Raw genomic sequence first — 115,343 nt, 5'->3', positions numbered from 1 at the left:
TTTTCGATGTCCTCTTTTTGGTGAGTTTAATTATCAGAAAAAACTTTCTCAATTTTTGAGAGCAGGTATTAGAGAGATTATTCAGAATATTTATAAAGGTGTTAAAAACTTTTAGGGAAATGGGGAGTGTTAGATTGAAAAAGCAAGTAATTTCATCAGCATTAGCATTAACTGTTATCGCAAGTGGGTTTGGGGCATTTGGAGCAACTACGACGAAAGCAGAAGAGCAAAAAATCCAGTATCACCAAGAGTTTAAAACACCAGCTTACATAGGTGAAGAATGGAAAGCGCCGGAAGGACTAGATAAAAAAGAGACGGTCTTTCAATATTTAGAGAGTAAAAAAGATATGTTTAAACTAGCAGGAAATATTGACAAACATTTCAATATCGTTGGTGAAGAAAAAGATGCTGAGTCTGGTACAACACATGTGAAGTTAGTTGAGAAGCATAATAACATTCCTGTGTATGGTTCAGATCAAACAGTTACGCTTGATAAAGAGAACAATGTAAAAGCATTTTTCGGACAAGTTATTCCGAGTTTAGATGATAAAAATATTCCTACATCTGCAAGTATTAGTGCGGAACAAGCAGAAACGATTGCAAAAGCTAATATTGAGAAAGAAATTGGTAAAGTAAAGAATTATGATGGTGTGAAAAAAGATTTATATGTGTATGAAAAAGATGGTCAATACTATCTTGCATATCTTGTAAAAGCGTCGGTTTCGAAACCAGCTCCAGGATATTGGCATTACTTTGTTGATGCAACAAATGGAAATGTTATTGAGAAATATAATGCTGTAGATAACATTACTGGATTTGGTTACGGAGTATTAGGTGCTAGACAATCATTTGAAATTGCTCAAGATACGAAAACAGGAGCGTTCAACTTATTTGATGGTACACGAGGACAAGGTGTCCATACATTTGATGCAGAGAATATGAACGAAGACTGGTTTAATTTATTCTCACAAATTCTTGGATATACAGGAGAAGAAATTGGAAGTAAATCTAAGTTCTTCGAAGATAAAGCGGCAGTTGATGCGCATGTGAATGCAGGAAAAGTATATGATTATTATAAAAAGACATTTAACCGTAACTCTTTCGATGATAAAGGTGCAAAACTTATTTCTGCTGTTCACGTAGGTGAATCTTGGAATAACGCAGCGTGGAACGGTGTACAAATGATGTATGGTGATGGAGATGGTAAGACATTTATTCCATTATCAGCTGGGCTAGATGTTATTGGCCACGAATTAACGCATGCTGTAACTGAACATACAGCAAACCTTGTATATAAAAATGAATCAGGAGCGTTAAATGAATCGTTATCTGATATTATGGGCGTCATGGTTGAGAAGAAGAGCTGGGATTTAGGTGCTGATATTTATACACCTGGTAAACCTGGAGATGCACTTCGTTCTCTAAAGGATCCAGCATCTATTCCAAACCCATTAAAACCAGGTGAAGGTTACCCAGATCACTATAATAAACGTTATACTGGAACAGCTGATAATGGCGGCGTTCATATTAACAGTAGTATTAATAATAAGGCGGCGTATTTAGTGTCTGAGGGCGGCACGCATTACAATGTGAAAGTAACTGGAGTGGGCCGTGAAGCGACAGAAAAAATTTACTATCGTGCTCTTACAAAATATTTAACTGCAAACTCTGATTTCAAAATGATGCGTCAAGCTGCACTTCAATCAGCAGAAGATTTATTCGGTAAAAACTCTAAAGAGGTACAAGCTGTAACGAAAGCTTATGACGCTGTAGGAGTAAAATAATAAGAGAAAAAAGACCTGACTGGATTGTCAGGTCTTTTCCTTATTTAGTCACGAATACCTAATGCGATTTTCGCCATACGCGACATACGTTCTTTTGTCCATGGCGGATTCCATACAACGTTTACTTCTATTTCATTTACTTCAGGTACGTTCGTTGATAATACTTTTTTAACGTCTGATACGATTTGGCCAGCCATTGGACAACCGATAGAAGTCATCGTCATTGTAATGACAGCATTATTATTTTCATCCGCTGTAACGTCATAAACTAATCCGAGATTGATAATATCAACACCTAGCTCAGGGTCAATAACAGCTTCTAAGTTTGCATATAACTTTTCTTCAAATGCTTGTTGTGACATGTGTAGCACCCCCTAAATATTAATGATATCGGTTCTCATTATAACGGATATGCGGGATAAGTGCAGGAAATGAGCTCAAAAAAATATTCCTCCCTGAGAGAGGAATATTTTTTTGAAAAGCTATTCAGTTTTAAAATGAGATACAAGCTGATCTAATTCTTCAACTGTTTGTTTCATTTGTTTTGCAGTGAGAGTCATTTCATTCATCACGATGACTTTCTGTTCAGCAGATTGTGCCGTTGCGGCTGTTTCACTAGATACTTCATTTGAAATAGAAGCGATGTTATTAAGTGAAGCGTTCATTTCTTCAGCGCTTGCAGCCATTTCTTCAGCAGTTGCTGATATGTCTTGCATTTGAGTTGATACTTTATTTACTTGTTCAACAATTGTTGTGAAAGAAGTACCAGCCTCACGAACGACAGTAATGCCTTCAAATGCTTCAGAGCGGCCTTGAGACATCATAGAGCTAGCAGTTTCCGTATCATTTTGAATTTGATGAAGCAATTGGTTAATATCTTTTGCCGCTGTTTTTGATTGTTCCGCAAGTTTACGAACTTCATCAGCTACGACAGCAAATCCTTTTCCTTGTTCACCAGCACGAGCCGCTTCAATAGAAGCATTTAAAGCAAGTAGATTCGTTTGCTCAGCGATATTAGAAATAGATTGTACAGCCGTATCAATATATTTCGTATGGGTGATTAGACGTTCGACTACTTCTGATGTAGCATTTACAGCTTCATGTATCGTTGTCATTTGTGAAACAGATTTTTGGATAACAGTACTTCCGTCGTTAGCGTGTTCATATGTAGCTACAGCAAGTTCGGCTACAGATGAAGCAGATTCAGCGATACGCTGAACACTTATTGCCATATCATCCATCGCAGTCGAGCTTTCTTCCATACTAGAAGTTTGCGATTGAATACTTGAATTTAAGTTGGACATCGAGCTTTGAACTCTTATTGTTGCCTCGCGTGATGTATTAGTCTTTTCTAGCATATTTTCAGAAGCTGTTTGTACTTCTACAGATGTTTTTTGAACACGATTAATGATATGCTGCAAGTTTTCTAACATTTTATTAAATGATGTAGCAATAGCACCGATTTCATCATTGCTATTTACTTGTAGACGGGCTGTTAAGTCGCCTTCTTGAGAGGCTAATTCTTTTAGTTTAGTATCAATTTGTTGAATTGGTTTTACAAGCTTACCAGAGAACCACCATGCAAGAATAATTGCAGTTACAATACAAATAACAAGTGATAAGAAGACAACATATTCAATTCGTAGTGAAGATTGATCGATTTTTTCAATAGATTGTTCACGTAATTTAGCTTGTTCATTAGTGTAATTTGTGAAATCACCGATTACTTTATAAACAGTGCCATTCTCTGTAGAAGCTACTTGTAAAGCTTCTTCCCATTTTTGTTCTTTTGCAAGAGTGAATACTTTCTCTTCAATGAACTTTCTCCAAGTGGATCCTAATTCCATTGTGCTTTTCACGGACTGAGAAGTGTTAGGGTTAGAAAGAAGTTGCCCTTTTGTATCTTCAAGACGTTTACTCATCTCATTAAACTTGTCTAATTCGACTTGATCATGTTGTAGTAAATAACCTCTTAAAGCAGAAAGTTGTACTTGATAAGCGTCTCCGCGCTCTTTCAATTCTGTTGCAAGAGGAGAAATTTCTTTTTGTAATGTTTCAGCTTTATGAGACTGATCCATGGTAAAGAATAAAATAAAAGCTAAGGCGATGCCGAATAAAGCGCAAATCATTCCCATCATGAACATTAGTTTTTTTCGAATGCTAATAAAATTCATATGATAAAAATCCTCCTTGTAAAATCTTAGTATTAGAATTAATTAATTAATGTAAAAAATTGAAAGAAAGCTTTACTCCATCTGGAATAAAGCTTTCTTCTTTCCTTTAGGAATTATAGCAGACAGAATGGGAGATAGAAAGAGATATTTTAGCGTGAAAAAAGAGAGACTCTAAATCGCTCTTTCTAACAATTTAGAGTTCGTAGAAGTATAAATGAAATTTTCATTTTAACTATTTGTTTTGAAATGAGAAACGAGCACTTCAAGTTCTTGCACAATTGTTTTCATTTCTGATGATTTTTTAGCAACGACACTCATTTTGTTTACTTGGTCACCAGCTGAAGTTGCTGTTTTCGATGTTTCGGCAGCAACTTCATTTGAAATAGAAGCGATATTATTTAAAGCTGCATTCATTTCTTCAGAACTTGCGGCCATTTCTTCAGCAGTTGCAGACATTTCTTGTATTTGTGTAGAGAAATTGTTAATGTGATTAACAATTTCTGAGAATGAAGATCCAGCGGTACGAATGACTGTAATTCCTTCAGAAGCTTCTGACTGACCTTGTGTCATCATGTCATTTGCTATTTTTGTGTCCGCTTGAATTTGATGAAGTAAATGGTTAATGTCATTTGCTGCTAGCTGAGATTGTTCAGCAAGTTTTCGTACTTCATCGGCAACAACAGCGAATCCTTTTCCGTGTTCACCAGCACGGGCCGCTTCAATAGAAGCATTTAAAGCGAGCAAATTCGTCTGCTCGGCAATATTAGAAATAGATTGAAGTGCAGTATCAATATGATTCGTATGTGTAATGAGTCGCTCTACCACTTGTGATGTAGCGTTAACAGCTTCGTTAATTGTATGCATTTGTGTAATAGATTTTTCAATGACTTTATTTCCATCATCTGCTTTTTCAGAAGTTGTAACAGCTAGGCTAGCGGCAGAAGAGGCAGCTTGTGCAATGCGCTGAACACTCGTTGCCATATCATCCATTGCGGTTGAACTTTCTTCAATGCTAGAAACTTGTGAACGAATATTGTGCTCAAGAGCACTCATAGTCTCTTTAGTTTTTGCGGTATTTTCCATAGAAGCAGTTGTTTCGATAAACACATTTTCAGAAGCTTCTTTTACACTTGTTGATGTTTGTTGAACTTGCTTTATTATACGCTGTAAGTTAGCAAGCATTTGATTAAAGGAATTTGCGATGTCACCAATTTCATCTTTACTCGTTACGTGTAATCTAGCGGTTAAATCGCCATCTTGAGAAGCTAATTCTTTTAACTTCGCATCAATTTGTCGAATCGGTTTAACGAGTTTACCAGAGAACCACCATGCCAATAGAATAGACGTTAATGTACATGTAATGAGTGAGAAGAAAATAATATATTGAATAAGGGATGAAGAAGACTCTACGTCAGCAATTAATACGTCCCGTTTGTCATTTTCTTCATTTGCATATTTAGTAAAACGACTTAAAAGATCATTTACATAATCTGTTTGAGCAAGAGCAATTTTGGATGCTTCATCCCATTTTCCTTCCCGTGCAAGAGGGAGGACTTCATTATCTACGACGCTGCGCCATTTTGCTCCCATTAAAATGGCCTCTTTCATTCCTTCTGGGAGTTTTTTATCACTTGTTACTTTCTCCCTAGTATCAGCTAGTTTTTTTCCTTCCCGGTTGAATTTATCCAATCCTTTTTGGTCATGTGATAGTAAATATTCTTGTAAACCAGCGACTTGCGCTTGGAACCAATCGCCACGTTCTTTTAAAATCGTTGCTCTTTTCGATACATCATTCTTTAATGTTTCGATTTCACTTGCTTGATTCATCGCGAATGAAAGAATAACAATAAGAGCAATGCTAAATAAGGAAGAAATGCTTAAGAGTGTGAACAGTAGTTTTTTTCGAATGCTAACATATTTCATTGTTACCCCTACCTTTTTAAAAACTATTTATTGTAATTTATAAATATTGAGAACGAAACTAATAAAAACATAATTAAGAAGTTACTAATCTGTTCAATGAAAATTATAGCAGATAATGGAATATGGCATATTAATGTGATTAAATGTTCTTAAAATGTATACATTTGTATATCAAAAAATTCATAAATAAAAATCAGAAATGGTATTGTAATTTGAAATAACATCCTGTATACTTCTAATTAGTTGATAACGATTATCACTATCAACTGAACATTACTCTTCGTTATGTTGGTCATACCCCTTTTTGACGACGTAAGTCAGAGACGAATGTTGAAATATCTTGTGTCCTATTCTACAGAATTATGGTAATCTCCAACCTCAACTTATATGCGTAAGCATGCAAAAAAAGGATCCTATCCGTGAAGGGATCCTTTTTTGCATGTTGTCGCAATTAATGTGTATAGACCTGGTATACGTTCTTCAATTCCTTCGGGTGAAGTAGAAGGGAAAACCCACCTTTGATGAGACCCGTGTTCTTCAACTAGCTTTTCAATTTTAAAACGTTCTTCCGCAAGTGTTGTAACAATTTCTCCTAACGTCCAGCGGCGTATGCTTGTCTTCGGTAATGATTCTTTCTGCGATTCTGTAAGAAGAATGCTATAAGCAACATCATCTTCAATCAATTCTTCATCGAAATAATTTCCATTGGCCCGAAATGATGGATGATCTACACCTAATAATTTAGTGTAAATAGGATGATAGTCACGAAGGATAAGCATTCCATCTTGTTTAAGTAAGTTAGCAATCTTTTGAAAGAGTGGTTTTAAATCTAAAAAGTAATGAAGTACACCAAGTTCCAGCAATACGACATCAAATGATTCGGAAAGATTTACATCCAGTACATCAGAGACGATGTATTGGATAGAGACACCAGCAGCTTCGGCTAGTTCGGTTGCGTATTTTTCATTACTTGCTGAAATGTCTACAACTGTTACATCGGCTCCTAAAAGAGCAAGAGCAACTGCTTTATTTCCTTTTGATCCGAGTAAATTAATAATACGCTTTCCTTTTGGAGATTGTATGTAAGGTAAATAATGATTTACCTCGCGCACGGGATCTTCCATGAGCTTTTTCGCATAATCCTCGGGCGCCCCGTGGCGATTTGTCCAAGCTTCATAAGCAGCTGCGTTCCAGCTTTTTTCATTAATAGTACTTAGTTGTTTTTGATTCAATTTTATCACTCCTTTTGTGAACGTATAGTTATTCGGTGAATGAGTAGGATTTCCTGTTTTTTTGAATAAAAGTTTGATTTTTCTGTTGTTAAGTCGTAAAATACGTTTTATACATAAAAGCGTTGAAAAGGAAAAGTAGAATGGAATCATTCTTTCCAGAGAGCTTCGGTAGCTGAGAAGAAGCAAGAATATTCATTTGAACAATGGCCTTTGAGCTTCGTCCTGAACTTATCAAATGATAATAATAGGCGGCGACGAGAGTTGGTACTCGTTATCAAAACCACAGTATAAGAGCATATAGCTCCGTACTTGTTAAGGTTAGTTATGCGAATGACTGACGAAATAAGGTGGTACCGCGACTGTTTATACAGCCCCGCCCTTATCTTTTTTAAGATAAGGGCGGGGCTTTTTATATTTTAAAGGAGGAATATAAGATGAGTATTTTTATTGGAGGCGCTTGGCCGTATGCAAATGGTTCGTTACACCTTGGACACATTGCTAGTTTGTTACCAGGAGATATTTTAGCACGTTATTACAGGGCAAAAGGTGAGCATGTGTTGTATGTTTCAGGAAGTGATTGTAATGGAACACCGATTACAATTAGAGCAAAGCAAGACGGTGTGACGGTGAAAGAAATTGCTGATAAGTATCACGAAGAGTTTGAGCGATGTTTTCGTAGCCTTGGTTTTACTTATGATTGCTATACACGTACAGATAGCGAGCATCATCATGAAACTGTTCAAAAAGTCTTTTTGCGACTATTAGAAGAAGGTTATATTTATAAAAAAGTAGTTGAACAAGCTTATTGCGAAACGTGTACGCAATTTTTACCGGATCGATATGTAGAAGGTATTTGTCCGCATTGTCATGAAGCAGCAAGGGGCGATCAATGCGATGCTTGTTCCGCTATTTTAGATCCACTCGATTTGTTAGAAAAGAAATGTAAGTTATGTGGTAGTACGCCATCAGTACAGGAAACAGAGCATTTCTATTTTGCATTGCATAAATTTCAGCAGCAAATTAAAGAGGCCGTAGAAATTGCAAAGCAGAAAGGAACATGGCGCGACAATGCAATTCAATTAACAGAGAGATATTTAAAGGAAGGATTACAAGATAGGGCAGTGTCACGTGATTTACCAATTGGGGTACCAATTCCAGTGGCAGGATATGAAGATAAGAAAATTTACGTATGGATTGAAGCAGTGACAGGATATTATTCGGCGAGTAAAAATTGGGCTGAAGAAACAGGGAAAGATGATCAAGAGTTTTGGGATAAAGAAGCGAAAACATATTATGTACATGGTAAGGATAATATTCCGTTTCATTCAATCATTTGGCCAGCGGTATTACTTGGAATAGGAGAAGAAGCGATCCCGCGTCATATCGTTTCGAATGAGTATTTAACAGTAGAAAAAAGAAAATTATCGACAAGTAAAAACTGGGCAGTATGGGTGCCTGACATATTAGAACGCTACAATCCCGATTCTATTCGTTACTTTTTAACAGTTAACGCACCAGAAAATCGTGATACTGATTTTTCATGGCGTGAATTCATTTACAGTCATAATAGTGAATTGTTAGGTGCATACGGGAACTTTGTGAACCGGACATTAAAGTTTATTGAAAAATATTATGGTGGTACTGTACCGAAGGGAAGTATTGATGTAGAGCTGAAAGATAAAGTAGAAGGATTATATAAAAGTGTAGGAGAGGCGATTGAACAAACTAAATTTAAGGTGGCACTAGAAACAATATTTGATGCAGTACGCTTTGCAAATAAATACTTTGATGAAAAGCAGCCTTGGAAACAAAGAGAAGACGACCCAGTTTCATGTGAGGAAACAATTTATAATTGTGTTTACCTAATAGCAAACTTTGCACAACTGCTTGAACCATTTTTACCGTTTTCAAGTGAAAGAGTTAGAAATACATTATCGAGTGTTAAAGTAAATTGGGAACCTCAAAATACGTTGCCAAACCGAATTGATAATGTGCAGCCATTATTTGAGCGAATCGATGTAAAACAAATTGTACATGAGGTAGAGAAGTTATATGGAGCGGTAAAGTGAAATATAAGGAAAAGACCTTTCAAATAAATGAAAGGTCTTTTGTTATGCTGTATAACCCTCTTTCTTATCTTTCAAAAAGAAAAGCACAGCAAGGATTACGAGAATAATAGCCGCAATATCATATGTTATTTTGAAGGTAGTAATAAAGTTTAACATATCGTAACTTTATTCACATTTATATACAAGTTGATGTTGTCACGCACTATGCACACGATTATGTTTTTTTTCTTTCCTAGCAGTAAGTAGTTGTGGTGTGAAAATACCGAGTAATATAACCACAATACCAATCCACTGCATTGGCGATACAACTTCATGAACAAGTGTAATAGAAGCGATAATTGCTGTTGGTAATTCAGCTGCACCTAATATTGTACCAAGTCCCGTTCCGACTTTTGGTACCCCAATTGAAAAACAAATGACAGGTATAATAACCCCGAACAGTCCAAGGAAGAAAGCATATTTCCATAGGCCTGCTTGTAAAGCGCCGTCCGTTAAAAAGGTAGGCGGGAAAAATAAGCATACAATAAGAGTAGCACTCGTTGTCATAAGAAAGCTTTTCGTATAAGGCGGAACATCTGTAGCAACGCGCCCGCTTACAAATACATAGAATGAGAAAGAGACGGCAGCTAATAGTCCGAAAATAATACCTTTCGTAGAAAAGTTTTGTCCAAGACCTTCAAATACTCCACCAGCAAACAATGTACCAGTAAATAAAATAATAATAGATATAACTTTCTCACGGCTTGGGAATGTCCGGTTGGCAATCGCTTCGATGACTACACCAATCCAAGTGAACTGAAAGAGTAAAACGACAGCGATAGAGGCTGGCAATTCTTCTACGGAAATAGCATAGAAAATACCTGTCATACTCATTGTTGTGCCGACTGTTAGTAACGAAAAGAATTGTTTTTTTGATACTTTATGACGTGAAAAGAACAGAACGAGTAAAAGTAGTCCAATCCATCCGAAGACATATTGCCCTCCTAGTAGTTGGTGTGCGGAAAATCCGTCGATGAATCCGAGTTTAAAAATAGTTGAAAGTACGCCGTAGCTACAAGCACCGAATAAAACTAGTAACGAATACTTAAACTTCTCCATAAAAATCCTCCTTTTAAATAATAAAAAACGCCCGCTATCCAAATAAGGATAACGGGCGAACGAAACAGAGTAAGATACTCTACAAAATTCCGCCATTCATACGAAGTATGAATTTGGGGTATGAAATTAGAGTAGGTTTTACATTGCTTTTGGGAATACAATGGAGCATTTTACACCTTGAGGTGTGTTTTGTATTCCATAAGGAAACTGATGTTTATCTAATATTTGTTTTACAATATATAACCCAAGACCACTACCTTGTACTAAGCCATGTTTGTCAGGATTTGCGCGATAGAATGGTTCAAATAAATGGGCAAGTTTATCTTCATCAATTTGAGAACCTGTATTTAATACTTCTAATGCGTAACCGTTTGGCTTTTCATAAAGTTTTATATATACATGCTGATGGTCAATTGTATAATGAATTGCATTTGAAATAATGTTAAAAATAGCAGTTTGCATAAATTTAGGATCAGCTAAAATTTGTACATCTTGTTTAATGTTAGATTGAACATTTAATTGTTTTACAGATACAAAATAATCTACTTTCTTTATAACGTCCTCAATAATATTAGTTAATGAGATAACTTTTAAATTTGGTTTAAATTGAGGGTTTTGTATTTTGGATAATTCTGACACTTTTTCCGTTAATATGTTAATATCTTGCATCATCTCATATGAACGTTTTAAATATTTATCTCTATCTTTATAAGCGCCAATTCCGTGAATCATGCCATCGAGTTGTCCCATAACGGCTGCGATTGGTGTTTTTAATTCATGGGATATCATAGACATAAATTCTTTACGAGATTGTTCTAACTGTTGTTCCTTCTTGAGTTCATTTCTTAAATCTTGATTGCTTTCATGTAAATTTTTCACAATAGTAGGTACTTGTGAGGCAGCTACTTGCAAATTAAAATCTGTTTGATCTATATTTTTGTTAAGTAGCTTTTTATCTGAGAAATCAAGATTCATAATATCTTTTAAAGCATCGCTCATATATCGGAAAGGTTTGGCGATTATTTTTGCGTAGATTAAAGATCCAAGCAGAGATAATGCAAGCATTGTCGCCCCAATATGTGGAGCTAACTGCTGCAACACATCTGTTAACTTTGGATTATCATGTGTATCATTTGCTTTACTTGCTGCATTTTGTGTATGTAAGGCATCATTGTTAGTAACTTGCTTTTCCGCTTCTGTAAGTGAAGACGTTGTGTTACTTTTCCCCGGAATATTTTGTGCATGTTCTTTTGCTTTTGCAGTTTGGCTAGGCTGCAAAAGATGATTGATGGCTGTAGAGAGTGTTTTCATGTCTATTTGAGAAGATTGAAAATTAGAGATGCTACTCTCTGACACAGCTTTATTTTGCTTTGTTTTACTTTGGTCGTTTTGTTTGTCTGATTCCGCTTGTTCCGCAGTTTGCGTTCCAGAAGCTTTCAAACGATCTTTATCGTAATTTGAGGCTAGAAAATAAATAATTTGATAAAGACAAAGTGATAATAGAATACAAAATAATAAGGTTTTGATGAATATATTTTTGGTGATGTTGTCTTTGCTAAGATTCGATTTTGTAGCCAATGCCTTTCACCGTTTTAATATAAGGAATTTCTAATTTTTTTCGTAAGTTTTTAATATGTGTATCTATAACCCTCACATCACCATAATGTTCATAGCCCCATACCTTATTCAACAAATCACTTCTTGATAGTACTTTTCCCCGATTTTGCAGTAAAGTATATATAATTTCAAATTCTTTTGTAGTCAATTCAATTTGATTACCATGAACATAAGCGGCATATGCTGTAGAATTTAACATCAATTCATGGAATTGTAGTATAGTTGCAGCTTCTGCTTCCTTTGTTGCTGCCCTTCTTAATACAGCTTCTACACGTTTTATAAATACGGTGTAATGGAACGGTTTTGTAATATAGTCATCAATACCTAACTCAAATCCTTTAATTTCACTTTCTTCATTATGTAAGCCTGTTAACATAATGATTGGTACATCAGATTGTCCTCGCATAATTTTACAAATACTATAGCCATCTATATCTGGTAACATTACATCGAGGAGGACAAGATCGTATGAATTTTTTTGGAAAAGAAGAATGCCTTCTGTTCCAGCACCAACTACATCAACAGTAAAGTTTTGTGCCATTAGAAATTCACGAATAAGTTCTTGTATATCTGGGTTGTCTTCAATCACCAGTATATGCGTCATAGTAACACCTCCTAAATAACGCTTTTTACTGCAATATTCGAATTCGTCATTTTTCGGATGACTCAGATTGTTTATACATATAATAAGCCCCCGCTATAAAATAGTAATGAAAGTAGCAAGGGGGATTGTTTAGTGTCACTGAATAGTTCAGAATTACAGTAGTTCTATTATAGTATGTATTGTAAAATTTATAAAACATTATAACTGTATAATTTTAATATCCATGTTTATCAATGTTACGATGATGTTGAATGCAATCTATTTTTATTATATATGTAAATACAGTTACTTTGCTACTGTAAATGAATAAATAAAATAAGCCAAGACATAAAATTCTTGGCTACACATAAATCTTGTTCTTAGGCTAATTTACAGTGACAGTAGCTTGCTGCTGAACGCGCTCAAATAACCAGTGAATATCATTGTTAAACATACGAATACAACCAAGTGTTGTTGCTTTCCCGATTGCTTGATTATTGTTAGTTCCATGAATCGCATACGTTGTTCCGTAAGTTCCTGCCATATTTAATCCGAGCCAGCGGTCCCCAAGTGGATTACGTGGATCGCCGCCTTTAATTTTTCCTGTATAGTAAGGACGGTTTTTAATTTTATTTACGATTTGAAAAGTACCCTTAGGTGTTGGTGTTGCTGCTTTTCCAGTAGCGACAGTGAAACTTTTTATGAATTTTCCATCTTGATAATAATCCATTTTATTTATTTTTGTGTTTACGATAAGCTGATCTTTCGTCGTAGCTGCTTCTGCAGTAGTGAATGGAAGAGTTAAAAATCCTAATGATAATAGCGCACTTAATAATAGTTTTTTCATTATATTCTCCTTTTACTTATTGTAGTAGTCTTACATACAATGAATTTGTAAACCTCGTAATGCTTGATTGACATTTTCATCTAATGTTTCAAAAAAGGTAGTAATCTTTGTATTACATTTGTTGTTTTTATCAATAAGTAATCTTTCATTTAATAAAAGCTCACCATGTAGTCCAAAACTTTGAACTCGAATATTTAGTTCATCTTCAGTTTCAGAAATAATCGGTAAGAAATAGTGAAAAGCTTTCGTTGGAATGATGTAGCTTTTGCCAATCATGCTTTCTTGATTTGAATTAACCCATTTTCTCGTGACGATCTTAATGTTCTTTTTTGAAACGATAAAAGACAGCGTTGTAGATTTTGTTAAACTTACGTCAAATTCATTTGTTTCACATATTTGTAAATTAAAAACGGTTTCATTTTGATGAGATTCAACATTCGTATTAATAAAATCGTGCATTTTATAAGCTTCCATTTCTTATTCACCCTTTTTTCAATTTCGAAAAGCGACTTATATTTATTCAGTTTAATGTTTAGTCATATATTAGCTAAATTTTTCAACAAATTCCGATATAATCTTACAATACGTATATGAAGCTAATATGAAGTTTATATGAGTTTATGGTGGTTTTTTATAGAGAACAAAATAAGGTGGTTTTCGAGAGTTAAAAACTGGATGAAAAATGTATATTAATGGATTTCCTTCGCGTGATATATAGTTGTTAGCTTGTTTTTAAATGCTAATAGATATAAGTAAATAGAGAACAAAAAACTTTAGAATGAGCCTTACAAAAATGTAATAAAAATGTAAGCTATTGTGATAGTTATTTCGACAATTTTTTTATACAATAATAGTAACAAGTTGTACGTGAATGAAAGGGGAGATGACATGGAATGGGTTCATGAATTATTTCAGCAATATGGGTATTATGTAGTACTTGTAGGCCTGCTGTTAGAATATATTGCACTTCCGTTTCCGGGAGAGCCAACATTAGCATATGCGGGGTTTTTAGCACAGAAGGGTGATCTAAGTTTACCTATTTTAATTATCCTATCCTTTATTGGGACAAGTGTAGGAATGACGATTCAATACTTTTTAGGTAATAAGCTTGGTATGCCTTTTGTTCAAAAATACGGGAAGTACGTATTTTTAACACAAAGAAAAATTGATTTAACGAGAATGTGGTTCGATAAATATGGATATTTCCTTATCTTTATTGGCTTCTTCATTCCTGGTGTACGTCATTTTACAGGATACTTTGCAGGTATCATTAACTTACCGTTTCGCCGCTTTGCAATTACAATTTATTCAGGTGCTTTATTCTGGGTATCGTTCTTCTTAATTGGCGGCTACTGGTTAGGTGGTAACTTACATGATATTTTCGGATTACTGGGAGATCATATCGGCAAAATCATTTTCGGAGCGATTGTCATTGTAGCAATTACGTTAAGCGTTCGTTTCCGCAAGCAACTAAAACGAGTATTTTTACAAAACGCAAGTTAATATGGAATCCATTCTATGTCAGATTTTAGGGAGGCAGTGCAAAAGCACTGCCTTTTTTATTGTATTTTCCAGTTTGCTTTTATTTTTCCATCGATACCGTAACCGGTGGCTGGTATATAATACGTTCCCGTTCTATTAGGTGAAAGTTCATACGTATCGTCACTTAGTTCGGAAAGGGGTTCATATTTATTAAATTCACTAGAAAAGCCAGTGCTATAACCTTGGTAGGTGCTATTTTCAGTAATAAGGAAGTTTACGTTGACCTCAATTATGTAGTTCTTGAAGATTATTATATACGTTATGTTTAGTATAATATATATTCGTTTTTGACATGTATATACGTCAAAATGACAATTATAATTGACAAAGATAAGGATATTATTTACAATTTTAATTAAATAAATGAAAAAGAGGGAAGACATGAAGCTTCAAAATCGAGTGAGGGAATTTCGAGCAAAGCATCGTTTATCACAAGGGGATTTAGGGAAAGCGATTGGCTCATCACGGCAAACCATTAGTTTAATTGAGCGTGGAGATTATGCACCATCTATTGTGTTATCGCTAAAAATCGCACAAATTTTTGGAGCGCCGGTGGAGGAGATATTTATGTTGGTGGAGGGGGAAGAGGACGATGAAGATGAAGAGTAAACGAAAAAAACAATTTGATTTTGTGGGGAAAATAGCATTAAGTATGATGGGTGGCTTTTTAACATCTTATATAGCTTTAAATTTACTCTCGAATGAACCGAGAAAATTATCATCTAATACATTTATAGGTGTATGTACTATTTTTGGAATCTTAATGATGTACTACACTTGGAAGAATACACGTATGTTAGCGGAGGCACGCGATGAAGAAGAGAGCGTACAAGGCAGAAAATTAGGCATTATAAGTATATATTTACGTGTAGGTGATATAGTTACGCAGGCATGGTTTGTATATGCAGTTATTACATGTAGACGTGCACTGTTACAGGATACAAATGTGTCATTTGCAGTGTGGAATTTAGTAGCTTCTATTGTCTGTTTAACTATTGTAGTGGTTATCGGGCTCATAACAAAAAATCGTTATAATAAGCTATATCCTGAACAAGGTGTAACATATATGGAATCTATGAAAATGTGGACGAAAAACGCAGATGAAGGATTAAAGCACATTGTGCATGAGGCTGGATATAAAGCATATGAATTTACGAATACAATATTGGCATATGTATGGTGGGCTGCCGTTATATATACAGCGGCTAGTGATATCGATTTTGTATTAATTGGCTTAATCTCATTTATTTGGATATTGCATCTCGGAAAATTCATGTACGAAATGCAGAGAAAAATGATTTATTAAGGGGAGAAAAAGGTGGATATTTTAAGAAGGCCAGCTGGTTCCATGACGGCGGCGCTAGTTCTGTCCATTTTATACGGAGTAATTCGAACTGGGAAATTAGAAGTAATGTTGAATATATGGGCAGTATTTGGAATTGTATTATTAGTGTTAGCCATTCATGAGCTAGGGCACGTAGTATTTGGTTTGATAGGTGGTTTGAATTTTAAATTTATGACAGTAGGACCTATCACTGTTCAAAAAGAAAAGGGGAAATTACGCATTCGAGAAAATAAATTATGGGCGTACTTTGGTGGTGTGGTGATGTTAGCACCGTCTTCTATAGAGACACCGAACCTTTCAAAGAAATGGGCGTGGATGACTTTAGGCGGACCAATTATGAGTTTATTATTCGGTATTACTTCAGGTTACATATACATGGTGAGCTATTATCAATATCTTTTATATTTTTCCGTTTTCCACTTTGTGATTTTTGCAGTTACAATCGTGCCGATAAAGGGAACGCTACTAAGCGATGGCATGCAATTTCTCATTTTAATTAAAGATGATGAAAAAGCTAAGCAGCATTTATATACGATTCAAATATCGAGTGAGTTATTTAGTTATAAAAGACCGAAAGATTGGGATGAGAGATTAGTAGAACTTAGTGAGGAAAAATTAAAAGAGGATAAAAGTATAAGAGAGATAATGAGCGGACTTATGCTCGTCTTTTATGCCCGAGCTGATCAAAAGGGAATGGAAAGAGCGATACCGTATATAGAACAAATTGTTCAGCTATCTGTAACGAAGGAAAATAAATTTTTCGTTGGTAGTTTTCATAGTTGGTATCTTTTATATAAAGCTCTTTATCAGACGGATAGCCTTTCTCTGCAAGAAGCAAAGGAACATGCAAAGGCCATTACCAAAATGGATTTAAACGGATATTACCGTACACAAGGAATTATTAAATATTTAGAGGACGATATGGAAGCTTCCCGCATTTATATGAAGAAAGCTGATAAAGAATTGGAGAGTGCTGAGAAGAGTGGAATGGGATATTTACAAGTAGAGAGAGAATGGTTTGAGCAGCTACAGGCGAGGGTATCTTACGATGGGTGAGGTATCCTCTTTTTTATATGTCATCTTATTCGATTTCATAAAAAACGAAGTACAGGTAGAATAAAAGAGATAGGAGGAGATACATATGGAAATTTTATCGATTATTTTGATAGTCTTGCTCATTTATGCTGTTTTTAAAGTGGCGTATGTAGCATTAAAGATACTCGCGATCCTATTAATTATCTTTTTAATCGTTGAGTTCGGCAGTAAGTTACTTGGGGGATAGGCATGTTGTGCGTTTTGAGTGTCGAACCGTCGATATAATGAAAAAATCGCTGATATAAGTGGAGAAACGATCGATATATTTTAAAAATCGTTGATATATTTAATTGAATACTAAGTGGGGTATATGGGAAAGAAGTTACCGTGGAGGTAACTTCTTTTTATTTTGGTGATGGGGTATGAACAGGAAAGAACAGTAAACAAAAAAGCTGGAAGAATATCTTCCAGCTTACGAGTTACTTTCAATTTGACGACCATTTTCTTCTTCAGTGTCCTGTAATAGATTGAATACATCTGCTAGGCAGAATGCGATAAACCAAGTCCATAGACCGTGGAAGAAAGCTGAGCTTAATTGAAGTGGTAATGTATAGTTTGTCATTGAGTAGGAAATACATCCACCAACGATTCCGATCATTGTTAATAACATTGTTTTTTGAGCATTTTCTTCTGGATTGAAGAGGAAGAAAATGTATCCGCCTAAAATTGAAGCGCTTACAAGGGTTTCGATTCCATTAAAAATGATATTCTCTCCAAGCTCTGTGTTTGTCCAGAAACAGATCACGCCGCCGACGATCGCAAATAGGACAGCTAGTGTGTATCGTATATATTGATTCATATGTTCATCTCCTTATGTAATAAGATGATTTGGAAGTCAAAAAGGTAGGTATAGTATATTGAAGTGAATTTTAGTTGTACGTATCTTTTATAAAAAGATCAGTGAAGAATAACTAAGATGATCGGTTTTTTTAAACCGTTACGTGTATGGTGTCTGAAATATACCCGACTGCTCGTTTCTTTTTGCTTATAAAAATAAGAGAAACTTCCAAGTCTATATACTCTTTTTTGTAAGTCTAGTTTTATTATAACATATTTAGTGATACAATAATAGAATTATCTGATTTTGTAATAAGTGTAAAAAATAAAAAACGCAAGGAATTGTAGTTCCTTGCGCCTTTTTATATACGTTTGAAACGGCCGACAATTTCAACTGTTTCAGTAATGTTCATAAATGCTTTATTATCCACTTGGCGGATAATACGTTTCATTTCGCCCAACTCGTAGCGAGTTACGACAGTGTAAATCATTTTTTTCTTATGGTTTGTATAGCCGCCGACAGCATCTACCATTGTTACGCCACGTATGCCGTGATGTAATAGTGAGCTTTTTATTTCCTCACCTTTTTCTGTAATTGTCATTATCGTTAATTTAATATGTTTTGTATGCACGGCATCAATTACTTTGCTGACTACAAACCGACTAATTAACGTATAAAGCGTAATATCCCATCCGAAAATAAATCCTGCTGCAACAAGTAAGATTAAGTTGAATCCAAAGATGATTGCTCCAATTGAAACATCGCGATGTTTCGCTACAATCAATCCAACAACATCAAAACCACCTGTTGAAGAAGCAAATCGGAATATGATTCCTGAGGCAGCACCGCAGATGACACCACCGAATACAGAAGACAGCAAAATATCATCTGAAACTTGGTGTACTGGGATAATGTTCATCGCTAAAGATGATACAGCCACAAAGTATGCCGTTAAAAAGGTTGTCTTCTTTCCTAAGTAAAAGTGACTTAAAATAAGAAGCGGAATGTTTAGTAAAAAGATAAGTGCTCCGATATTGTAGTGCATTAAATAACCGATAATCATCCCTACACCAGCGAATCCACCGCTAATCATATTATGCGGGATAAAAAACATATTCATAGAAATTGCATACAAAATAGAAGCTATAAAAATAACAACTAACTGTATGATGAATTCTAAATGAAATGTTTTAGCTGCTGGGAAGGATAAAAAGGCGGTGTCGGGAACGTAATCGGCGTCTCCTAGTTGACCCATAGTATGTTTCATCTCCATATTCATTTTTGATTACAAGAAGAGAATAAAGCTTTTTTCAAAAACTGGCAATAGTTTTATTATAATGCAAAAATTTTATAAATTTCTAACAAATTAAACCTATTCAAAGATACGTGTGAATATACTAAAGAAAGCGGATACATTAGTTTTCTAGCATAATTTTTTGAGAAAATATGCAAAAAAAATTTTTGAGAACAAAAGGAAATAGAGAATGTTTGCTGAATATGCTAAAATGACTTTATTAAGGATGTGAAGCGATGGAATTTTTATTGCAGGATGCAATTCTATATATATCGTTTGTAACGACAGCGCTTTGTGTATTAGAAGTCTTTTTTCTTGCTAACGTTTCTCGCTTTGTGCGTCAGCAAGCATCGAGCGGTAGACAGAGAGCTTTTAAACTAGTAGATACGTGTGAAGAGGGTACAAGAAATGTACCGCTATTTTCTATTTTTTATAAATATGGAATGATTCGTTCTGTCCGCAGACAAGAATCGAGTGGAGAGAGTGACGAGGTAGGTCCGTATACACCAATGTTTCGCTAATTAATTACGAAACATTGGAGGAATGAACATGTTAAAATCATACCGAGCTAGGCTCATTAGTTTATCATTATTACTTGTTTTTGTTTTATCTGGCTGCAGTAATGCAGGCACAATTGATTCACATAGTACGGGAATTTGGAACCATTATTTCGTATATCCAATCTCATTTATGATTCAATTTGTTGCTCATCATATACCTGGAGCTAGCTTCGGGATTGCCATTATTATCATGACGCTCGTTATTCGTTCAGCAATGATTCCATTAGCTGTTTCGCAATATCGTAGCCAAGCGAAAATGAAAAAAATGCAACCTGAATTACAGAAGCTGAAACAGAAATACGGTGATGTGGGTAAAGATCTTGAAAAACAAAAGCAGTATCAAAAAGAAATGTCAGAACTAATGAAATCAGGCGGTTGGAATCCGTTAGCTGGGTGCTGGCCAATCTTTATACAAATGCCGATTTTCTCTGCTTTGTATTATGCGATTAGCCGAACTGAAGAGATTCGTACATCTTCATTTTTATGGGTGAACCTAGGACATGCAGATCCATATCATATATTACCGATTATCGCAGCGTTAACAACATTTATTCAAATGAAGGTGTTCCAATCAAATGTAACGCCTGGAGAACAAGTTCAAATGCTGAAAATACAGCAAATTATGATGCCTGCAATGATTCTATTTATGGGATTTGCGGCGCCATCAGGACTGGTGCTGTATTGGATTACAGGTAACTTATTTACAATGACACAAACAATTGTATTAAGAAAAGTAATGGAACGTGAAGAATTACAATTACAAAAAGCTTAGAAAAACGCCGCTCGTGATGAGCGGTGTTTTTTATTTAAATCGTTAAGGAAATTTTAAGAAACCAACATTACTATTGGCATTGTATACGAAAGTGTACATGCTTTAGAACTATGAAGGAGGAAATTTCCTATGAAGAAGAAAACAGTTGGGTATGTAGCAATTGCAGGTGCTTTATCATTTGGAATTATAGGAGGAGCTTGCATACCAGCGTTTGCGGCAACGAATACTCCAGCGGCCGAGCAAGTTACAAAAGGAACTGCGAAGAAGAATTTAGATGAGGCTACAAAACAAAAAGTAAAAACGATTATGGACGATACAAAGAAACAGTTAGAGGAACTAGGTGTGAAACTTCCAGAGAAGGAGAAACGCAAAGACATGCTTGCGGACTTAGATGAGGCGACAAAAGAAAAAGCGAAGTCGATTCTAGAGCAAGAAAAATCCGGGAAATTAACTCGCGAACAAGCAAATGAGGAATTAACAAAGCTAGGCGTGAAATTCCCAGAGAAAGGTAAGCACAAAGATATATTCGCGAATTTAGATGAGGCGACAAAAGAAAAAGCGAAGTCCATTTTTGAGCAAGAAAAGTCCGGAGCATTAACGCATGAGCAAGTGAAAGAGAAATTGAAAGAATTAGGCGTAACGCTTCCAGAGAAAGGGAAGCACGGTGACATGTTCGCGGATTTAGATGAGGCGACAAAAGAAAAAGCGGAAGCAATTTTGAAGCAAGAAAAGTCTGGAACACTAACTCGTGAGCAAGCGAAAGCGAAGTTGAAAGAACTAGGTGTGAAATTCCCAGAGAAAGGGAAGCACGGTGATATGTTCGCGAATCTAGATGAGGCGACAAAAGAAAAAGCGAAGTCTATTTTTGAGCAAGAAAAGTCCGGGAAATTAACTCGCGAGCAAGCGAAAGAAGAATTGGCAAAACTAGGTGTGAATCTTCCAGAGAAAGGGAAGCATGAAGACATCTTTGCAAACTTAGATGAGGTGACAAAAGAAAAAGCGAAAGCGATTCTAGAAAAGGAAAAGAAACAATTAGCAGATTTAAATGTGGATCTTCCAAATCATAAATTTTTTATGAAAAAAGATGAAAAATAATTGAACTATGTAGTATCTTTCGTGTGGGCAACCGAAAGGTACATACGACAAATGCGAGGACCGATTTCTGTAAGCAGAAATCGGTCCCTTTTAATGATTCATTGAAATTCTTTTCATTGTTAGTATGTATCCAAAGATGCAGTAGAAGATTGCAAAACCGATAAACACTTCAGTATATTGGTATTTACCTAATACGTAGAAGGAAGCAGCTGGTATAATAGCTACCGCTAAAATGCTATAACCAGGATACTTATATCGATACATGATAGCGAATATAAAAGAAAGAACAGTAGCGATGATACAAAAAATAGCAATCATTATTAGTACACCTCCTACATGAATTATACCATTTTTAGGGAAATAGAGAAAAATGGTAACTTCTGTTATAATATAAGAAGAGAAATGTTTCTTATGTTATATAAAATATATATTGATTTTTTCTAACAATTCAATATAATGAACAATAACTACAAAATTCGACATCAAGAAGTGATGATGAGGACATGATCAATTTTTTACGATTCTCAGAGAGGGAAGCCTTTGGCTGTGAGCTTCCTAATACGAGAAAATCGATTACCACCTCTGAACTGCAGCAGTGAACGGATACCTAGTAATTGCTTGCCGGCAAAAACCGTTATTTGGACTTGAGAAATTGGTGAAGTGTGTCACTTTACGAATTGAAACAAGGGTGGAACCACGAATACAACACTCGTCCCTTTTTTAGGGAGGAGTGTTTTTTTATTTTATTTTTGCATCACACTAGTATTGGAAGGAGGATACGCAGCATGCATCATGATGAGAAAAACAAAATTGGTTTAACAGTAGCACTTTCTATCGTAGTAGGAACTATTATTGGGTCTGGTGTGTTTATGAAACCAGGGAGCGTATTAGATTACTCAGGGAGTTCTAATATGGCAATCCTTGCTTGGGTAATTGGTGGTCTGTTGACGTTAGCAAGTGGTTTAACAGTAGCCGAAATTGGAGCGCAAATTCCGAAAAATGGTGGGTTGTATACGTATTTAGAGGAGATTTACGGAAGTTTTTGGGGGTATTTATCTGGCTGGATGCAAACAATTGTTTATGGACCAGCTATTATTGGAACGTTAGGTTTGTATTTTAGTTCTTTAATGATCAATTTTTTCTATTTAGATAAAGTCTGGAATTTACCAATCGCAATTGGAACAGTTGTGTTCCTAGGCGTTATAAATAGTTTGGGAACAAAATATGGGGGCATCGTCCAAACGGTTACGACAGTTGGGAAGATGATTCCAATTATATTAATTGTTGTGCTAGGGTTTTGGAAAGGGAATAGTGATATCTTCAACGTAGTTGTACCGATATCAGAAAATCAAAGTATCGGGATGGCAATTTTAGCAACTTTATTTGCCTATGATGGCTGGATTTTACTCGCTTCTATTGGCGGAGAAATGAAGAACCCAACAAAGTTATTACCGAAGGCAATGACAGTTGGGATTTTAATTGTAACAGCTGCTTACGTGTTAATTAACTTAGCGTTATTAAATGTATTACCAGCAGCGAAAATTGTAGACCTTGGAGAAAATGCAACAGCGACAGCTGCGGGTATGTTACTTGGAGAATATGGCGGGAAAATTATTAGTATCGGTATTATCATTTCTATTTTCGGTTGTTTAAATGGAAAGATTTTAACGTTCCCACGTATTCCGATGTCGATGGCAGAGCGTGGACACCTTCCGTTTTCTAAGTTTATTGCAAAAGAAAATTCGAGATTTAAAACACCAGCAAATGCGATTACTGTTGAAATCATTTTAGGAATTATTTTAATGCTTATTAGTGATCCGAATAAGCTATCTGAGATTTCCGTATTCATTATTTATATTTTCTACGTAATGACGTTTATTGGTGTCTTCATTTTACGAAGACGTAACAAGGATAAAGAGCGTGCATATAGTGTACCGTTATTCCCGATTGTACCAATCGTTGCGATTTTAGGGTCATTGTTTGTACTTGGAAGTGCAATTATTAACGATCCGGTAAGCTGCTTCTTATCAATTGGAATTGTATTTACTGGACTTCCGGTATATTGGTACTTAAATAAGAAGAAAGAAACTGGAGTTTAATGATTGAAGGGCAGGCGTATTATACGCCTGCTTTTTTGCTATAAAAAAATTTGTACTTGCGTCCACTTTCTCTTTTGGTTACTATAATGGTAGTAACCAAAAGAGAAAGTGTGGGGAAAGGCTTGAATTTTCGTGTATATATTTTAGCTATTGCGGCTTTCGTAGTCGGAACGGTTGAGCTAATTATAGGAGGAACGCTTGATTTAGTTGCTAATGATTTAGGTGTGTCGATTAGTGCAGCTGGTCAGCTTATTACAATATTTTCAGTAGTATTTGCTCTATCGGGGCCAGTTTTATTAGCATTAACAGGCAAGTTTGAAAGAAAGAAATTGTATGTTGTGGCATTATCAATTTTCTTAATTGGAAATATCATTTCGGCATTTAGTGTGAATTACGAGATGTTAATGTTCTCGAGAGTAATTTGTGCAGCGAGTGGATCGCTTATTATTGCACTATCGGTAACACTTGCTTCTAGTGTAGTAGAGCCGCATTTCCGTGCGCGTGCAATTGGAATCATTTTCATGGGTATTAGTGGATCACTCGTACTTGGAGTACCGCTAGGTCTTGTGCTCGGAAATGCATATGGATGGCGTGCACCATTTGTATTAATTTCAATATTAACGGTTATGGCGATTGCTTGTATTTCATTATTCTTAACGAAAGTACCAGCGACATCGGTATTATCAATAAGAGAACAAATTGCTACGTTAAAGGATAAAAAAATTGTAAGCGCACAGTTAACATCATTTTTATTTTTAACAGGTCATTTAACGCTATACGCATATTTAACGCCGTTTCTAAAAGATGTGATGCATGTTGAAGCAAATTGGATTAGTGTGTTTTACTTCATTTTCGGAATTGCAGCGGTACTTGGAGGTGGCCTTGGCGGCTGGCTTGCTGATAAATGGGGATCGAAGAAAAGTATTATTTCCATCATTATCGTATTTGCATGTGCAATCTTTATGTTGCCGATGATGACATTCTCATTCCCGCTTTTCATTATTATGATGGGGCTTTGGAGTATGCTGAGCTGGGCAATTTCGCCAGCACAGCAAAACTATTTAATTGAAATTGCGCCAGAATCAGCTGGTATTCAGCAAGGTTTAAATAACTCTGCACTTCATTTAGGAATTGCACTTGGCTCAACAGTGGGCGGAGTTGTTATTGAGAAATCATCTGTTATATATAACGCTTGGGTAGGCGGCGTTTTCATTATATTGGCACTGCTTTGTGCGATTTTCTCTATTACGAGAGGACGTTCGAATCAGCTTACGAAAGAAGAATCTATCATTTGATAGGTTCTTTTTTGTGTGAAAAATTGCAGGGGTTAGTAGAGAAATGGAGAAGGGAGTATATAGCGAGGTGATAGTATATGGAGTCTAATTTTTCAATTATTGGTTTTCTAATTTCTTTAGTCCCATTATTTCTTATTATTTTTGTATTTAGATGGATTCGTTTCATCTATCAAAATTCTGAGAAACAAGTAGAGCAAAATGAGAAGATTATTGAGCTTTTGATGGAGATAAAGGAGCAAAAAAAATCGTGAAATGAACGTTCTGTATTTACAAATCAAAACCATCCGAAAAACCAACTACATAAAATTGAATTAGCGAAAGCGTAAAAAAGAGCTGTACCAAATGAGTATGTAAAACTCCGTTTGATACAGCTTTTTTTGTATGGAAAATTATATTATCTATTCAAATGGTAGAATCGATTTTTGGATTTGTTAATATCTCAACTTCATCAACAATTCCTTAATTTCCTCATCCTGCATAAAGAGATCATGGTGCTTCTCTGTAATCTTCGCAAGTGCAACGTCATGATAGAAGAACTCCGTAAAGAACTTCACGAAAGGTTGTGACATTGTTTTCATCGCTTGCCATGATTCTTGCTCTACACCAGCAAATAAAATTTCACTATCGTCAACGATGAGTAGTAAATAACGCTCTAATGCGTTAGGTTCTTGAGCTGGGATTAAAAAATGCATGTTTTCTAAGTCAGTTTCCACTTTTCCAACTATGAGGGACTCGACTTGGACGCCTTGTTTTTCTTTTTGTTCTAGTAAAGGAAGATATTCTAAAAGGGTATCGTTCCATGCGGAGATGCGTATGGATTCTTTCGCATCTTCTATAAGTTGCCTACTTTGTACTTTAATAGAAGACTGCATTTTTAAACTCCAAACGCGGTCATCTGTAAATGATTTTTTAGAAATATTATTTTCAAGTTCTTTAATATTAGATTGGAATTCTGTCGTTAACTTTTCAATTGCTAGCTTGAGTGGTAATGCTGTATACAATTTTTTCTTTTCAGAAACAGAATCCATTACCATCCCTTTATTAATGAGTCGTGCTAACACTTCGTATATTTTTGCTTTTGGAACACCTGAATGTTTAACGATAGTTGTTGCATCCAATGGGTCATTGCTTGATACGACAACTTCATAAGCTTGGCTTTCATATTGTGAGAAACCGAATTTTTGTAGCATAGTTCCCTCCGAACGAATGAGATTATATGTTAAGGATAATGAACTATTTGTTTTTACACAAGTGTTGAGATAACAAGTAGGTTGATTGAAATGAGAACAAATTTCAATTTTTTAAACTATATGGATTGAGCTTTCTGATTTATCTATTATACTTAATATAGTGATTAATACGATTAAATTTTACCGAGAAGGGGATGCTTGAGGGAATATGTTGAGAAGTTTACGTTTAAAAATTGCAGTAGTATTTTCGGTACTTATTTCTATGATGTTTGTAATATTAGGTACAGCTGTGTATCAATTGCAAAAAGAGAAAGAAACGCACTCCTTAGACCAGTATTCTGAAAATACGATGGATCTTGTGACAGAGCAGTTAACTGCATTTATGCAGCGAATTGAAGAAGATATGGGTCATTATGGATCTCATGATGATATTCAAAACATGCTACAAGATGGGGTTACTCCAGAAGAAGAGAGTTTTATTTTAAAGGAATTTTCAAGGTTTAAAAAGAATCATCCTGATATTTTAGATGTCTACATTGGGACGAAAGATAAAAAAACGTTGAGTGCAAATCTTGCAGATGGTGGGACAGTTCCAGAAGGATATGATCCGACGAGTCGCCCTTGGTATAAAGCGTCAGAAGCAGCTACAGAATCGACTATTTGGGGAGAACCACAATATGAAATCGCGACGGGGAAGTTAAGTATTGGAGTTTCAAAAGCCATTGTCGGACAAGATGGTTCTGTGTTAGGCGTTGTAGCAATGGATGTATCACTAGGAACGATTCAAAAGCTACTCCATAATATTCAATATAATAATGGCGGAGAAATGTTTGTTATAAATGATAAAAATATCGCCATTGTGTACCCGGAGAAAGTAGGAAAAGATGTTTCGAAAGAACCACTTGTTAAAAGTTTAAATAAAGATGAGACGAAATTTGCGGCGGCGACATTAGGTGGCAAAGATGTAGTAGCCTATAGTCAATCGTTTGATAAGATGAAATGGAAAATCGGGATTGTATATCCGAAAGAGTCCATTGATAACTTACTAATAGAAACAAGAAATACAGTTATTATAATGGCATGTATAAGTTTATTGATTGGAATATTAGCTTCATATGTATTCTCAAGAAGATTAGCAAGACCATTGCAACTATTAACAAATCACGTTCAAAAAGTAGCAGAAGGTGACTTAACGTTGCAAATGAAAGTGACAAGTAAGGATGAAGTTGGAGAACTGACAAATCATTTTAATCATATGGTTGAGCAAATGAATGAAATGGTAAGTAAAATTAAAAATAGTGTATCGACAGTACAGAAATCGACTCACAATCTGCATTATTTAACGAATGAAACTGTAGCAGCTAGTAGAGAAGTTTCAGGTGCAATGGATGATGTGAGCGGAGGCGCGTCTACTCTTGCTAATAGTGTAGAGGAGGTTTCAGCGCAACTTGAAAATATGGCGCAGTCGATGGGAGAAATGAATAGTTCCGTTGGTGAAATAAAGGGAGTGACTGGTAAGGCGGAAGAAGCGTCTAAGCAGGGACTCAATACGATGCGAAATTTAGTTCGTACAAGAGAACAATCATCTTCTATCGTTGTTCATACGGAAGAAGCGTCCGGTAAGTTAGAGCAAAGGGTTGGATCGATTCAAAATGTGGTAGAACTTATAAAAGGTCTTTCGGATCAAACGAATTTACTGGCTTTAAACGCTTCAATTGAAGCAGCACGTGCAGGTGAGCAAGGTAAGGGCTTTGCTGTTGTTGCGGAAGAGGTTCGGAAATTAGCTGAACAATCAAAAGAGGCAACGGGTGAGATTACAATAATGATTAGCGATGTGCAGTTAGAAGTAAAACGAGTTGTAGAAGTTGTAAGTAAATTGAAAGACATTGCGGATATACAAAATAAAGTTACGACAGAGGCGGAGACAGAATTCCGCACAATTATGTCAGTTGTAAATACTATTAGTGCCTCAGTTGAAAAAATTGTAGAAGAGGTAAATAACATAGGTCACGAGCAAGAAGAAATTACAGAAGTTATGCAAACAATTGCTAGCACGAGTCAAGAGAGTGCGGCTGTTTCTGAAGAGGTAAATGCAGCAACTGAGTCACAAGTGAATCATTTAGAAAAAGTAGCTCATACGATGGAAAGTTTGACAGAGAATATGCAGGACTTAGAAAAATTGATTGAGCAGTTTAAAGTAGAAGAGTAACGTATTAGTAAAATGATGAGAATTTCGGTAAAATAGACAATGGATATATAAGAAGCAGTAATAGGAGGAAGATTATTATGGCAATTGTTGATGTATCGATTATTCCAGTAGGAACAGGTAACCCAAGTGTTAGTGAATATGTAGCAGAAGTACAAAAGGTACTAGAGAAAAATGCTGATCGCGTGAAGTATCAATTAACACCGATGAATACAGTAATTGAAGGAGATCTTCCTGTCATTTTAGAAGTCATTCAACAAATGCATGAAGTTCCATACATGAAAGGTGCACAGCGCGTTGCGACAACAATTCGTATCGATGATCGCCGTGATAAAGTAAGTACGATGGAGAAGAAATTAGACTCTGTTCGATCAAAATTATAAGAAAAAGCAGCGATCTTCGCTGCTTTTTTCATATAGGAGGAAAATAAGATGAGTGAAAAGTTTAATGAGCAGTTTGATGGCTTGCTAGAGAAATACACGGAACTATTACTTGGAGAGAGCAACGAAGAGCGAAAAGAGCAGGTACAGAAATGGGCACTTTATTCTTATATGGCTAAGACGATGCCAGCTTTAGTGAAACATTGGAATGAGACGTATCCAGATGCAAAAGAAGAGATGGTACAGTTAATTACGAATATTAAAAAGCTGAATGATGAGAAGCGAAATGAGAAGTAAGAAGGCTTGAGATAATGTTACCTCAAGTTTTTGTTATTAATATCCTTATATAATTTACATGAAATATAAATGGTTTTGTGAGCATGTCGAATATTTTCGGCATGCTCATTTTTTCCCTAGTAAACCCGTTTTTTCTGAATGTCGAAAAATATTTTCTTTATATTTATAAACGAGAATATAGGGTTTTAAATGTTTTGATAGTATTTTATAAATTATCTAAATAATTATTTGTATCAAATAATTTTAAACAATGATATAATTTTGAAGAGGGGTAAAAAACAGATAAATTATAGTCGTAGGGGTGAATTACATGGAACAATTAATGCGAAATTCGTTTCTTTTCTTATCTAAAAATAAAGCGCTAACAAAACTGGCTAAAAAGTACGGTTTACGCTTTGGTGCAGGTCGCTTCGTCGCAGGGGAAACGATTGAATTAGCGACAGCTGCAATTAAAGCCTTAAATAAGCAAGGTCTTTGTGTAACAATCGATTATTTAGGTGAATTCGTTGATAACGAAGCGGAAGCAAATGAAATGGCTAGCGAATCGATTGAAGCGATTCGTGCAATTGGAAGAGAAGGTCTTAATTCGCAGCTTTCTTTAAAGATGACTTCTATGGGATTAGATATTTCTGACGAAATCGTAATGAACAATATGCGCCGTATTTTAGAAGCTGCAAAAGAAAATGGTGTGTTTATTACAATTGATATGGAAGACTATACGCGCTGCGGAAAAACAATTGATATCTTTAAACAATTAAAATCTGAATACGATAATATTGGTACAGTTATTCAAGCTTACTTATATCGTACAGAAAAAGATATGGAAGATTTAAACGCTTATAATCCTAATTTACGTCTTGTAAAAGGGGCCTATAAAGAACCTGAAGAAGTAGCGTTCCCAGAAAAGAAAGATGTAGATGACAATTATAAAAAAATTATTAAAATGCACTTATTAAATGGAAATTACACTGCAATTGCTTCACATGACGAAGCGATTATTGAATATACGAAAAAACTTGCGGAAGAACACAACATTCCAAGGGATCAATTTGAATTCCAAATGTTATTTGGTATTCGTACAGAGCGTCAACTTGAGCTAGTAAAAGAAGGTTACAAAATGCGCGTTTACGTGCCTTATGGAAACGACTGGTATGGCTATTTCATGCGCCGTCTAGCAGAACGTCCAGCAAACGTTGCGTTCGTATTAAAAGGTATGATCAAAAAATAACCAAGGAGAAAATACTCCTTGGTTATTTTAATTGCTGAAATGCGTAGTGCGCCATTTTCTTCGTATCAGGATATAGCTGCGTACGAGTAGAAGATAACACGACGTTAATGACGCGTTTACCGTCTTTTTCATCAACTGTTACGACTGTGTATTTTCCGAGTGCTGATAAACCGCTTTTACTTCCAATCGCATATGGATCATCATATAGTTCTTCTCGTCCATAGTTTGCGATTTTCGGAGAACGCTCTGAAGTATGTAGTGTTGTATGTATTGAATTCATATATTCTAAAACGATCGGATACTTCAAGGCTTCTTTCGTAATAATAGCAATGTCATATGGTGATACTTTATTTCCAAGTGCATCAGCACCGCTTGCGTTTTTGAAAGTCGCATGTTTTGTCCCAAGTTCCTTCGCCCTAGCGTTCATCATTTTCACAAACTCATTTTTTGATCCTGCGATATGTTCTGCAATTGACTCAGCGATTGGGTCTGCACTAATAATAAGCATAAGTTTTAATGCCTCATCACGTTTTAATTTTTCACCCGCGCGAAGCTTAATCTTCTTACTTTGACTTTCCGTTTTAATCGCATTCTCTGTTACCGTAATTTCTTCATCTTCTTTCACATTTTCTAGTAAGAGTAAGGTAGTCATCATTTTCCCTATACTAGCCGGATAAGAGCGTTCATCTTCCCGTTTTCCGTACAAAATTTCACCTGTGTCTGCATCGATTGTAATCCCGTATTGCCCAGTAATGTTAGGCTGATCTGCTCTTACAACTTGTTGCCTTTGTGCATAAGAGAAGAAAATCATCCCTGTAAATAGTGTGGCAATCATTACAATCATAATTATTGTTCGTTTCATCGTCGTTCCCTCTTTTGTTTTCCATATGTACAAATAAATTGGGCAGAAAAAGCAGCCATTAATCATTATGCCACGTCCTCTGCCCAAAAATATAGCGTTATTTTTCGCCCATATTATGCTTCTTATATTGTTGGTTATTACTTTGACGCCCTTTTTCAACACTGTGATTATGCGGACCTGCATTTCCAGTTACACTTGCTGCGCTAATTCCAGCTTTTGAAGGGTTCTTCTTAAGTTTTGCCATATATATTCCTCCAGTTTCGTCAGATTATAAAAAGGAAAAGTGCATTTTAATGAAGAAAATACACATGTATAGCATAGCCAAATGAAAGAAATATATTTATTTCAGAAAATTTTATCAATAAATATATTGCGAAAATTCAAACTGTATCATATATTTATTAGTAGAGGCTCACTCATTGATTGCGACTCATGTCGAAAAATTGAATGAGCATTCATTCAAGAATAGGGGGAGAAATGGATGTTCCAAATTAAAAAGGCTGCTGTTCTAGGTTCAGGCGTAATGGGTTCAGGAATTGCGGCACACTTAGCTAATATTGGTATTCCGACATTATTGCTTGATATTGTACCACCTGCGCTTACGAAAGAAGAAGAAGCGAAGGGACTTACATTAGAACATAAAAGTGTGAGAAATCGTTTTAGTAATACGGCTGTGCAAAAACTATTAAAGCAAAAACCAGCTCCTCTGACAGTGAAAGGAAATTTAGCACTGATTGAAGCAGGTAACTTAGAAGATGATCTTGAGCGTCTAGCTGATGTAGATTGGATTATCGAAGTAGTAGTTGAAAACTTAGATATTAAAAAGAAACTATTTGAAAAAGTAGATGCCGTTCGTAAAGCGGGTTCTATTGTAAGCTCGAATACGTCAGGCATTTCAGTAGAAAAAATGGCAGAAGGTCGTTCAGACGACTTCCAAAAGCACTTCTTAGGCACACACTTTTTTAACCCACCACGATATTTAAAACTTCTAGAGGTAATACCGACGAAAGAAACAGATCCACAAGTATTAAGCTTCATGAAACTATTTGGCGAAGACGTTCTTGGAAAAGGCGTTGTTATCGCAAAAGACACACCAAACTTTATTGGAAACCGCATCGGTACGTACGGTTTATTAGTAACTCTTCAAGAGATGATAAAACGCGGCTATAGCATTGGGGAAGTTGATTCTGTAACAGGCCCACTTATTGGTCGCCCGAAGAGCGCAACGTTCCGTACATTAGATGTTGTTGGTTTAGATACATTCGTACACGTTGCAAATAACGTATATGAAAACGTACAAGAAGAAGAGCGTGATGTATTTAAAGTACCAGCTTTCATGCATGACATGCTTGATAAAAAATGGCTTGGAAGCAAAACAGGTCAAGGCTTCTTCTTAAAACAAGGAAAAGAAATTTTAGAACTAAATCCTGAAACGATGGAATACGAAGCTCGCAAAAAATTAAAAGCTGCATCTATCGAGTTAAGTAAACAAGAAAAAGGTTTATCGAATAAATTGAAAGCGCTTGTATACGCGAAAGACCGCGCAGGAGAGTTGTTATGGAACATCATCACACCAACTCTTTTATACTCTGCAAAACTTCATAAAGAAATTGCTGACGATATCGTTGCAATTGACCAAGCGATGAAGTGGGGCTTCGGCTGGGAGCAAGGACCATTTGAAGTTTGGGATGCAATCGGCGTTGAAAAGTCCGTTCAAAAGATGGAAGAAAACGGCGTAGTTGTTCCGACTTGGGTGAAAGAAATGTTAGAGAAAGGTTTCACTACTTTCTACAAACACGATAACGGAGATAGCTACTATTACGATAATGGCGAATATAAGCTAATCGAACGTAATAAAAAGGCAATTTCTCTTAAACAATTAAAAGCGAAAAATGGCGTATTAAAGAAAAATAGCGGAGCGAGCTTAATCGATTTAGGCGATGGTATCCTTTGCTTAGAATTCCATTCGAAGAGCAATGCAATCGGTATGGATATTACGCAAATGATTAACTACGCTGTTGATGAAGTAGAAAAGAATTATAAAGGTCTTGTTATCGGTAACCAATCGAAGAACTTCTGCGTTGGTGCGAACCTAGCAATGATCTTAATGGAAGCACAAGATGACAACTACTTTGAAATTGAGTTGGTTGTGAAAAACTTCCAAGATGCAATGACGAAAATTAAATACTCTTCTAAGCCAGTTGTAGCGGCGCCATATGGTATGACGCTTGGCGGAGGTACAGAAGTTTGTTTACCAGCAGCGAGCATTCAAGCTTCTAGTGAGACTTATATGGGCTTAGTAGAAGTAGGTGTTGGCTTAATCCCTGGCGGAGGCGGTAACAAAGAGTTATACATTAAACACTTAAACAAAATGGCAAACGGTGTAGAATTCGACTTACAAAAAGTTGCGAATAAAGTATTCGAATCTGTAGCGATGGCGAAAGTTTCTACATCAGCACAAGAAGCTGTATCGAACAACTTCTTAGGCGATAAAGACGGTATTAGTGTGAATGGTGATCACTTATTATATGATGCGAAACAAAAAGCACTTTCTTTATATGAAGCAGGTTATAAAGCACCTATCCGCAAAAAGATACCAGTTGTTGGTGAGACAGGATATGCAGCGCTTGTACTTGGTGCAGAGGCAATGCATTTATCAGGTTACATTTCTGAACATGATCTGCACATTGCGAAGAAACTGGCATATGTCATTGCGGGCGGAAAAGTGCCGTACGGAACAGAAGTTGATGAGCAGTATTTATTAGATGTAGAACGTGAAGCATTTATTAGCTTAGTAAGTGAGATGAAATCACAAGCAAGAATGCAGCACATGCTTGTAAAAGGAAAACCATTACGTAACTAATAACGAGGGGGAGATATCGTTCATGAGAGAAGCTGTCATTGTTGCGGGAGCAAGAACACCAATTGGAAAAGCAAAGAGGGGTTCATTAAAAACAGTTCGTCCTGACGATCTAGGGGCGTTAGTAGTAAAAGAAACGTTAAAGCGTGCGAATTATGAAGGACCAATTGATGATTTAATTTTCGGTTGTGCGATGCCAGAAGCAGAGCAAGGTTTAAATATGGCTCGTAATATCGGTGGGCTAGCAGGACTTTCTTACGATGTTCCAGCTATTACAATTAACCGTTACTGTTCTTCAGGTTTACAAAGTATCGCTTACGGAGCAGAGCGCATTATGCTTGGTCACTCTGAAGCTGTATTATCAGGCGGAGCGGAATCAATGAGTTTAGTTCCAATGATGGGACACGTTGTTCGTCCGAATAGTCGCCTTGTAGAAGCAGCACCAGAATATTATATGGGTATGGGGCATACAGCAGAGCAAGTTGCTGTGAAATATGGAATTTCTCGTGAAGAACAAGATGCATTTGCAGTAAGAAGTCATCAACGTGCTGCGAAAGCATTAGCTGCAGGGAACTTTGCGGATGAAACAGTATCTGTAGATGTGACGTTACGCTCGGTTGGATCAAACAACAAACTGCAAGAAGAAACAATCATTTTCGCACAAGACGAAGGTGTAAGAGCAGAGACGACGCTAGACATTTTAGGTAAATTACGTCCAGCATTTAACGTTCGCGGTTCTGTAACGGCTGGTAACTCTTCACAAATGAGTGACGGTGCAGCATCTGTACTATTAATGGATCGTGAAAAAGCAGTGAGCGATGGCATGAAGCCACTTGCAAAATTCCGTTCATTCGCAGTAGCTGGAGTACCACCAGAAGTAATGGGAATCGGCCCAATTGCTGCAATTCCGAAAGCGTTAAAATTAGCTGGTTTAGAGCTATCTGATATCGGTCTATTTGAACTAAATGAAGCATTTGCTTCTCAATCTATCCAAGTTATTCGTGAACTTGGTTTAGATGAAGAAAAAGTAAACGTAAACGGCGGTGCAATCGCACTTGGACATCCACTTGGCTGTACAGGAGCAAAACTAACACTATCTCTTATTCACGAAATGAAACGTCGCAACCAACAATTCGGTATCGTAACAATGTGTATCGGTGGCGGAATGGGAGCAGCGGGAGTATTTGAATTACTATAAAAAAAGTGTAAGCGGCTCGCTCAGAATGTGAGGGGGATGGAGCTTCAGACGTAGAGGCGCTTTTTGCCTCGTAGGAAGAAGCGAAGCCACCGAACATTCTAGCCGCTGGAACTGGATTATAAAAAAAGTGCAGGTGGCTTGCTCAGAACAGGAGGGCGTTGGAAGCCCTGACGAAGAGGCGCTTTTTGCCTCACAGGAAGGGATGAAACGACCGACTGTTTTAGCCACCGGAACTGGATTATAAAAAAAGTGCAGGTGGCTTGCTCAGAACAGGAGGGCGTTGGAAGCCCTGACGAAGAGGTGCTTTTTGCCTCACAGGAAGGGATGAAACGACCGACTGTTTTAGCCACCGGAACTGGATTATAAAAAAAGCGCAGGCGGCTCGCTCAGAACAAGAGGGCGCTAAAGCAAAGAATGGAAGCAACAAAGGTTTATAAAAAAATGAGAGCCAGCTTCTTTCAAAATGAGAAAAGCGGCTTATGAAAATATGAAGGAGGAAATTTTCATGGAAAAAACAGTAGGAAATGCGGTTAAAGGCGGTAGCTTTTTAGTAGAGGAAATTACAATTGATCAAGTGTTTACGCCAGAAGATTTTTCATCTGAGCATAAAATGATTGCAAAAACGACAGAGGACTTTATCGTAAATGAAGTTCTTCCGGAGCTTGAATATTTAGAACAACACGAGTTTGATCGTTCTGTGCGTCTTTTAAAAGAAGCTGGTGAACTTGGTTTACTAGGCGCTGACGTACCAGAAGAGTACGGCGGAATTGGTCTTGATAAAGTAAGCTCAGCGTTAATCGCAGAGAAATTCTCGCGCGCTGGTGGTTTTGCAATCACTCACGGTGCTCACGTTGGTATCGGATCGTTACCAATCGTATTATTCGGTAACGAAGAGCAAAAGAAAAAATATTTACCACTACTTGCAACTGGTGAAAAATTAGCGGCATACGCATTAACTGAGCCAGGTTCAGGATCTGACGCATTAGGTGCAAAAACAACTGCACGTTTAAATGCAGAAGGTACGCATTACGTATTAAATGGTGAAAAACAATGGATTACAAACTCTGCATTTGCTGACGTATTTATCGTATACGCAAAAATAGACGGTGAGCACTTCTCAGCATTTATCGTAGAGAAAGACTATGCTGGTGTATCTACAAGCCCTGAAGAGAAGAAAATGGGTATTAAATGTTCTTCAACTCGTACGTTAATTTTAGAAGATGCGTTAGTACCGAAAGAAAACCTACTTGGTGAAATCGGTAAAGGCCATATTATCGCGTTCAACATTTTAAATATCGGTCGTTATAAATTAGGTGTTGGTACAGTTGGATCTGCGAAACGTGCAGTAGAAATTTCAGCACAATATGCAAATCAACGTCAACAATTCAAACAACCAATCGCTCGCTTCCCATTAATTCAAGAGAAACTTGCGAATATGGCAGCGAAAACATATGCAGCTGAAAGCTCTGTATATCGTACAGTAGGTTTATTCGAAAGTCGCATGAGCACATTATCTGAAGAAGAAGTAAAAGACGGTAAAGCAGTAGCAGCTTCTATCGCTGAATATGCAATCGAGTGCTCTTTAAATAAAGTATTCGGTTCTGAAGTGTTAGATTATACAGTAGATGAAGGTGTTCAAATTCACGGTGGTTACGGATTTATGGCAGAGTACGAGATTGAAAGAATGTACCGCGATTCTCGTATTAACCGTATTTTCGAAGGAACGAACGAAATTAACCGCCTAATCGTACCAGGTACGTTCTTACGTAAAGCGATGAAAGGTGAATTACCATTACTACAAAAAGCACAAAAATTACAAGAAGAGTTAATGATGATGATGCCAGAAGAAGTAGGCGATGAGCCATTAGCACTTCAAAAATATTTAGTAAAGAACGCGAAGAAAATCGGTTTAATGGTAGCTGGATTAGCAGCTCAAAAATACGGTAAAGCATTAGATAAAGAGCAAGAAATTCTTGTGAATATCGCTGACATTGTAAGCAATCTTTACGCAATGGAATCAGCTCTTCTTCGTACAGAAAAAGCAATTAAAACAACTGGTCTTGAAAAGAATAAACAAAAAGTGTTATACACTGAAGTATTCTGCCAAGAAGCATTCAACGAAATCGAAGCAGATGCGAAAGAAACACTTATCGCAGTTGAAAATGGCGACATGCTGCGCATGATGTTATCATCATTACGTAAATTAACTCGCCACACACCACTTAACGTAATTCCGAAGAAGCGTGAAATTGCTGCGAAAATTTTAGAAGATGAGCGTTACACAGTTTAATAGATAAGAGAGAACCAGTGGCCTGTTGGCTGCTGGTTTTTTTATCGATGGATTCTTGAGAAGGGCTGTTTTACATATGTATTTGTAAACGGATTTTTTTAATGGAGGTAAAGGAGATGAAGTTAATAAGAGTAGGAACAGTTCATCAGCTCGCATTTTTACCGCGTCTCTTTCCAATTAACTGTTACTTTGTCGAAGAAGAAACAGGATTAACTTTAATTGATGCTGCTTTACCATTTTGTGCAAAGAAGATTTTAGAAGCGGCTCGAAAAATAGGGAAACCGATTACGAATATCGTTATTACACATGCGCATGATGACCATATAGGAGCACTTGATGCTATAAAACAAGAATTGCCGAATGTTCCGGTCTATATTTCTAAAAGAGATGCAAGTTTACTTGAAGGAGATTTGTCACTGCAACTAGGGGAACCAGACACGCAGGTAAAAGTAAGTGTGTCAAAAAGGATAAAGACGATTCCAGATATTCTTCTTCAAGAGGGAGATCAAATAGGTTCCCTTGTAGCGATTGCAGCTCCAGGTCATACACCGGGATCAATGGCGTTTTTAGACATGAGAAATGATGCACTCATTGTTGGAGATGCATTTCAAACGAGAGGCGGGATAGCGGTAGCGGGGCAATTGAAGTGGCTTTTTCCGTTTCCTATGTTTGGTACTTGGGATGCAGAAGTTTCATTAACAAGCGCTCAGAAATTGCTGGAGTATAAGCCGTCTATATTGGCGACGGGGCATGGGAAGATGATTAAAGATCCGTTAGTGCAAATGCAGAAAGCGATTGAAGAAGCGGAAAGGAATTTAATGAGAAAGAGCCTCAAATAATTTTGAGGCTCTTTTTTGCTAGACGATATTTTTTTGTAGGCTTTAGAAATGTATATATCGCTAATACGAAGTTGAAAAACATAAATACGAAAGGGTCTTGGCTTGGATTCGGATCATAATTTTTTTGAGTGTTTGTAAGACATTCTAGTGGTATTTCTAGATGTCTTTTTTTTATGAATATGATTTAAAAAGAATCAAATAATAAATGGTGAATGAACAAAGAAAGGTAGGAGTATTTTATGCAAAACTTAACAGAGCTTGAAGTGGAAAATTTACGTCATTTAATTGGTGGTCATGCGACGATTATTAACAAATTGGACCAGTATGCACAGGCTTGTACAGATCCACAGCTAAAGCAAATGCTACAAAAGGATGCACAAGATGCACGAAATACGAAACAGCAATTAATGACTTTTCTAGGATAGGAGGAAGAGAGAAATGAATGAAAAAGATATGGTAAATGATTATTTAGCAGGGTTAAACTCAAGTTTAACAAGTTATGCAAATTATATTTCTCAGTCTGATAACGAACAGTTACATCAAACGTTAATTCAAATTCGTAATCAAGATGAGATGCGTCAACGTAATATGTATGAATATGCAAAGCAAAAAAGTTATTACAAGCCGGCAGCACCTGCTAATCCAATGATTGTGCAGCAATTGAAAAGTCAATTAAGTGCGGAATAGTGTGATGAATGAAACGAGCGAATGGATTCGCTCGTTTTTTTGTTTGGTATATGTCAATAAATACATAATAAATATTTTTTCAGTTGTAACAAATATGACGAAAATTAAATATAACAATTCACAAAAAGGACAAAAACTTTGCTCAATATTTCACAAAGTATCCATGGTTTCTATCGTGAGAACCTCTATAATTAGGGGTGTAAAGAACGAAAGAAATAGACTACATGATCAATTAGGAGAGATTGCTATGAATAGAAACACAAGAAAAATTGCAATTATCGGTACTGGATTAGTTGGATCAAGCTGTGCGTATTCCATTGTAAACCAAGGGATTTGCGAAGAGCTATTGTTAATTGATATAAATCATGAACGTGCAGTTGGAGAAGCGATGGATTTATCGCACTGCATTAACTTTACAAATACAAGAACAAAAGTATATGCCGGAAGCTATGAAGACTGCAAAGATATGGACATTGTTATTATTACAGCAGGACCAGCGCCGAAGCCTGGACAAAGTCGTTTAGACACTTTAGGAGCCAGCGCTAAGATTATGGAGGGTGTTGTTGGCGGCGTAATGGAAAGTGGATTTGATGGCATTTTTTTACTCGCATCGAACCCAGTTGACATTATTACATATCAAGTGTGGAAGCTATCTGGATTACCTAGAAATCGTGTGATTGGTACAGGTACATCACTAGATTCTTCTCGCTTAAGAACAATTTTATCTGAAATGTTACATGTAGATCCTCGTAGTATTCATGGGTATTCATTAGGAGAACATGGTGATTCTCAAATGGTTGCTTGGTCTCACGTAACTGTTGGTGGAAAACCGATTTTACAAATTTTAGAAGAGAAAAAAGACCAATTTGGTGAAATAGATTTAGATGAAATTGTTGAGAAGACTGCAAAAGCTGGATGGGAAATTTATAAGCGCAAAGGAACTACTTATTACGGAATCGGAAATTCTTTAGCTTATATTGCTCGCTCAATTTTCAATGATGATCACCGTGTTATCGCTGTTTCAGCTATTTTAGATGGTGAATATGGCGAATACGATATTTGTACAGGAGTACCAGCAATTATTACTAGAGATGGTATAAGAGAAGTGGTAGAACTAAACTTATCAGAAGATGAAGAAAGTCGCTTTGCAAAATCAAACGATGTTTTACGCGATTATATGAAAACAATTGGTTACTAAATTATAGGAGAAGGTGAAACAAATGAAGGAATATATAATGTCTCGTGTGTTTAAAGCTTCTGCCGGAATCGCACAGGGTATTTTCGTATCCCTTGGAATTGGTTTACTGATCGAAAATATAGGAAGAATTGTTGATATACCATTACTTATTACAATCGGAGTCGTTGCAAAATCACTTATGGCACCAGCAATTGGAGCCGGGATTGCCTTTATGCTCGGTGCAAACGGACTCGTAATTTTCTCAGCGATGGTAGCTGGAGCAATTGGAGCAGGTTCCATTTCAATTACTGAAGCTGGTCTCATCATTAAAACAGGTGAACCAATCGGTGCATTATTAACAGCGACTTTAGCAGTTTATATTGGTAAACGATTAAGCGGAAAAACTGCTTTAGATATGATGCTCGTTCCATTTGCAGCAATATTAGGTTCTGGTTTAGTCGGTATTTGGTTAGCTCAAAATATTAGCCCAGTTTTAAATGCAGTTGGAGCATTCATTAAAGATAGTTCAGCTGGTAGCCCGTTCGTCGCTTCTATCGTGATTGCTGTAGTTTGGGGACTGTTACTTATCTCTCCAGCTTCATCAGCTGCGTTAGCGATAGCGCTTAGCTTAGACGGTGTTGCAGGTGGTGCAGCACTTGCAGGATGTGTTGCTCAATTTATCGGATTCTCTGTTATTTCAGCGAAAGAAAATAATTTAGGTGGCATATTAGCCCAGGCACTTTGTACTCCAAAAGTGCAGTTACCGAACATTACTAAAAATCCAATGATTCTCGTCCCAACTGTCGTCGCCAGTGCAATAGTTGGCCCAGTATCGGCACTAATTTTCCAACTGGAAGCAGGAAAAGAAATTGCAGGTCTTGGATTAAGCTCTCTTATCGCACCAATTAATTTAATTTCCAGCCAAGGGTGGGAAGTTGTCCCAGCGATGGTAATCACTTATATCATCATTCCAGTAGCTGTTTCTTATATACTGTACATTGCTCTTAAAAAAGCAGGTCGTATTCATTCTGGTGATATGACTGTACCGCAATCTTAATTTGAAAATCTCCTTAATATAGAGAAAAGCAGACTGAAGCCACAGTCTGCTTTTTTACATTTTTTGATTTTGTTTTACTGGAACACGTACGGTTTCTTTTGCTAATAATAGCTGAACACCAAAGTATAGTACGCTTGCAAGCATCATTCCAGAAATGGCGTCTACAAATGCATGCTGCTTCGTAAATAATGTTGATAAAATAATAAGCGTACCGAAGAAAGTAAGGATGTAATATTCCAAAGTATGCTGTTCTCTACGCTTAAAGGCAGCTAACATAATTACAAATGTCGTAAGGACATGAATGCTTGGGAAACAGTTTACTGGTTGATCAATACTATAAATATAGCGGACTAGTTCGGAAAATACATCTGTTCCAACGACGGTTGGGCGTGGTACAGTTGTCTGCCAAAAAAAGTAAATCGAAAAACAAGCAAGTTTTCCAAGAATTACACTACTTAAAGTGACATAATATTGCTTTCGATCAGCAAAACAGTAATAAATAAGTGCACCGTATAAGTATGGAAACCAAAGTAAGTAAGGAATAATAAATGCTTTCACAAATGGAATCCAATCATCTACTACAGTTGTGACATCTACTGCGTGAACAGTAGATTTATTTAATACGTCGTAAAGGGGACTTACGAGTACGAGTAGAAGTATATAACTTAACGGAAGAAGAGATGAAAGTTTAAATTTCTTCATGATAATCTCCTATGTTTTAGTAATGTAAATAAATTCAATTGATTATAATATAGAAAATCCAATTGGGCTATCGATTTTACTTACATTTTCTTGAATTCACCTTACATTTTTGTCACTTGACTTAAAAGAGGGGGAGGGTGCTATATGAAGCGTTCACTGTATTTCTTAGTTTTTATATTGTTATGCCTAGTGAGTACTGGGTGTGCAAAGGATAAAGAAGGAGAGAATTTAGAATATAACGGGAGAGCACTCGTCATTGGAGTTGTTGGTGAAAAGCCGAAAGATACATTTAGAAATATAAAGTTTGAAAAAGTGAAGTTAGAGGAATTGGAAAAGAAAGCTAAGGAAGTGGATGGTTTTCTAATAATGAAAGATCACTTTCAAGAAGCCTCAACAGAGCAGTATAAAGATGTATTTTCATCGCTAAAGAAACCAGTATTTTTTATTGGTTTACAAGATAAATCATATTCAACTTTTATTACAAAAGGGATAGAGTATAACAGTGCACGAAAAGATGTAAATGCTATGTACGCGCAAGGTTTTGCAAATATTGGAAGTGGCGAAGGGCAACAATGGGGAGTAGGTTTATTGAATGGTGGAAATACAGAAGAAAGTATTCATAATATGTATATAGTAGTATTTCAAACCATTTCGGACTATTTAAGTCGATGATGAAGGAGCCTGTAAAAGGACTTCTTATTTTTTAAATAAAGTGAAACTTTAATCAGTGGGGGGTGTCCATCCCCCACTGATTATTAGCCCGCACCAATCGGGCTTTTACGGGCAGTTATCTCCCACCTAACTTCCTCGCATTTGCCGAATTTCGAGGTGGGAGTCTTACTGCCCGCAAATAGCGGGATAAACGTTTGTTTAAGATATATGTTCGGTATAGAAAATCATGTATTCCAAAGGTGATATAGAAAAACATGAAATTAATCAAACGTTTGTTTAAGAGGTATGTTCGGTATGGAAGAATTCATGTATTCCAAAGGTTGGGGTAGAAAAACATGAAATTAATCAAACGTTTGTTTAAGGTATATGTTCGGTATAAAAGAATCTACGTATTCTGAAGGTTGAGGTAGAAAAATATGAAATTAATCAAACGTTTGTTTAAGATATATGTTCGGCGTGGGATGAGAAAAAATTTTTAAAAAATTATATATTTATTTTTTCTTAATAAATGGCGGAAAAATAAGAAAAATTAGCAGGATTATTAAAAATTATCACGAAATAAGTAAAAGTTTAGCGAATAATCGTTTGAAATAATAAAATGTTTTCTATATGATAAAGGTAAAGGTTAGTAAAAAAGTAGGTGAATTTATGACAGTAACATTTTATTCATATCCAAAATGTGGCACATGTCAAAAAGCAAAGAAATGGTTTGAGGCAAACGATGTAGCATATGAGATGATTCATATTGTTGAAAATCCACCGTCAAAAGAAGATTTACGTAATTTACATGAGAAAAGTGAATTACCATTAAAAAAATTCTTTAATACAAGTGGAATGCGTTACCGCGAACTTGGTTTAAAAGATAAGTTAAAGGATGCAAGCGAAGACGAAATGTATGAGCTTTTAGCATCTGATGGCATGTTGATTAAACGTCCAATTGTAACAGATGGAACGAGTGTAACACTTGGTTTTAACGAAGAGCAGTTTGAAAGTGTGTGGAAAAAGTACCAATAAGGTATTTTTACATAATTAATACATTCACTGGAGGTACAGTCATGAGCATTCCAAATAATTTACGTTACTCTGAAGAACACGAATGGGTAAAAACAGAAGGTAATGCGGTTGTTATCGGTATTACTCATTTTGCGCAAGGTGAGTTAGGCGATATCGTATTCGTTGAACTTCCTGAAGTAGGTGCAACAATCCAAGCTGACGAGCCATTCGGAAGCGTAGAATCTGTTAAAACAGTTTCTGAATTATACGCACCTGTAAGTGGTAAAGTTGTAGCAGTAAACGAAGAATTAAGTGACCAACCAGAACTAGTTAACGAATCTCCATACGAGGGTGCATGGATGGTTAAAGTTGAACTTTCTGATGCAAGCCAAGTTGAGAAGTTATTAACTGCAGAAAAATATGCAGAAATGACAAACCAAGACTAATTATAGTCGAAGAAAAAGGACAGCCTTTGTGCTGTCCTTTTTTATGTTGTGTACATAATGAATTTAAAAACATATATATTAATTATTATGTAGGAGAACGTTTTTGAAAAACTTTTTTCATGTAGGCTTCATGCTGAGCAAGCCGCTTGAGCTTTTCTTTTGCAAAAATAAACAGGAAACAACATGAAAATAACGAATATACTATATACTAAGTTAAAGGTTGTATAGTATATGGTGATCGGGTGATGACATATGATTTATGTGGAAAAAGTCATTATTGTAGAAGGTAAATCGGATAGAAGAAAGATTGAATCTATTATTCGTGAACCAGTGGAAATTGTTTGTACAAATGGTACAATTGGTTTGTCGAAAATGGATGAGCTCATTGATCAATTTTTTGATAAGGACGTATATGTGCTAGTGGATGCTGATGATGCAGGAGAAAAGTTAAGGAAACAATTCCGAAAAGAATTTCCGCAAGCAGAGCATATTTATATTGATCGCTCGTATCGCGAGGTGGCGACTGCACCTTCTTCACATTTAGCAAATGTATTATGGGGAGCAGACATTGACGTTTATACAGAATATTTACGGTAAGGAATGATAGAAGTGATTGATTGGACAGGTGCCGAAGCTACAGCCCTAATAGGAAATGAAGAAAAAACAGTGTTATATGTGTATACACCAATGTGTGGAACATGCCAATTGGCAAAGAAGATGTTAACGGTCGTTGAGATGACGATTGAAGATTTGAAAATTGGAATGTTAGATTTAAATTATGCCCCGCATTTAGCGAAAGAGTATGGGATAGAAAGTGTACCGTGTTTACTTATTTTTGAAAATGGGACACTGATGAAGAAAATATATGCATTTCATTCGGTTGAATATTTATATACGGAATTAAAGTAGGCGGCAAAGTTTTTGCCGCCTCGACATATTTCTTGGGAAATATGTCGACATGCGTGATAGATACAGTATTTGTCGAGCGAAAATAACAGGATTGCCCTTTAATAAGAGGGAATGGTATGTAATAGAAAGTGATATGAGGGATGTGGTTTAGGATGAAATTATATTCTTTGCTTCAATCATTTGTAAATTACGCTAATGGTCAATATCATTTAGAACCGCTTTTAAGGCAAGGAGAAAGAACTGTTAATTTTCGTTTTGGAGATGAATGCTGTTCGTTACAAATTTCAAGAGATTATATAGAACTTTTGAAAGAGGCGAGAGGAACGGAACAAATCGTTTGTTTAGAGGAAGAGGATGTACAAAAGTTAGTGACTGGAAATATGAGGTTGCAAAAGTTAATGAGTGATGGACGGGTACAATATTCTGGAACGTATCGAACGATGTTATTAGTTGAATCGATGTTTCATATATGTAAACCGATGTCAGTCGGAGCTTAAAATTCTGAAGTTTCTTTTTTTACGAAAATTTCTGTTGACAGAGCGTGTGGATATTGATACAATTCAATTCATAAAATATAGACAATTTCATAAATTTTAAATCAGACGAAAATTTAATCTGATTTCTCTTATTAAGAGAGGTGGAGGGACTGTGCCCTGTGAAGCCCGGCAACCGTCAACTTATGTTGAAATGGTGCCAATTCCTGCAAAGCAAATGCTTTGAGAGATGAGAGAGAGGGATAATGTTGTTATATACGCATATAAACCTTTCTGCTTCTCTAGAAGCGGAAAGGTTTTTTGTTGTTTGAATGCGGAGGACATTCAAATAATAAGAGGAGCTATAACGATGGACTACACGCATGAAAAATAAAAAAATGCGGAGTCTATCCAAAGTTTTATGAAATCTAGCTCCAGCGGCTAGAACAGTCGGTCGTTTCATCCCTTCCTATGAGGCAAAAAGCGCCTCTACGTCTGGGATTCCAACGCCCTCTTGTTCTAAGCGAGCCGCTTGCGCTTTTTATTTAAAAAAGGGGTGAACATCATGATCTTATTAGAAAATGTAAAGAAAATATATAAGGCAAAAAGCGGTGATGTCACTGCTGTAGATAACGCCAACTTAAAAGTAGATAAGGGTGAAATATTTGGTGTTATTGGATATAGTGGCGCTGGGAAAAGTTCGTTAATCAGATTGTTTAATCAGTTAGAGAAACCAACTTCTGGCCAAATTACAATTGCGAATCGTGTGATTTCAGCGATTACTGGAAATGAACTTCGTAAGGCAAGACAAGAAATCGGAATGATTTTTCAGCATTTCAACTTACTTTGGTCACGAACTGTGCGTGAAAATATCGCATTCCCACTTGAAATTGCAGGTGTCGATAAGGCGGAGAGAAGAAAACGTGTCGATGAGTTAATTCATCTTGTTGGATTAGAAGGAAGAGGAGACGCGTACCCATCTCAGCTAAGTGGTGGACAAAAGCAGCGCGTCGGGATTGCAAGAGCGTTAGCAAATAATCCACAAGTACTTTTATGTGATGAAGCAACGTCAGCTCTTGATCCGGAAACGACAGATCAAATTTTAGATTTATTGTTAGATATTAATAAGCGTCTCGGCTTAACAATTGTATTGATTACGCATGAGATGCACGTTATTCGCAAAATTTGTAATCGAGTTGCTGTAATGGAAAAAGGGAAGATCGTAGAAACGGGTCCAGTACTTGACGTATTCCGTAATCCACAGCAAGACATTACAAAACGATTTGTACAGCAGTTAACTGATTCTGAAGATACAAATGAAACGATTGAAAGTTTAATAGAAAAGTATCCAGATGGAAAAGTAATTCGTTTGCAGTTTGTCGGTGAAGCGGTAGAAAGACCGGTACTTCAAAGGTTAATGCAGCGCGGTGATATAGAAGTTAGCATTTTGCAAGGAAATATCGCGCAAACGAATAACGGATCTTACGGAAGTTTAGTCGTTCATTTAAATGGTGAAGAAACAGCGATCCAGCAAGCAATAGAAGGGATTCATCAAGATCAAGTAGAGCTGGAGGTGATTGCACATGGATAAGTTAATCGCAAATATTGATTGGAATCAAATGTTAGAAGCAACTGGTGAAACGTTATATATGACGGCAATCGCAGCACTTGCCACATTTGTTTTAGGACTTATTTTAGGACTATTACTCTTTATGACAGCGAAAGATAATTTATGGGAAAATAAAGCGATTAATACGGTGATTGGAGCGTTCGTAAACATTTTCCGTTCTATACCGTTCATCATTTTAATTATTTTATTAATCCCGTTCACAAAGATTCTTCTTGGAACAATACTCGGAGCGAGTGCAGCGCTGCCAGCTTTAATTATTGGAGCGGCACCATTTTACGCGAGAATGGTTGAAATCGCGCTTCGTGAGATTGATAAAGGTGTAATTGAAGCTTCAAAAGCGATGGGAGCAAAAACAAGCACAATTATTTTGAAGGTGTTAATTCCAGAATCGTTACCAGCGTTAGTATCTGGTATTACGGTTACGACTATTGCTTTAGTAGGCTATACAGCAATGGCAGGTGTTGTTGGTGCTGGTGGTCTTGGAACACTTGCTTACTTAGAGGGATTCCAGCGTGGAAATAACGATGTAACAATCGTTGCGACAATTTGTGTATTACTCGTTGTATTTTTAATTCAGTGGATTGGTGATAGTTTAACGACTCGAATAGATAAAAGATAATGAAAACAGGGGGATATTTCAAATGAAAAAATTATTACTTACAGCACTTATTTCAACTTCAATTTTTGGGTTAGCTGCTTGTGGCGGGAAAGATAAAGATGAAAAGAAACTTGTTGTTGGTGCTTCTAACGTACCGCACGCTGAAATTTTAGAAAAGGCAAAACCGTTACTTGAGAAAAAAGGAATTGAGCTAGAAATTAAAAAATTCCAAGACTACGTATTACCAAATAAATCGTTAGCGGATAAGGAATTAGATGCAAACTACTTCCAGCACATTCCGTATTTAGAAAAAGAGATTAAAGATAAGAAATATGATTTTGAAATAGCAGGAAAAATTCATTTAGAACCGATTGGTGTGTATTCTCAAAAATATAAGAGCTTAAAAGAACTTCCAAACGGGGCGACAATTATTATGAGTAATTCTGTTACTGATCATGGTCGTGGTTTAGCAATTTTACAAAAAGAAGGCATTTTAAAAATTAAAGACGGAGTAGAGCCAGTTAAAGCAACTCCAAAAGATATTGCGGATAATCCGAAAAACTTAAAGTTCAAAACAGATATCGAGCCTGGTTTATTGCCACAAGTGTATAACAATAAAGAAGGCGATGCGGTTCTAATTAATTCTAACTATGCAATTGATGCGAAATTAAACCCAGAAAAAGACGCGATTGCAATTGAAGGAAATGATTCTCCATACGCAAACGTAGTAGCTGTTCGTAAAGGCGATAAAGATAAAAAAGAGATTAAAGCTCTTATAGAAGTACTGCATTCTAAAGAAATTGAAGACTTTATTACTAAAGAATATAAAGGGGCAGTTGTTCCTGTAAAAGAATAATTGCGGAAAAAGGGCTGGTGTATGCCGGTCCTTTTTTTACTACATAAATATAGGGGAGAAAAGGGGACATCATATGAAAAAGATTCTATTGTCAGTTGTTACAGCACTGTCTGTATTTACATTAGCTGCTTGCGGGGGGAAAGATGAGAATAAGCTTGTCGTTGGCGCTTCTAATATACCGCACGCTGTTATTTTAGAAAAGGCACAGCCAATATTAGAGAAAAAGGGCATTAAGTTAGAGATAAAAAAATTCCAGGATTATGTTTTACCAAATAAGGCATTAGCTGATAAAGAAATCGATGCAAATTATTTTCAACATATCCCTTATTTAGATAAAGAGATTCAAGAAAAAGGATACAAAATTGTAAATGCAGGAAAAATTCATTTAGAGCCAATGGGCATTTATTCTAAGAAATATAAAAGCTTAAAAGAACTTCCAGATGGCGGAACAGTTATTATGAGTAATAACGTAGCGGAGCGTGGCCGTATGCTCGCATTGTTACAAAAAGGCGGCGTTATTAAATTAAAAGACGGTGTAGATGTTGTTAAAGCAACAGTAAAAGATGTTGTAGAAAATCCGAAAAATTTAAAGTTTAAAACAGATGTAGAACCTGGACTTTCACCCAAGCTGTACGAAAACAATGAAGGTGATGCTTTATTTATTAATTCAAACTACGCAATTGATGCGAAATTAAATCCAACAAAGGATGCAATTGCAATTGAAGGATCAGACTCTCCTTATGCAAATATTATCGCAGTTCGTAAAGGTGACGAGAAGAAAAAAGAAATTAAAGAGTTAGTAGACGTATTGCATTCAAAAGAAATTCAAGACTTTATCAATAAAGAATATAAAGGTGCTGTACTTCCAGTAAATGAATAGGTGCTGGGAAGGACTGGGAATAACCCAGTCCTTTTTTCTTTATATATATAAGAAGAAAGGTGTATCATAAGAGGATGTAAAGGAAATACTTATATACATTTGTGAAAAAATTGTTACATTTTCTTAGTGTTTGCGATATCATTTTATTTGATATAAGATTAGAATGAGAATAAAATGAGAATATGAACGTTTTAGTAATTTTTAAAATGTATATAGAGGATTAATGGAGGTATTGAGATGGCTGGTTCTACATTAACGGTTAAAGACTTACACGTATCAATCGATGGCAAAGAAATTTTAAAAGGTGTAAACCTTGAAGTAAAAGGTGGAGAAATCCACGCAATTATGGGACCTAACGGAACAGGTAAATCAACTTTATCTTCTGCGATTATGGGTCACCCAAAGTATGAAGTAACAGAAGGTAGCATCATCATCGACGGTGAAGATGTATTAGAAATGGAAGTAGATGAGCGTGCGCTAGCAGGTCTATTCTTAGCAATGCAATATCCAAGTGAAATTAGCGGAGTAACAAACGCGGACTTCTTACGTTCTGCAATTAATGCACGTCGTGAAGAAGGCGATGAAATTTCTCTTATGAAATTTATCCGTACTTTAGATAAAAACATGGAATTCCTAGAAATGGATCCAGAAATGGCACAACGTTACTTAAACGAAGGTTTCTCTGGTGGAGAGAAAAAACGTAACGAAATTCTTCAATTAATGATGATTGAGCCAAAAATCGCAATCTTAGATGAAATCGACTCAGGTCTTGATATCGATGCATTAAAAGTTGTATCTAAAGGTATTAACCAAATGCGCGGCGAAGAGTTCGGCTGCCTAATGATTACGCATTACCAACGTTTATTAAACTACATCACTCCAGACTTCGTTCACGTTATGATGAACGGTCGTATCGTTAAATCTGGTGGCCCTGAGCTTGCACAACGTCTAGAAGCTGAAGGTTACGACTGGATTAAAAAAGAATTAGGTATTGAAGACGAAACAGCAGAGCAAGAAGCGTAAGAGAGGAGCATAAACATGACAATCGGTACATTACCTTTCGATCAAGAAACAATCCGTCAGCGCGCAAGCGAAGTAAACGAAGCTGCTTGGTTGACTGAGTTCCGCTTACAAGCTCTTGCACAAGCAACTGAACTTCCAATGCCAACGCCTGATAAAACGAAAATTGAAAAATGGGACTTTATCGGAAAAGGCGACGCTGCTAAGCAAGAGCCTGTAAGTTCTTTAACAGAGCTTCCAGAAGCAGTGAAAAACTTAATCGATGAAAATAACAGCGTATTAGTACAACGTACTGGTACAACTGCTTTCGTTTCTTTAGCAGACGAAGCAAAAGAAAAAGGTGTTATTTTTACAGACATCGTAACAGCTGCAACAGAGCATGCTGAATTAGTACAAAAGTACTTAATGAAAGACGGCGTGAAAGTAGACGAGCATCGTCTAACTGCACTTCATGCTGCATTAATCAACGGCGGTGCATTCGTATATGTTCCGAAAAACGTTGTTCTTGAAACTCCACTTCAAGCTGTATTCTTAGTAGACGGCGAAGAAGCTAACGTATATAACCACGTATTATTCGTAGCTGATGCGAACAGTACTGTAACATATGTAGAAAACTACGTTGCAAATGAAAATGCTAAAGGTATTGCAAATATCGTAGCAGAAGTAATCGTGGAACAAGGCGCACAAGTGAAATTCGGTGCGGTTGATCTATTAGCAAAAGACGTAACAACTTACGTTAACCGCCGCGGAATTGTTGGACGCGACGGCCGCATTGATTGGGCTCTAGGCCTTATGAATGACGGAAATACAATCTCAGAGAACGTTACGAACTTAATGGGCGACGGATCATATGCTGATACAAAAACAGTAACAATTGGTCGTGGTAACCAAACACAAAACTTTACAACTAAAGTTGTTCACTTCGGTAAACACTCTGAAGGTTGGATTTTAAAACACGGTGTACAAAAAGATAGTGCAACATCTATCTTTAACGGAATTGGTAAGATTGAACACGGTGCATCTAAATCAAATGCACAACAATCTTCTCGCGTTCTTATGTTAGATGAGAAAGCTCGCGGTGATGCAAACCCAATTCTTTTAATCGACGAAGATGATGTAATGGCAGGTCACGCAGCTTCAGTAGGCCGCGTAGATCCATACCAATTATACTACTTGATGAGCCGTGGGATTCCAAAACGCGAAGCAGAACGTTTAGTCATCCATGGATTCTTAGCACCTGTAGTAAATGAGCTTCCAATTGAAGGAGTAAAGGCACAGCTTGTTGAGGTAATTGAAAGGAAAGTTCGCTAATGAATATTCATGAAATACGCAAACAGTTTCCAATTCTTGATCAAAAAGTGAACGGCAAACAACTTGTTTATTTCGATAGTGCAGCAACTTCTCAAAAACCAATTCAAGTCATTGAAACGTTAGAACGTTATTATAAAGAATATAATTCTAACGTGCATCGCGGTGTTCATACGCTCGGTACGAAAGCTACCGACGCGTATGAAGGTGCACGTGAGAAAGTTCGCAAGTTTATTAATGCGAAATCAATGGAAGAGATTATTTTCACGCGCGGAACGACAACTGCATTAAATACAGTAGCAGCTAGCTATGGTCTTGATAATGTAAAAGAAGGCGATGAAATCGTCATCTCTTACATGGAGCACCATAGTAACATCATTCCGTGGCAACAAGTTGCGAAGAAAACTGGTGCAACTTTAAAATACCTTCCGCTTCAACTAGACGGTACAATTTCTTTAGAAGATGTTCGTCAAACAGTTACACCGAATACAAAAATCGTTTCTATCATGCACGTTTCTAACGTACTTGGAACGATTAACCCTGTAAAAGAAATCGGAGCAATCGCACATGAAAACGGTGCAATCATGATCGTTGATGGAGCACAAAGTGCACCTCATATGAAAGTGGATGTACAAGATTTAAACTGTGATTTCTACGCATTATCTGCTCATAAGATGTGCGGACCAACAGGTGTCGGCGTATTATATGGTAAGAAAGAATTGCTAAACAATATGGAACCAATTGAATTTGGTGGTGAAATGATTGATTTCGTAGACTTACAAGAGTCTACTTGGAAAGAGCTTCCGTGGAAGTTCGAAGCAGGTACACCGATTATCGGTAATGCAATCGGACTTGGTGCGGCAATTGATTTCCTAGAAGAAATCGGTCTTCATAATATTGAAAAGCATGAACATGAATTAGCGCAATACGCTTTAGAGAGACTATCAGAAGTAGATGGCGTTACAATTTATGGTCCAAAGCATCGCGCTGGTCTAGTTACATTTAATATTGAAGACGTACATCCTCACGATGTAGCAACTGTATTAGATGTAGAAGGCATTGCGGTTCGCGCAGGACATCACTGTGCACAACCGCTTATGAAGTGGCTAAAAGCTTCTTCTACAGCACGTGCGAGCTTCTATTTATATAATACAAAAGAAGAAATTGATACATTTGTTGAATCACTAATCAAGACAAAGGAGTATTTCACAAATGTCATTTAATAATTTAGATACGTTATATCGTCAAGTTATTATGGATCATTATAAAAATCCTCGTAACCATGGCGTGTTAGAAGATAGTGTTACCGTTAACTTGAACAATCCAACTTGCGGCGATCGTATTCAACTTACGATGAAAGTAGAAGAGGGTATTGTACAAGAAGCGAAGTTTGAAGGCGAAGGATGTTCAATTTCAATGTCTTCAGCTTCAATGATGACACAAGCAGTAAAAGGAAAGAAAATTGAAGAGGCCCTTAAGCTTTCTAAAATTTTCTCTGACATGATGCTAGGAAAAGAGTATGATGACAGCATTGATTTAGGAGATATTGAAGCATTACAAGGCGTATGCAAGTTCCCGGCACGTATTAAATGTGCAACATTAGCGTGGAAAGCGTTAGAAAAGGGCTTAAACGAAGATAAGTAATGTTAAAGGTTCCTAAAAACGAGGTTATATAAGGAGGGACACACCAACATGGCGAAGCAACTGCCAGATATCGGCGATTATAAATATGGTTTCAAGGATAAAGACGTTTCGATTTTCCGTGCTGGACGCGGTTTAACAAAAGAAATCGTTGAAGAGATTTCACGTATGAAAGAAGAACCACAGTGGATGTTAGACTTCCGTTTAAAATCACTGGATAAGTTCTATGAAATGCCAATGCCACAATGGGGCGGCGACTTAAACGACTTAGATTTCGATGAAATTACGTACTACGTAAAACCATCTGAGAAATCTGAGAAGTCTTGGGATGAAGTACCTGAGGAAATTAAAGCGACATTTGATAAATTAGGTATTCCTGAAGCTGAGCAAAAATATTTAGCTGGTGTATCTGCACAGTACGAATCTGAAGTTGTATACCACAACATGAAAGAAGACCTAGAAGATCTAGGAGTCGTCTTCAAAGATACAGATAGCGCATTAAAAGAGAACGAAGATATTTTCCGTGAGCATTTCGGAAAAGTAATCCCACCAACAGACAACAAATTCTCTGCATTAAACTCTGCAGTTTGGTCTGGTGGATCATTCATCTACGTTCCAAAAGGTATTAAAGTTGATACACCACTTCAAGCGTATTTCCGTATTAACTCTGAAAATATGGGACAATTCGAGCGTACGCTTATCATCGTAGACGAAGGCGCACACGTACACTACGTAGAAGGTTGTACAGCACCTGTTTACACGACTAACTCACTTCATAGTGCGGTAGTAGAAATCATCATTAAGAAAGATGCATATTGCCGTTATACAACAATCCAAAACTGGGCGAACAACGTATACAACCTAGTTACAAAACGTGCGGTTTGTGAAGAAAACGCAACGATGGAATGGATTGACGGTAACATCGGATCTAAATTAACGATGAAATACCCAGCAGTTATCTTAAAAGGCGAAGGCGCTCGTGGTTTAACATTATCTATCGCGATTGCTGGTAAAGGCCAACACCAAGATGCTGGTGCGAAAATGATTCACTTAGCACCAAACACGTCTTCAACAATCGTTTCTAAATCGATTGCGAAGCATGGTGGTAAAGTAACTTACCGTGGTATCGTACAATTCGGACCAAAAGCGAAAAACTCTCGCTCTAACATCGAGTGTGACACGTTAATCATGGATAACCAATCTACATCTGATACAATTCCTTACAACGAAATCAAAAACGATTACGTTTCACTTGAGCACGAAGCGAAAGTATCTAAAGTATCAGAAGAACAATTATTCTACCTAATGAGCCGCGGTATTTCTGAGCAAGAAGCTACAGAAATGATCGTAATGGGCTTCATCGAGCCATTCACTCGCGAACTTCCAATGGAATACGCAGTTGAAATGAACCGTCTAATCAAGTTTGAGATGGAAGGTTCTATTGGTTAATATTTAAAAGTGAAAGCGGCTCGTTCAGAATGTGAGGGGGATGGAGCTTCTGACGTAGAGGAGCTTTTTGCCTCATAGGAAGAAGTGAAGCCACCGAACATTCTATCCGCTGGAACTGGATAATATATGTATGAAGAAAGCGCCCTGCATAGCAGGGCGCTTTTTTATGTTGTATATTCGGGTTCGACTGTAAGATACCCGGGTGGGTGTTTAATGAAATATATCGACGATTATTTCAATATATCAGCGGTTCGACAAGGAATATCGATTTGTCGACAAAGTAAGACAAAAGAAATCCCTCATATCCCCCTCAACATTTAAATACGAGAGGAGCACCTATATGGAAGTAAGACAAAGATACTGACAAATCTCCTCCCCCCACCAACTAGAATCATTTCACAAAAATTCCCCCTCAAACTAATCAACAGACTAGAAAAAGTAATATGAAGTTTTCCATATTAAAAGGGCAATCTTTGGCTTTTTCTTATAATGCGAGTACAATGTAGAATAGCAAGAAAAGACGAAAAGTATTTACAGGATTATTGCGTACGTATAGCGTAAATGGCAGTAAGGAACTGAGAGGAGGTTTTTTCTCTGAATATAAATAAAGAAACAATCATCCACCTTTATCATACAAACGATATACATAGTCATTTTGAAAATTGGCCGCAAATTTCTCGGTTTGTACAAGGGGAGAAAAGGCGAAGACAGGAAGCGGGAGAGACTGTTTTAACTGTGGATATTGGCGATCATGTGGATCGTTTTCATAGTATTTCGGAAGCGACAAATGGACTTGGGAATACAAAATTATTAAATGAGGCGTTATATGATTATGTAACGATCGGAAATAATGAAGGAATTACATTGGCGAAAGAGCATTTGAATCGTCTATATGATGATGCTGGGTTTGAGGTGCTCGTAGCGAATTTATTTGAAAAAGAAGGTGTACGTCCAGCGTGGGCGCAGCCTTATAAATTACATACAACGACAGATGGGATTACAATTGCCTTTATTGGATTAACGGTAGCTTATCCAGAGTTTTATCATATGTTAGATTGGCATATTGAAGATCCAATCATCCATTTAGAGTCTATTTTAGAAGAAGTTAAGGATACAGCTCATATTACTGTTGTGCTTTCTCATCTTGGAAAAAGTATGGATGAGTATATGGCGGAGCATTATGATATAGATGTTATTTTAGGGGCACATACGCATCATTTATTTGAGCGCGGTGTTCTTGTGGATAATACTTTGCTTTGCTGTTGTGAAAAGTGGGGACATTACGTTGGTCACGTTCAGCTTACTGTGGATAAAGAGACGAAGAGACTGTTGAAAAAAGACGGTAGAGCGATTAAGACAGAACGGTTAGGTGCTTATAGCGAGCCGTTATCCACAATTGAAATGCTAAAGGAAGAAAGTAAACAGATAATGGCTGAGCCTGTCGTTCATTTAAAAGAATCATTGCCGGTTGATTGGTTTAAGGAGACGACGTTTTCTCATATGTTGGCAAGTGCACTTAAAGAGTGGTGTAATGCGGATGTTGGGATGGTGAATGCTGGTGTACTTCTTGAGGGATTAAATGAAGGTGTTGTGACGCGCGGAGATATTCACAGAATTTGTCCACATCCAATTAATCCATGTTTATTAAAAGTGCCAGGAAAAACGTTACGAGAAGTTATTTTGAAAGCGCGTCGTCCGAATATGGAGAACCTTGAGGTGAAAGGATTCGGATTTCGTGGAAAAGTAATGGGGAAAATGATTTACGATGGTTTGGAAGTGATTCCAGATACGATTCCAGGGAATAAAATTTTACTAGAAGATGTATTGATTAACGGCGAATCGCTGGAATTAGACCGGATATATACGGTAGGGACGATTGATATGTTTACATTCGGATACTTATACCCAGAGCTATCCACACTTTCTGACAAACAATATTATATGCCGGAATTGCTTAGAGATGTACTAACAGACATGTTGATAACTTATACATCTTCAGTCAAACTATAGGCTAGTTAACTTGTAACACTCATTTTTCTCTTGTCATAAAGATAAGAAAGAGAGGAGTGTGAACTATGGTTAATGTAGAGCCAATTATAATTGATAACTATACGTTCATTGCTGTTAGCGTAAAACTTCCAAAGACAAATTTGCTAGCTGTAATGAGCGATAAAGGATATATTATGTGCGGTGCTTTAGATGTAGGTCTTCTAAATGAGAAGTTAGGTGATCGAGGAATTATTGCTGGCCGTGCGGTTGGTGTAAGAACGATTGAACAACTTCTTGAAGCACCGCTGGAATCAGTAACGACTGGAGCCGAAGCTTTAGGTATTCCGGTAGGCACAATCGGAAAAGATGCACTATTAAAAATGAGATAAGCATATATCATCCCTCTTTCTTGCATAGAAATAATATAAGAAGGAGGGTTTTCTGATGGGCATATTTCGTTCGAAAAATTCGCGGTTTCGAAGGGGACCGATTTCCTTTCGGTATATACTGCTTATTTCATTTATTATTTTTATCGTAATGGTAGTTCAAGGTTTATGGATTGTAAATAAAAGTATTCAGCCAACGTTAATTAAGTATGGGGAAACAGAGACTCATAAAATGGCAACAGCAGTTATGACGAAAGCGGTAAAAGACCGGATTAATGAAGGGTTTGATGTAGATTCATTAATGAAAGTACAAACGGATAGGAACGGGAAAGTATCTACAATTGATTTAAATACAAAACAAGTAAATGAAATATTAACATCGACTACTGCATACATAGAAAAATATTTACAACAAGTAGAAAAAGGGGATACGAAAGCACTTGGTATTTTTGAAGAGAATGGGGTATCTATGTCAGTTCCTTTTGGACGCATAACTGATAATGCGCTTCTTGGTAATATAGGACCAGATATTCCGATTAATTTTACGCCAATTGGTCATGTGAATACGGATATTAAACAATTAGTTGAGCCGCAAGGAATTAATAATACAGCGATCAAAATTATTATGGAAGTGGAAGTGACGTTACAAGTTATGATTCCGTTACGCACGAAAGAAATTAAAGTGAAGCAAAACATTCCGATTGCGACGCGCATCGTCCAAGGTGAAGTGCCTACTTATTACGGAAGCGGGGGAGTTGTTGTACCAGATAAAAAGAAAACGGATAATTAGTCAGTAGTGTTCTATTGATTTATATTTATAAAAATAACCGTAGCAATTTGCTACGGTTATCGTTTTGTATTTGCTCGTTCTTTTCGTTCCCAAAGGCTTAAATGCATGTATGGATCGAAAGCCCATTCTGTATAGCCATTGTCTTTATACATGCCGAAATGTAAGTGGGGCGGGAATTTTCCAGCTGTACCAGGAGGACCGTAGCCGGTACTACCGACAAATCCGATTACTTTTCCTGGTTCGACAATTTGTCCGAGCTGTATTTCTTTAGAGAACCCGCCTAAATGAGCGTAATAGTGGTAATTATTATGAAGGTCACGAATACCAATGCGCCATCCACCAAGACGATTCCATCCTTTTGTTTCAATAACGCCATAGCAAGTTGATCGTACTGGTACGCCATATCCAGCAAAAATATCGGTTCCTTCATGAATCCTCCTGCCGCCAAAGCTTCTACCAGCACCGAAAGTACTACGATAGCTATGGTCACTGCGAATCGGGAGAGGGAAAGCATTACCTTCTAAATTAATGCGTCCATAATGTTTATAAATTCGGGCGTATTCTGTAATTAATTCAACTGTTTTTGCACGTCTATAATATTCCCAAAGCATAATGTTAATACGGTCTTCCGACGTTCCTTGTTTCTTTAAAATGGTTGCTGCCGTATGCAGAAGATCACGGTCGTTATTTGCATTTGCAAATCCATCTTTGTCACCATCTAAACCCATTCCGCCAAATAGAGAAATTGTATGGGGGAGAGTATCATTACTATTAACAGGTCCAGCCCATATTTCAGGTTTGAAATAAAGGGAAATGATGGCATCTGGTTTTTTCGGAATATCTTTTCTTACGCTCCGTATGTTTCTTTCGTATTGATCCATTGCGGCTAAGTAATACCACGGAATACCGGAAGATTGCTCAGTTTCTTTATATAGTGCCATGCGCTTTTCATATATGCTTTGCTGATTATCTTCACCGTAAGCGATGTTTTGGTGGAGAAGAAAGCAAATCGAAAGCAAAAGAGAAATTTTTCGAAGCATGAAATAGACTCCTTTCACAACATCACTCTTTTTAGTGTGGGATATACGGAGTATTTCATTATAGGGAACGATTGGAAAAAATCTTAGAATCTTCATTTGAGCAAATCGCTTTCATACGTTAGAATAGATATGTTACATTGAAAGAAGCGAACACGGTAAACTATTTCATATTGTGCGGAGTTGATAACCATGACAAAACAAACAGAGTATAAGCGCAAGCCCGAATGGTTGAAAATTAAGTTAAACACGAATGAAAACTATACAGGCTTAAAGAAAATGATGCGTTCTAAGAATCTTCATACAGTTTGTGAAGAGGCGAAATGTCCGAATATTCATGAATGCTGGGCTGTAAGGAAAACAGCAACATTTATGATCTTAGGTGCGGTTTGTACACGTGCTTGTCGTTTTTGTGCGGTTAAAACAGGCTTACCAACTGAGCTTGATTTACAAGAGCCAGAACGCGTAGCAGATTCTGTAGTACAAATGGGCTTAAAGCACGTTGTTATAACAGCGGTTGCACGTGATGATTTAAAGGACGGCGGAGCAGCTGTTTTTGCTGAGACAGTACGCGCTGTACGTCGTGAAAATCCATTCACGTCTATCGAAGTATTACCATCTGATATGGGTGGGGTAGAAGAAAACTTAAAAATGTTAATGGATGCAAAACCAGATATTTTGAACCATAACATTGAAACAGTACGTCGATTATCTAACCGAGTTCGCGCTAGAGCAAAATATGACCGTTCATTAGAGTTTTTACGTCGAGCAAAAGAAATGCAGCCTGATATTCCAACTAAATCGAGCATTATGCTGGGCTTAGGTGAAACGAGAGAAGATTTAATTGAAGCAATGGATGACTTACGTGCAAACAATGTGGATATTTTAACTCTTGGACAATACCTACAACCATCTAAGAAGCATTTACCAGTTATTAAATATTACCCACCAGCAGAATTTGCAGAGCTTAAAGAAATTGCACTTAGCAAAGGATTTAGCCACTGTGAAGCTGGCCCACTTGTGCGTTCTTCTTATCATGCGGACGAGCAAGTACGTTCTGCAAAAGAAAAAACAGCAGAAGCGAAATAATGAAAAAAGAGAGCTAATCATTAGCTCTCTTTTTTCTTATACTCTAAAACTTTATTTTGACATGTGGATAAAATCTTTTTTAATTCCTCTGTGGATAATTCAATTGTAAATTCAGGTACACCAGGTGTAATTAAAATTTTATCGTAAGTATAAATTGAACTGTCCACAATAATCGTTACATCTTGTGAATAACCGAAAGGAGCTACACATCCAGGAGTGCAACCAGTCTCTTCTCTTAGCTCATTAGGAGAACAGAGAGATAAGCTCTCTCCTGTTATTTCCTTCATCTCTCCTCGGTTGAGGCGAGTGCCTTCTAACGTAAAGAATACGTAATGCTCCCCGGATTTTGATTTTAAAAATAAGCTTTTACTTGGAGTGCCTTGCAAACCAAGTCTTTCACGAACGATACGATCTGTTTCATAGTCAAGTACTGGTTCGTGTTCAAATTTTTCATAAGAAGCATTTGTTTTATGTAGTAAAGAAAGTACATCTTCATACATATGGAATGATACCCCTCTCTATTGTTAATACAGTCTCTTCTCGTGGCGTCAACTGAGTGTTTTGGAAAGGGATATTACTTGGACGATGCTTCCCATAATCGTTTTATGAAACTTTGTTCATCGATTGTAATTTCGTAAACATCAGGATTCGTTAAAGTTCTCCATTCACTAAAGCCGATCGTACGATCAAAGTGCTTTAAAATGAGCGTAAGTAAGTTTCCATGTGTAACGAGTAGTGTTGTAGTATGGTTTAACTTTAAAACGTCTTGGATAAGCGATATAGCACGGTCCGTTGCTTGTTTTGTTGACTCTCCGCCTGAAAAGGCAATATCTATGTTTGTAAAAGTAGATTCTAGTTTTTGCATCCAATCATCCATCGGAACGTTGCTTAATATACGTTCAGCTAATCGTTCATCCTCTTCGATAGATAGGTTAGCTTGAATCGCATAGGGCCGAATGGAATCGATAGCTCGGACAAATGGGCTCGAAATAATATGATCTATTTGTAGCTGATTTTCTAAGAGGAATGCAGCAAGGGTGTTAGCTTGATCTTTTCCGGCAAACGTTAATTCGGCATCACGTTTTTGTCCAGTTGCGGAACAATGTCGTATTACAATAATTTTCTTCATAATTCATCCCCATCTTTCAAGTTGACGCTATATACTTCGACAAATGTGGAAAAAATTCCTTTTTATTGGAAACGAAATAGTGATCTAAGTATGTGGAAAAGTAATGTGGATAATGAAAATTTGAGGTGCAATTATGAAAAAAATGATATGCATTGTATTCAGTATTTGTTTTCTCGCGCAATTGTCCACAACATATGCACAATCAAATCAAAAATTAGACTATCCAAGCAATCGAAATAAGCCATTTGTGAGTGAGGATGTGTTTTACGAACAGTTAGATAAAAAGGTGTATAAAGAATATAAAAATGCAGCATATAGTGTTCGGAAAAAGATTTTATTTAAAGAAGTGCCCGATGAAGAATTTTCTTTCAGACAAAAAACAGCCGTGGGTTGTCGGAGTAGCGTGGTGTTTCAAGGTTTTTTTATTCACCCTGATCGCCAAGTTTACCCCGCATTAACGGGCAGTAAGACTCCCACCGCAAAATTCAGTTTTAAAGAAAAGTAGTTAAATGGGAGATCAACTGCCCGTAAAAGCCCGATTGGTTCAACTAATAATCAGTGGATAAACCCCCACTGATTAAAGTTTCACTTTATTTTTTTGGTTCCTTTTCTCAAGATGAAGTAGATGAGTTTCATAAGTACATCGTTATAGATGCAGAAACAAAGAGGGAGCTGCAAGGGGGGAAAAGTTATCATCACTACGAAAATCCATATAAAAAATAACCCACCAACTGGTGGGTTATTTTTTACTCTGGCACACGTACTAATTTCTCTTTCATTTTACGAATAAGAATGAAACCACCAATCGCGAAGAGAAGAGTAATTCCTTCTGCAACAAAGATGTTAATTGTTTTTGTTTGGTAAAGTGCCGCGAAAAAGTCTACAAATGCGTGGAATAATATAGCGTAAACAAGGAAAATATATTTCTTCTGTTTTACAGCGTATACGACAAGCATTGTGAAGGCAATTTGCAGCACGAGTGCCATAATTCTTTCTAGGCTACCGAGTAAGTATAAATAGGCAGGTTGTTCTATTAACATATCCTTTACAAGATTTAATTGTGGTAGTTTTTCTGCCATTTGAGCGAAGCTACCATTGTTAATAGCATTAGCGAATATAAGTGTCTGCAATGCAGAGAATCCGCCAACTAAAATGGATTCAATCCCGCCATGACCAATTCCATAAGCGAAGCCATCTTTATATTCTAGATATTTTTTTAGTAGGAAGAAGAAGGCAACGAAGCGTCCTAATTCTTCAAAAATACCAGCAGTTAGTCCGCCATAAATTGCAAAGACATACGGATTTTCTAAAAATGGAGCGATTGCTGGATTACCACGCATAAATAGGTGGAACGGTGTTTCGAGAATTTGGGTAAATCCAATAAAGATAAGAACACCAACGCCGACCACTTTCCAATTAATATTATATTTTTTACGGAAATAAACGAGTACAATAATTGGGACCAGAACCGAAACAACAAGTTGAAATATGATGCTGGCAATTACAGTATTTGAAACCATACTTTCACCGCTTTCTAATGTACGTACATATATATTATGCATGAAATGTAGGAGAATGTGGAGAGATGAATCTTTCAAAAACAAAATGAAATTTTTATTGACTCTAACGTTGCGTCATACTTTATCGTATGTATTAAGGGGGAGATACGCATGACAATGAGGGTAAAAGAAGTAGCTAATTTAGTTGGGATTAGTGTGCGCACACTGCATCATTACGATGAAATTGGGTTGTTAACCCCAGATGAGACGACAGAGTCTGGATATCGTCTGTATTCCAATGAAAATTTAGAAACGTTGCAGCAAATTTTGTTTTTTAAAGAGCTAGGCTTCCCTTTGAAGAAGATTAAAGAAATTATCATGAGTCCATCATTTGATCATGAAGAAGCACTACAACTTCATAAGAAAATGCTTCTTGAAAAGCGTGCCAGGTTAGATAAGGTGATAGCGACGATTAATAAAACAATTCAGCATACAAAAGGAGAGATTGATATGACGAATAAAGAGAAATTTGAAGGATTTGATTTTAGTCATAACCCGTACGAAGAAGAAGCACGGGAACGATGGGGAGATGAGGCTGTAGATAAAGCGAATAAAACAGCGAAGGGGATGTCTAAAGAGAAACAGGAGGAGTTTAATAATATTTACAGAAATCTAGCAACACTTCGAAATGGAGCACCTGATTCTAAAGAGGCGCAATCCGCAATCGGGGTATGGTACGATTACTTGCAAAACTTCGGTGAATATTCATTAGAGGCCTTTAAGGGACTCGGTCAAATGTATGTTGCTGATGAGCGTTTTACGAAAAATATTGATAAGTTTGGTGAAGGTTTAGCGCAGTTTATGTGTGATGCGATGGAGGTTTATGCGGATCGTAAGAAATAGTAAAAAGGTGGAGGTTTTCTCCACCTTTTTATTTTTTAATCATATCATTTAAAGTTTGATCCCCCGTATTGTTCAAATGAGGATTATCGCTCATTTCCCGTTTTAACATATCAAGACTTTGTTCATATTCTTTATCGTTTAAGCTACCAGATTGAAGACCTTGAATTTGAGAAATCAACTTTTGGTTTGTTGATACATATGCTTTATAATAGCGAGGAACGATGGACAAAGCAGTTTTATATACTTGATCTGTTACGAGTTTTGGATCCGTTGTGTTTGCACGGTATACAACGAACACTTCGTCGTCGGTAACGAGTGTAGCGGCATTGGTGACGTCAGGAAGTTTGACTGTCATGCTTGTAATCATTTCAGCGACTTTCTCACGGTTAATGGCGCCTACTTGTTTGTTAGATACTTCATGTTTTTGTTTAGATGAATAGCCCACCCTTGTGAGCCGTGTATTTGTATTTTCCGTATGATACATGTCGTTTTTGTTGGAAACAAGAACACGACTTCCTTCTTCACGCTCCATTTCGGCTTTATTAGTTGATTGGCAACCCACAAATAAGGAAAGAGTGAGAAGAGAGAGTATAATTTGTTTTTTCACGATGTAGCACCTCCTTCTCCATAGCATGCACTAATTTTCAATTTTTTGTATTTGAAATTGTTGGTTGTTATGCTTTGTGATACGATAAAAAGAAGAATGCTTAGAGAGGAAGTTCATAATGGAGCAAAAGCAAGAGATTCATACTACGGTGAGCGTTAATAATGTTCAGTACGAAGTGATTAAAAACTTTCGTGACGGTTTTAGTGAAGAAGCACTTAAAGAGCGCTATGCAGAAATTTTAAATAAATATGATTATATCGTTGGAGACTGGGGTTATGAGCAACTTAGATTGCGCGGATTCTTTGATGATAGTAATCAACGTTCGACATATGATACGAAAATTAGTACTTTATCAGAGTATTTATACGAGTACTGTAACTTCGGTTGTGCACACTTTGTATTGCGAAAAGTGAAGAAATGAAAAAATCCTCTTACGATTGTAAGAGGATTTTTTCATAGTAATTATGAGGAGACTGTTTACATTACATCTAAGTCATTCAATAAATCAATCGTACCTTTTCTCACCTTTAACATGAGAGTCCACCTTACAAACAAATTGAAATGTAATCACCTTCAGAAAGAGTTTTGTTTGGTTTCATTTGTTGTCCGTTCAATTGGATATGCCCATTTTTAATTTTATCCACAATGAGTGCACGGCTCCAATCTGAAATATATGTGGATAACACTTTATCAATCCGGTGGGAACCGAAAACTATGTCTAATACGATCGTTATTTCGGCTATACCACTTTCTTTGTATTGTGTAATGGAAATGGTAGTACTTGTTTCCGTTTGTTCCTGCTGAGTCATCTCGACAGTTTCGACGTGATCAGTAAATGATTTATAAATATGAAGTTTTTGATTCCACGTATGATCTTTCGGACATTTATAAATTGCAAATCGGTATATGTTCTTTCCGTTTGCGTTATGCCTGCGAATGTTCGTGTCGGTAAAAAGGGTAGTACGCCTGCAATTTTTACAATATTTTTCGATTGTTGCTAGTTCGTTTTCATATAAACTCCAAGAAAGTTGTACTTTCTGCATTTTCCTTCACCTCTTATATTAGTGGCAAAGGAACGTAATACAGCTATTTGGATGTCTTGTAGTATGAAGACATAAGAAGTAGACAAAAATAAAAAGAGGTTCCCCCAAGAGGAACCTCCGTAAACATCATACTACAGATGCGTTACGTTCCTTCGTAATGGGAATGGGCAGACTACTCCCTTGAAAAAGCACGGTGCTTTTTTGAGAGTAATGCTATCCAATTGCTGATCCATTACAAAGTAAATGTTGGCATACGCAGATAACGTCCTTTCTATCCAAATAGATTTGTTCATAAGTATAACATATAAGATTGAAAATTCAAAATATAAATTGTAAAAAAACACCAGCTAACATAGCTGGTGCTCCAGATAAATTATATAAGTTCAAATAAAAATGAGCGTAATTCTTCTGCATTTTCTTCAGACATCGAAAATGCATGCTCTAAGTAGCCTTGTTCATTTAAATCGTCAGGACCGATGATAGCAAATTTGTTGCTTTGCATATCAAGGACTATCGTTTTACCGTAATGACGATCGGAGTATAGAAGCGCTAAATCATGACGCTCATTTTCCCCCAAAAAGCTAACGAAACGCGTTTTTGTAGCGACTGTATCGTCGTACAGAAAGAAACGTTCTTCCATACACATGGCTCCTTTATTAAATATCTAAGTTTAAGTGTGGTTTATGATCTAAATGGTGATGCGTTTTAATGAAACGTACTGTTCTTGTTTTGTAACGCATTACGATAGAATATGTTTCAGCTAAATCTCCGCCAAGGAATTTCACGCCGTCTAATAATTCACCAGCAGATACACCTGTTGCTGAGAAGATTGCATCATCACCAGATACTAAGTCATCTAACATAAGAAGTTGACGAGGATCTTCTAATCCCATTTCACGACAACGAGCTTCTTCTTCTTCGTTCATTGGAACTAAGCGAGCTTGCATTTCACCTTCAAGGCATTTTAATGCTGCTGCAGAAATAACGCCTTCTGGAGCTCCGCCAACACCTACGAATAAGTCGATACCTGTTCCAGGTAAAGCTGTTGCGATTGATGCACCAACATCTCCATCACCAAATAATTTTACGCGTGCACCTTTTGCACGAACACGGTCAATAATATCTTGATGACGTTCACGTTCTTGGATGATAACCGTTAGGTCACGAATTTTTTTATTGTTTGCTTCTGCTACAATATCAATTGTTTTTTCAATTGGATCATCTAAGCTAATTTTACCAGCTGCTTTTGGACCAACCGCGATTTTTTCCATGTACATATCCGGAGCATGAAGAAGGTTTCCTTTATCTGCGATTGCGATAACTGCCATTGCATTTGCAAGGCCTTTTGCAACGATGTTTGTACCTTCTAATGGATCAACGGCGATATCTACTTCTGGACCGTTACCTGTTCCTAGTTCTTCACCAATATACAACATCGGTGCTTCATCAAGTTCTCCTTCACCGATTACAACTGTACCTGCCATGTTTACTGAATCGAACATATCACGCATAGCTGTAGTTGCTGCATCATCTGCTTCGTTTTTCTTTCCGCGGCCCATCCACTGTGCGGATGCTAAGGCTGCTGCTTCTGTTACACGGACAATTTCTAGTGCGAGTTCACGTTCCAAGGTTGCATTCCTCCAATTTCAAAAATCATACAAATATAACTATAACAAATAACGAGGAAAAGGTGAATTCGAAAAATTGTCGATTTTTTCAGAAGAAAGCGTTACAATTAAAATGTAAATGCTTTAATTTCCAGGTAGGTGACATTCATGTACTTCGTAGACAGAAAGAAAATAGAACAAATGCTAGTATGTTTAGAACGAGCAACAAATACATTTCAAGAGAAAAAGACATATGAAACAGAGTTTGAATTTTATGCATTAGAGCGCATAGCCCATCTTATTATCGATTGTATATTAGATGTAGGGAATGCGATGATTGATGGATTTATTATGCGCGATCCAGGAAGTTACGAAGATATTATTGATATTTTAATGGACGAGAGAGTTATAAGTGGAGAAGAGGGAGCGCATATTAAAGAAATTATTCTTCTTCGAAAAATGCTTACGCAAGATTATATTCAAATGAATCATGATGAATTATATAAGACGATTCAAAAACATATCGCCGTGGTAGAGAAATACCCAGCGAATATTCACAGTTATTTAGAAAAGGAATTAGGACCTGTATCTGCATTTGTACCAGAATAATTGTGCTTATAAGATCCCCGGGAATTCCTTTGGGGATCTTATATTGTATAGGAGAAAGAAAAGGGAGAAGGGTGAGCTATGGGGGAAGCACGTACTACGAGAGAAGAGATTGTACAATTACTGAAGATAAAAGGAGAGCATACTGTAGCAGAATTAGCCGAAGCTTTAGAAATTACAGAGATGGCGATTCGTCGACATTTAAGTAAACTAGAAAATGATGAGCTAATTTATTCAAAGATGGTAAGGCAGCATGTTGGACGCCCAACATATTTGTATGGATTAAGTCAAAAGGGAGAAGATACATTCCCGAAAGAATATAAGCAGTTTGCTATTGATATGCTAGAAGATTTAGCTCGAATGGGCGATGAAAAAATGCTGCGTCACGTCTTGCAAGCGAGAACGAAACGAATGGAAGAACAGTTACAAAAGAGGATAAGTAATCAAAGCAATTTAGCGTATAAAGTTCAAGAAGTAGCTGCTATGCAAGAGAGAAACGGTTATATGGTTCAAATAAAGCGAGATGGGGAGCATTCTTTCATATTTGAAAAGCAAAACTGTCCGTTAAAGGAAATTGCAGAGAGATTCCCGCAAGTGTGTGAAGATGAAAAAGATATGTATAAGCGGTTATTTGCAGATGCAAATGTGAAGACGTTAGCAAACATGTGCGTGGGCGATTGTAATTGTTCGTACCAAATAAAAGAGAAAAAATGAACGTTATGGGACGCTTTAGGGTAAAGCGTTTTTTTCTTTTGAAAAAGGGGTTAATATAAGAGTGGTATGATAGATGAGAACGTTAGCATAGAAGGAGAGACAAACAGATGTATAAAGGCTATTTAATTGATTTAGACGGTACAATGTATCGCGGTGAAGAACAAATTGAAGAAGCAAGCGACTTCGTAAAAGCATTAGGAGAGCGCGGTATTCCATATTTATTCGTTACAAATAACTCAACTCGTAAACCAGAACAAGTTGCAGAAAAGCTTGTTCGTTTCGATATTCCAGCGAAAGCGGAGCAAGTATTCACAACGAGTATGGCTACAGCGAACTTTATTTATGAGCGCAAACAAGATGCAACTGTATATATGATTGGTGAAGAGGGCTTACACGCTGCACTTGTGGAAAAAGGCTTTGAACTTGTGGATGAAAATCCTGATTTCGTCATTGTTGGTTTAGATCGCGATATCACATATGAAAAATTAGCAAAAGCGTGCCTTGCTGTGCGTAACGGTGCAACGTTTATTTCAACAAATGGGGATATCGCAATTCCGACTGAGCGCGGATTATTACCAGGTAACGGTTCATTAACATCAGTTGTTGCAGTATCAACAGGTGTGGACCCAATCTTTATTGGTAAACCAGAATCAATCATTATGGAACAAGCGTTAAAAGTGCTTGGCATAGGAAAAGAAGAAGCTTTAATGGTTGGGGATAACTACGATACAGATATTTTAGCGGGGATAAATGCTAGTATGCATACCCTTCTTGTCCACACTGGAGTAACAACTGTGGACAAGTTAACAGAATATGAAGTACAACCGACGCAAGTTGTGCACAACTTGACGGAGTGGATTGAGAAGATGTAATGAAAGGCAGGTAACCGGAAGAGGTTGCCTGTTTTTTTATGCACAATTGCATATGTACTATAGGGATTTAAAATGTAAAATTTATATATAATGATGAGAAGAGGGGGATAAGAGTGTACTGGATGTCATGTATTATGTTTATTTTTACATTATGTGTTTTATTCTTTGTTCTATGGAAGATATATAAAATAAATGAAATGAAAAAAAGCGCGGGAAAGCTTATTGCAGCATATCCTCGGGTGAAACGACGTTGGATTGCCTTACTTGGACCAGCGTACTTTATCGGACAATGTATGTATATATATGCTCAATACGTAAGTGGTGATATTGGTACATTTGAACAGTTTCTCATTCAGTCAGGTAGTTATGCTGTAGCAAGTTGTTTTATGATTTTAATAGCGATCAATCTTATTAAAAGTGTACAAATATATGAAAAAGGTGTAATAGACGGATTGAACTATTATTCATACGAAGAATTAAAAGGCTATAAAACATCAACATGGGAAAATCCAAAAGAAAATATATTTTTATATCGCGGGCGAGAAAAAATGAATGATAATGTGAATTTACTTATTAGACAGGAAGATATGAATGAATTAGAAAGCATTCTTCAAAGATATATTCCGAAATTGATGATGAAATAAAAACTCCGGTTGTTATAACCGGAGTTTTTTTATTAAAACGCACGATTCACTACGTCTTTAACTTCTTCAAGATATTGTTTACGCACACTGTCATCCACAGAAGGAACACTTGTGTAGAATGTATGTTCCAGTGTTTCAATGCCTGTAAATTCAAAAATACCAGCATCAGTTGTTTTTTTCATTGCATCAAACATACCGCCTGCTGTGTATACTTCTTTCGAATTTCCCATCGTAGATAATAACAATCCTTTTTTACTGCTTAATAACTTTTCAATACCATTCTCACCGTAAGCATAAGCGAAGCCGTGGCTAAATACACGGTCAACGTATCCTTTTAAAATAGCAGGAAGACCCGCCCACCAAACTGGGTAAATGAATGTAATACTATCAGCCCAAGAGATATGCTTTTGTTCTTCTTTAATATCTTCTGGTGTGTTTCCTTGGGAAAATGAGATGAAATCGGAAGCACCTAATACTGGATTGAAGTTTAATTCGTATAAATCACGAACGCGTACTTCATGACCTTTTCCTTCTAATTCACTTTTTACAGTTTCTAAAATTGCATGGTTGAAGCTTTCTGTATTCGGGTGTGCATAAACGATCACATGTTTCATTGTTCTTCCTCCTAATTGTGGATATGTGAATAGTTTTTATATATTCGTGTAATTATTATGGTTACTTCCGTTGCGAGAGTCAACTTTTCTGACGTGAGAAATAAAGTGAAATTTTAATAGGTGGGGGGTGTCCATCCCGCACTGATTATTTGCTCACATTAATCGGGCACTTACTGCCGGTTAATATAAATGTTAGTATGTGACAAAAAAATACAAAATAGTAGGTATTTTGCATTTTCGAATAGAATATATAGATTGGTAAATAGAGAGAAAAGGGGATATCGGGATGAATATTATTGAAATTGAAGGGTTAGAAAAATCGTTTGATATTGGGGATAGTAAAGTAAAGATCTTAAAAGATATTAATGTTCAAATTCAAAAAGGTGACTTTGTTTGTATTATGGGGGCAAGTGGATCGGGTAAAACGACTTTACTTCAGCTGTTAGGTGGATTAGATATTCCATCGGTAGGTAGTATTCGAGTTGATGGTACGGAGATTTCAACATTAAAAGAAAAAGAGCTCGCTTTATTTAGAAGGCATAAAATCGGTTTTATTTTTCAGCAGTTTAATTTAATTCCAGTGTTTAATGCGGAGGAAAATGTAGGGTTGCCTTTACTATTAGATAATGTTTCGCAAAAGAAGGCAACGGTGACAGCAAATCGTTTATTAGAGCTCGTTGGATTGAAAGGAAAAGAAAAGCATTTACCAGCACAGTTATCAGGTGGGCAACAGCAAAGGGTTGCGATAGCAAGAGCTTTTGCAAATGAGCCGGCTATTATATTAGCAGATGAGCCAACAGGGGCGTTAGATTCAGAAAACAGCAAAAATATTATCGCGGCACTTCGCAATGCATGTGATGAATTAGGGCAAACAGCTGTCATTGTAACGCACGATCCGTTCGTAGCGGCCCATGCTGATAAAGTCGTTTTCTTATTAGATGGTGAGGTGATTCATGAGCATACTGAAAGTAAAGGGTGGAAATTTCGAAATATCCCGCAACAAGTTACTCAAATTCAAGAGATTATGAATCGTCACTTTAAAGTAGGAGGTAAAGGTGATGCGATGGGTAATTAAGTATGCGGTAAAATCGATGAAACAAAATTGGTTGCGAAATATGTTGATTGCCCTCGGTGCAGCTTTAGGTGTTATGTTAGCGACGATGTTATTACTAGGTAATCAATCAGTAGAGCAAAGTGTGAAGGAACAAGTAGTAAGTCGGTATGGAGATTATAATTTACAATTTGGCTATATAAAAAATGACATGTATTTAAATAATGAAAGTTTAAAAGGAATAGATGGCTTAGAAAATGCTGAAAAAATATCAAAAGCACTTATACCGTATCCTTTTCCACATTATAAAGAACTATCGGGAAAGCCATCTTATTGGGGTGTTGAGCAAGATTCTCCAGAAATGCATTCTTATAAAATATTAGAAGGACGATATCCGAAAGAAGGTGCTGAAGTAGCACTGACAAAAGGGTATACAGATCGTGAAAATATACGGGTAGGAGATACGATTAAACTGCCATTCCCGCAGCATGGTGAAAAGGCTGTGAAAGTTGTCGGTATTTTAAATCCACCGTTAATGGCGTCAATGGGGCATAGTGCTTATTTTCCAATCCATTGGCTTCAAAAAGAATTAAATTTACCAAATCAATTCAATCTTGTTCAAGTGAAAGTACAAGATGTAAATGTGAAAAAAGCAATTGCTTTTGATGTACATAAAAAGATTGAAAATATAAAGGTGGACCAACGTACTTATGTAGATAAGGCATTTGAACGACTAAATGTAATGAAGCCATTAATTTTTAGTTTAGGTGGTATTGCCTTATTTGTTGTAGCCCTTTTAATAATGGGAAGTTTCTTCTTATCTGTCAGAAGTCGATTTAAGCAATGGGCATTATTACGTGCACTTGGTAGTAATCCAAATCAAATTATATTAGTCGTTTTATTAGAGGCTTTATGTATTGGGGCAATCGGATCACTAGCAGGAGTTATTCTTGGAGCAGGTACGCAAACAATCGCCGCATCATTCATTAATAAATGGGTGAATATTGAGGGGGCAGTGAAAGAATCATTCTCGATTTCAGGCGAGATTTTACTCATTACGTTTTTACTAGGGATTGTTATGTCTATCATAGGGGCTATTATACCAGCCTTTATGGTTAGAAAGATTCCACCAGTTCAAGCGCTTAGGCCAGGTCTTCCTAGTAATGAGAAAAAAGAAAAAAGGTGGAGTGCTTTTAGTGGTAGCATTTTAATCATTGGTACTGTTATTGGACTAGCGGGTAACGTATTAGAGCGATATATCGGTTTTAATCCAAGTGCGATAGGTGCGCTGTTATTTGCGGTCGGTTTGTTATTTGCGATTCCGTTATTTATTCGGATGATAGCACCAGTGATTGCAAAACCACTTCAAATGATATTACGAATTGAAACGACGATTAGTAGCCGAAATGTAATTCGTTATCGAAATAAGGCAGCTGTATCGGTTGCTATACTAGCATTTGGTTTTATGTTAGCACTTGTTGGAACGATGTATATAAACTCTATTTACGAAGGCATGAAAGATGGGTTACAAAAACATTTACCAGCTGATTTAGTAATAAGAATTCCAATAGAGTCGCAAAGTACTGAAGTATTACCATTTAGTTGGATGGAGAAGGTTAAAAAAATTGATGGTGTAGAAGAGAGCGTAGCAAATGTTACTGACTTTACAGCGAAGCTTATAAATTATGATTTTAAAAAAGCGGATCAAGAGTGGTATGAAAATGTGAGGAAAGATGATTTTGAATATGATGTGATAGAAGTTGTGGGGAATGATATTGTTGCTTATCAAAAAGTAACAAAAGCGAAAGTGATTACAGGACAAGATTTAAATAAGCCATTACAAGATGGTGAGGGAGTCGTTACGAAGAGAACTGCTAAAACATTAGGGATTCAGTTGCATGATACGATTGAAGTACAAGGAAAAGGGAAAGAAAAACAAACGATTAAAGTCGTTTCGATTATTGAGCAAGGATTAAGGGGAAGAGGATTAGACATTTTCGTAAATGAACAATGGGTTCGTGATAAGTTTCACGTGCAAGGATATGAAGCAATTCAAGTTATGACAAATTCTAATCAATCATTTGAAGAGATTAAGAAGCAAGTAAAACAAATTACAAATAATAAAGAGAACGTAGAAGTTATTAATAGCCATGATTTATTAAAAGAACAGGAGCAGTTATTATCGCAAATGATGATGTTAATTCGCTTGTTAGTTGTAATTGTTTTCATTATTTCTGGTATAGGGTTAATGAATGCGATTGTCTCAAGTTTACATGAAAGACGTGCTGAAATTAGTATGATTCGTGCGGTAGGAGCTATTCCGAAGCAAATGAGACGGATTGTTTTATTAGAGGGCACTTTACTTGGAGCGATAGCTGGTTGTATTGGGGTTTTAGGTGGAATTGTATTTAGTTATATTGTGTTATCAAGCTTAGAGTTAACGGTTATTATCATTCCGTATAATCAAGTTTTAATATTGGCACTAGCTAGCATTATACTCGGAGCAGGAGCAGCAATGATTGCTTCATTACAATTAAGAAAGTTTAAATTGAGTGATACTTTAAAGGAGTTATCAGCATAAAAGATTATTATATCCCGCTCATACAAAGTACAAAGAAGACGAATAAAATGATAACAATACCGATACCAAAGTTAAATACAAGAGTACTATCCATATATGTAACCTCCTTGTTTGAAAGTAAAAAGCACTCTGGCTGGAGTGCTTTTTATTATCCGAATATGTCGCAACGAACGCCGCAACATATAGAAAGGGAATAATGCGTTTAAAGAGTTATATTAATTTATGCATTAATTTTGTAAATGAGCAGGTCCTGCTCAGGTATAGAAAAAAGACACTCTTTCGAGTGTCTTTCATGATGACAAAACGTGCCAATTGCTTGAGTTTGATAAGACGTTAATTTTCCGGTTAACAGTCTTTCTTAATCAAGAAGTGTAACAACAGCGATTCAAATAAATTTTAGCATTTTTTAAAGGGGTGTGCGTATGTAACTATGCATATTACGATTAGAGGAGAATCAAGTTTGGAAAATGAATGAGTAAATACATATAGATTAGTAGAGTATTTGATAAGGAGCGAGATGAATGGATATACATAAGTTAACAGAAGAAGAAGCGAAAGAAATAAATACGTGGAAGTATGAAAATCCCTATACGTTATATAGCTTTTCGGGAGATGCTGAAGTAATAGAAGAGTTGCTAGATGGAACGTATTACGGTTGTTGCGGAGAGAATGGAGAATTCATCGGCTATTTTTGTTTTGGAGAAAATGCACAAGTGCCAGGGGGAAGAGATGCTAATTTATATAGGGGAGAAGATGTAGTAGATATTGGGCTTGGAATGAAGCCGGAGTTAACAGGGAAAGGGATGGGGGAAATGTTTTTTCAAGCGGGAATAGCATTTGCTACTGAGGAATTGAATTCGAAAATGTTTCGACTGAGTGTAGCGACATTCAATAAGAGAGCGATTAGGCTATATAAAAACATTGGATTTCAAGTAGGACCTCTTTTTTTGAGCCGTGGAAGAGAGTTCATGCTTATGGAATATGAAAGGCCGTCAGTATGAAACTGACGGCCTAGACCCCTTATTCCGAATGCTCAGCACGGTGCGCTAAACGACTTGAAGCAGCGGCAGCGATTCCGCCAACGATATCATCAAGGAATGTATGCACCTTTCCAGTTGATTTATCATTTAAGTATTCTAAAATACCTGGTTTTAATTTATCGATATATCCAAAGTTCGTGAAGCCAATTGACCCGTACACGTTAACGATTGAAAGTGCGATGACTTCATCAATTCCATATAGTCCTTCATCGCGTTTTACGATATCTTGTAACGGCTGACTTAACATTCCTTTTTCAGCAAGGACATCAAGTTCAATGCCTGTAATAAGAGCGTTTTGTACTTCTCGTTTTGATAGTACACGCTCAACGTTATAGCGACATTCTGACATCTCTAAATTTGCATGGTATTTCTTTTGAAGAAAATGAACAAGATCAGCAATATCGTCAATTGTTACACCGCGCTCTTGTAATAGTTGTAATGCTCTTTCTTGTAGTTGATTTGAGTCTTTCATGTTTATCACCTTTTTTTCTTTTTAGTATTTGTATACGTTTCGTTGCTTTATCATGTGCATAGGAATGAAAGGCGAGCACAAGCTCATATATATAAAGAAAAACCATAGGTGGCGACTGCGATGATTCAGCATATTTATGAGCATTATCACATGCATGTTAAAGAATTAATCCCCCTTGGCCCCTATAAAAGCTTTTGGATTCGCAACAAAATTTATGTACTTGTTCCAATTGGAGAAATGGAGGAAGAAGTACTTGTAGAGATGAAAAAGCTCAGTGATTATATGAACCAGCAAGGGGATATAACTGTTTCGACTTTCGTTCCGACTATACACGGCTACTATGTAAGTGAGATAGAAGAAAAAAATTACTGCTTATTAAAAGGTATGCGTATGTTAGAGCGACATGCTACATCATTAGGAAGTGAGCTTTCTATATTCCATAAACGTGGCGCATTCTTTCCAGAAGAAGTTGAGCAATTAAGCCGCATTGGTGAATGGAAAGCATTATGGGAAAAAAGGCTCGACCAATTAGAAAGGTTTTGGCAATCGCAAGTGATGAACCATCCTTCAGACGTATTCGATCAATTGTTTATTGAATCCTTCCCGTATTACTTAGGAGTTGCAGAAAATGCAATTCAATATGTTGTCGATACAGAAATGGACGATACACCACAAATAACTGACGCAGCAACAATTTGCCAAGAACGATTTACACCTTTATTATGGCAGCAAACGAAGCGTTTAAAACTTCCTTTTGATTGGGTATATGATCACCCAAGTAGAGATATAGCAGAATGTATTCGCTATATGATGATAGAAAAAAAGAAAGATTGGGAGCAAACGGTAGTTCAATTCATTACAGATTATGAACGTAATTATTCGCTCTCTTCATTTGGTTGGCGCTTATTATTCGCAAGGCTTCTGTTCCCGCTTCACTACTTTGAAACGATTGAACGATATTATCAAACAGGAAACGAAGAACAAAAAGGCATATATAGAGCCCGTTTAGAAATCATTTTACATGATGTGAAGCGCACTGAGCAATTTATGAATCATTTTTACGAGTCATTTCGTTTACCTGTTGATAAGTTAGGCATTAGGAAATTAGATTGGCTGTCTTAAAATGAAAAAAGAGACCGGGTGAGGTCTCTTTTTTATATATCACAATTGTATGTAATACATTATGCCCCTACCTGTTGATCTGCACATATATTTAAAATGAATTGATGTCTTTCGATTTTTTCATTTACTTTACTCAATAATTCTTGCTGGATTTCTTTAAATAAAAATTGATAACTTGCATTCCATGTTGGTATAACGGATGAAAGGTCTAATAAATACTCTTTTTTCTTTTCTAGTTCTTGAATTGTTAAGAAAGTGTTCCCCATTCTTGGCATGTGTCGTCCCCCTATGTTTTTTTCTGTATATGTGTGAACGATTCTATAGTATTAATTATCGCATTTTTTGAGAAGGATTTCCAATTTTGTTTTATGATGTTAAAGGGGAAGTGTTATTTGAATAAAAAAAGAGACCCATTTGGGTCTCTTTCTAGGAAGCGATTCTGAACGAGCCGCTTCTGCTTTTAGATTAAAATACTTGTTCTACTTCAATAACGCCTGGTACTTCTTCAAGTAGTGCGCGTTCGATACCAGCTTTTAGTGTGATTGTAGAACTTGGGCAGCTTCCGCAAGCACCCATAAGGCGTAATTTTACGATACCTTCTTCAATGTCTACTAATTCAACGTCTCCGCCATCGCGAAGTAAGAATGGACGTAATTTATCTAATACTTCTAATACTTGTTCTTGCATATGTGGGTTTTCCATTTTTATCGACTCCTTTCATCAGTTTTATTATAATCAAGATAGAGGGGAAAATCTATTTTTTCTGTTCTTGTTTTATTGTCGAAATTTTTTATCATGTTTACAACGTGTTTTTTCAGTATAGGGGTAGGGAATAAGTTTGTAAAATGATGTGCTTATGTACTAAGACATCTGAATATACTGTTGAAACAAGAAGTGGGGGAGAAGAAATGGTTAATGTGCAAGTGTATGGGACGAAAGTAATTTGTGCGAGCTGCGTTGGAATGCCATCTTCAACAGAAACGTTTGAGTGGTTACAAGCGGCGATTGGTCGTAAATATGAAGGACAAGAAAATAAATTTAATTTCGAGTATATTGATTTTCAAGAAGAACAAGAAGATGAAGATAAAAAAGCATTCGCAGAGCGCGTAGTGGAAGAAGATCTATTTTATCCGGTCGTTCTTGTAAATGGAGAAATTGTTGGAGAAGGAAATCCTCGTTTGAAGGATGTTTACGAAGAAATCGAGAAATATTTATAAAGCAGGAAGCCTTTGCGAATTTGCGAAGGCTTTTTTTATTGGAGGGATAGATGTGGAGAATGGAATAAAACATGCTTTACCAGAAGAAGTAAAGCAATTAATGGAGCAGTACATAGTAGAATTAAAAGAAATTTTTTCGGATGAAAAAATAGTCGGGGTATATATTTACGGATCAATCGCGCTAGGAGCATTTCATATAGAAACGAGCGATGTTGACTTTGTTACGGTAATAAGTGATTCCGTGAATGAAGCTGAAAAACAACAAATTATAGAACTGCATAAAAAAAATAGTAAAAGTACGTTAGGTAAAAGAATGGATGGTATGTATATTCCGCTTGCTGATTTAGGGAAATACAATGATGAAATGAATGAGTACGTGTATTGTGCAGATAGTAAGGCTGATATTGGTCATTGGGATATTAACGCGGTCACATGGTGGACATTGAAAAATCAAGGTATTACAGTTAGCGGGAAAGAAGTAGAAGACCTTTCCTTTCAAATAAGGTGGGATGATGTAGTAAATACGATGAAATACAACGTAGAACAGTACTGGAGTGAAAAAGCGAAGCAACCATATTTATTTTTCATAGAAGAGTGGGTAGAATCAGCTGTCGTTACGATGGGACGCATTTTATATACGTTAGATCATAAAACAATTGTTTCAAAAGATAGAGGATTACAATACTTATTAGAACGTTCTGCGAAAGAATGGGAGCCTTTATTAAAAGAGGTAGAGCGAATGCGAAATAATCCAAAGGGAAAGCGCAAGCTCTCTATTTGGAGGAGGGCTGATATGACGAAGAGGTATTTGCTGTGTTTGATTGAAGAGTGTAGGGGGAAGTGGTAGGTGAATAGTAAAAGCATCCTTCATATAAAGGATGCTTTTACTATTTTTATATAATGAAAAAGTACTTTGCAAGGAATGAGAAGTCGAAAGATAATCTAAAATATGGATAGTTTCATGTGAAACATTATGCAATAGACTGTTCTTTTTGATGTTCATCCCGCATTAACGGGCAGTAAGACTCTCACTTCAAAATTCGGCTGGAGCAAAGAAGTTAGATGGGAGATCAACTGCCCGTAAAAGCCCGATTGGTGAAGGCTAATAATCAGTGGTGGATGAACAAAACCCCCACTGATTAAAGTTTCACTTTATAATGAAATCTTGCACTATTGCGCACTCCTTTAGAGATAGGTTTACTCTTCATCTTCATCATAATTGTATGTAGTTAAATTTTGTAAGAAACTTTCAAAGTTAGGTGCTAATTCAATAATTTCCTCAAACTCATTATCGATAAATATAACTGGAGGATTTTCAGCTACGTTTCGATAGTCTAGTGCAATCCACGTATGTCCGTCACCAGATAAAAGCACGATATTCTCAGGCATGTCCCATTCCTGAATTAAATAATGGCTCTCTAAAATACTAGACTCATTTTCATCAAAAGAAATGCCATATAATCCAGAAACATTAACGTGATCGTCTGCCCAAGAATTTGGCTCTGAAGTAGGATAAGCATCTAATCGAAGAGTTCCTCCGTTTTGTTCTTTTAGAAGATTTATGTACGATTCTGGGAGCTTTACGTTTAGTACTTCTTCTGCTTTTTTTATTAGTTCGTCGTTAATAGGTGCTAATTTTAAATAGTCATCTTCTGCCCAAAGTGTAGTCTTCATATTTGGTCACCTCAAATAATAGTTTTCTAAACTTTATTTTGTATATTATAGTTAATTAAAAAATTGCGCAATAGAGGGAGAAAATCTTATGATTAACCACAATAAAATTAAACAACTTTTAGCACATGTAGATCGCGCTGAGGATAATGAAATTGAGTTAGAGTGTGAATTTGAACCTATGACAATCGAATTATTTAATAGTGAAGAAATAGAAGAAGGACAACTTGGTTATAACTTTGATGAGGGAGGGCAAAGCTTAGTCGGAAATGAAGAGGGAGATTGGAAAGACGGGTGGATTGTAATTGGGATAGATTCGTATCTCGGAGACCCGATCTTTGTAGATAGTAATGATGAGAATTGTCCGGTTTATACAGCTATGCATGGTGAGGGAGATTGGGAGCCAGAATGTATAGCTAAGCGTATAGAAGATGTTAGTGAGAAAGTGAAGGGTAATGTGGGATAGTTGTGTAAGTGGAAATATGTTTGAAATAGTAGAGAGCTAATTTGTGAAGTCTCTTAAGTCGAGATTTTAGGCTAGGTCATATTACAATAGTAGTTTAATAGGAGAAGGGTGTGTCAAAATGATTTTGATACATCCTTTTTTGCGAATATACAAGATGTTTAACATAGTGTATTAAATATCTTATATATGAGTATTCTAATATATTTAATAGTAAAATGGAATATAGAATGGATAATTGTCGGAATGTATTCGATTTTTGTTCATTTTTATGAAATATAACTATTTTTTGTTAGATTCCTTCTTTTTATAGATATACAATAAAGTTATATAGAAATAAGAGAAGGATGATGTACGTGAAGGACACTGTTTTACAGGAAGCGATAGCTCCTAAAGAGTTACATAAAGTTGTGAGAAATAATACTGCATATTACGACTTTAAGTGGGGGAAAGCAAAAGATCCCGAGAAGGGAAATAGTTGGAACTGGATAGCCTTTTTCTTCCCATTATTGTGGTTAGCTTATCGCAAAATGTATAAATTATTTATTATTATTGCATTAGTAGGAGTTCCTACTTTAATTACCTCTGTTTTTATAGATATCCCGATGTGGATCGATTTTATTGTTTATTTCGGAACTATGCTATTTACTGGATGGCAAGGGAATCGTTTATATTACAAGCATACAGTTCGTGTTTTACATAAGGCAAAAGAGTTATCTGATGCACAACACAATTATTACTTCCAAACAAAGGGTGGCACTCATGTTGGGATTATGCTTGGATTAAATGCGTTATTATTTGTAGTATTTGGTGCAGCTGGTTATGGGTTATCGTATTTACCGACGGAACCAAATATAAAAGATGTAGTTCGTTTAAGTGATGAAGGGATTACATTGGAAGTTTTTACTGATGATCCAAAATGGACGTATGTAAAAAAAGAAGGACGTTTTGATATAGTAGAATTTACTGGTTATGATTATGAGGAAAAAAAGGATGTAAAGGTTAAGTTCGCTGTGTATTTAGATAAACAGAGATTTGAATGGAAAGAAATTTATTTAAACGATAAAAAGTTAAATGAAGAAGAAGCAGAAGAGTATCAATTTTATATTGAAGAAAATGCCTGGTATTAATATAAATAGATAATGATGTATCGCAAAAAGAAGAGCCTAATGAAGATTCTTCTTTTTATTTATGAGAAAGGATATGTAACAAGAAGAGAAAAACATTAGTAAACAAACGCCATACTAATTGAAATTTTGTAAAATACAATAAAAAATGAGAATTTGAGGTAGGCTTGTCAATAACGTGAGACTATGGCAGTATAAAGAAATGCTATACAAATTTTATTTATCGACATGTAAAAATTCGATTTGATTTTTACGTATAAATAATGAACGGAGGAAATGAATTTATGGCTACTTTACCAAATTGTCCAAAATGTAATTCAGAATATACGTATGAGGATGGCGCTCTTTTCGTATGTCCAGAATGTGCCCATGAGTGGGGTCAAGAAGCGGAAGCTGAAAGTAATGATGGTGCAAAAGTTGTAAAAGATGCGAACGGAAACGTTCTTCAAGATGGCGATGCTGTTACTGTAATTAAAGATTTAAAAGTAAAAGGAACTTCTTCAGTTGTAAAGATTGGTACGAAAGTAAAGAGTATCCGTCTAGTTGAGGGAGATCACGATATTGATTGCAAAATCGACGGTTTCGGAGCTATGAAGTTAAAATCACAGTTCGTTAAGAAAGCGTAAGATTAGCAAAGAAAAAAGACGCTCTGTAAGTAACTTGCAGAGCGTCTTTTTTATGATTGTACTTCAACTTCTTTCAACTGGCACCGCTTATTAAAGAACGTTTTATACCCAAGCTGTAAGAAGATAATAACAGAGAAAGCTGTACTTCCAGAAATGCCAAGTATAATCGCAATTTGATATTGGATAGCTGTAAATGGTGATACACCGGATAAAATTTGTCCTGTCATCATGCCTGGAAGACTTATAATTCCCATTCCGACCATGGAATTAATTGTTGGTAAAATAGCAGAATCGAAAGCGTCCCGTATGAGCGGAGCAGCTGCTTGTTTTGGAGTTGCGCCAAGCATAAGTGCACCTTCAATATGGTCTCTTTGTGATTTCATACTGTTTAAAAAGGTGTTTGCCCCGAGGCAAATACCTGTCATAGCATTACCGATTAGCATGCCGGCAATAGGAACGATATACTGCGGAGCATACCAAGGATCGTGTCCGATAATGACAAAAATAAATAGTAGAAGAGGGCCAATTGATCCAGCAATCATGGAGAGGGCAGCTACTCGTTTTAATTCTTTTGACATTGGAATATTAACTCGTTTATAAATATTGAAAATCGCAAAGGTAGTAATAGAAGTAATGAGAGCTATTGTATAAAACGGATTACTATTTTCAAATATGTATGTAAGAACATATGCGACTAGTACGAGCTGAATTGTCATACGTAATGTAGCAATTGTAATTTGTTTCTCACGCGGTATTCCTTTTAATTTCACAAGCCCGATTAAAATAAGGATGAAAATATATGCAGCTGCAAGTTGCCAAATTTGTAGTTCAATAACGCCCTTCAATTGATAGCACTTCCTTTCTAGTTGCACCGTTTGTTTTACTAATTTCAATAATATCGTCTGCGATTTCTTCTGGAAGTTGTTGCGAGTGCGTGATGAAGATAACTGTTTTTTTCTTTTCTCTTGCTAGCATAGTAAATTGTTTCATAACGCGGCGTTCTGTGTCACCATCTAGCGCAGAAGTTGGTTCATCTAATAAATAGACGGGCGGATCCATTAGTATAATACGAGCGAAAGCAAGTCTTTGTTTTTCGCCACCTGATAAAGAAGAGGCGTTATCTTCTAATTTTTTATCTAGGCTAACAGTCGTTAATGCGCCTTGCAGGGCGTCGTCATTTGGAAATGGCTTTTCAGAAAATCGAAGCCCCATTAATAAATTATCTTTAATTGTTCCATCAAAAATAGGCGGAGTTTGTCCGAGCATGACAACTTCACGGCGTAATTGAATGGGAGGATAATCTAAAATAGATTTTCCGTTATATTCAATTGTGCCAGATGTTGGTGATTGTAAATCGTTTAACATGCGAAGTAATGTGCTTTTACCACTACCACTTTCACCGATAATACAAGTTGTTTTTTCTTTTTGAATCTGTAAATAAGGAATGTGTAGAATATCTTTATATGTGATGTCTTTTAATATAAACATAAATTGCTCCTTTCTGATTCTAGTTATATCGTATCAAAAAGAGAGAAAAATAGAAAAATAAAGTCTCTTTAGAAGGAACATCTTTTTTCTTTGTTTTAAAACTTTGCGCGTGGCAGGAAAAGGCACTGACGGATCCTATACATAGCCAGTCCCTTTCGACCATTTAAAAAAATGCTTTTTTGTCGGTTTTTCATAGAATGACTGAGTAGTTACAAAAAATGAATAGAAAAAGGCTGTCTACTATGTAGGCAGCCTTTAAAGTATTAACCGTTATGATATTTGTACATCCAAAGAAGACCGGATTTTAATAATCTCGGTACACGTCCCATTAATGGTTGGTTTGCTAGTAAACCAAATCCATGTTTTTTGCCGAGAGAACCGAGAACACCTTTTAATTTAATAACAGGCAGTTCATCAGGAAGGGGTTCATTATTCCAACGTTTTAATAATATTTGGACAATTTGTTCTCCTTGACCTTCAGCAAGTTGAGCAGATGGTGCGTGTGGAAGTGCTGCACAATCTCCTACGACATAAACGTGCTCGTTATTTGGAATATTGTGATATTTCGTTAAAACAACCCGTCCGCTACCATCTTGTTCTACTGGAAGGTTTCGAACAACTTCATTTGCTTGAATACCAGCTGTCCAGACGATTGCATCACATTCAAGTGGTTCATCATGGTTGTATACAATGTTTGGTTCCACTTTTGTAATGTTAGAGTTTCGTATAATGGTAACTTTATGTTTTACAAACCATTCTTCTACGTATCTACTTAATTTCTCTGGATATGGGAATAAAATTCTATCTTTTCGATCAAATAAATAGATTTTTAAATCCGACCGGCTTTCGCGAAGTTCACTTGCCACTTCAACGCCGCTTAAACCAGCCCCAACGACAGCTACTGTTGCATTTGGTTCTAAGCTATTTAATTGTTCATATGTCTTACGTGTTTGTTCAATTGATTGTAGGCTATGTGTATATTCCTTTGCCCCAGGAACGTTATGATATTTATCTTCACAGCCAAGCCCGATAATTAAATCATCATATTGAATCGTTTCACCGCCATCGAGATGAACGGCTTTCGTTTCGAGGTCAATATTTGTTACTGTTCCGTATTGAATATTGAGACGTGGGTGCTCAGGAAACGGTATGCGAATATGCGTTTCTGAAATTGTACCCGCAACTAATGCATAATATTCAGTTTTAAAGCAATGATATGGTACTTTGTCGATTAATGTCACTTGTACATCATCTGGAAGTTGGTTGCTTGGAAGTAGCCGCTGCAGAATTCTCATTCCACCGTAGCCACCACCTAGTAGTACGAGGTGTTTCATGATGGATTACCCCTTTTCTGTTGAAATATCCCCTAATCATACAATTTTATATTAATAAAATATTTTGACTTTACACAATCAAATTATATCGAATTTGTGAACAAATAACAATGCATGAATGAATACTCTGTTGTACAATAAGAAGAAAAGTAAAGTAAGTGGTTTTCATTTTCTAGTTACTATTTACTATTTCATTATGAGTAGTATGTTATATAAAGAAGACCATCTATTATGAAGTGAAATAGTGAAGTAACTAAATAGTTTAGAATATATAACGAAAACAACAAGAAACAGCTTAGTTTTCTTCTTATAAATAAAGTGGAATGGTAACAAGTAGAGAGGGTTACTTATCCGTTTCGCAAATTAGGTATGCACATACCATATAAAGTAAATGGTAATTTGTTTAGAGATACAGGGGGGAGAGAGTTTTGATTAAACCATTAATCGAATTTTGTGTAGGTAACCTTGCAAGCGGTTCGCAAGCAGCTTTAGAAAAATTAGAAAAAGATCCTAATTTAGACGTAATGGAATATGGTTGTTTAGGATATTGTGGCATCTGTTTTGAAGGTCCATTTGCACTTGTAAATGGTGAAGTGGTACAAGGTGCAACAGTAGAAGAACTTGTAAATAATGTATATGATTATATGGATGAAAATCCAATGTTTTAAAGCGTTGCAAACAGGCAACGTTTTTCTTTTTTCATTTATCCCGCTATTTGCGGGCAGTAAGACTCCCACCTCAAAATTCAGCTGAAGCAAAGAAGTTAGGTTGAAGCCCTGCTGCCCGTCCCCCCACTGATTAAAGTTTCACTTTACTAGGAGTGTTTATTTCGAAAAAAAAAGCCCTTTTAGAAGGGCTTTTTTCTTACACGATTTGTGTAAGAACGGCTTATTGCCAAAACACTGTCAAATATGAGAAACGGGGGACATTCATATTGTGTTCTAAAAGCATGCATTTTATACTTGAAATAATAAATTATTTTTGGAGTGAATAAAAATGAGCCAATTTTCTTTTACAAAAATGCATGGTCTTGGAAATAGTTATATATATGTAAATATGTTTGAGGAACAAATTAGAGAAGAAGATTTAGCAATTGTAGCGGAAAAGGTTTCAAATATTAATACTGGTATTGGTGCAGATGGAATGATTTTAATTTGTCCTTCTGACGTGGCACCAGTAAAAATGCGCATGTTTAATAACGATGGCTCAGAAGGAAAGAGCTGTGGAAATGGTTTACGCTGCGTAGCGAAATATGCGTATGAGCATAAACTGGTAGAAGGTAAAGTTTTCACAATTGAAACGTTAGCGGGTATTGTTACGGCAGAAGTAACGGTAGAAGATGACAAAGTTACATTAGCGAAAATCGACATGGGAGCACCTCGTTTAACACGTGAAGAGATACCGATGCTTGGTGAAGGAGAGACACCATTTATTCGTGAGAACTTCTTATACAATAATCACCGTTATGCATTTACAGCTGTTTCAATGGGGAATCCACATGCGGTTATTTTTGTTGATGATGTAGAAAAAGCGCCTCTTACAACGTTAGGACCGGTTCTTGAGACGCATGAAATGTTCCCAGAGCGAGTGAATGTTGAATTCATCGAGATTTTGAATGATGAAGAGATGAATTTCCGCGTTTGGGAACGAGGATCTGGTGTAACACAAGCTTGCGGGACAGGAGCATGCGCAGCTGTCGTTGCGGCAATTTTAAATGGGAAAATGGAACACGGTAAAGAAATTACGGTTCACTTAGCAGGCGGCGACTTAATGATCGCATGGACAGAAGAAGGAAATGTATTAATGAAAGGACCTGCGGAAATAATTTGCCGCGGAGTGTATGAGTACAAGATAGAAGCGTAAAGATGTATAATAGAATGAGAACAGAAAGGATGGTGTATTTCATGATTGAAGTAACAGAACAAGCAGCTTTTCAAATTAAAGATATGTTAAAAGATGCTGAAGATGGAGAGAAGTACGTGCGCCTTGCTGTACATGGCGGCGGATGTAGTGGTCTTTCTTACGGCTTAGGATTTGAAGTAGAACCAAAAGAAGACGACACAGTTCTTGAGTTTTTCGGTGTTGAATTTGTTATCGATAAAGAAAGTGCTCCGATTGTAAAGGGAGTGAAAGTTGACTATAAGCAATCTATGCTTGGCGGCGGATTCACAATCGACAATCCAAACGCAATCGCATCATGCGGATGTGGATCATCTTTCCGTACAGCGACGAATGCTGGTAAGCCAGAAGATTGCTAAGTTTTTTCATCCCTTTATTCTAAGTGGAAATTGAATGGGTAGGTTGCATATAAAGACCTTCTTAGCGATGAAACCAAATCGTTAGGAAGGTCTTTTCTTTTGCGCTAAAAAGAAAAAGAGCATGACAAAGATAACGAATATATGCAAGAAGAAGGCTAAAGAGGATGCATGAAGGTGCAGGCCATATCAAATTGTATAGAACTGACTCGTTCCATATTAATTAAAATACGCTGATTACTAGAAATTAAAAACTACCGGAGGAATTACAATGAAGTCATTTAAGAAAGTACTGGTATTAGGGATGACGTTGGTTACAGCATCAATATTTGGAGCTTGTTCTAACGATACAGACGTGTTAACAAAAGCGGGAGCAAAGCAACAAGTGAAATCGGAAGCGGAAGTACTAAAAGAACAGAAGGAAACCCCTATGACTACGAGTGAACGTGACAGCATTAAATATGAGGACGCTACATCGTCACAGAAGCGTTATATTTCTCGTGACGAAGCCGAAAAGATTGAGGAAGGCATGACATATACGGATATCCTTAACAAGATTAACTACGGTGGTGAGAACATAAAACATTATAATAACAAGGAAAAACGCGTGTTTTATACTGAAAAGGATACGGATGGTACATATGAAATTATGGTTGAATTAAATACATATGGTTACGTTGTGAATATTGAACGCACTGCTATAAGGGATGCGGATAAAGAGAGTCCGGTATCTACGAAAAGCAGTGAAGAGCCTATAAAGGAATATGAAGAAAAAAACGACCGCGTACCGTGGTATAAAGATGTAAATAACGATTCGGCGGAAGTAGACTATAATCACTATTTGAAAATCAAAAAAGGTATGCCTGCGAATCAAGTAAAAGCTGCGATTGGACAGCCACGTATGATTGAGAAATATAAATCGTATTCAGTATACGGCTATACCGGTTATGGCGGCGAAGGAACATTACGTGTAATCTTCGAACCAAATGGAACTGTTACGCAGGTAGTAGAAGATGGATTACAACGATAATAAATTAATTACGGGAACAATTGCAGTAAAGTTGTCGGTGGCTTTATAAAGTCTTGGAGAGAGAACCGTGAGTAATCGGAGAGGACAATGATGAACGAAGATAAGATAACGATAATTATGCTAGCAGTATTAACGATAGCGTTAGTATTTGTTGGGGTTTTGTCCAAATTCAATAGCCTCATTGTGGACGCTATCGCCGTACTATTTTTGTTGATAGCTACTGCAGTAGGCGCAGCGGTTGTAACAGAACGTAGATTGCGCAAAAAGAATGGGAAGTAGCAGTTTTTTGTACGAGCGGGAGGGGACGCAAGATTGACGATGTTTTTGAATTCGTAGGGAGATATGTGATTAAACCTATAACTAAATTTGTAAGTTACATTGTAATAGATATCATAATAGAGTGCGTAATAGAGGGTGTAATAAGCGGTATAAGGAAATTACGTGATAAGATTCGTGACAAGTGGAAAAATTGGCGTGGAAGACGTTATTGGCGTTAATAGATTGTCATGACTAGGCTAGATGAGTGTCAATAACGTTTTCAATGAAAAAACACTGATTAAAGTTTTAATTTACTATCTTACAAAAGTGTAATGTTTATGTCATGTTTTTGAATTTCTTCTTTAAAGCGAAGGCCTTAAGATAACAATATAAGAAAAACATATGAGGTGAAGGAATTGAAAAGATATATTGCACTTTTTAGTATTTTAGTTGTATTTGCAAGTCTATTAGTTGGCTGTGATTTAAACCGTATGGGTAAAGATGAGTACTACGTTCAAATTACTACTGATGGAATCGAAAAGAATGAAAAAGCTGATAGTGGTCAGCCGCACAAATCATTCGAGTATAAGCTACCTGCATTTGATAAGGATGGTAAAGAAAAAGAAATGGAATTTACCGCTGCGAAAAATCTTCGTAAAGAAGCATTTTTGCGTGTATTCCACTCAGATGAAAAAGGTGTAACTGCTTGGGAAGAAGTGAAAAAGGACGAGCTTCCTGCGAAAGTGAAAGAAAAATTAGGTGTGAAATAAGACAGATGTAAAAGGAATTGACGAACAGGGTCAATTCCTTTTTTTACTTTCAAAATCCTCTTCTGAAATGACTTTAAATCCGTGTCTTTTAAATAAAGCAGTTGTCACTCCGTAACCAGTTTGTTTATTGCCGTTAAATTCCCCTGTGTAAATAGTAGAACTACCACAAGATGGACTGCGTTCTTTTAAAATTATATATTCTGGGTTTAAATCTTTTATTTGTTCTAATGCTTTATAAGCACCACGCACGAAAGCTTCCGTGACATCTTGTCCTTCTTTCGTCATTACTTTTGCTTTTCCATCTAAAACATCATCGCCATTACCGCCGATAATTTCAGCAGAAGGGCGTGGTGTTGGTAAACCGCCTAATACTTCGGGACAAACGAGGATGGTGTCTTCCCTTTGTAATAACTCTTCTATTTGTGAAACGAGATTATCGTTACCGTCATAACGACAAGCGATACCACCTAAACAAGCACTAATTACAATCATATTTTCATCTCCAATAAAGTGAAAATTTAATCAGTGGGGGTTTTGTCCATCCCCCACTGATTATTAGTTGAACCAATCGGGCTTTTACGGGCAGTTGATCTCCCACCTAACCTCCTCGCATTCGCCGAATCTGGAGGTGGGAGTCTTACTGCCCGTTAATGCGGGATAAAAAATATTAAATATCACGCCAATTTCTCTTCCTATTTCTTACCTATAAGTGAGGTGATAAAAATGGGAAGCTTATATAATTTAATGAAACCATATAGTCAATTTCGAAGTAAAGAAGAGTTTAATACATATCAAAAACAAGTTTTGAAGTGCTATCGATTTCAATTGAATAAAACGGATTCTATCATTATTCATTTTTTAGGAAAGTATGCAGTGAATGAGAAACAGAAAACAGTGGGAGTTGCTTGTCCGTTAATGGAGACGATTGCTACAAATGTTGGAAAGAGTATTCGTACGGTACGCCGCTCGATTGCAAAGTTAGAAGAACTAGGGATTATAAAACGTATTGCAACAAAAGAAAGATATAAGCGCGGGGGATATAGTGCAAACTTATATGTATTTCTTAAATCTGCAATTGACCGCATGGATGACCGTATGAAAATGTCCGCATGTGAAAGTGATGATCGTACAGATGGCTGTAGTGGAAACGAGCAAAAAAATGAGGGGGAAACAATTCTTTCTAAAAACATTCCACAAATAAAAGAGAAAAGAAAAGTAACGTACGAGCTTGATGAAACGTATTGTCGTCACGATATACCGAAGCCTTTTATATACGCACTGGTGCCGATGACGAGTAATCCGAAGAAGATTAATATATTTTGGAGTAAGGTGGAACTTGCTTATAAAAAGAGCGGATTACTAGAGCAAGGTGCTTTATTAGAGGGGATATTAGCTGATGAAGAAGCGTATGGAAATTTAATTTGGCGGGTGAAAAGTGTTGTGAGAGCGTATAAGTACGGAGAAATTCGTAAAGATGTTGGAGCACTATTGTATAGTACGATGCGAGATTTATTTTTAGAAATTGGATTAGAGTGGGGAGCGGCATTAAGGAGAAGTAAGGGAATACCGTTATTCGATCCATTTAAAAAAGAGTCATGCATATAATACATGACTCTAAGAGCTAATCGAACTTTCTTACAACTGGAACACGAATTGCTACAAATAGTACAAAGACGATAACAGCGATTGCACCGCTTTTCATAACCGTTACAATTGGAATGCCGATTCCAAGTGCAAGCGATGTAAATGCGTAAGAGAGCGGAATGAATCCCATCGATGAAAGCATGAGTAGGCTCATTACGCGTCCCATCATTTCTTCTTTTACTGTCGACTGAATCATCGCCATAAGTGGAACAATTGCCATTGCGATTGTAATACCGTAAAACATTCCAGCTAATAACGCTTGCCAAAGTACGGTGCTAAAATTGATGGCTAGGAAGAATACACCAGACAGTAGCATCATGATAATGCAAAATAGTCCACGTCTACGATTAATATTTTTTAATCCGACAATGACAGCTCCTATCGCCATCCCGCCGCCAACAGACGCTTCTAAGTAACTAAACTGAAGTGAATCACCGTGCAGAACGTTTTTTACGAAGAGCGGAAATCCTACTTGCATTGGGCCGATTAAAAATAAGTTTAAAAAGGCGCTACATATAAGGAAAGTTGAAAGAAATGGTGATTCTTTTACATATAAAATTCCCTCTTTAATAGAAGTAAACATGCCTTTATCTGTTTCATTTTTTTCGGGTACGGTAAATTGTATTTTTTGAACGAGTATTGCAGCGATAATGAGTAGCAGGATTGTAATTGAAAAAATTGTTTCATAGTTCGTAAATTTAATGAGAATACCGCCAAGTACAGGTCCTAAAATGACAGATGCTTGGTTTGTCATTTGAGTAAGTGAATTTGCTTGTGTTAAACGGCTCTTTTCTACAAGTTCAGGCAGAATAGATCCATCTGCTGACCAGAAGAAAGCGTCAGCAAGTCCGAAGAACAATGCGAATAAAGCAAATGTATATAGTGTTACATCACCGACGATGAACCAGGTGAGAATAGTTGCGACAAGAATAGCGCGAATAATATTAGAGTAAAACATGATATTTTTTTTCGGGAATTTATCAGCTAATGCTCCGCCGATAATCATAAAGATGAGCCTTGGAACACTAAGAGCCACGAAAACAATACCGAGTGAAGCCTCAAGGTTTAATGTTTTTGCTATGTACCATGTTTGTGAAAAAGTAAAAAAGGCTAAAGCAAAGCTTGAAAAGAGAGTAGCTGCCCAAAGAAAAAGGAAATTCGTATTTTTTAATAACGGTTTTCCGCTTCCTTCTAAAGCAGATTTATTTTGTTGTAGTTCCTCCATATTGCTTCCTTTCTATGTACCGATTTTAGACTGAAAAACCTATTAACAATCGTTTTATCCCGCGTTAACGGGCAGTAAAACTCCCACCTCAAAATTTGGCTAGAGCAAAGAAGTTAGGCGGGAGTCGGGCTGCCCGTAAACGCCCGATTGGTGAAGGCTAATACTCAGTGGGGGATGAACAAAACCCCCACTGAGTATAGTTTCACTTTATACAGTTTCTAATATTTCTATACTGCACTTTCTCATTGTAGACAATAATAATGAATTTGCACAGTGGCTATTTAACGACAAAAAAGAAGATACCAAAGGGTATCTTCTTTTTTGTCATTCACGCTAAAGCAATATAAATATCCACTTGTACGTTATTTGGATCTACTGCATTTTCGTCATAAAGCTCAAAGTCTGCTGTAAAAGCACGTGTGTTTTCTTTCGACCATTGCCAAATATATTCCCAAGTTTCACAAATGACTTCAGACACAGGACCTTTTCTCGTTGTAAATACCGCATACGTAGCAGCAGGTATTGTTAAGGTTGTCATATTTTCAGGAACTTCTTCTAATGAAGAAACAGGCATGCCGATAGTAAATTGATATGTACCAGTTTCATCCGATTCGTAGTTTGAGTAGAAAGCGAATGTTTCTTTTGTTTGTTGATTTGGAATTTGATGCATGATTTTTTCTTGGAAGTAGCGATTCCAAAGCACCGGAATCTTTCCTTCATTTGATGCTTCTTTTTCGTTTGTAGTTGTAATAGAAACACCGATTGCTTGGAAAGCTTCTTTTTTTACGATAATAGGTTCTTTCATTAATAAAACCTCCCTTTATTAAACGAAACGTACGTTCTGTTTTATTGTAACATATTTTGGAAAGAAGTAGTGTTTTTTATCAAATTGCGATGTATTTTAGTTAGGAAAAAGAGAGAGTATGAAAAGAACTCCTTTCATGTAAAAGGAGTTCTTTTCGTTTCTATATTAAAACATACTTGAGCTATGCATTGGTTGAAGTTTTGCGTTTGGATCGAAGTAAGCTTTTGCATTGTTTACTGCTGTCGGTGCTTCACCAAAGCCGCAAGCAATGAGTTTTACTTTTCCTTCATATGTACAAATGTCACCAGCAGCGTAAATGCCAGGAATATTTGTTTCCATTTTTGAGTTCACGAGGATGCTGTTTTTTTGAATATCTAAGCCCCAATTTTTAATTGGACCAAGTGAAGAAACGAAGCCGTAGTTTACGATTACGTCATCAACATCGATGATAATTTTTTCTTCTGTTTTTACGTGCTGAAGAACAACTTGTTCAATAGTATCATCACCGATAAGTTCAACTGGAACGTAAGGTGTGCTTACTTCTGCACGGGAATTCATTAAGCTTTCTACGCTATGTTCATGTGCACGGAATTTATCGCGGCGATGAGCAATTGTAACTTTGTCCGCAATCGGTTCTAACATCATTGTCCAATCTACTGCTGAGTCACCACCGCCGAATACAACGACGCGTTTTCCAGCAAATTTATTCATATCATCAACGAAATAATGTAAGTTTTTCTTTTCATATTTTGCTGTGCCTTCTAATTCTAAGCGGCGTGGTTGGAAAGCACCATTGCCAGCAGTAATGATGACAGATTTAGAGTAGTGAGTTTGTTTATTTGTAACAAGTTTAAATATACCGTCAGCTTGTTTTTCAAGCGTATCAACAGCTTCTTCTAAGCAAATAGTTGGATCGAACTTTTTCATTTGCTCTTTTAAGTTATCAACTAACTCTTGTGCACGCACTTTTGGGAATCCAGCTACATCATAAATATATTTTTCGGGATATAGTGCGGATAATTGCCCTCCAAGTTGAGGTAAGCTTTCAATGATTTTTACACTTGCTTGTCTCATTCCGCCATAAAATGCAGTGAATAGTCCTGTTGGGCCACCACCAATAATCGTTATGTCGTAAACTTTTTGATTTTCTGTCACTTTCATTCCCCCTATAGATGGAATTTTAATATTGATTTCATATATTGTTCATATGTACACGAAAATCCTGCAAATGATGACACTTTCAAATAAATGATAGCATATTTCAGTTAATAATACTTCTGAAAACGACTGAATAATAAGTAAGTTTGCGTATAGATGTTTTAGAATCGTATAAAATACAACGGAAGGAAAATACATGAAAAAAAGGCTAAAAAACCCTTGAAAACGCTATGTTATTTTAAAATATCGATAATTCTCTAGGTGCTTGAATTATGGAATGAAACCGACTAATATAGGGAAGTATTATGTTAAATTTCTATGACAAATTTCGTACGATTTTTTGACTGCGTTTTGTTATGATATAGAATGTGATAAATTCCACATTCTTGACAAATAGAGTTTTTAGTACTTGGTATTATTTTTTATTACTATTATATAAAGAAAAGGGTTGTGATTTAGTGAAGACTCCAAAAATCGTAGTTTTAGGTGCAGGTTATGGCGGGATGATTACGACTGTTCGTCTGCAAAAAACATTATCTGTAAGTGAAGCTGAAATTACGTTAGTAAACAACAACAGCTATCACTACCAAGCAACTTGGTTACATGAGAGTGCAGCTGGTACATTACAAGATGATAAAATCTGTCTAGATATTCAAGACGTTATCGATACAAATAAAGTGAACTTTGTACAAGATACAGTAGTAGAGATTAAAGCTGCTGAAAAACGTATTATCTTAAAAGATGGTGAATTAGAGTATGATTACTTAGTAATCGGTCTTGGTTTCGAATCAGAAACGTTCGGAATTAAAGGATTAAAAGAGCATGCATTCTCAATCACTAACATTAATGCAACTCGTCAAATTCGTGAGCATATGGAAGAAAAATTCGCTCAATATGCGACTGAAAAACGTGATGAGTTAGTAACAATCGTTGTTGGTGGCGCTGGATTTACTGGTATCGAGTACGTAGGTGAGCTTGCAAATCGTATTCCTGAACTTTGCAAAGAGTACGATGTTCCACGTGAAAAAGCACGTATCATCTGTGTAGAAGCTGCTCCAACAGCACTTCCTGGTTTCGATCCAGCATTAGTAGAGTACGCTGTAAAACAACTTGAGAAAAAAGGTGTAGAATTCCGCATCGGTACAGCAATTAAGGAAGCAACTGAAGAAGGTATTATCGTTGCCAACGGTGATGATACTGAACTTCTTAAATCTGAAACTGTAGTTTGGGCTGCAGGTGTTCGTGGTAATGGTATTGTGGAAGAGTCTGGATTTGAAGCAATGCGCGGACGTATTAAAGTGGATGAGTACATGCACGCTCCAGGTCATGAAGATGTATTCATGGTTGGTGATGCAGCGTTAATCATCAACGAAGAGATTAACCGTCCATACCCACCAACAGCACAGATTGCAATTCAAGAAGGTTATAATATTGCACACAATTTAACTGTGTTAGTTCGTGGCAAAGGTGAAATGAAAAAGTTCGCATTTGATAATAAAGGATCTGTATGTTCATTAGGTCATGACGATGCAATGGGCGTTGTTATGGGTAAAAAGTTAACAGGTTGGAAAGCTTCATTCATGAAGAAAGTAATCGACAACCGTTACTTATTCTTACTAGGCGGACCTTTATTAGTTCTTAAAAAAGGTAAATTGAAGTTCTTTTAATATATAGTAGAAAAAGCAGAAACGGCTATGAGCTGTTTCTGCTTTTTTCGTATTGAAAATATAGTATAATATATAAAAAAGAAAGAATATTCTGTTCGTTTTGATGGAGGAGGTTATATCATGGGGAAGCGAGGGAAAGTGTGGTTAGCTGTCAGTGGCTTAGTAGCTACAGAAGATGGGAGATGGCTATTCGTTAAGAAAAAATACGGTGGATTGAAAGGGCAATGGTCTTTACCTGCTGGTTTTGTTAATGAAGGCGAGACTGTTGATGAAGCTGTGAAACGTGAAATTTTGGAAGAGACAGGCATTGTTGCTCATGTAAAGGGGATTATTGGTATTCGCTCAGGTGTTATTCATAATGAAATTAGTGATAATATGATTATTTTTCTTCTAGAGCCAGAGGGAGAAGACGTTATCGTACAGGAGAAAGAATTGTCGGAAGTAGCTTTTTTACATCCAGAAAATATTGCAGATGATCAAAATACTTCTGTACTCATCAAATATTTATTAGAAGGAAGAGCAGAGTCGCATTTTGAAATGGACAAAACATTAAATCCAGGAGAGCAATTTGGTTATACGGCTTATCATGTGTTTACGGCGTATGCGAAGGAGAGGGAGAAGAAGTGAGTATACCGGTACTACTTATTTCAATGATGTTGTTCTTTATTTTATTTTTTGGAATTGGATTTTTACTCAACATGATTTTGCGAGCTACGTGGGTAATGGTTATTGTATATCCGATTATTTGTATGCTTATTATTAATAAAGCGAGTGTATGGGACTATTTTTCAAAGCCAAAAGAAACATTTTCTTCATTTGGGACAAGTGTATCGCATTTAGGACACGCAGATGTGTTTATTCTATCTACTGGATTAGTAGGTGCTGCTTTAGCAGGAATCATAATTAAAAAACTTCGAAAAAGTGGATATCAAATGTTTTAATCTCCAATCAATTTGGAGATTATTTTTTTGCATATTCCTTCATCGTATAGGGAATGATTAACGATGAAGGAGTGTGGAATATAAAAATGTTAAAACGATATTGTATTCGCATTATGATGACTTGTTTACTTGCATTCGCATTATGCGTAACATGGCAGGCTTTCACAGGAGTTTCTTTATTAGAGATTATAAAATTATATGAAGGAACAAGTGTAAAAGAAGTACATGCAGCAGAAATTGAGAAAAAAGTTGCTCCGAGTAAAGAAGTGATAAATGCTTTAGAGCAGGCAAATGACTGGTCTAAATATCGTGTTATAGAAATGACTGCAACTGGTTATACATCAGGTATAGAGTCGACTGGAAAGAGGCCGGGGCATCCAGAGTATGGCATTACATATTCAGGTGTTAAAGCAAAAAGGGATTTATATTCCACAATCGCTGCCGATTTACGCGTATTCCCGCTTGGGACAATTCTATTCGTGCCAGGTTACGGATATGGTGTTGTAGCTGATAAGGGCGGTGCTATAAAAGGAAATCGTCTCGATTTATATTATGATACGGTGAAAGATGTTTATAGCCAATGGGGTAAGAAAAAAGTAAATGTGTATATAGTGAAAATAGGAAATGGCAAGTTTTCGGAAGAAGAGTTAACGATGTTAAATCAAGACGAAACGATGCAAGTGTTTCGTGGACAATATTTAAAACAAAGATAGTCTAGTGGTAATAACGCTAGACTTTTTTCTTGTCTTATTTCACCATAGAAGATATTGGAGATAGCATCTTTATCCTGCTATTTGCGGCCGGTAAAACCCCCACTGATTAAAGTTTCACTTTATATGAAATAACAGAATTTAGAATTGTCGCATTTTATCGAAAATAAAGTTATAATGGACGTAGAGAAATTTAGGGGGTCTGAACATGTTTCAAGTACAAAAAGAATTAGTAAGTCATGAAGCGGTAATTGTTGCCTTATTTGAAGAAGATAAAAAGAGTAGCTTTGTACAAGAACTGGATAAAGCGTTTGAAGGACAATTACAAGTTTTATTAGAAGAAAAAGAACTTTCAACTAAGAAGAAAGCCATTTCAAAAGTACATAGCTTAGGAAAAACAAATGTTAAACGTTATTATTTTGTTGGTTTAGGTAAGAAAGAGTCATATACAACGGAAACGTTACGTGCTGCTCTTGGTAAGGCGTTTAAAGCATTACAAGCAGCAAAAGTACAAGATGCAGCAATCTTACTTGATTCTTTCGTGACAGATAAATTAGATGCGATTGATGTAGCTCATATTGCGGCAGAAGTACAAGGTCTTGGTACATATGAATTACAAACGTATAAAACAGATAAAAAGGATCGTGTAGAATTAGAGAAGTTTACGGCTATTACAGCAGAAGATGCACAAGAAATTGAAGCAGCATTAACTGTAGGATACGTACATGGACGTGCAACGAATTCAGCTCGTACGCTTGTAAATATGCCGCCAAACGTATTAACAGCGACAAAGCTTGCTGAGTATGCAGTTGAATTAGCAGAAAAATACGATATGGATTATAAGGTTCTTGAGAAAGAAGAGATGGAAGAGCTTGGTATGGGTGCATTACTTGCAGTAAACCAAGGGTCTACTGAACCGCCAAAAATGATTGCTCTTATTTATAAAGGAAAAGAAGAGTGGAAAGATGTAATTGGATTTGTTGGAAAAGGGATTACATATGATACAGGCGGTTATTCTTTAAAACCACGTGAAGGCATGGTTGGTATGAAAGGTGATATGGGCGGAGCTGCAGCTGTTCTTGGCGCGATGGAGATCATCGGTGAACTTCGTCCAGAGCAAAATGTAATTGCTGTTATTCCATCAACTGACAACGTTGTAAGTGGTACAGCATTTAAGCCAGATGATGTTATTACATCTATGAGCGGAAAAACAATTGAAGTATTAAATACAGATGCAGAAGGTCGCCTAGCGTTAGCTGACGGTATTACGTATGCGAAGAAACTTGGCGCAAATTACTTAGTTGATGTTGCAACATTAACAGGCGGTGTAATTGTTGCACTTGGAAATCATACAACAGGCGCGATGACAAATAATGAAGAATTGTTTGAACAAGTGTTAGAGGCTTCTATGGAAACGGATGAGCCAATTTGGCAATTGCCGATTTTTGAACGTGATAAAGAACGTGTCAAAAACAGTAAATTTGCTGATTTAAATAACTCACCAGGCCGTGAAGGACATGCGGTTATGGCTGGGACATTCCTTGGTGAATTTGCAGAAGAAACACCATGGGTACACTTAGACATCGCTGGAACATCTGAAACATCAGGAGCACATGATTTAGGACCATCTGGAGCAACAGGTGCAATGGTGCGTACACTTGCAACACTTGTTGAGCGTTTCGGAGAAGAATAATTTTTGAAGAAAGGGCTGTCTCAAATTTTTGGGATAGCCTTTTCTTATTGATATGGTATGACTATTGTCAGTTTTTGTCGGTAAGTCGATATATTTGGAGTTACGGTTGATATAATTTCATTTACTATTTTACCGTTTCAAAAAGTGCTACATAGTGAAAGATTCGTCCTATAAAGAAATCGTATATAACGTCCCGCCTAAAGCGAATGAAGTACGCCCTGTTTCCTCAGAGACAACTAATATAAGTGCATCAATTTTCTCGGATAAGCCAATTGCAGCCCTATGACGTGTTCCTAGCTCAGGATTGATTTCCATGCTTTTTGTTAATGGGAGAATATTAGCTGCTGAGACAATATGATTATTTTTAATGAGAACGGCTCCGTCATGAAGAGGGTTCCCTGGATAAAAAATCGATTCAAGTAGTGGCGCGGTTAAGTGTGCGTTTAATGTCGTTCCAGTTTGAATGAAAGAATCAATAGCGTCACTTCGTTCCACAATAATAAGAGCACCGTGTTTTCGAGCGCTTAAATGTTGGACAGCTGTAGTGATGAAATGTGAACTTTCCGTATAAGGTGATAAATATGCTTGAATATAATATGTAGCTGCTAACGTCTGTACATTTGTTAACATATGATGAATATCTTCCATTTTACATAAAATACATTCATCTTCTTTATCGATTGCATGCTTCATGTTTGATAATTCTTTTTCAGCAATTTCAATCATCTGCTTTGTTTTTATTTTGAGCTCTTCTGACAAGCCCCATTCTTGCATAATCCTCATTCCCTTTGGTGGAGTATTTAACCATAGTGTATACAAATATTTATAGTAAAATCCTGCTAGATTTTAAAAAATATTGAGATTCAGGTTGTTTTTTTCATATAATGAAGGTACGACAGGCGAGAGGAGATGGAAGTATGAATTGGAAACAAGAATTTAGTCGCTGGCTTTCATATGCAGAATTAGACGCAGAATTAAAAGAACAGCTAGAAAACATGAAGCAAGATGAGAAGAAAATCGAGGATAGCTTTTATAAAAATCTAGAGTTCGGAACAGGTGGTATGCGTGGTGAACTTGGTGCTGGTACGAACCGTTTAAATGTATATACAGTTCGTAAAGCAACAAAAGGATTAGCTATGTTTATTGAAAAACTAGGTGAAGAAGCGAAAAAACGCGGTGTTGTTGTCGCGTATGATTCTCGTCATAAATCACCTGAATTCGCAATGGAAGTAGCTGCTACTCTTGGTGCACACGGTATTACAACATATGTATTTGAAAGCTTACGTCCAACACCAGTGCTTTCTTTCGCAGTTCGTCATTTACATACAGCAAGTGGAATCGTTCTTACGGCAAGCCATAATCCGCCCGAATATAACGGTTATAAAGTATATGGTGAAGATGGTGGCCAGTTGCCTCCAAAGGAAGCTGATGAGTTAATTAGCTACGTAAATGCAGTAGAGAATGAATTAACAGTTGAAGTTGCTGATGTTGAGCAATTAAAAGCTGACGGTTTATTACATATAATTGGACAAGAAGTAGATGATGCTTATGCAGCAGAATTGAACAATGTCATTATTAATAAAGAGATGGTGAAAGAAGTAGGAAAAGATTTAAAAATCGTCTTTACACCATTGCATGGAACATCAAATATTTCGGTACGCCGTGGTTTAGAAGAAGTTGGATTTACAGATGTAACAGTTGTAAAAGAGCAAGAGTTACCAGATCCAAATTTCTCTACAGTAAAATCACCAAACCCAGAAGAGCATGCAGCGTTTGAGTATGCAATTCGCGACGGTGAAAAAGTAGGCGCAGATGTGTTAATCGCAACAGATCCTGATGCAGACCGTCTAGGTGTAGCAGTTCGCAATCACGATGGTGAGTTCCAAGTATTAACTGGTAACCAAACAGGTGCGTTAATGCTTGATTACTTATTATCACAAAAGAAGGAAAACGGAACGCTTCCAGAAAACGGTGTTGTTTTAAAAACAATCGTAACGTCTGAAATTGGCCGTACAATCGCAAAAGCATACGGTTTAGATACAGTTGATACGTTAACTGGATTTAAATTTATCGGTGAAAAAATTAAACAGTATGAAGAAAGCGGACAATATGAATTCCAATTCGGTTATGAGGAAAGCTACGGTTATTTAATCCGTCCATTCTGCCGTGATAAAGATGCGGTGCAATCCGTCCTATTTGCATGTGAAGTAGCTGCATACTACAAATCACAAGGTAAAACGTTATACGATGGTCTGCTAGAAGTATTTAAGAAGTATGGGTTCTTCCGTGAGGACCTTGTATCGTTAACGTTAAAAGGAAAAGATGGTGCCGAACAGATTCAAAAGATGATGGCAACATTCCGTGAGAATCCTCCGAAAGAAGTAGCTGGTTTAACAGTTGTTGCAGTTGAGGATTATAAAGAAAGCATCATTACAACGTTACAAGATGGAAATAAGGAAGAGATTCACTTACCGAAATCAAATGTGTTAAAATATCAATTAGAAGATAGTTCTTGGTTCTGCTTACGTCCATCTGGAACAGAGCCGAAAATTAAATTCTACTTTGGTGTACAAGATGATTCCTTACAAAATAGTGAACAAAAGTTACTTACTATTAAAGAAGATATTATGAATCGTTTATAATAGAATAGAGTGCTACTGATAGGAAAAGAGGAGAACGGAGAACGGCCTCCTCTTTTCTTGTAGTTTTGTTTGATGTAGAGGATTATTACGAGCGAGTGTTATAAATTTACACTTTACTAAGAGAATTAGAATGAAAAGCGAGGGTATTTGTCATGAAAAAAGTGAGAAAAGCAATTATCCCGGCAGCGGGATTAGGAACACGCTTTTTACCAGCAACGAAAGCAATGCCAAAAGAAATGCTTCCAATTGTAGATAAACCAACAATTCAATACATCGTAGAAGAAGCAGTAAAATCAGGCATCGAAGATATTATTATCGTTACTGGTAAAGGAAAGCGCTCTATCGAAGATCATTTTGATAACGCATTTGAATTAGAGCAAAACTTATTAGAGAAGAAAAAGTATGAGTTACTTGAAAAAGTACAAGCTTCTTCTAAAATGGTAGATATCCATTACATTCGACAAAAAGAACCAAAAGGATTAGGACATGCTGTTTGGTGCGCACGTAAATTCATTGGTGATGAGCCGTTTGCAGTATTATTAGGCGATGATATCGTTCAAGCTGAAAAACCATGTTTACGTCAATTAATGGACGAGTATGACAAAACACTTTCTTCTGTTATTGGTGTACAAACTGTTCCTGAAGCAGAAACACATCGCTATGGAATTATTGATCCGTTAGAGCAAGAGGGACGTCGTTATCAAGTTCGTAAATTCGTTGAGAAACCAGCGCAAGGTACTGCGCCTTCAAACTTAGCGATTATGGGACGTTACATTTTAACTCCTGAAATCTTTATGTTCTTGGAACAGCAACAAGTTGGAGCGGGTGGCGAAATTCAGTTAACGGATGCAATTCAAAGCTTAAATGAAATTCAACGTGTATTTGCATATGATTTTGAAGGAAAGCGTTATGACGTTGGTGAAAAATTAGGATTTGTTCAAACGACAATTGAAATGGCATTGCAACACCCAGAATTACGTGATGATATGCTAGTAATGATGAAGAAAGTTTTAGACGAGCAAATGAAGCAAGAGTCTTAATATAGTGATATAATCCCCTGTTGGATGAGCGGTAAAGGAACGTATTTACTGCTTAATCTAAAGGGGATTTTTTTGAGAAAAAAAGACACTCTGGAAAGAGTGTCTTTAATTAGAACTTAAATTTTTATCGGTAGGATTCAATTCATTAGCTTTTGATTTAATTTCATCAGTAATAGCGATATTAATATTTCCAGCTGCTTTTTTGTATTCCTGAATTAATGTATTAACGTTTTGGTTGAATGTGATTAAACTGCCACTTGGAGATTGAGCTTGTTCATTGAGAGCGGTAATAATACCATATATTTTTTTATATTCTTCATAGGTTTCTTTATACTTATTTGGCTGTTCTTTTGCAGCTTCAGAGACTAACTTTAAATCTGTTCCCATATTGCTGTAAAACGTATCTACAGTTGTAACCGTCCCATCAATTTCTGTTCTCTTAGATCTAAGCGCATTATTGAAGTCATTTCTTTGATCAATCGCTTTTGACCATGTAGTTGAATACTCGGATAATACATAAGAAGCTGAATATCTAAAGGTTTCTATATCATTATAAAAAGATGCCGCAGCAATTAAGTAATCAGCTTCTTTTTTCTTTTGGGCTTGAATAGCTTGATATTCTTCCTCCATATTCGTTACTTTTGTTATCGTAAAGAGAAGGATGATGATTGATATAACTGATGTAAGAAAGAGTATTATAGATGTTAATAAAGATTTTTTTGCTGGTAATTTTCGTACTTTCTTAATTAACCCAATAACAATAAAGATTAAGGCTGTGCATAAACTAATTATAGTAAGTATTAAAAAGAAAAATGCTAGACCGTTTCCAAAGGTATATTGCATTCCTAACTCGCTATTTCCATATAATTTGTAACTGATGCTCATACCTAGTATGAAAAATAAAGATAGTACTCCGACACTTATTTTAATAAGTGTATTTTTTGATAGCTTCACTGATTTTCCTCCAAAATATTGTTTTAATTAGATGTGCAAAATGTAAGATTTGCTGAACTATCATAACAAAATTTATTTCTAATATGTGTCGTATATTGTCGAAAATAAAAAATGAGTTATTTCAGTATACTGAAATAACTCATTTTTTATTATGAAATCGTCGAATGAGAATGCTGATAAGCGGAACGACGTACAGCATAGTATATGCGAGGTGCGATAATAGCGCCGATAATTGTAAACGCAATATCCTTTACTGCGAACCACATCATAATCATCCAGGCAGCTTTATAACTCATATTACCACCCATGAAAATATTGACTGCCCCGTACATATAAGTAGTACCGATAATATACGTTAAAATGATTCCGACGAAAGAAGAAATTGCAAAGGTGCTGAATGTTGGTCGTTCTTTTTGTTCTACTAGTTTTCCTGATACGTAAGCAACGATAATAAATGCGATAATAAAACCACCAGTAGGATCTAAAAGTGCTCCAAATCCAGCTTTGAAGTTAGCGAAGATTGGCGCACCTGCTACTCCAACAAGCATGTAAACAGTCATTGATAATGCCCCAAGTCTACTCCCAAGAAGAAGACCTGCTAAAATTGCGAAAAATGGTTGCATAGATAATGGAATGCCCGCTATTTGTAAGAATGGTGCCCACGATACAATATTTGCACCAATAGCCATAAGAGCGACGAACATGGCAGCTAATGCTAAATCTAAAACATGAAGCTTCTTCATAATGTTAACCTCCAGTTGTGTTTAGGTTAACATTATCGTAGCGAAAATATTTACTTGTTGTCAATCAAAATATTTTGATAAGAAGGCTTTAAATAGTCTCTAAGCAATGTGTATGGAATACGAAACTGCGGAATTCCGCTTGAATAAGGAGCAATTTCATATAAAGAGAAATAAATTACAAGATTATCCGGTTCTAAAAAGTAGTGAAACTTTTTAGTGCTCGTTACTTTTTCGACTGCATCAGGAAAATAAATGCTTTCATTTTGTTTAATTTGTCTTACAATCTCTGTGCGAATTATTTCTTTATATTTATCCTCTTGTTGAAATAAATCGTCTAAGTGTAATAATTTTTTTTCGTTTAAATCAAATGTATTTGCCTTCCACGTATACAGTCCGTGCGCTCCGCCTGTATATTGATAGTAATTCACATATAGGCTGAGGAAAGGTGGTTTGTTTAAAGCTACTTTATAGTCAACATTTGCAACGTATGGATGAAAAGGTGTGCTAGATCCTTCTGTTTCCTCATAATATTTCTTCGCTTCTTTTTCTAATTTACTTTTAAATTTAGTAGTAGAGTTTTTGTAATAGGAATTCAGCTTATTTTGAAATTTTGAATCAGAAAAGTTGTGAAAGGAAGGCCTATTAATTTGATATTCTATATAAGGTTTCTTACCTTTTTGCGTTACAGTCTTAACATTGATTGTCAGGTTGGATGCTTTGGCTGCTATTGCACAATTTGGTACAATAGTCAGCAAGGAGAACATAAGCAATAGTATACAAAATTTCTGTTTCATTTAGGTGAAACCTCCTTATATAAGTGTTATAGGTAGTTTGAAATTAAACAGGTAAAATTATACATTTGATCTAAAGTGAGAGAGGTTGAAAACGATATGTCAAAAACTTTAATGGATTCGCTTGGAATTGAGTTGTTAGAAATGACAGAGGATAAAGTAGTTGCTACAATGCCTGTTGATGAACGCACGCATCAGCCGTTTGGATTTTTACACGGTGGTGCATCTGTTGCATTAGCAGAAACTGTGGCAAGTGTTGGTTCATACAATTTAATTGATCAAGAAAAATGTATTTGTTTCGGATTAGAAATTAATGCAAATCATATTCGCTCAAAGCAAGATGGAATTGTAACAGCAATTGGAACACCGATACATAGAGGACAATCGACAATGGTTTGGGATATTCGCATCATTGATGAAAATGATGAGTTACTATGTATATCAAGATGTACAGTAGCAATTAAAGAAAAACGTGAAAAGTAAAAAGAGGCGGCTCAATAGAGCGCCTCTTTTTTATAATTAGAACTGGATTTTTTTCTCTAAGAAACCTTTTAGTTCGCTAATTGGCATACGAACTTGTTCCATTGTGTCACGGTCACGTACTGTAACAGCTTTGTCTTCAACAGAGTCGAAGTCGTATGTGATACAGAATGGAGTACCGATTTCGTCTTGACGACGGTAACGTTTACCGATAGAACCAGTTTCATCAAAGTCTACCATGAAGTCTTTAGCTAGTTCTGCGAATACTTCAGTAGCACCTTCAGATAGCTTTTTAGATAATGGTAAGATAGCTGCTTTATATGGTGCTAAAGCAGGGTGGAAACGAAGAACTGTACGAGAATCGTTTTCTAATTGCTCTTCTTCATATGCATCACATAAGAATGCTAATGTTACACGGTCTGCACCTAGAGATGGCTCGATGCAGTAAGGCACGTAACGCTCATTCGTTTGTGGATCGATATAGTTAAAGTCTTCGTTAGAGTGTTCCATATGACGTTTTAAATCGAAGTCTGTACGAGATGCAACGCCCCATAGTTCGCCCCAACCGAATGGGAATCTGAATTCAATATCAGTTGTTGCGTTACTGTAATGAGATAACTCGTCTTCACCGTGGTCACGAAGACGCATGCTTTCTTCAGTCATACCAAGTGAAAGTAACCAGTTTTTACAAGTTTCACGCCAGAATGCGAACCACTCTAAATCTTCACCAGGCTTACAGAAGAATTCAAGTTCCATTTGTTCGAATTCACGTGTACGGAATGTGAAGTTACCAGGTGTGATTTCGTTACGGAAACTTTTACCGATTTGGCCGATACCAAATGGAAGTTTCTTACGCATAGAGCGTTGTACGTTTTTAAAGTTTACGAAAATACCTTGTGCTGTTTCAGGACGAAGGAAGATTTCGTTTGTGCTAGACTCTGTAACACCTTGGAATGTTTTGAACATTAAGTTGAACTGACGGATTTCCGTGAATTCTTGGCTACCGCAATCTGGGCATTTTACTTCATGTTCTTTCATTAAGTCAGCCATTTGGTCGAAAGTAAGACCGTCAACGACCATTTCGATACCTTTTGCGTCTAATGCATCTTCAATTAATTTGTCAGCACGGTGACGAGCTTTACATTTTTTACAGTCGATCATTGGATCATTAAAGTTACCAACGTGACCAGAAGCGATCCAAGTTTTTGGGTTCATTAAAATAGCAGCATCTAAACCAACGTTGTGTGGAGATTCTTGAATGAACTTTTTCCACCAAGCTTTTTTAACGTTATTTTTTAATTCGATTCCAAGTGGACCGTAATCCCATGTGTTTGCAAGACCACCGTAAATTTCAGAACCAGGGAAAACGAAACCGCGATGTTTCGCTAAGTTTACAACTTGTTCCATTGAATACATAATAAAATCCTCCTTTTGAAAGTTAACGTATTTGCGATGACGTGATAGGTACTTTGGAAACGAGCAATATATGCTTTAAAAAACATAAAAAAACGCTCATCCCAAGGCTTAATCGCCTAGGGACGAGCGTTTGCCCGCGGTTCCACCCTAGTTGATACACAAAATGTGCATCCACTTTATCACGTATTGCTCGAGACTGCCGTTTCCTCGCAGCTTCAGGCTTTCACTATCCCTGAATCGCTTTTTATGCAAGTACTTATAAGTCCGTCATCGCTACTTATATTAATAATAATGAACATATTTTAACACGTTCTTTTTTAAATCTCAATAGAGGAACGTGCCCATCTAGGATAGAGTCTCGCCTATTTTTTCGTTATTTATTCCGTAATTTTGCTTAATATGCTTAATTGCTTCACGTTTACTAAGTGGAGCGAGCTCGTTAGTTTGAACGTATTCCCATACTACATCTGGTTTTGTTTTTGCATATTCGCGAAGGACCCAGCCGATTGCTTTTTGAATGAAAAATTCTTTTGAGGAATGTAGTTGTCCGATAATCCAGAAAAGGAGTTCTTCATCCATTTTTTGTTTGTATTTTAGCTGGAATAAAATAGCGGCACGTTGTAACCATATGTTTTCTGATGCAATCCATTTTGGAATATATGCAGAAATTAATTCTGGATGTTTTAAAAAGATAGCACCTAAAAATGTAGGGACGATGCTATCAACAGAATCCCACCAAGATTTTGTGACAATAAGTTCTTCTAAAAATGGGATGTGAGTTTCATTTATGTGTTTTTTATATTTTTGCATGATATCGAGTGCGGCAGCTTGAAATTCACGTTCTGGTAGGTCCCAAAGTTCACGCACGATAATTTGGAAGTCCTTTTTATCTGGGAGAGTATGTATTTGAATTACGTCTTTCAATAACTGTCTTCTCTCAGGAGTTTGAATACCGAGAAACGGGAAGTGATTTTTCATATAACGTGCCATCGGTTCTGCTTTTTCGGGATTTTGATGAGCTGTAAAATGCTCTTGTAATGCCTTTACAAATGGATGCATAGGTATGTACTCCTCTCTCATTATCTTTCTCTTCTTATTATACAAAGAGTTTGGTTAAATTTTAAAACATAACTTGCACTGTAATGAAATATGTTGAGAAGAGAGAGGAGAGGATAAGATGGAAGATCAAGGCGTACTAGCAGGTTTCTTTGCTCTTAGTTTTGCGTTTATGCTTGTTATAATAATTTGGGCAATTATTTCGTATTTGTTAACGGCTTTTGCACTTTATACGATGGCGAAAAATGATGGTGCAACTGATGGTGTTCTTGCTTTTATTCCGTTTATAAATAGTAAGATATGGGGTGATTTAGCGAAAGATAAATTACCAGATTTCTTGAAAGAAGAAGCAGGGTGGAAAGTATTTGGCATATATGTTGGATGCTTCATCTTTAATTTCGTACCAATTCTATATATATTAGCAACAGCTGTATCACTTGTACTGTCTATTTATCTTATCTATGCTATTTTGGATAGATACGGAACGAATTCCATACTGTTTACGATCATTCATACAATCACGTTTTCGGTTTTCTTGCCGATTCATTTGTTCATTATTCGGAATGAGCCGGTGAGGTATAACGAGTAGGCGTATCAAAGTTGCCCTGCGGTCGATATATTTGGTTCTATAATAATTCGGATATGCTGAAAAAAGAACGAAAGCGCCCTGCTGAGCAGGGCGCTTTTTTCTACTACATAAGATAGCGTAAGTAAATGTAAATGTGAGAAATGATTAATGAAACGATCATAATTGGGAAGCCGACTTTAAGGAATTCCATGTAGCTGAATTTATGTCCTTCACGACTTGCGATTCCGGCTACGATTACGTTAGCAGAAGCTCCGATTAATGTTCCGTTTCCACCTAAGCAAGCACCTAATGCTAATGCCCACCATAGTACGTCAATTTGTGCGTCAGAAGGTGATAAACCCAGCCCAACTGCCATATCGTTAATAAGTGGAATCATTGTTGCAACGAATGGAATGTTATCGATTGTTGCAGAGGCGATACCAGATACCCATAAAATAAGGATAGATGCGTGAGAAATATCTCCGCCTGTTATTCCAATTACTTTTTGAGCTAACATTTTGATAAGCCCGATATCGATAAGTCCTCCAACGAGTACGAATAGTCCCGCGAAGAAGAAGATTGTTACCCACTCTACACTTGCGAATACCTCTTCAATTTCATGTTCTTTCACACCGATTAACATAAGTACAGTAGCGCCAGTTAAGGCGATGATAGCTGCATCAATATGGAAAATAGAATGAGTCATGAAGCCTACAATAGTAAGGCCAAGTACTGTTAAAGATTTCTTCATTAATACTGGGTCTTTAATGTATTGTTTTTCATCTAAGCTCATTAACTTTTTAATTTGTACAGGATCAGCAATTAATTGCTTACGGTACATGAAGTAAAGCATTGTTGCCGTAACAGCAATAATGATGATCACGATAGGTGCTAAGTTGAATAAGAAAGCATTGAAATCTAAATGCTTATTTGCAGAACCAATCATAATATTTGGCGGATCACCAATTAATGTTGCTGTTCCTCCGATATTTGAAAAAATAATTTCAGAAAGTAAATATGGAACAGGATTTACTTGCAAGATGCGCGTAATAGATAAAGTAACTGGAACAACAAGAAGTACTGTTGTAACGTTATCTAAAAATGCTGAGCCAAGCGCGGTAAGTAAGGAAAGTGAAATTAAAATTTTAATTGGATTTCCTTGTGCTCCTTTTGCGGCTTTAATGGCAACGTATTGGAAGACACCTGACTTACTTGTAATGTTTACCAGTATCATCATACCGATGAGTAATGTAATTGTTCCCCATTCAATATGTTTCGTAAAGGCATTGTGTAAGTCAACGACCCCTGCAATTACCATGAATGCTGCACCAAGAAGTGCGATGACAGCACGGTTAATTTTTTCAGAAATAATAATGGCATATGTAATTAAAAAGACTGCGATAGCGAAATAATACTGCCAGTTTGCGAGTTCTTGCGTTGTTTCGTGCAAAACTCTCATCTCCTTTCATTCATTTTTCTTAGTGTGTCAAAAAATTAACTAGATGAAACACACATAACGTCATTATAAAGTAGAAAAATGGCGGATGTAAATGAAAGGGTTTATTTTGTCATATTTTCTGCATAGGTCATTTTTTCTTATTTTTAAAAATATTTGTGGGCATCTGACATATATATAAGATACATCCAATCTGAATATTTAAAATCGAATCAGCATTCGAGCTTGTTCGTGTAGGAGTGTCAAATAGAAAGGAATGACAAATATGATAAGGAAGGGATCGTATGGATGAACAACGATTTTTGTTTTTAGACTTTGAGTTTACGATGCCCCAGCATAGAAAAAAGCCAAAAGGTTTTTTCCCAGAAATTATTGAGGTCGGACTCGTTTCAGTTGTTGGTTGTAAGGTGGAAGATACGTATTCATCGCATATTAGACCGAAAACATTTCCGTCTTTAACGGATCGATGTAAAAAATTTTTAGGAATTAAACAGGAAGTAGTGGACAAAGGAATTTCTTTTCATGAACTTGTTGAGAAGCTTGCAGAATATGAAAAGAGTGGTAAACCGACAATTGTAACGTGGGGAAATATGGATATGAAAGTCTTAAAGCATAACTGTGAAATGGCGGGAGTAGAATTTCCATTCTTTGGACAGTGTCGTGATTTATCGCTTGAGTATAAGAAGTTTTTTGGAGAGAGAAATCAAACAGGGCTGTGGAAAGCAATTGAGGCGTATGGAAAAGCAGGAACAGGAAAGCATCATTGTGCGCTTGATGATGCGATGACGACATATAATATTTTTAAGTTAGTAGAAAAAGATAAAGAGTATTTAGTCAAACCAGCACCTCCGACATTAGGGGAACTTGTTGATTTTTCGAAAGTGTTAAAGAAAGTGAGTACACAGTAACGACCAAATTGCAAAATATGTAATTTGGTCGTTTTGTTTTTTAAAGTTTGTAATCTTGCTTCAATTGCTGAAGTGTTTCTAGACTACGCCCCGCAAAAGGTGAATCATCTTCAGAAAATGAATTCATTTGAGTTTCTAATGCTAATTTTAGTGACTCTGTATAATCCGGAATTTCTCCTTCATATTTCTTCACCATTTGCTCTGGAATGTTCGTCTGTTCACGAAAAGCTAAAGCACGTCTTTCATGGAAGAATGGTACGTCAGCTTGTTTTACATTATGTAAATCACCTTGCACTGGATGTTTTAAAACAGCTAGTACTTTTACGACGTAACTGCCAGGACGGCTATTTGTAATTTCGCCGATGTATTTTCCAGTTTTATAAATACCAGTAACGATTTCACCAATTTCAAATGTTTCTCTCATATTTTTCACCTCAAGTTTATAGTAAGGAAAGTGCGCGAAGGAGTCAAAGAAATCATTCGCTTTCGGAACGCCCCCTTGAGAATATGAACTGGTTCAACTATAATTTAAAGATATATAACAGAAAATTCTGATGTTTTTTGAATCCTATAATAAGGAGTGTTCGTTATGATGCCTTTATATTTCCCTGAAGATAAAACGGAGTATATTATTCCAGGTATTGTTTGCGTTCTATTTATCATCGGTGCGGTTGCTACGTGGCGTATGTTTATTCGTGTATCAAAACGAGAAGCAGAGCGATTACAGAAAGTAGAAGAAAAGCTTTTAGCTGAAAAGAAACGGTAATTCATTTTTGTATGTTTCCCTCTATGCTCGGACAATCTAAGGGCAGAAAGCATTTTGGAGGGAATTGAATGAAAAGACGGCTTTTTTTCAGTTGTTGTTTATTATTTCTAATGGCGGGTTGTGACCAAGGGAAGCCGAAAGAAATTGATGTGAAATTACATAATGCTTCAGGTGATGAAGTTGGGACTGCAAAAGTAGCTCAGCAAACAAGTGGAGTGAAAATTACGATTAAAGCGGAAGGTTTTACACCAGGACCACACGGTATACATGTACACGAAATCGGAGAATGTAAAGCGCCTAGTTTCGAATCATCTGGGAATCATTTTAATCCAGATAATAAAAAACATGGGCTCTTGAATCCGAAAGGTGCGGAAAATGGTGATTTACCGAATGTAGTGGCGGATGGTTCTGGAAAGATTAAAGCAGAAATCGATGCTCCGCATATAACGCTTGAAGAAGGAAAAACGACGATTCATAGAAAAGATGGAGCGTCTATTATTATTACAGAAAACGCTGATGATGGTATGACGCAACCAACTGGTAAATCTGGTGGCCGAATTGCTTGCGGTGTTATCGTAAAAAAAGCGTCGGATCTGAAGAAAAAATAGAAGCTACCGTGAATGATAGCTTTTGTTGTAAAACCGCATGATAGTAAGTGGAATTATATCGATTTACCGAAAAAAGGAGGCTATCTCAATATCATTTTGGGATAGCCTCCTTTTTTGTTATGAGAATGTATGGTGTAGTCTGTTTAAAATTTCTTCTAAAACAGATCTAGGACAGCCAATGTTAATTCGGATATGGGCTTCCCCGCCCATTCCGTATTTCTCACCGGGCTCAATGATGATTTTACCTTTCTCTTCAAGCAATGCTGTTCGTTCATCTTGAGAAAGATCCAAGTGGGAACAATCAATCCACAGTAAAAAACTACCTTCTGGTTTAATTACAGAAAGAGCTGGTATGTGATTTTGAATATACTCACAAGCAAATTGAGCGTTATCTTCAACATACAATCGAATTTCATTTAGCCAATCATTACATTCTGTATAGGCACTTTGCATTGCTGTATAAGCAAATGTATTTAATCCGTGGAATCCTTGTCTATATTGGATAGACATAAAGGCATTACGGAGATTTTCATTCGGAATAATAATGATCGATGCTTGTAATCCAGCGATATTAAATGTTTTGCTCGGAGCCATACAAGTAATAGTGCGTGCTGCTAATTCTTCAGATAAAGAAGCAAACGGTGTATGAGTATGGCCTCTATAAATAATATCGGCGTGAATTTCATCCGCGACAACGGTTACATTATATTGCGTACATAACGTACCGAGTTTTGTTAGCTCCTCTTTCGTCCAAACGCGCCCGATAGGATTGTGAGGGCTGCAAAGAAGCATTAGTTTTACACCTTGTTTAAATTGAGTTTCTAGATGCTCGAAGTTTATCTTATATATGCCATTTTGTTTAAATAAGGGACTCTCACATAATTGTCTATTATTTGTTTTGACCATTTCAAAAAATGGTGGATAAATAGGAGGTTGTACTAGTACGGCTTCTCCTTCTTTCGTTATAGCTTGTATGCTCGTACTAAGAGCTGGAACGATACCTGCGCTAAATACAATCCATTCTTTTTGTATTTCCCAATTGTATTGGCTTTTCGTCCAATTACAAATGATATCCCCAATATTTTCAGGAGGAAGTGTATAGCCGAAAATAGGATGTTCTGTGCGTTTTTGTAATGCAGTTTGAATTGGTTTTGGTACTTCAAAATCCATATCGGCAATCCAAGCGTGGATGAGCTCTTCATTTTTATATGTATCCCATTTTGTACTATGCGTTCCGCGACGATTTACCGTTTTATGAAATAGTTGCATATGTTTGCTCCTTTCTTCTGTCAAACTGTTAAGTTATGAAAATTCTCACTCTTCTTATAGAATAGCTGATGTGATACGATAAAGAAAAGCATTAAAAAGTGAAAAGGCGGGAAGCAGATGGGTGCATATGACAAAATGATTGAGGTTGTGAAAAATTGGGATCCGTTTCAAATGGGACCGGAGTTTTATGAAACAGAAGCGAGCGATGTTGTAAACGTCGTAAGTGTGTTTGATGATCCGAAATACATCGCAAAGAAGATTCAACATATATACTTTATGTCTTTTGAAGAAGTACCTGCACTTGAAAAATGCGAAAAATTAGCAGTAGAGTTACTCGTACTAAAAGAAGGCGGAAGTTGTTCGTTATAGGCTGTCGGAATTTACGACAGCCTTTTTGTTTATTTTCATTTGTGCTGATTGATTAAAGCTTCACTTTATCCCGTTTTAACGGGCAGTAAGACTCCCGCCTCAAAATTAGGTTGAAGCAAGGAGGTTAGGCGAGAAATCAAACTGCCCGTAAAAACCCGATTGGTGAAGGCTAATAATCCGTGGGGATAGAGCCTCCCACGGATTAAAGCTTCACTTTATTGCGTCGCAAACGTAATAATTTCTTCATAAACATGATCGGGCTTTTCTTCAGGTAGTAGGTGCCCTGTATTTTCGTAAGAAATGAAAGTTGAATTAGGTAGGTCCTTATGGAGACGGTGTCCTACATGTACAGGGACGACGCGATCTTTTTCACCCCAAATGAGTAATACTGGGGTTTCGATTTTTTGTAATTCAGTTGAAGATAAGTCACCTTCACGGTCTCTTATCATTCGAGTTAAAGCAGGGAATATACGATCATCATAAAAAGGAGCAGCATAGCCTTCCATCATTTCATTGTCAATTAATGAATGGTCATGAACGACATTCATTAAGTTATGGACGATGCCCCTTCGAATAATCCAGTTCTTCACGTATAAGTGGAAGAACGGTAAATAAGAGGAGTACAGTAAAGGTAAGTTTGCGCGTGCTAAATAACTAGAGCTACATAGTAAAATCGTCTTTGAAATTAATTCAGGGCGTAGTCGGTTTACAAAGAGTGAAATTTGTCCGCCCATAGAATGGCCAACTAGTACAATATTCGAGAGAGATAAATGTTCGATTAAATCGATAATAATAGCTGCTAAATTGTGATAAGAATATTTAAAGAGATGAGATTTATCACTTTTTCCGAATGGTGGTAAATCAAGGGCAATTACTGTACCTTCCTTTGTTAGTAAAGGAATGAGTCGTCGATAGCTAAATGAGGAAGAGAGGAAGCCGTGAACGAGTACGAAAGTAGGTCGTTCTTTTTTAGTATTATGTTCATACAATTCGTAATGAATAGTAGTCCCGCGAGTGGAAAAAGTGAAGTAAGGGCATTTGCATTCATGGTTCATTTTTTGTCACTCCATTGATTTTTGTTCATATCATCTCCCGGTAAGAAACAAAATATGTTAACAAAAAAAGGCAAGATGACATCGTCATCTTGCCTTTCGCTTATTTATCCCGCTATTCGCCGGGCAGTTGACTCCCACCTCAAAATTCGGCGAATGCGAGGAAGTTAGGTGGGAGATAACTGCCCGTAAAAGCCCGATTGGTGAAGGCTGATAATCAGTGGGGGATGGACAAAACCCCCACTGATTAAAGTTTCACTTTATAATTACCCACGCACAATATTAGGTGGTGTTTTTC

Annotated in this window: 127 protein-coding genes, 1 pseudogene, 1 riboswitch and 2 other annotated features (1 of these 131 running past the window's edge); of the genes and pseudogenes, 81 read left to right on the top strand and 47 right to left on the bottom strand. The window is 36.6% G+C overall.

Translation table 11 applies throughout. The features are described 5' to 3' along the window. Positions 1-134 precede the first annotated feature (134 nt). The gene (locus tag LCF45_RS24880) at positions 135-1,784 is read left to right on the top strand and encodes a M4 family metallopeptidase (RefSeq protein ID WP_002129824.1); all 1,650 of its coding nucleotides are present in this window, start codon (positions 135-137) and stop codon (positions 1,782-1,784) included. A 44-nt stretch (positions 1,785-1,828) separates the two neighbouring features. Here the strand turns inward: LCF45_RS24880 and LCF45_RS24875 are convergent, their stop codons facing one another. The 4 genes from LCF45_RS24875 to LCF45_RS24860 form a co-directional block, all read right to left on the bottom strand. Beyond that, positions 1,829-2,146, bottom strand: a complete 318-nt coding sequence (locus LCF45_RS24875) for a metal-sulfur cluster assembly factor (protein WP_000082522.1) — start codon at positions 2,144-2,146, stop codon at positions 1,829-1,831. A gap of 120 nt (positions 2,147-2,266) precedes the next feature. Next, entirely contained in the window at positions 2,267-3,958 is a 1,692-nt protein-coding gene (locus LCF45_RS24870) for a methyl-accepting chemotaxis protein (RefSeq protein ID WP_002129823.1), read from the bottom strand. 228 nt (positions 3,959-4,186) lie between these two features. Then, positions 4,187-5,881: a methyl-accepting chemotaxis protein gene (locus LCF45_RS24865; protein WP_263894349.1), complete on the bottom strand. Its 1,695-nt coding sequence runs from the start codon at positions 5,879-5,881 to the stop codon at positions 4,187-4,189. Positions 5,882-6,294: 413 nt separating this feature from the next. After that, positions 6,295-7,263 (bottom strand): class I SAM-dependent methyltransferase, encoded by a 969-nt coding sequence (locus tag LCF45_RS24860; protein ID WP_142274081.1) that lies wholly within the window; start codon positions 7,261-7,263, stop codon positions 6,295-6,297. Further along, positions 7,227-7,497 (top strand) — a binding site (T-box leader). Its footprint overlaps the gene before it by 37 nt. 50 nt (positions 7,498-7,547) lie before the next feature. On the opposite strand from LCF45_RS24860, the gene metG reads away from it, so the two are divergent. Further along, positions 7,548-9,182 (top strand): methionine--tRNA ligase, encoded by a 1,635-nt coding sequence (gene metG, locus LCF45_RS24855; RefSeq protein WP_263894348.1) that lies wholly within the window; start codon positions 7,548-7,550, stop codon positions 9,180-9,182. A 195-nt stretch (positions 9,183-9,377) separates the two neighbouring features. Here metG and LCF45_RS24850 read toward each other — a convergent pair whose 3' ends face one another. The 5 genes from LCF45_RS24850 to LCF45_RS24830 form a co-directional block, all read right to left on the bottom strand. Next, positions 9,378-10,280, bottom strand: a complete 903-nt coding sequence (locus LCF45_RS24850; protein ID WP_002015976.1) for an EamA family transporter — start codon at positions 10,278-10,280, stop codon at positions 9,378-9,380. Positions 10,281-10,418: 138 nt separating this feature from the next. After that, positions 10,419-11,858, bottom strand: coding sequence for a sensor histidine kinase (locus tag LCF45_RS24845; RefSeq protein WP_002129818.1), 1,440 nt, complete (start codon positions 11,856-11,858; stop codon positions 10,419-10,421). Further along, entirely contained in the window at positions 11,836-12,501 is a 666-nt protein-coding gene (locus LCF45_RS24840) for a response regulator transcription factor (protein WP_000148832.1), read from the bottom strand. Before LCF45_RS24840 ends, LCF45_RS24845 begins: the two co-directional genes overlap by 23 nt. A gap of 364 nt (positions 12,502-12,865) precedes the next feature. Then, positions 12,866-13,327 carry a L,D-transpeptidase gene (locus LCF45_RS24835; RefSeq protein ID WP_002015973.1) on the bottom strand — a complete coding sequence of 154 codons (462 nt, stop codon included), beginning with the start codon at positions 13,325-13,327 and terminating at the stop codon, positions 12,866-12,868. A 30-nt stretch (positions 13,328-13,357) separates the two neighbouring features. After that, positions 13,358-13,801 (bottom strand): DUF3978 family protein, encoded by a 444-nt coding sequence (locus LCF45_RS24830; RefSeq protein ID WP_002034632.1) that lies wholly within the window; start codon positions 13,799-13,801, stop codon positions 13,358-13,360. Positions 13,802-14,215: 414 nt separating this feature from the next. On the opposite strand from LCF45_RS24830, the gene LCF45_RS24825 reads away from it, so the two are divergent. The 5 genes from LCF45_RS24825 (at position 14,216) to LCF45_RS24805 (ending at position 17,496) form a co-directional block, all read left to right on the top strand. Further along, a complete protein-coding gene (locus LCF45_RS24825; RefSeq protein WP_002129815.1) occupies positions 14,216-14,830 on the top strand; it encodes a DedA family protein in 615 nt (204 codons plus the stop codon). Between the two features lie 402 nt (positions 14,831-15,232). Then, entirely contained in the window at positions 15,233-15,478 is a 246-nt protein-coding gene (locus LCF45_RS24820; protein ID WP_002067963.1) for a helix-turn-helix transcriptional regulator, read from the top strand. Further along, positions 15,468-16,175 carry a DUF3169 family protein gene (locus LCF45_RS24815; protein ID WP_033713416.1) on the top strand — a complete coding sequence of 236 codons (708 nt, stop codon included), beginning with the start codon at positions 15,468-15,470 and terminating at the stop codon, positions 16,173-16,175. The genes LCF45_RS24820 and LCF45_RS24815 overlap by 11 nt, the downstream gene beginning before the upstream one ends. Positions 16,176-16,217: 42 nt before the next feature. Beyond that, positions 16,218-17,270 (top strand): site-2 protease family protein, encoded by a 1,053-nt coding sequence (locus LCF45_RS24810; RefSeq protein WP_002129811.1) that lies wholly within the window; start codon positions 16,218-16,220, stop codon positions 17,268-17,270. Between the two features lie 85 nt (positions 17,271-17,355). Beyond that, on the top strand, positions 17,356-17,496 hold the full coding sequence (locus tag LCF45_RS24805; protein WP_000404757.1) for a DUF3985 family protein: 141 nt from the start codon (positions 17,356-17,358) through the stop codon (positions 17,494-17,496). Positions 17,497-17,721: 225 nt separating this feature from the next. Here the strand turns inward: LCF45_RS24805 and LCF45_RS24800 are convergent, their stop codons facing one another. After that, positions 17,722-18,108 (bottom strand): DUF3938 domain-containing protein, encoded by a 387-nt coding sequence (locus LCF45_RS24800; protein WP_002034640.1) that lies wholly within the window; start codon positions 18,106-18,108, stop codon positions 17,722-17,724. A gap of 340 nt (positions 18,109-18,448) precedes the next feature. Then, complete coding sequence (locus LCF45_RS24795; RefSeq protein ID WP_000530031.1) at positions 18,449-19,342, bottom strand: YitT family protein; 894 nt, start codon at positions 19,340-19,342, stop codon at positions 18,449-18,451. A gap of 275 nt (positions 19,343-19,617) precedes the next feature. On the opposite strand from LCF45_RS24795, the gene LCF45_RS24790 reads away from it, so the two are divergent. From LCF45_RS24790 to LCF45_RS24780, 3 genes are all read left to right on the top strand, one after another. Next, positions 19,618-19,902 (top strand): hypothetical protein, encoded by a 285-nt coding sequence (locus LCF45_RS24790; protein ID WP_002015967.1) that lies wholly within the window; start codon positions 19,618-19,620, stop codon positions 19,900-19,902. Positions 19,903-19,930: 28 nt separating this feature from the next. Further along, complete coding sequence (gene yidC / locus LCF45_RS24785) at positions 19,931-20,713, top strand: membrane protein insertase YidC (RefSeq protein WP_002015966.1); 783 nt, start codon at positions 19,931-19,933, stop codon at positions 20,711-20,713. A gap of 129 nt (positions 20,714-20,842) precedes the next feature. Continuing rightward, entirely contained in the window at positions 20,843-21,808 is a 966-nt protein-coding gene (locus tag LCF45_RS24780) for a hypothetical protein (protein WP_002129785.1), read from the top strand. A 90-nt stretch (positions 21,809-21,898) separates the two neighbouring features. On the opposite strand, the gene LCF45_RS24775 is transcribed toward LCF45_RS24780, so the two are convergent. Then, positions 21,899-22,126 (bottom strand): hypothetical protein, encoded by a 228-nt coding sequence (locus LCF45_RS24775; protein WP_002015964.1) that lies wholly within the window; start codon positions 22,124-22,126, stop codon positions 21,899-21,901. A gap of 165 nt (positions 22,127-22,291) precedes the next feature. Beyond that, positions 22,292-22,528, top strand: a binding site (T-box leader). A 65-nt stretch (positions 22,529-22,593) separates the two neighbouring features. On the opposite strand from LCF45_RS24775, the gene LCF45_RS24770 reads away from it, so the two are divergent. The 3 genes from LCF45_RS24770 to LCF45_RS24760 all read left to right on the top strand — a co-directional run bounded on the left by LCF45_RS24770 (position 22,594) and on the right by LCF45_RS24760 (position 25,453). Further along, positions 22,594-23,907 carry an APC family permease gene (locus tag LCF45_RS24770; protein WP_002167429.1) on the top strand — a complete coding sequence of 438 codons (1,314 nt, stop codon included), beginning with the start codon at positions 22,594-22,596 and terminating at the stop codon, positions 23,905-23,907. Positions 23,908-24,017: 110 nt separating this feature from the next. Further along, positions 24,018-25,202, top strand: coding sequence for an MFS transporter (locus LCF45_RS24765; protein ID WP_002129783.1), 1,185 nt, complete (start codon positions 24,018-24,020; stop codon positions 25,200-25,202). A gap of 77 nt (positions 25,203-25,279) precedes the next feature. Then, positions 25,280-25,453: a hypothetical protein gene (locus LCF45_RS24760; protein ID WP_002034605.1), complete on the top strand. Its 174-nt coding sequence runs from the start codon at positions 25,280-25,282 to the stop codon at positions 25,451-25,453. 180 nt (positions 25,454-25,633) lie between these two features. Here the strand turns inward: LCF45_RS24760 and LCF45_RS24755 are convergent, their stop codons facing one another. Next, positions 25,634-26,392 carry a TrmB family transcriptional regulator gene (locus LCF45_RS24755; RefSeq protein ID WP_263894347.1) on the bottom strand — a complete coding sequence of 253 codons (759 nt, stop codon included), beginning with the start codon at positions 26,390-26,392 and terminating at the stop codon, positions 25,634-25,636. A 208-nt stretch (positions 26,393-26,600) separates the two neighbouring features. On the opposite strand from LCF45_RS24755, the gene LCF45_RS24750 reads away from it, so the two are divergent. The 4 genes from LCF45_RS24750 (at position 26,601) to LCF45_RS24735 (ending at position 30,503) form a co-directional block, all read left to right on the top strand. Beyond that, positions 26,601-28,601, top strand: coding sequence for a methyl-accepting chemotaxis protein (locus LCF45_RS24750; protein ID WP_263894346.1), 2,001 nt, complete (start codon positions 26,601-26,603; stop codon positions 28,599-28,601). A gap of 77 nt (positions 28,602-28,678) precedes the next feature. After that, positions 28,679-28,981: an MTH1187 family thiamine-binding protein gene (locus LCF45_RS24745; protein WP_263894345.1), complete on the top strand. Its 303-nt coding sequence runs from the start codon at positions 28,679-28,681 to the stop codon at positions 28,979-28,981. A 48-nt stretch (positions 28,982-29,029) separates the two neighbouring features. Next, positions 29,030-29,275, top strand: coding sequence for a YusU family protein (locus LCF45_RS24740; protein WP_001290599.1), 246 nt, complete (start codon positions 29,030-29,032; stop codon positions 29,273-29,275). A 310-nt stretch (positions 29,276-29,585) separates the two neighbouring features. After that, positions 29,586-30,503 (top strand): proline dehydrogenase family protein, encoded by a 918-nt coding sequence (locus LCF45_RS24735; protein ID WP_002089421.1) that lies wholly within the window; start codon positions 29,586-29,588, stop codon positions 30,501-30,503. Positions 30,504-30,525: 22 nt separating this feature from the next. Here the strand turns inward: LCF45_RS24735 and LCF45_RS24730 are convergent, their stop codons facing one another. Both LCF45_RS24730 and LCF45_RS24725 read right to left on the bottom strand, forming a co-directional pair. Continuing rightward, the gene (locus LCF45_RS24730; RefSeq protein WP_033713142.1) at positions 30,526-31,365 is read right to left on the bottom strand and encodes a D-alanyl-D-alanine carboxypeptidase family protein; all 840 of its coding nucleotides are present in this window, start codon (positions 31,363-31,365) and stop codon (positions 30,526-30,528) included. 97 nt (positions 31,366-31,462) lie between these two features. Beyond that, positions 31,463-31,609 carry a YuzL family protein gene (locus tag LCF45_RS24725; RefSeq protein WP_002129775.1) on the bottom strand — a complete coding sequence of 49 codons (147 nt, stop codon included), beginning with the start codon at positions 31,607-31,609 and terminating at the stop codon, positions 31,463-31,465. A gap of 237 nt (positions 31,610-31,846) precedes the next feature. Between LCF45_RS24725 and LCF45_RS24720 the strand changes: the two genes are divergently transcribed. From LCF45_RS24720 to LCF45_RS24685, 8 genes are all read left to right on the top strand, one after another. Next, positions 31,847-34,228: a 3-hydroxyacyl-CoA dehydrogenase/enoyl-CoA hydratase family protein gene (locus tag LCF45_RS24720; protein ID WP_033730843.1), complete on the top strand. Its 2,382-nt coding sequence runs from the start codon at positions 31,847-31,849 to the stop codon at positions 34,226-34,228. A 22-nt stretch (positions 34,229-34,250) separates the two neighbouring features. Further along, entirely contained in the window at positions 34,251-35,423 is a 1,173-nt protein-coding gene (locus LCF45_RS24715) for an acetyl-CoA C-acetyltransferase (RefSeq protein WP_001206332.1), read from the top strand. Positions 35,424-35,910: 487 nt separating this feature from the next. Next, positions 35,911-37,713 carry an acyl-CoA dehydrogenase family protein gene (locus LCF45_RS24710; protein ID WP_152630522.1) on the top strand — a complete coding sequence of 601 codons (1,803 nt, stop codon included), beginning with the start codon at positions 35,911-35,913 and terminating at the stop codon, positions 37,711-37,713. A 116-nt stretch (positions 37,714-37,829) separates the two neighbouring features. Continuing rightward, the gene (locus LCF45_RS24705; protein WP_016121007.1) at positions 37,830-38,552 is read left to right on the top strand and encodes an MBL fold metallo-hydrolase; all 723 of its coding nucleotides are present in this window, start codon (positions 37,830-37,832) and stop codon (positions 38,550-38,552) included. Between the two features lie 239 nt (positions 38,553-38,791). Further along, on the top strand, positions 38,792-38,977 hold the full coding sequence (locus LCF45_RS24700; RefSeq protein WP_001180550.1) for a hypothetical protein: 186 nt from the start codon (positions 38,792-38,794) through the stop codon (positions 38,975-38,977). 13 nt (positions 38,978-38,990) lie between these two features. Further along, positions 38,991-39,239 carry a spore coat protein gene (locus tag LCF45_RS24695; protein WP_002015950.1) on the top strand — a complete coding sequence of 83 codons (249 nt, stop codon included), beginning with the start codon at positions 38,991-38,993 and terminating at the stop codon, positions 39,237-39,239. A 247-nt stretch (positions 39,240-39,486) separates the two neighbouring features. After that, positions 39,487-40,437, top strand: a complete 951-nt coding sequence (locus LCF45_RS24690) for an L-lactate dehydrogenase (protein ID WP_033713146.1) — start codon at positions 39,487-39,489, stop codon at positions 40,435-40,437. Between the two features lie 22 nt (positions 40,438-40,459). Further along, positions 40,460-41,473, top strand: coding sequence for a PTS sugar transporter subunit IIC (locus LCF45_RS24685; protein ID WP_000666164.1), 1,014 nt, complete (start codon positions 40,460-40,462; stop codon positions 41,471-41,473). Between the two features lie 54 nt (positions 41,474-41,527). Here the strand turns inward: LCF45_RS24685 and LCF45_RS24680 are convergent, their stop codons facing one another. Continuing rightward, the gene (locus tag LCF45_RS24680; RefSeq protein WP_263894344.1) at positions 41,528-42,175 is read right to left on the bottom strand and encodes a phosphatase PAP2 family protein; all 648 of its coding nucleotides are present in this window, start codon (positions 42,173-42,175) and stop codon (positions 41,528-41,530) included. Between the two features lie 144 nt (positions 42,176-42,319). Between LCF45_RS24680 and LCF45_RS24675 the strand changes: the two genes are divergently transcribed. From LCF45_RS24675 to yunB, 18 genes are all read left to right on the top strand, one after another. Beyond that, entirely contained in the window at positions 42,320-42,847 is a 528-nt protein-coding gene (locus tag LCF45_RS24675) for a hypothetical protein (protein WP_078177965.1), read from the top strand. Positions 42,848-43,495: 648 nt separating this feature from the next. Then, a complete protein-coding gene (locus tag LCF45_RS24670) occupies positions 43,496-43,861 on the top strand; it encodes an arsenate reductase family protein (RefSeq protein ID WP_002129756.1) in 366 nt (121 codons plus the stop codon). Positions 43,862-43,902: 41 nt separating this feature from the next. Further along, positions 43,903-44,286, top strand: coding sequence for a glycine cleavage system protein GcvH (gcvH, locus tag LCF45_RS24665; protein WP_000026895.1), 384 nt, complete (start codon positions 43,903-43,905; stop codon positions 44,284-44,286). A 252-nt stretch (positions 44,287-44,538) separates the two neighbouring features. Further along, on the top strand, positions 44,539-44,883 hold the full coding sequence (locus LCF45_RS24660; protein ID WP_000640865.1) for a toprim domain-containing protein: 345 nt from the start codon (positions 44,539-44,541) through the stop codon (positions 44,881-44,883). A gap of 3 nt (positions 44,884-44,886) precedes the next feature. After that, positions 44,887-45,195 (top strand): thioredoxin family protein, encoded by a 309-nt coding sequence (locus LCF45_RS24655; protein WP_002015940.1) that lies wholly within the window; start codon positions 44,887-44,889, stop codon positions 45,193-45,195. 152 nt (positions 45,196-45,347) lie between these two features. After that, positions 45,348-45,692, top strand: coding sequence for a hypothetical protein (locus LCF45_RS24650; RefSeq protein ID WP_002015939.1), 345 nt, complete (start codon positions 45,348-45,350; stop codon positions 45,690-45,692). A gap of 125 nt (positions 45,693-45,817) precedes the next feature. Next, positions 45,818-45,925: riboswitch (SAM riboswitch) on the top strand. A gap of 308 nt (positions 45,926-46,233) precedes the next feature. Then, positions 46,234-47,259: a methionine ABC transporter ATP-binding protein gene (locus LCF45_RS24645; RefSeq protein WP_002015938.1), complete on the top strand. Its 1,026-nt coding sequence runs from the start codon at positions 46,234-46,236 to the stop codon at positions 47,257-47,259. Further along, entirely contained in the window at positions 47,252-47,917 is a 666-nt protein-coding gene (locus LCF45_RS24640; RefSeq protein WP_002129754.1) for a methionine ABC transporter permease, read from the top strand. Before LCF45_RS24645 ends, LCF45_RS24640 begins: the two co-directional genes overlap by 8 nt. 22 nt (positions 47,918-47,939) lie before the next feature. Continuing rightward, positions 47,940-48,752: a methionine ABC transporter substrate-binding lipoprotein MetQ gene (metQ, locus tag LCF45_RS24635; protein ID WP_002015935.1), complete on the top strand. Its 813-nt coding sequence runs from the start codon at positions 47,940-47,942 to the stop codon at positions 48,750-48,752. A 73-nt stretch (positions 48,753-48,825) separates the two neighbouring features. Continuing rightward, complete coding sequence (gene metQ / locus LCF45_RS24630) at positions 48,826-49,632, top strand: methionine ABC transporter substrate-binding lipoprotein MetQ (protein ID WP_002034573.1); 807 nt, start codon at positions 48,826-48,828, stop codon at positions 49,630-49,632. A 237-nt stretch (positions 49,633-49,869) separates the two neighbouring features. Beyond that, the gene (gene sufC, locus LCF45_RS24625) at positions 49,870-50,655 is read left to right on the top strand and encodes a Fe-S cluster assembly ATPase SufC (RefSeq protein ID WP_002034576.1); all 786 of its coding nucleotides are present in this window, start codon (positions 49,870-49,872) and stop codon (positions 50,653-50,655) included. 15 nt (positions 50,656-50,670) lie between these two features. Next, positions 50,671-51,963: a Fe-S cluster assembly protein SufD gene (gene sufD / locus LCF45_RS24620; protein WP_002129751.1), complete on the top strand. Its 1,293-nt coding sequence runs from the start codon at positions 50,671-50,673 to the stop codon at positions 51,961-51,963. Beyond that, on the top strand, positions 51,963-53,183 hold the full coding sequence (sufS, locus tag LCF45_RS24615; protein ID WP_002015930.1) for a cysteine desulfurase SufS: 1,221 nt from the start codon (positions 51,963-51,965) through the stop codon (positions 53,181-53,183). The genes sufD and sufS overlap by 1 nt, the downstream gene beginning before the upstream one ends. Continuing rightward, a complete protein-coding gene (gene sufU / locus LCF45_RS24610; RefSeq protein ID WP_002089369.1) occupies positions 53,173-53,604 on the top strand; it encodes a Fe-S cluster assembly sulfur transfer protein SufU in 432 nt (143 codons plus the stop codon). The genes sufS and sufU overlap by 11 nt, the downstream gene beginning before the upstream one ends. A 48-nt stretch (positions 53,605-53,652) precedes the next feature. After that, positions 53,653-55,050, top strand: a complete 1,398-nt coding sequence (gene sufB, locus LCF45_RS24605; protein ID WP_002015928.1) for a Fe-S cluster assembly protein SufB — start codon at positions 53,653-53,655, stop codon at positions 55,048-55,050. Between the two features lie 594 nt (positions 55,051-55,644). Continuing rightward, entirely contained in the window at positions 55,645-57,060 is a 1,416-nt protein-coding gene (locus tag LCF45_RS24600) for a bifunctional metallophosphatase/5'-nucleotidase (protein ID WP_206764595.1), read from the top strand. Between the two features lie 65 nt (positions 57,061-57,125). Further along, positions 57,126-57,428: a YunC family protein gene (locus LCF45_RS24595; protein WP_002015926.1), complete on the top strand. Its 303-nt coding sequence runs from the start codon at positions 57,126-57,128 to the stop codon at positions 57,426-57,428. A 55-nt stretch (positions 57,429-57,483) separates the two neighbouring features. Next, positions 57,484-58,215, top strand: a complete 732-nt coding sequence (yunB, locus tag LCF45_RS24590) for a sporulation protein YunB (protein WP_002129745.1) — start codon at positions 57,484-57,486, stop codon at positions 58,213-58,215. Between the two features lie 56 nt (positions 58,216-58,271). Here the strand turns inward: yunB and LCF45_RS24585 are convergent, their stop codons facing one another. Further along, positions 58,272-59,255, bottom strand: coding sequence for a M23 family metallopeptidase (locus LCF45_RS24585; RefSeq protein ID WP_002034579.1), 984 nt, complete (start codon positions 59,253-59,255; stop codon positions 58,272-58,274). 189 nt (positions 59,256-59,444) lie between these two features. Between LCF45_RS24585 and lipA the strand changes: the two genes are divergently transcribed. Continuing rightward, on the top strand, positions 59,445-60,341 hold the full coding sequence (gene lipA, locus LCF45_RS24580) for a lipoyl synthase (RefSeq protein WP_002034580.1): 897 nt from the start codon (positions 59,445-59,447) through the stop codon (positions 60,339-60,341). Positions 60,342-60,361: 20 nt separating this feature from the next. Here lipA and LCF45_RS24575 read toward each other — a convergent pair whose 3' ends face one another. Both LCF45_RS24575 and LCF45_RS24570 read right to left on the bottom strand, forming a co-directional pair. Then, positions 60,362-60,841 (bottom strand): YbaK/EbsC family protein, encoded by a 480-nt coding sequence (locus tag LCF45_RS24575; RefSeq protein WP_002034581.1) that lies wholly within the window; start codon positions 60,839-60,841, stop codon positions 60,362-60,364. 74 nt (positions 60,842-60,915) lie between these two features. Beyond that, on the bottom strand, positions 60,916-61,470 hold the full coding sequence (locus LCF45_RS24570) for a histidine phosphatase family protein (RefSeq protein WP_002184735.1): 555 nt from the start codon (positions 61,468-61,470) through the stop codon (positions 60,916-60,918). Between the two features lie 133 nt (positions 61,471-61,603). On the opposite strand from LCF45_RS24570, the pseudogene LCF45_RS24565 reads away from it, so the two are divergent. Then, positions 61,604-61,915 (top strand): annotated as a pseudogene (locus LCF45_RS24565) (hypothetical protein); the annotation flags it as partial. A gap of 301 nt (positions 61,916-62,216) precedes the next feature. Here LCF45_RS24565 and LCF45_RS24560 read toward each other — a convergent pair. Next, entirely contained in the window at positions 62,217-63,032 is an 816-nt protein-coding gene (locus LCF45_RS24560; protein ID WP_263894343.1) for a YhfC family intramembrane metalloprotease, read from the bottom strand. A gap of 108 nt (positions 63,033-63,140) precedes the next feature. On the opposite strand from LCF45_RS24560, the gene LCF45_RS24555 reads away from it, so the two are divergent. Continuing rightward, a complete protein-coding gene (locus LCF45_RS24555; protein ID WP_002143625.1) occupies positions 63,141-63,872 on the top strand; it encodes a MerR family transcriptional regulator in 732 nt (243 codons plus the stop codon). 28 nt (positions 63,873-63,900) lie between these two features. On the opposite strand, the gene LCF45_RS24550 is transcribed toward LCF45_RS24555, so the two are convergent. Continuing rightward, entirely contained in the window at positions 63,901-64,479 is a 579-nt protein-coding gene (locus tag LCF45_RS24550; RefSeq protein WP_002129737.1) for a YhcN/YlaJ family sporulation lipoprotein, read from the bottom strand. 118 nt (positions 64,480-64,597) lie between these two features. On the opposite strand from LCF45_RS24550, the gene LCF45_RS24545 reads away from it, so the two are divergent. Continuing rightward, on the top strand, positions 64,598-64,900 hold the full coding sequence (locus LCF45_RS24545) for a YutD family protein (protein ID WP_002015914.1): 303 nt from the start codon (positions 64,598-64,600) through the stop codon (positions 64,898-64,900). Positions 64,901-65,024: 124 nt separating this feature from the next. Here LCF45_RS24545 and LCF45_RS24540 read toward each other — a convergent pair whose 3' ends face one another. From LCF45_RS24540 to glpX, 3 genes are all read right to left on the bottom strand, one after another. Then, on the bottom strand, positions 65,025-65,522 hold the full coding sequence (locus LCF45_RS24540) for a hypothetical protein (RefSeq protein ID WP_002129735.1): 498 nt from the start codon (positions 65,520-65,522) through the stop codon (positions 65,025-65,027). 373 nt (positions 65,523-65,895) lie between these two features. Next, positions 65,896-66,162 carry a DUF3055 domain-containing protein gene (locus LCF45_RS24535; protein ID WP_002034592.1) on the bottom strand — a complete coding sequence of 89 codons (267 nt, stop codon included), beginning with the start codon at positions 66,160-66,162 and terminating at the stop codon, positions 65,896-65,898. Positions 66,163-66,178: 16 nt separating this feature from the next. Beyond that, on the bottom strand, positions 66,179-67,150 hold the full coding sequence (gene glpX / locus LCF45_RS24530) for a class II fructose-bisphosphatase (protein ID WP_002015911.1): 972 nt from the start codon (positions 67,148-67,150) through the stop codon (positions 66,179-66,181). Between the two features lie 147 nt (positions 67,151-67,297). On the opposite strand from glpX, the gene LCF45_RS24525 reads away from it, so the two are divergent. The 4 genes from LCF45_RS24525 (at position 67,298) to LCF45_RS24510 (ending at position 69,965) form a co-directional block, all read left to right on the top strand. Next, a complete protein-coding gene (locus LCF45_RS24525) occupies positions 67,298-67,738 on the top strand; it encodes a DUF86 domain-containing protein (RefSeq protein WP_078422102.1) in 441 nt (146 codons plus the stop codon). Positions 67,739-67,816: 78 nt separating this feature from the next. Further along, entirely contained in the window at positions 67,817-68,449 is a 633-nt protein-coding gene (locus LCF45_RS24520; protein ID WP_002139296.1) for a helix-turn-helix transcriptional regulator, read from the top strand. 107 nt (positions 68,450-68,556) lie between these two features. Continuing rightward, positions 68,557-69,321: a TIGR01457 family HAD-type hydrolase gene (locus LCF45_RS24515; protein WP_002089349.1), complete on the top strand. Its 765-nt coding sequence runs from the start codon at positions 68,557-68,559 to the stop codon at positions 69,319-69,321. 113 nt (positions 69,322-69,434) lie between these two features. Then, positions 69,435-69,965 (top strand): hypothetical protein, encoded by a 531-nt coding sequence (locus LCF45_RS24510; RefSeq protein ID WP_002184742.1) that lies wholly within the window; start codon positions 69,435-69,437, stop codon positions 69,963-69,965. 32 nt (positions 69,966-69,997) lie between these two features. Here the strand turns inward: LCF45_RS24510 and LCF45_RS24505 are convergent, their stop codons facing one another. After that, positions 69,998-70,579: an NAD(P)H-dependent oxidoreductase gene (locus tag LCF45_RS24505; RefSeq protein WP_002129727.1), complete on the bottom strand. Its 582-nt coding sequence runs from the start codon at positions 70,577-70,579 to the stop codon at positions 69,998-70,000. A gap of 286 nt (positions 70,580-70,865) precedes the next feature. Here LCF45_RS24505 and LCF45_RS24500 point away from each other — a divergent pair, with 286 nt between their 5' ends. The 3 genes from LCF45_RS24500 to LCF45_RS24490 all read left to right on the top strand — a co-directional run bounded on the left by LCF45_RS24500 (position 70,866) and on the right by LCF45_RS24490 (position 75,212). Then, positions 70,866-71,654 (top strand): ABC transporter ATP-binding protein, encoded by a 789-nt coding sequence (locus LCF45_RS24500; protein WP_002129726.1) that lies wholly within the window; start codon positions 70,866-70,868, stop codon positions 71,652-71,654. After that, positions 71,638-74,211, top strand: a complete 2,574-nt coding sequence (locus LCF45_RS24495; protein WP_002129725.1) for an FtsX-like permease family protein — start codon at positions 71,638-71,640, stop codon at positions 74,209-74,211. The genes LCF45_RS24500 and LCF45_RS24495 overlap by 17 nt, the downstream gene beginning before the upstream one ends. Positions 74,212-74,732: 521 nt before the next feature. Continuing rightward, positions 74,733-75,212, top strand: coding sequence for a GNAT family N-acetyltransferase (locus tag LCF45_RS24490; RefSeq protein ID WP_088291195.1), 480 nt, complete (start codon positions 74,733-74,735; stop codon positions 75,210-75,212). Between the two features lie 19 nt (positions 75,213-75,231). On the opposite strand, the gene LCF45_RS24485 is transcribed toward LCF45_RS24490, so the two are convergent. Further along, positions 75,232-75,723 (bottom strand): phosphatidylglycerophosphatase A family protein, encoded by a 492-nt coding sequence (locus LCF45_RS24485; protein WP_002015902.1) that lies wholly within the window; start codon positions 75,721-75,723, stop codon positions 75,232-75,234. Between the two features lie 120 nt (positions 75,724-75,843). Here LCF45_RS24485 and yutH point away from each other — a divergent pair, with 120 nt between their 5' ends. Continuing rightward, entirely contained in the window at positions 75,844-76,845 is a 1,002-nt protein-coding gene (gene yutH / locus LCF45_RS24480; protein WP_002089339.1) for a spore coat putative kinase YutH, read from the top strand. Between the two features lie 59 nt (positions 76,846-76,904). On the opposite strand, the gene LCF45_RS24475 is transcribed toward yutH, so the two are convergent. Both LCF45_RS24475 and LCF45_RS24470 read right to left on the bottom strand, forming a co-directional pair. Next, positions 76,905-77,120: a hypothetical protein gene (locus LCF45_RS24475; RefSeq protein ID WP_001137788.1), complete on the bottom strand. Its 216-nt coding sequence runs from the start codon at positions 77,118-77,120 to the stop codon at positions 76,905-76,907. A 190-nt stretch (positions 77,121-77,310) separates the two neighbouring features. After that, on the bottom strand, positions 77,311-77,547 hold the full coding sequence (locus LCF45_RS24470; protein WP_000431159.1) for a NifU family protein: 237 nt from the start codon (positions 77,545-77,547) through the stop codon (positions 77,311-77,313). Between the two features lie 206 nt (positions 77,548-77,753). On the opposite strand from LCF45_RS24470, the gene LCF45_RS24465 reads away from it, so the two are divergent. Beyond that, a complete protein-coding gene (locus LCF45_RS24465; protein WP_000248590.1) occupies positions 77,754-78,062 on the top strand; it encodes a YuzD family protein in 309 nt (102 codons plus the stop codon). A gap of 52 nt (positions 78,063-78,114) precedes the next feature. Next, positions 78,115-78,909: a nucleotidyltransferase domain-containing protein gene (locus LCF45_RS24460; protein ID WP_141110036.1), complete on the top strand. Its 795-nt coding sequence runs from the start codon at positions 78,115-78,117 to the stop codon at positions 78,907-78,909. 350 nt (positions 78,910-79,259) lie between these two features. Here the strand turns inward: LCF45_RS24460 and LCF45_RS24455 are convergent, their stop codons facing one another. Beyond that, the gene (locus LCF45_RS24455) at positions 79,260-79,736 is read right to left on the bottom strand and encodes an SMI1/KNR4 family protein (protein ID WP_078203755.1); all 477 of its coding nucleotides are present in this window, start codon (positions 79,734-79,736) and stop codon (positions 79,260-79,262) included. 88 nt (positions 79,737-79,824) lie between these two features. On the opposite strand from LCF45_RS24455, the gene LCF45_RS24450 reads away from it, so the two are divergent. The 3 genes from LCF45_RS24450 to phnA all read left to right on the top strand — a co-directional run bounded on the left by LCF45_RS24450 (position 79,825) and on the right by phnA (position 81,949). After that, positions 79,825-80,199, top strand: a complete 375-nt coding sequence (locus tag LCF45_RS24450; RefSeq protein WP_263894342.1) for a hypothetical protein — start codon at positions 79,825-79,827, stop codon at positions 80,197-80,199. Positions 80,200-80,552: 353 nt separating this feature from the next. Then, positions 80,553-81,326, top strand: coding sequence for a DUF2628 domain-containing protein (locus tag LCF45_RS24445; RefSeq protein WP_002166528.1), 774 nt, complete (start codon positions 80,553-80,555; stop codon positions 81,324-81,326). 281 nt (positions 81,327-81,607) lie between these two features. Further along, complete coding sequence (phnA, locus tag LCF45_RS24440; RefSeq protein ID WP_002089332.1) at positions 81,608-81,949, top strand: alkylphosphonate utilization operon protein PhnA; 342 nt, start codon at positions 81,608-81,610, stop codon at positions 81,947-81,949. Between the two features lie 50 nt (positions 81,950-81,999). Here the strand turns inward: phnA and LCF45_RS24435 are convergent, their stop codons facing one another. The 3 genes from LCF45_RS24435 to LCF45_RS24425 all read right to left on the bottom strand — a co-directional run bounded on the left by LCF45_RS24435 (position 82,000) and on the right by LCF45_RS24425 (position 84,771). Beyond that, complete coding sequence (locus LCF45_RS24435; RefSeq protein WP_002129719.1) at positions 82,000-82,794, bottom strand: ABC transporter permease; 795 nt, start codon at positions 82,792-82,794, stop codon at positions 82,000-82,002. Then, the gene (locus LCF45_RS24430; RefSeq protein ID WP_002129718.1) at positions 82,778-83,437 is read right to left on the bottom strand and encodes an ABC transporter ATP-binding protein; all 660 of its coding nucleotides are present in this window, start codon (positions 83,435-83,437) and stop codon (positions 82,778-82,780) included. Before LCF45_RS24430 ends, LCF45_RS24435 begins: the two co-directional genes overlap by 17 nt. Positions 83,438-83,700: 263 nt before the next feature. Then, the gene (locus LCF45_RS24425; RefSeq protein WP_002015890.1) at positions 83,701-84,771 is read right to left on the bottom strand and encodes an NAD(P)/FAD-dependent oxidoreductase; all 1,071 of its coding nucleotides are present in this window, start codon (positions 84,769-84,771) and stop codon (positions 83,701-83,703) included. A gap of 428 nt (positions 84,772-85,199) precedes the next feature. On the opposite strand from LCF45_RS24425, the gene LCF45_RS24420 reads away from it, so the two are divergent. From LCF45_RS24420 to LCF45_RS24390, 7 genes are all read left to right on the top strand, one after another. Next, positions 85,200-85,439, top strand: a complete 240-nt coding sequence (locus tag LCF45_RS24420) for a YuzB family protein (protein ID WP_002015892.1) — start codon at positions 85,200-85,202, stop codon at positions 85,437-85,439. 328 nt (positions 85,440-85,767) lie between these two features. Further along, the gene (dapF, locus tag LCF45_RS24415) at positions 85,768-86,634 is read left to right on the top strand and encodes a diaminopimelate epimerase (protein ID WP_002015893.1); all 867 of its coding nucleotides are present in this window, start codon (positions 85,768-85,770) and stop codon (positions 86,632-86,634) included. Between the two features lie 41 nt (positions 86,635-86,675). Beyond that, positions 86,676-87,029 (top strand): HesB/IscA family protein, encoded by a 354-nt coding sequence (locus tag LCF45_RS24410; protein ID WP_078206626.1) that lies wholly within the window; start codon positions 86,676-86,678, stop codon positions 87,027-87,029. A gap of 268 nt (positions 87,030-87,297) precedes the next feature. Continuing rightward, positions 87,298-88,056, top strand: a complete 759-nt coding sequence (locus LCF45_RS24405) for a hypothetical protein (RefSeq protein ID WP_263894341.1) — start codon at positions 87,298-87,300, stop codon at positions 88,054-88,056. Positions 88,057-88,143: 87 nt separating this feature from the next. Then, a complete protein-coding gene (locus tag LCF45_RS24400; RefSeq protein ID WP_016120988.1) occupies positions 88,144-88,335 on the top strand; it encodes a hypothetical protein in 192 nt (63 codons plus the stop codon). Between the two features lie 32 nt (positions 88,336-88,367). Further along, positions 88,368-88,553, top strand: a complete 186-nt coding sequence (locus LCF45_RS24395) for a hypothetical protein (protein WP_078203757.1) — start codon at positions 88,368-88,370, stop codon at positions 88,551-88,553. A gap of 177 nt (positions 88,554-88,730) precedes the next feature. Then, entirely contained in the window at positions 88,731-89,084 is a 354-nt protein-coding gene (locus LCF45_RS24390) for a YxeA family protein (protein WP_078203758.1), read from the top strand. A gap of 30 nt (positions 89,085-89,114) precedes the next feature. Here the strand turns inward: LCF45_RS24390 and LCF45_RS24385 are convergent, their stop codons facing one another. Next, positions 89,115-89,576 carry a 2-thiouracil desulfurase family protein gene (locus LCF45_RS24385; RefSeq protein ID WP_002089319.1) on the bottom strand — a complete coding sequence of 154 codons (462 nt, stop codon included), beginning with the start codon at positions 89,574-89,576 and terminating at the stop codon, positions 89,115-89,117. A gap of 231 nt (positions 89,577-89,807) precedes the next feature. Between LCF45_RS24385 and LCF45_RS24380 the strand changes: the two genes are divergently transcribed. After that, positions 89,808-90,689, top strand: coding sequence for a helix-turn-helix domain-containing protein (locus LCF45_RS24380; protein WP_078203759.1), 882 nt, complete (start codon positions 89,808-89,810; stop codon positions 90,687-90,689). 16 nt (positions 90,690-90,705) lie between these two features. Here LCF45_RS24380 and LCF45_RS24375 read toward each other — a convergent pair whose 3' ends face one another. The 3 genes from LCF45_RS24375 to LCF45_RS24365 form a co-directional block, all read right to left on the bottom strand. Next, positions 90,706-91,953 carry an MFS transporter gene (locus tag LCF45_RS24375; protein ID WP_003192140.1) on the bottom strand — a complete coding sequence of 416 codons (1,248 nt, stop codon included), beginning with the start codon at positions 91,951-91,953 and terminating at the stop codon, positions 90,706-90,708. A 328-nt stretch (positions 91,954-92,281) separates the two neighbouring features. Further along, a complete protein-coding gene (locus LCF45_RS24370; protein WP_263894340.1) occupies positions 92,282-92,758 on the bottom strand; it encodes a GyrI-like domain-containing protein in 477 nt (158 codons plus the stop codon). A gap of 165 nt (positions 92,759-92,923) precedes the next feature. After that, complete coding sequence (locus LCF45_RS24365; protein ID WP_002129707.1) at positions 92,924-93,913, bottom strand: NAD(P)/FAD-dependent oxidoreductase; 990 nt, start codon at positions 93,911-93,913, stop codon at positions 92,924-92,926. Positions 93,914-94,374: 461 nt separating this feature from the next. Here LCF45_RS24365 and LCF45_RS24360 point away from each other — a divergent pair, with 461 nt between their 5' ends. The 5 genes from LCF45_RS24360 to pepA all read left to right on the top strand — a co-directional run bounded on the left by LCF45_RS24360 (position 94,375) and on the right by pepA (position 98,927). Continuing rightward, a complete protein-coding gene (locus LCF45_RS24360) occupies positions 94,375-95,583 on the top strand; it encodes an NAD(P)/FAD-dependent oxidoreductase (protein ID WP_263894339.1) in 1,209 nt (402 codons plus the stop codon). 120 nt (positions 95,584-95,703) lie between these two features. Further along, on the top strand, positions 95,704-96,210 hold the full coding sequence (locus LCF45_RS24355; protein ID WP_002015875.1) for an NUDIX hydrolase: 507 nt from the start codon (positions 95,704-95,706) through the stop codon (positions 96,208-96,210). Continuing rightward, a complete protein-coding gene (locus tag LCF45_RS24350) occupies positions 96,207-96,524 on the top strand; it encodes a YuiB family protein (protein ID WP_002089308.1) in 318 nt (105 codons plus the stop codon). The genes LCF45_RS24355 and LCF45_RS24350 overlap by 4 nt, the downstream gene beginning before the upstream one ends. A gap of 86 nt (positions 96,525-96,610) precedes the next feature. Further along, complete coding sequence (locus tag LCF45_RS24345) at positions 96,611-97,237, top strand: 3D domain-containing protein (protein ID WP_002129706.1); 627 nt, start codon at positions 96,611-96,613, stop codon at positions 97,235-97,237. A 205-nt stretch (positions 97,238-97,442) separates the two neighbouring features. After that, positions 97,443-98,927, top strand: coding sequence for a cytosol aminopeptidase (gene pepA / locus LCF45_RS24340; protein ID WP_002129705.1), 1,485 nt, complete (start codon positions 97,443-97,445; stop codon positions 98,925-98,927). A gap of 168 nt (positions 98,928-99,095) precedes the next feature. Here the strand turns inward: pepA and cdaS are convergent, their stop codons facing one another. Continuing rightward, a complete protein-coding gene (gene cdaS / locus LCF45_RS24335) occupies positions 99,096-99,701 on the bottom strand; it encodes a sporulation-specific diadenylate cyclase CdaS (protein WP_002129703.1) in 606 nt (201 codons plus the stop codon). 143 nt (positions 99,702-99,844) lie between these two features. Between cdaS and LCF45_RS24330 the strand changes: the two genes are divergently transcribed. Both LCF45_RS24330 and galU read left to right on the top strand, forming a co-directional pair. Then, entirely contained in the window at positions 99,845-101,569 is a 1,725-nt protein-coding gene (locus LCF45_RS24330) for a phospho-sugar mutase (protein WP_002129701.1), read from the top strand. A 152-nt stretch (positions 101,570-101,721) separates the two neighbouring features. Then, entirely contained in the window at positions 101,722-102,609 is an 888-nt protein-coding gene (gene galU, locus LCF45_RS24325) for a UTP--glucose-1-phosphate uridylyltransferase GalU (protein ID WP_002015869.1), read from the top strand. A 105-nt stretch (positions 102,610-102,714) separates the two neighbouring features. On the opposite strand, the gene LCF45_RS24320 is transcribed toward galU, so the two are convergent. The 3 genes from LCF45_RS24320 to LCF45_RS24310 form a co-directional block, all read right to left on the bottom strand. After that, the gene (locus tag LCF45_RS24320) at positions 102,715-103,563 is read right to left on the bottom strand and encodes a hypothetical protein (protein ID WP_078178517.1); all 849 of its coding nucleotides are present in this window, start codon (positions 103,561-103,563) and stop codon (positions 102,715-102,717) included. A 149-nt stretch (positions 103,564-103,712) separates the two neighbouring features. Next, entirely contained in the window at positions 103,713-104,306 is a 594-nt protein-coding gene (locus tag LCF45_RS24315) for a biotin transporter BioY (RefSeq protein WP_002015867.1), read from the bottom strand. 50 nt (positions 104,307-104,356) lie between these two features. Further along, the gene (locus tag LCF45_RS24310; protein ID WP_002129698.1) at positions 104,357-105,100 is read right to left on the bottom strand and encodes a DUF3298 and DUF4163 domain-containing protein; all 744 of its coding nucleotides are present in this window, start codon (positions 105,098-105,100) and stop codon (positions 104,357-104,359) included. 96 nt (positions 105,101-105,196) lie between these two features. Here LCF45_RS24310 and LCF45_RS24305 point away from each other — a divergent pair, with 96 nt between their 5' ends. Continuing rightward, positions 105,197-105,580 carry a hotdog fold thioesterase gene (locus LCF45_RS24305; protein ID WP_002034550.1) on the top strand — a complete coding sequence of 128 codons (384 nt, stop codon included), beginning with the start codon at positions 105,197-105,199 and terminating at the stop codon, positions 105,578-105,580. A 36-nt stretch (positions 105,581-105,616) separates the two neighbouring features. On the opposite strand, the gene LCF45_RS24300 is transcribed toward LCF45_RS24305, so the two are convergent. Together LCF45_RS24300 and LCF45_RS24295 are read right to left on the bottom strand one after the other, a co-directional pair. Beyond that, the gene (locus tag LCF45_RS24300; protein WP_002015863.1) at positions 105,617-106,993 is read right to left on the bottom strand and encodes a glycine--tRNA ligase; all 1,377 of its coding nucleotides are present in this window, start codon (positions 106,991-106,993) and stop codon (positions 105,617-105,619) included. A 345-nt stretch (positions 106,994-107,338) separates the two neighbouring features. Further along, positions 107,339-108,052, bottom strand: a complete 714-nt coding sequence (locus LCF45_RS24295; RefSeq protein WP_002015862.1) for a DNA alkylation repair protein — start codon at positions 108,050-108,052, stop codon at positions 107,339-107,341. A gap of 118 nt (positions 108,053-108,170) precedes the next feature. Between LCF45_RS24295 and LCF45_RS24290 the strand changes: the two genes are divergently transcribed. Next, entirely contained in the window at positions 108,171-108,638 is a 468-nt protein-coding gene (locus tag LCF45_RS24290; protein WP_002034556.1) for a hypothetical protein, read from the top strand. Between the two features lie 103 nt (positions 108,639-108,741). On the opposite strand, the gene LCF45_RS24285 is transcribed toward LCF45_RS24290, so the two are convergent. Continuing rightward, positions 108,742-110,067 (bottom strand): ArsB/NhaD family transporter, encoded by a 1,326-nt coding sequence (locus LCF45_RS24285; RefSeq protein WP_002129696.1) that lies wholly within the window; start codon positions 110,065-110,067, stop codon positions 108,742-108,744. A 290-nt stretch (positions 110,068-110,357) separates the two neighbouring features. Between LCF45_RS24285 and kapD the strand changes: the two genes are divergently transcribed. Continuing rightward, positions 110,358-110,981, top strand: coding sequence for a 3'-5' exonuclease KapD (gene kapD, locus LCF45_RS24280; protein ID WP_002034559.1), 624 nt, complete (start codon positions 110,358-110,360; stop codon positions 110,979-110,981). A gap of 40 nt (positions 110,982-111,021) precedes the next feature. Here the strand turns inward: kapD and LCF45_RS24275 are convergent, their stop codons facing one another. Beyond that, positions 111,022-111,405: a kinase-associated lipoprotein KapB gene (locus LCF45_RS24275; RefSeq protein WP_001209324.1), complete on the bottom strand. Its 384-nt coding sequence runs from the start codon at positions 111,403-111,405 to the stop codon at positions 111,022-111,024. Positions 111,406-111,570: 165 nt separating this feature from the next. Between LCF45_RS24275 and LCF45_RS24270 the strand changes: the two genes are divergently transcribed. Together LCF45_RS24270 and LCF45_RS24265 are read left to right on the top strand one after the other, a co-directional pair. Then, positions 111,571-111,747 (top strand): hypothetical protein, encoded by a 177-nt coding sequence (locus LCF45_RS24270; protein WP_000982764.1) that lies wholly within the window; start codon positions 111,571-111,573, stop codon positions 111,745-111,747. Positions 111,748-111,815: 68 nt separating this feature from the next. Continuing rightward, positions 111,816-112,355, top strand: a complete 540-nt coding sequence (locus LCF45_RS24265) for a superoxide dismutase family protein (protein ID WP_002089287.1) — start codon at positions 111,816-111,818, stop codon at positions 112,353-112,355. Positions 112,356-112,472: 117 nt separating this feature from the next. On the opposite strand, the gene LCF45_RS24260 is transcribed toward LCF45_RS24265, so the two are convergent. Further along, positions 112,473-113,624 (bottom strand): MalY/PatB family protein, encoded by a 1,152-nt coding sequence (locus LCF45_RS24260; protein ID WP_033730828.1) that lies wholly within the window; start codon positions 113,622-113,624, stop codon positions 112,473-112,475. Positions 113,625-113,741: 117 nt separating this feature from the next. On the opposite strand from LCF45_RS24260, the gene LCF45_RS24255 reads away from it, so the two are divergent. Next, positions 113,742-113,993 (top strand): YugE family protein, encoded by a 252-nt coding sequence (locus LCF45_RS24255; RefSeq protein ID WP_002015854.1) that lies wholly within the window; start codon positions 113,742-113,744, stop codon positions 113,991-113,993. A gap of 215 nt (positions 113,994-114,208) precedes the next feature. Here the strand turns inward: LCF45_RS24255 and LCF45_RS24250 are convergent, their stop codons facing one another. After that, the gene (locus tag LCF45_RS24250; protein ID WP_002034539.1) at positions 114,209-115,048 is read right to left on the bottom strand and encodes an alpha/beta fold hydrolase; all 840 of its coding nucleotides are present in this window, start codon (positions 115,046-115,048) and stop codon (positions 114,209-114,211) included. A gap of 263 nt (positions 115,049-115,311) precedes the next feature. After that, positions 115,312-115,343 carry the end of a 2-hydroxyacid dehydrogenase gene (locus LCF45_RS24245; protein WP_033707944.1) on the bottom strand. It continues 961 nt past the right edge of the window, so 32 of the gene's 993 nt are visible here — the last part of the coding sequence; its start codon lies off the right edge, out of view — the gene reads right to left on this strand; the stop codon is at positions 115,312-115,314.

Origin of the sequence: Bacillus sp. 41-22, from assembly GCF_025809295.1 — a bacterium.
In the GTDB taxonomy this organism is placed as follows: Bacteria; Bacillota; Bacilli; order Bacillales; family Bacillaceae_G; genus Bacillus_A; species Bacillus_A mycoides.
The sequence above is the reverse complement of the archived record's forward strand: the minus strand, read 5'-3'. Positions and strand labels throughout refer to the sequence as shown.

Coding starts and splice junctions, on each gene's coding strand:
- LCF45_RS24875 (WP_000082522.1), bottom strand. CDS start 2,146: ATGTCACAACAAGCATTTGAAGAAAAGTTATATGCAAACTTAGAAGCT.
- LCF45_RS24870 (WP_002129823.1), bottom strand. CDS start 3,958: ATGAATTTTATTAGCATTCGAAAAAAACTAATGTTCATGATGGGAATG.
- LCF45_RS24865 (WP_263894349.1), bottom strand. CDS start 5,881: ATGAAATATGTTAGCATTCGAAAAAAACTACTGTTCACACTCTTAAGC.
- LCF45_RS24860 (WP_142274081.1), bottom strand. CDS start 7,263: ATGATTCCATTCTACTTTTCCTTTTCAACGCTTTTATGTATAAAACGT.
- metG (WP_263894348.1), top strand. CDS start 7,548: ATGAGTATTTTTATTGGAGGCGCTTGGCCGTATGCAAATGGTTCGTTA.
- LCF45_RS24850 (WP_002015976.1), bottom strand. CDS start 10,280: ATGGAGAAGTTTAAGTATTCGTTACTAGTTTTATTCGGTGCTTGTAGC.
- LCF45_RS24840 (WP_000148832.1), bottom strand. CDS start 12,501: ATGACGCATATACTGGTGATTGAAGACAACCCAGATATACAAGAACTT.
- LCF45_RS24835 (WP_002015973.1), bottom strand. CDS start 13,327: ATGAAAAAACTATTATTAAGTGCGCTATTATCATTAGGATTTTTAACT.
- LCF45_RS24830 (WP_002034632.1), bottom strand. CDS start 13,801: ATGGAAGCTTATAAAATGCACGATTTTATTAATACGAATGTTGAATCT.
- LCF45_RS24825 (WP_002129815.1), top strand. CDS start 14,216: ATGGAATGGGTTCATGAATTATTTCAGCAATATGGGTATTATGTAGTA.
- LCF45_RS24820 (WP_002067963.1), top strand. CDS start 15,233: ATGAAAAAGAGGGAAGACATGAAGCTTCAAAATCGAGTGAGGGAATTT.
- LCF45_RS24815 (WP_033713416.1), top strand. CDS start 15,468: ATGAAGAGTAAACGAAAAAAACAATTTGATTTTGTGGGGAAAATAGCA.
- LCF45_RS24810 (WP_002129811.1), top strand. CDS start 16,218: ATGACGGCGGCGCTAGTTCTGTCCATTTTATACGGAGTAATTCGAACT.
- LCF45_RS24805 (WP_000404757.1), top strand. CDS start 17,356: ATGGAAATTTTATCGATTATTTTGATAGTCTTGCTCATTTATGCTGTT.
- LCF45_RS24800 (WP_002034640.1), bottom strand. CDS start 18,108: ATGAATCAATATATACGATACACACTAGCTGTCCTATTTGCGATCGTC.
- LCF45_RS24795 (WP_000530031.1), bottom strand. CDS start 19,342: ATGGGTCAACTAGGAGACGCCGATTACGTTCCCGACACCGCCTTTTTA.
- LCF45_RS24790 (WP_002015967.1), top strand. CDS start 19,618: ATGGAATTTTTATTGCAGGATGCAATTCTATATATATCGTTTGTAACG.
- yidC (WP_002015966.1), top strand. CDS start 19,931: ATGTTAAAATCATACCGAGCTAGGCTCATTAGTTTATCATTATTACTT.
- LCF45_RS24780 (WP_002129785.1), top strand. CDS start 20,843: ATGAAGAAGAAAACAGTTGGGTATGTAGCAATTGCAGGTGCTTTATCA.
- LCF45_RS24775 (WP_002015964.1), bottom strand. CDS start 22,126: ATGATTGCTATTTTTTGTATCATCGCTACTGTTCTTTCTTTTATATTC.
- LCF45_RS24770 (WP_002167429.1), top strand. CDS start 22,594: ATGCATCATGATGAGAAAAACAAAATTGGTTTAACAGTAGCACTTTCT.
- LCF45_RS24760 (WP_002034605.1), top strand. CDS start 25,280: ATGGAGTCTAATTTTTCAATTATTGGTTTTCTAATTTCTTTAGTCCCA.
- LCF45_RS24755 (WP_263894347.1), bottom strand. CDS start 26,392: ATGCTACAAAAATTCGGTTTCTCACAATATGAAAGCCAAGCTTATGAA.
- LCF45_RS24750 (WP_263894346.1), top strand. CDS start 26,601: ATGTTGAGAAGTTTACGTTTAAAAATTGCAGTAGTATTTTCGGTACTT.
- LCF45_RS24745 (WP_263894345.1), top strand. CDS start 28,679: ATGGCAATTGTTGATGTATCGATTATTCCAGTAGGAACAGGTAACCCA.
- LCF45_RS24740 (WP_001290599.1), top strand. CDS start 29,030: ATGAGTGAAAAGTTTAATGAGCAGTTTGATGGCTTGCTAGAGAAATAC.
- LCF45_RS24735 (WP_002089421.1), top strand. CDS start 29,586: ATGGAACAATTAATGCGAAATTCGTTTCTTTTCTTATCTAAAAATAAA.
- LCF45_RS24730 (WP_033713142.1), bottom strand. CDS start 31,365: ATGAAACGAACAATAATTATGATTGTAATGATTGCCACACTATTTACA.
- LCF45_RS24725 (WP_002129775.1), bottom strand. CDS start 31,609: ATGGCAAAACTTAAGAAGAACCCTTCAAAAGCTGGAATTAGCGCAGCA.
- LCF45_RS24720 (WP_033730843.1), top strand. CDS start 31,847: ATGTTCCAAATTAAAAAGGCTGCTGTTCTAGGTTCAGGCGTAATGGGT.
- LCF45_RS24715 (WP_001206332.1), top strand. CDS start 34,251: ATGAGAGAAGCTGTCATTGTTGCGGGAGCAAGAACACCAATTGGAAAA.
- LCF45_RS24710 (WP_152630522.1), top strand. CDS start 35,911: ATGAAGGAGGAAATTTTCATGGAAAAAACAGTAGGAAATGCGGTTAAA.
- LCF45_RS24705 (WP_016121007.1), top strand. CDS start 37,830: ATGAAGTTAATAAGAGTAGGAACAGTTCATCAGCTCGCATTTTTACCG.
- LCF45_RS24700 (WP_001180550.1), top strand. CDS start 38,792: ATGCAAAACTTAACAGAGCTTGAAGTGGAAAATTTACGTCATTTAATT.
- LCF45_RS24695 (WP_002015950.1), top strand. CDS start 38,991: ATGAATGAAAAAGATATGGTAAATGATTATTTAGCAGGGTTAAACTCA.
- LCF45_RS24690 (WP_033713146.1), top strand. CDS start 39,487: ATGAATAGAAACACAAGAAAAATTGCAATTATCGGTACTGGATTAGTT.
- LCF45_RS24685 (WP_000666164.1), top strand. CDS start 40,460: ATGAAGGAATATATAATGTCTCGTGTGTTTAAAGCTTCTGCCGGAATC.
- LCF45_RS24680 (WP_263894344.1), bottom strand. CDS start 42,175: ATGAAGAAATTTAAACTTTCATCTCTTCTTCCGTTAAGTTATATACTT.
- LCF45_RS24675 (WP_078177965.1), top strand. CDS start 42,320: ATGAAGCGTTCACTGTATTTCTTAGTTTTTATATTGTTATGCCTAGTG.
- LCF45_RS24670 (WP_002129756.1), top strand. CDS start 43,496: ATGACAGTAACATTTTATTCATATCCAAAATGTGGCACATGTCAAAAA.
- gcvH (WP_000026895.1), top strand. CDS start 43,903: ATGAGCATTCCAAATAATTTACGTTACTCTGAAGAACACGAATGGGTA.
- LCF45_RS24660 (WP_000640865.1), top strand. CDS start 44,539: ATGATTTATGTGGAAAAAGTCATTATTGTAGAAGGTAAATCGGATAGA.
- LCF45_RS24655 (WP_002015940.1), top strand. CDS start 44,887: ATGATAGAAGTGATTGATTGGACAGGTGCCGAAGCTACAGCCCTAATA.
- LCF45_RS24650 (WP_002015939.1), top strand. CDS start 45,348: ATGAAATTATATTCTTTGCTTCAATCATTTGTAAATTACGCTAATGGT.
- LCF45_RS24645 (WP_002015938.1), top strand. CDS start 46,234: ATGATCTTATTAGAAAATGTAAAGAAAATATATAAGGCAAAAAGCGGT.
- LCF45_RS24640 (WP_002129754.1), top strand. CDS start 47,252: ATGGATAAGTTAATCGCAAATATTGATTGGAATCAAATGTTAGAAGCA.
- metQ (WP_002015935.1), top strand. CDS start 47,940: ATGAAAAAATTATTACTTACAGCACTTATTTCAACTTCAATTTTTGGG.
- metQ (WP_002034573.1), top strand. CDS start 48,826: ATGAAAAAGATTCTATTGTCAGTTGTTACAGCACTGTCTGTATTTACA.
- sufC (WP_002034576.1), top strand. CDS start 49,870: ATGGCTGGTTCTACATTAACGGTTAAAGACTTACACGTATCAATCGAT.
- sufD (WP_002129751.1), top strand. CDS start 50,671: ATGACAATCGGTACATTACCTTTCGATCAAGAAACAATCCGTCAGCGC.
- sufS (WP_002015930.1), top strand. CDS start 51,963: ATGAATATTCATGAAATACGCAAACAGTTTCCAATTCTTGATCAAAAA.
- sufU (WP_002089369.1), top strand. CDS start 53,173: ATGTCATTTAATAATTTAGATACGTTATATCGTCAAGTTATTATGGAT.
- sufB (WP_002015928.1), top strand. CDS start 53,653: ATGGCGAAGCAACTGCCAGATATCGGCGATTATAAATATGGTTTCAAG.
- LCF45_RS24595 (WP_002015926.1), top strand. CDS start 57,126: ATGGTTAATGTAGAGCCAATTATAATTGATAACTATACGTTCATTGCT.
- yunB (WP_002129745.1), top strand. CDS start 57,484: ATGGGCATATTTCGTTCGAAAAATTCGCGGTTTCGAAGGGGACCGATT.
- LCF45_RS24585 (WP_002034579.1), bottom strand. CDS start 59,255: ATGCTTCGAAAAATTTCTCTTTTGCTTTCGATTTGCTTTCTTCTCCAC.
- lipA (WP_002034580.1), top strand. CDS start 59,445: ATGACAAAACAAACAGAGTATAAGCGCAAGCCCGAATGGTTGAAAATT.
- LCF45_RS24575 (WP_002034581.1), bottom strand. CDS start 60,841: ATGTATGAAGATGTACTTTCTTTACTACATAAAACAAATGCTTCTTAT.
- LCF45_RS24570 (WP_002184735.1), bottom strand. CDS start 61,470: ATGAAGAAAATTATTGTAATACGACATTGTTCCGCAACTGGACAAAAA.
- LCF45_RS24560 (WP_263894343.1), bottom strand. CDS start 63,032: ATGCATAATATATATGTACGTACATTAGAAAGCGGTGAAAGTATGGTT.
- LCF45_RS24555 (WP_002143625.1), top strand. CDS start 63,141: ATGACAATGAGGGTAAAAGAAGTAGCTAATTTAGTTGGGATTAGTGTG.
- LCF45_RS24545 (WP_002015914.1), top strand. CDS start 64,598: ATGGAGCAAAAGCAAGAGATTCATACTACGGTGAGCGTTAATAATGTT.
- LCF45_RS24540 (WP_002129735.1), bottom strand. CDS start 65,522: ATGCAGAAAGTACAACTTTCTTGGAGTTTATATGAAAACGAACTAGCA.
- LCF45_RS24535 (WP_002034592.1), bottom strand. CDS start 66,162: ATGGAAGAACGTTTCTTTCTGTACGACGATACAGTCGCTACAAAAACG.
- LCF45_RS24525 (WP_078422102.1), top strand. CDS start 67,298: ATGTACTTCGTAGACAGAAAGAAAATAGAACAAATGCTAGTATGTTTA.
- LCF45_RS24520 (WP_002139296.1), top strand. CDS start 67,817: ATGGGGGAAGCACGTACTACGAGAGAAGAGATTGTACAATTACTGAAG.
- LCF45_RS24515 (WP_002089349.1), top strand. CDS start 68,557: ATGTATAAAGGCTATTTAATTGATTTAGACGGTACAATGTATCGCGGT.
- LCF45_RS24505 (WP_002129727.1), bottom strand. CDS start 70,579: ATGAAACATGTGATCGTTTATGCACACCCGAATACAGAAAGCTTCAAC.
- LCF45_RS24500 (WP_002129726.1), top strand. CDS start 70,866: ATGAATATTATTGAAATTGAAGGGTTAGAAAAATCGTTTGATATTGGG.
- LCF45_RS24495 (WP_002129725.1), top strand. CDS start 71,638: ATGCGATGGGTAATTAAGTATGCGGTAAAATCGATGAAACAAAATTGG.
- LCF45_RS24490 (WP_088291195.1), top strand. CDS start 74,733: ATGGATATACATAAGTTAACAGAAGAAGAAGCGAAAGAAATAAATACG.
- LCF45_RS24485 (WP_002015902.1), bottom strand. CDS start 75,723: ATGAAAGACTCAAATCAACTACAAGAAAGAGCATTACAACTATTACAA.
- yutH (WP_002089339.1), top strand. CDS start 75,844: ATGATTCAGCATATTTATGAGCATTATCACATGCATGTTAAAGAATTA.
- LCF45_RS24475 (WP_001137788.1), bottom strand. CDS start 77,120: ATGCCAAGAATGGGGAACACTTTCTTAACAATTCAAGAACTAGAAAAG.
- LCF45_RS24470 (WP_000431159.1), bottom strand. CDS start 77,547: ATGGAAAACCCACATATGCAAGAACAAGTATTAGAAGTATTAGATAAA.
- LCF45_RS24465 (WP_000248590.1), top strand. CDS start 77,754: ATGGTTAATGTGCAAGTGTATGGGACGAAAGTAATTTGTGCGAGCTGC.
- LCF45_RS24455 (WP_078203755.1), bottom strand. CDS start 79,736: ATGAAGACTACACTTTGGGCAGAAGATGACTATTTAAAATTAGCACCT.
- LCF45_RS24450 (WP_263894342.1), top strand. CDS start 79,825: ATGATTAACCACAATAAAATTAAACAACTTTTAGCACATGTAGATCGC.
- phnA (WP_002089332.1), top strand. CDS start 81,608: ATGGCTACTTTACCAAATTGTCCAAAATGTAATTCAGAATATACGTAT.
- LCF45_RS24430 (WP_002129718.1), bottom strand. CDS start 83,437: ATGTTTATATTAAAAGACATCACATATAAAGATATTCTACACATTCCT.
- LCF45_RS24425 (WP_002015890.1), bottom strand. CDS start 84,771: ATGAAACACCTCGTACTACTAGGTGGTGGCTACGGTGGAATGAGAATT.
- dapF (WP_002015893.1), top strand. CDS start 85,768: ATGAGCCAATTTTCTTTTACAAAAATGCATGGTCTTGGAAATAGTTAT.
- LCF45_RS24410 (WP_078206626.1), top strand. CDS start 86,676: ATGATTGAAGTAACAGAACAAGCAGCTTTTCAAATTAAAGATATGTTA.
- LCF45_RS24405 (WP_263894341.1), top strand. CDS start 87,298: ATGAAGTCATTTAAGAAAGTACTGGTATTAGGGATGACGTTGGTTACA.
- LCF45_RS24400 (WP_016120988.1), top strand. CDS start 88,144: ATGATGAACGAAGATAAGATAACGATAATTATGCTAGCAGTATTAACG.
- LCF45_RS24385 (WP_002089319.1), bottom strand. CDS start 89,576: ATGATTGTAATTAGTGCTTGTTTAGGTGGTATCGCTTGTCGTTATGAC.
- LCF45_RS24380 (WP_078203759.1), top strand. CDS start 89,808: ATGGGAAGCTTATATAATTTAATGAAACCATATAGTCAATTTCGAAGT.
- LCF45_RS24375 (WP_003192140.1), bottom strand. CDS start 91,953: ATGGAGGAACTACAACAAAATAAATCTGCTTTAGAAGGAAGCGGAAAA.
- LCF45_RS24370 (WP_263894340.1), bottom strand. CDS start 92,758: ATGAAAGAACCTATTATCGTAAAAAAAGAAGCTTTCCAAGCAATCGGT.
- LCF45_RS24355 (WP_002015875.1), top strand. CDS start 95,704: ATGGGGAAGCGAGGGAAAGTGTGGTTAGCTGTCAGTGGCTTAGTAGCT.
- LCF45_RS24345 (WP_002129706.1), top strand. CDS start 96,611: ATGTTAAAACGATATTGTATTCGCATTATGATGACTTGTTTACTTGCA.
- pepA (WP_002129705.1), top strand. CDS start 97,443: ATGTTTCAAGTACAAAAAGAATTAGTAAGTCATGAAGCGGTAATTGTT.
- cdaS (WP_002129703.1), bottom strand. CDS start 99,701: ATGCAAGAATGGGGCTTGTCAGAAGAGCTCAAAATAAAAACAAAGCAG.
- LCF45_RS24330 (WP_002129701.1), top strand. CDS start 99,845: ATGAATTGGAAACAAGAATTTAGTCGCTGGCTTTCATATGCAGAATTA.
- galU (WP_002015869.1), top strand. CDS start 101,722: ATGAAAAAAGTGAGAAAAGCAATTATCCCGGCAGCGGGATTAGGAACA.
- LCF45_RS24315 (WP_002015867.1), bottom strand. CDS start 104,306: ATGAAGAAGCTTCATGTTTTAGATTTAGCATTAGCTGCCATGTTCGTC.
- LCF45_RS24310 (WP_002129698.1), bottom strand. CDS start 105,100: ATGAAACAGAAATTTTGTATACTATTGCTTATGTTCTCCTTGCTGACT.
- LCF45_RS24305 (WP_002034550.1), top strand. CDS start 105,197: ATGTCAAAAACTTTAATGGATTCGCTTGGAATTGAGTTGTTAGAAATG.
- LCF45_RS24300 (WP_002015863.1), bottom strand. CDS start 106,993: ATGTATTCAATGGAACAAGTTGTAAACTTAGCGAAACATCGCGGTTTC.
- LCF45_RS24295 (WP_002015862.1), bottom strand. CDS start 108,052: ATGCATCCATTTGTAAAGGCATTACAAGAGCATTTTACAGCTCATCAA.
- LCF45_RS24290 (WP_002034556.1), top strand. CDS start 108,171: ATGGAAGATCAAGGCGTACTAGCAGGTTTCTTTGCTCTTAGTTTTGCG.
- kapD (WP_002034559.1), top strand. CDS start 110,358: ATGGATGAACAACGATTTTTGTTTTTAGACTTTGAGTTTACGATGCCC.
- LCF45_RS24275 (WP_001209324.1), bottom strand. CDS start 111,405: ATGAGAGAAACATTTGAAATTGGTGAAATCGTTACTGGTATTTATAAA.
- LCF45_RS24270 (WP_000982764.1), top strand. CDS start 111,571: ATGATGCCTTTATATTTCCCTGAAGATAAAACGGAGTATATTATTCCA.
- LCF45_RS24265 (WP_002089287.1), top strand. CDS start 111,816: ATGAAAAGACGGCTTTTTTTCAGTTGTTGTTTATTATTTCTAATGGCG.
- LCF45_RS24260 (WP_033730828.1), bottom strand. CDS start 113,624: ATGCAACTATTTCATAAAACGGTAAATCGTCGCGGAACGCATAGTACA.
- LCF45_RS24255 (WP_002015854.1), top strand. CDS start 113,742: ATGGGTGCATATGACAAAATGATTGAGGTTGTGAAAAATTGGGATCCG.
- LCF45_RS24250 (WP_002034539.1), bottom strand. CDS start 115,048: ATGAACCATGAATGCAAATGCCCTTACTTCACTTTTTCCACTCGCGGG.